The sequence below is a fragment of the Pseudarthrobacter cellobiosi genome (assembly GCF_023913815.1).
Taxonomy (GTDB): Bacteria; Actinomycetota; Actinomycetes; order Actinomycetales; family Micrococcaceae; genus Arthrobacter; species Arthrobacter cellobiosi.
On the sequence record NZ_JAMXBK010000027.1, the window covers coordinates 283,475 to 395,579 of the forward strand.

The following is a 112,105-nucleotide window of genomic DNA, read 5'->3' on the forward strand; positions in this document are numbered from 1 at the left end:
GCGGAAGCGGGTGCCTTCCGCCTTCATCTGCTCAACGCGGCGGTCCACCTGCTCCTTTTCCATCTTGAAGTCGGGGATGCCGTAGCGGAGAAGGCCGCCGATCTTGTCGTCCCGCTCGTACACCGCGACGGTGTGGCCCACCCGGGTCAATTGCTGCGCCACGGCCAGACCCGCTGGTCCGGAGCCGACGACGGCAACGGTCTTTCCGGTCAGTCGCGTCGGAGGCAGCGGGTTGACCCAGCCGTTTTCGAACGCTTCGTCGATGATGGAGACTTCAACCTGCTTGATGGTCACCGCAGGCTGGTTGATCCCCAGCACGCAGGACGCCTCACACGGCGCCGGGCAAAGCCGGCCGGTCCACTCGGGGAAGTTGTTGGTGGCGTGCAGCCGCTCAATCGCTTCCTCGCCCTTGTCCCGCCAGGTGAGGTCGTTCCACTCGGGAATCAGGTTCCCCAGCGGGCAGCCCTGGTGGCAGAACGGCACGCCGCAGTCCATGCAGCGCCCGGCCTGGGCCTTCAGGACACCCTTTTCCTGGGCCTCGTAGACTTCCTTCCAGTCCATGATGCGGACCGGAACGGGACGGCGCGGCTGGGTTTCACGCTGGCGTACTTTAAGAAATCCGCGTGGGTCAGCCACCGGTTACCTCCAGGATTCGAGCCCATACTTCTTCGCCATCGGGGTCAAGGCCCTCTTCGATCGCGTCCAGACGGGTTTGCAGGACTGCCGCGTAATCGCGCGGCAGCACTTTGGTGATGCGGGCAGCAGTGTCGTCGAAGTTCTCCAGCAACCGTGCAGCGTGGAGCGATTCCGTTTCCTCGACATGCTTCACCAGCAGGCCGTGGACAATGTCCCGGTCTTCGGCGTCGAGTTCAACGAGCTGGAGTTCACCGGACTGCAGGGCGTCCTTGTTGACCTGGGTGGTCTGCAGGTCCAGCACATAAGCGGTTCCGCCGGACATGCCGGCGCCGAAGTTGCGCCCGGTGCGGCCGATGATCAGCGTCTGCCCGCCGGTCATGTACTCGCAGCCGTGATCGCCAATGCCTTCAACAACTGCGGTGGCTCCGGAGTTGCGGACCATGAAGCGTTCGCCCACCTGGCCGCGCAGGAACATCTCGCCGCTAGTGGCGCCGTAGCCGATCACGTTGCCGGCAATGACGTTGCTTTCGGCCTTGAACACATTGGTGCGGTCCGGCCGGACGATGATCCGTCCGCCGGAAAGGCCCTTACCCACGTAGTCGTTCGAGTCACCGAAGAGGCGCAGCGTGATGCCGGCGGGCAGGAAGGCGCCCAGCGACTGTCCCGCAGTACCGGTCAGGGTGATGTCAATGGTGTCCGGTGCCAGCACGTCCGTGCTGAACGTCTTGGTCACCGTGTGGCCCAGCATGGTACCCACCGAGCGGTCCGTGTTGATGACGTCCACCGAAATCTTCACCGGCGTCCGGTCAGTCAGGGCCTCAGTGGCCATGGTGATCAGCCGCTGGTCAAAGTGCTTGTCCAGCTCGTGGTTCTGCGAGGTCATGTTGCGCAGCGGAGCGTCGTCGTCGAACTCGAGTCCGTGCAGGATCGGGTCCAGGTCCAGGCCGTCGGCCTTCCAATGGTTGATCGCTTCGCGGGCATCCAGCACCTCGGCGTGGCCGATCGCCTCTTCGATGCTCCGGAAGCCGAGTTCCGCGAGGATCTCGCGGACTTCCTCGGCCAGGAATTCGAAGAAGTTGACCACAAATTCGGGCTTGCCGGTGAAGCGGGCCCGCAGTTCGGGGTTCTGCGTTGCGACGCCCACCGGGCAGGTGTCCAGGTGGCAGACGCGCATCATGATGCAGCCTTCCACCACCAGCGGAGCGGTGGCGAAACCGAACTCCTCGCCGCCGAGCAGTGCGGCGATAACAACGTCACGGCCGGTCTTGAGCTGGCCGTCCACCTGGACCACCACACGGTCGCGCAGGCCGTTGAGCATCAGCGTCTGCTGCGTCTCAGCGAGCCCCAGCTCCCACGGCACACCCGCATGCTTGAGCGAGTTCAGCGGGGAGGCTCCGGTTCCGCCGTCGTGGCCGGAGACCAGTACGACGTCGGCCTTCGCTTTGGTGACACCCGATGCCACAGTGCCGATCCCCACTTCGGAGACGAGCTTAACGTGCACACGGGCCGAGGGGTTGGCGCGCTTCGCATCGTAGATGAGCTGCGCGAGATCCTCGATGGAGTAGATGTCGTGGTGCGGTGGCGGCGAAATCAGGCCGACGCCGGGCGTCGAGTGGCGCGTCCGAGCAACCCAGGGGTACACCTTCTGCGCCATCAGCTGGCCGCCTTCGCCGGGCTTGGCACCCTGGGCCATCTTGATCTGGATGTCATCAGCGTTGGTCAGGTACAGGCTGGTGACCCCGAACCGGCCCGACGCGATTTGCTTGACGGCAGAGCGGCGCTTCGGGTCCAGCAGGCGGTCCACGTCCTCGCCGCCTTCACCGGTGTTGGACTTTCCGCCCAGCTGGTTCATGGCGATCGCGAGGGTCTCGTGGGCTTCCTTGGAGATGGACCCGTAGCTCATGGCGCCGGTGGAGAAGCGCTTCACAACGCTGGAGACGGGCTCCACTTCCTCCAACGGAACAGCGGGCCGGTCGTTCTTGAACTTGAGCAGCCCGCGCAGGGTCATCAGGTTCTCGGACTGGTCATCCACGCCCTTGGTGTACGCCTTGAAAATGTCGTAGCGGCGCTCACGCGTGGCGTGCTGGAGGCGGAAGACGGTCTCCGGGTTAAACAGGTGCGGCTCGCCGTCGCGGCGCCACTGGTATTCGCCGCCGCCCAGGAGCGGGCGGTGCGGCAGTTCGATGCCGCCTTCCGGGTAGGCCATCTGGTGCCGCGCCGAAACTTCGGCGGCGATAACGTCCAGGCCCACGCCGCCCAGCTGGGAGTGCGTGCCGGCGAAGAACTCGTCCACCAGTTCCTGTCCGAGGCCCAGGGCCTCGAACGTCTGCGCGCCCGTGTAGGAGGCAACAGTGGAGATGCCCATCTTGGACATGATCTTCAGGACGCCCTTGCCGAGGCCCTTGATCAGGTTGTAGACGCCGTCCTGCGGCGTGACCCCAACAACGTCACCGGCGGCGATGAGCTGCTCCACTGACTCCATGGCCAGGTACGGGTTCACGGCGGAGGCGCCGTAGCCGATCAGGACAGCCACGTGGTGCGTCTCGCGGACGTCGCCGGCCTCGACCACCAAGGCGGTCTTGGTGCGGTTGGCGCTGCGCAGCAGGTGATGGTGCACGGCGCTGACCAGGAGCAGCGAAGGAATCGGCGCCCACTGCGCGTTCGAGTCGCGGTCGGACAGCACAACGTACTGCACGCCGCGGTTGATCGCGCCGGACACCTGCTCGCAGATCTCGGTGAGCCGGGCACGCAGGGCGTTCTCGCCGCCTTCGGGGCGGTAGAGGCCACGGACCTTCATTGCCACGCGGTCGCCGTCGGGCGTTTCGATGTTGGCGATCTTGGCGAGCTGGTCGTTGTTGATCACGGGGAACGGCAGCATGACCTGCGGCTGGCGGACCCGCTTGGTGTCCAGCAGGTTGCCGTTCGGACCGATGGCGCACGTCAACGACGTGACCAGCTCTTCACGGATGGCGTCCAGCGGCGGGTTGGTGACCTGCGCGAAGGACTGCACAAAGTAGTCAAAGAGCAGCCGGGGACGCTTGGAGAGCACAGCCACCGGGGTGTCGGAGCCCATGGCGCCCAGCGGCTCGGCGCCCGTGCGGGCCATCGGACCGAGCAGGATCTTAAGCTCTTCGGTGGTGTACCCGAACGTCCGCTGGCGGATGTTAACGGACGCGGCAGTGTGGACCACGTGCTCGCGCTCGGGGAGGTCCTTGAGGTCAATCAGGTTGTCCTTGACCCACTCGGCCCAGGGGTTCGCCGCAGCGACCTCGGCCTTAACCTCTTCGTCGTCGATGATGCGGCCGGCGTCGGTGTCCACCAAGAACATCTTGCCCGGGGAAACGCGGCCCTTCTTGACCACCTTGGAGGGTTCGACGTCGATCACGCCCACCTCAGAGGCGAAGATGATCAGCCCGTCTTCGGTGATCCAGTAGCGTCCGGGGCGCAGGCCGTTGCGGTCCAGAGTAGCGCCGACGAGGTTGCCGTCCGTGAACGAGACGGCGGCGGGGCCGTCCCACGGTTCCATGAGCAGGGAGTGGTATTCGTAGAACGCCCGCCGTGCCGGATCCATGGTGGCGTGGTTTTCCCAGGCCTCGGGGATCATCATCATGATCGAGTGCGTGATGGGGCGGCCGGAGAGCCAGAGCAGCTCGGCAACTTCGTCGAAGGACGCGGAGTCTGACGCACCGGGGGTGCAGATGGGGTACAGCTCTTCCGGGGAGTCACCCAGCAGCGGGTTGGCGAGCTGGGACTGGCGGGCGCGCATCCAGTTCCGGTTGCCCTTGACGGTGTTGATTTCACCGTTATGGGCGATGGTGCGGAACGGCTGGGCCAGCGGCCAGGACGGGAACGTGTTGGTGGAGAAGCGCGAGTGGACGATCGCCAGCTTGGTCTTGAAACGCTTGTCCGAGAGATCGGGGTAGAACGGCTCCAGCTGAGCCGTGGTGAGCATGCCCTTGTAGACAATGGTGCGCGAGGACAACGACGGGAAGTACACGCCGAACTTGTTCTGGGCACGCTTGCGGATCCGCCAGGCGCGTGAGTCCAGCTCGTTGCGGTCCAGTTCCTCGCCGGTTGCCGAGGCAAGGAAGGGCTGTGAGAAGTAGGGCATGCAGGCGCGGGCCATGGCGCCGACGAGGTCCGCGACGATGGGCACTTCGCGCCAGCCGAGCACTGTCAGGCCTTCATCGGCGGCGAGGCCTTCAATACCTGCCTTGGCGGCGTCGGCTTCGCGTTGCTCGGCAGGGAGGAACGCGGTGCCGGCAACGAACTGGCCCGGTGCGGGGAGTTCGAATTCTGTGACGGCGCGGAAGAACTCGTCCGGGATCTGCATGAGCAGGCCGGCGCCGTCACCGGTTCCCTCGTCGGCGCCAACGGCACCGCGGTGCTCCAGATTGCGGAGCGCGGTCAGCGCGGCGTCGACAATGTCGTAGCCGGGCTCGCCGCGGAGCGTGGCGATGATCGCCAGGCCGCACGCGTCCTTTTCGTTCTCCGGGTTGTATAGACCCCGGGCCTCGGGCAGCGCGGCAAAGCGCTTGAACGGGGACATAGCAGCCTCAGGCTGGTCCGGTTCGGACCAGCTGGGAGTGTGAAGAGTTTGGCTCATGGGAGACGTCCTTCCTCCTGATCGTGCGTATGGAAGGGACACCGTTGGCCCCACTCGTCAGCGCCTCTGTGATGGGCACAACAAAGTGTTATTTACAGGAAATTGTAGGCCAGACCGGCCTGCTGACTGAACAGTTACGCAGGTCCCTGACCCGGGCTTGACCGGCCAGCTGCTGTCTGCCGACCGGATGGGCCCTGTTGCCACGACGCTGTGGTGTGTGGGCGCTCCGAGTGTTGACTCTGCTACCCTGCCGTGCTGGCGTACTACTTGCTCGTGCCAGCCTCCGGCGCGGATTCCGTTGCCTTGTGGCCGGAAGTTCCGGCTACCGGCGACTCCGGAATTGGCTTGTCGCCGTCCCGGAATGCCGGTTCCTCTTCCGTTGGAGTGGAAGGGATCCGGGCACCATTTTGGTTATCTGGGACAATATCACGCGATTCACTATCTGAGACAGAAGAGTCCGCATCGCGGACTGGTGACTTGTCTGCTCCAGAGGCGTCCATGGCATCGTCTGCTGCCGGTTCATGGCCCGCCAGGAAAGGTGTGTCCGGTTCCGGGCGGCCTTTCAGTCCCAGGAGGACGAACACGATGAGCGCTGCCACAAAGACAAAGATGCTGGTCCAGACGTTGAGCCTGGTGGTGATGCCGAAGAGGTTGATCTGTTCGGCATCGTCGATCCGCATCGCTTCGATCCAGACCCGGCCCAGGGTGTAATACATGGCGTAGAGCCAGAAGAGCCGGGCCCGCCGGAAGTGGAACCGGCGGTCCAGAGCCAGCAGGATGAGCACACCAGCGATGTTCCAGAGCGACTCATACAGGAACGTGGGGTGGAAAAGCGTATCCACCGGCATGCCGGCCGGGAAATTGGGATTGTCCGCATCAATCTGCAGGCCCCACGGCAGGGTGGTGGGTCCGCCGAAGAGTTCCTGGTTGAAGTAGTTTCCCCAGCGGCCAATGGCCTGGGCCAGCAGCAGTCCCGGCGCCGCGGCGTCCAGGAAGGCGGTGAGTTTCACGCCGGACCGGCGGCAGCCGATCCAGGCGCCCAGGACGCCCAGAACCACGGCACCCCAAATTCCGAGGCCGCCTCGCTGGATCTGCGGGATGAGCCCCAGGTCCCCGGTCCCGTCGAAGCCGGGCCCGAAGTAGGCGTCCGGGGACGAAACCACGTGATAGAGGCGGCCGCCGATGATGCCGAAAGGAATAGCCCAGATGACGATGTCCCAGACGCTGCCTTCAGGCGCACCGCGGCGGGCCCACCTGACGGACGTGAGCCACAGGCCCGCGATGATCCCGGCGAGAATGCACAGGGCGTAGGCGTGGATCCGCAGAGTCCCCCACGGCAGCGGGATATCGAAGCCGGACCAGTCCGGGCTGGGGATGCTGGCCGGCACCAGGGCGGCGGCCTGAAGGAGGATCTGCATGGTGGTTAGGCTTCTTCCCTGACGAGTCCGGCGCTCAGGTTCCGGGTGAGGTCCGCGACGGCGTCGACTCCCCCGTCGCGGATGGCGGCAACAAGCGCGGTGCCAACGATGACACCGTCTGCGTACGCTGCGATCTCGCGGACGTGGCTGGCGTTGGAGACACCGAGTCCCACGCACACGCGTTCGGCACCGGCGGCATGTGTGTCGGCGACGAGCTTCTCCGCGCTGCTGCTGACGGCCTGGCGGGTACCCGTCACGCCCATGATGGAAACGGCGTACACAAAGCCCCTGCTTGCCTTGACCGTCACGGCCAGGCGCTCGGGGGTGGAGGACGGCGCCACGAGGAACACGCGGTCCAGTCCGTACTTGTCCGAGGCAGCGAACCATTCCGAGGCTTCGTCCGGGATGAGGTCAGGTGTGATGAGCCCTGCTCCCCCGGCCTCGGCCAGCCGGCGGGAGAACTCGTCCACGCCCATCCGGACCACGGGGTTCCAGTAGGTCATCACCAGCACGGCTACGTCTGTGGCTGCCGTGATGCCGGCGACAACGTCAAAGACGCTTTCGACCCGGAATCCGTTGGCGATTGCCTCGGTGGTGGCGGCCTGGATGACCGGGCCGTCCATGACCGGATCCGAGTAGGGAATGCCGATTTCGATCAGGTCGGCACCGTTCTTCGCCATGGCAATGCCGGCGTCGATGGTGGCCTGGACGTCCGGGTACCCCGCGGGCAGGTAGCAGACGAGCGCTGAGCGCCCGTCGTCCCGCGCACGGTCGATGGCGGCGGCGGACTTGCTGGCCGTCTGTTCAGTCATCAGTTCTGGTCCTCGTTGTTGTCCGCGACGCTGCTGTCAGGAGCGGCTATGGCGGGAACGGCTTCAGTTTCTGCCCGGTCGGCAGGGCCCTTGGGCTTGCGGGTGGACAGGTTGGTGCCCTTGACCTTGCCCTCTTCATCGAGCATGTCGAACCATTCCGCGGCGGTCTCAACGTCCTTGTCGCCGCGGCCGGAAAGGTTCACGATGATCACCGTTTCGGACGGGTCGGCGGTGCCTTCGGTGAGGCGCTTGCCAACCTTGATGGCACCCGCGAGGGCGTGTGAGGACTCGATGGCGGGGATGATGCCTTCTGTCCGGCACAGCAGCTTGAACGCATCCATTGCTTCGCTGTCGGTGATGGGCTCGTAGCTGACGCGTCCGATGTCGGCCAGGTAAGCGTGCTCCGGGCCAACGCCCGGGTAGTCCAGGCCTGCGGAAATCGAGTGCGACTCGATGGTCTGGCCGTCGTCGTCCTGCATGAGGTAGGAGCGGGCGCCGTGCAGGACGCCGGGCTTGCCAAGGGTGATAGTGGCTGCGTGCCGGCCGGTGTCCACGCCGTCGCCGCCGGCTTCAAAGCCGTAGATCTTCACGGACGGATCATCCAGGAAGCCGTGGAAGATGCCGATCGCGTTGGAACCGCCGCCGATGCAGGCGCAGACGGCGTCGGGCAGTTTGCCGGTCTGCTCCAGGATCTGAGCGCGGGCTTCCTCACCGATGACCTCGTGGAAGAAGCGGACCATGGCCGGGAACGGGTGCGCCCCGGCAGCGGTGCCCAGCAGGTAGTGGGTGTTGTCGACGTTGCTGACCCAGTCCCGGAGAGCGTCGTTGATGGCGTCCTTGAGGGTCTGGGAACCGTTCACCACGGGCACCACGGTGGCGCCGAGCAGCTGCATCCGGGCGACATTCAGTGCCTGCCGGCGGCAGTCTTCGGCGCCCATGTAGACAACGCATTCCAGGCCGAGGAGCGCGGCGGCGGTGGCGCTGGCAACGCCGTGCTGCCCGGCGCCGGTCTCGGCGATGACGCGTGTCTTGCCCATGCGCTTGGCCAGCAGGGCCTGGCCCAGGACGTTGTTGATCTTGTGGGATCCGGTGTGGTTGAGGTCCTCGCGCTTGAGGAAAATCCGGGCGCCGCCGGCGTGCTCGGAGAACCGCTTGGCTTCGGTCAGCAGCGAGGGACGGCCGGAGTAGTTCTTGTTCAGGTCAGAGAGCTGGGCCAGGAATTCGGGATCTGCCTTGGCCTTTTCAAAGGTGTCTTCGAGCTCGTCCAAGGCGGCGATCAGCGATTCCGGCATCCAGCGCCCGCCGTAGCCGCCGAAGTATGGCCCCGGGGCGTGCTTCAGCGAGCCGCCCTGCAGGAAAGCGTCCGCAGCATTGTTGTCAGCGTTTTCTGAGGGTGCGTCAACCATCAGTCTCACCGTCCTGTTCAAGTTGGTCGTTCGGAAGTGTTGTGCCGCCGGCGCCAGGGCCGGCGGGTGCCGGGACTAGGCCCGGGCGGCGATGGCGGCAGCGCCTGCCGCCGTGAATTCGGCGATCCGGTCACGCGGCGTTGCGTCGCTGACCAGGGCCTCGCCCACCAGGATGGCGTTGGCGCCGTTGGCGGCGTAGTGCGTCACGTCGTTTACGCCGCGCACACCGGATTCGGCGATGACCAGCGCTTCGGCCGGAATCAGTCCGGCGAGTACGGCGAAAACTGAACGGTCGACGTCGAGCGTCTTCAGGTTGCGCACGTTGACGCCGATGATGCGCGCCTCAGCCGCCACTGCACGTTCGATCTCCTCTTCCGTGTGCGTCTCCACGAGCACGTTCATGCCGAGTTCGCGGCTGAGGGCGCTGAACTCCCGGAGTTGGCTGTCGGAGAGCGACGCCACGATGAGCAGGATCAGGTCCGCGCCGTGGGCGCGGGCCTCCCAGATCTGGTACTCGTCGAGCGTGAAATCCTTGCGGAGCAGCGGAACGTCCACGCGGGCACGGACGGCGTCCAGGTCTGCAAGGGACCCGTTGAAGCGCCGCTGTTCGGTAAGGACGCTGATCACTGCTGCGCCGCCGTCGGCGTACTGCTCTGCCAGCGCTGCCGGATCCACGATGGTGGCGAGATCGCCCTTGGACGGGCTGCGCCGCTTGATTTCCGCGATGACCTTCAGCTGGTCCCGCTGCACCGCGGTGCCGCCGAGGGCCGACCAGGCGTCCCGGGCGGGTGCCGCGGCCGCAGTCAGGTCCTTCAGTTCTGCCAGCGAAACGAGACGCTTCCTGGCCTCCATATCCTCCCTGACACCGGCATTGATGTCGTCGAGAACAGTCGCCATCAGTGGCCGGAGCTCTTCAGCTTGCTGCCTTCGACGCCGTAACCCGCCTTGCGCATGATGTAGCCAAGGATCAGGCCGAGGACCATCACGGCCGCGCCGGCGATGAAGATGGGGGTGTTGGCGATGACAAAGGCGATGGACGCGATGAGGGCGCCGACCAGCATAACGATCACGCAGGTCCAGGCCGCGGGGCTGTTGCCGTGGCCAAGTTCCTGGCTGTGGTCAACGACGCCGGGGGCAACGGTCCGGGTGCCTGATTTCGATACGGAAGCGGGTGCTTTGCTCATGTGAATCTCCTCGGGATGAATACTGCTTACATTCTGCCATTTTTTGGCCGTGACCTGCCCATCGGCAGGCCGGGCTCAGGTTTTAGCGGGCTGCCCGGCTTTGGCTGCGAGCGGGGGTTCAGGTGGGATCGTCGCCGCGCGAGAGCCTGTCCCAGCTGTCGATCTCGTCCACAGGACCGGTGGCGGCCGCCGTACTGCCGGCGGGCCCCCCGTATGTGGTTGCGTCATATTTGGTCCGCGACTTCCAGTGCCGGCCGGCAGGGATGATCAGCAACGCGGCCAGCGCCAGCAGGGAACCGGCGACGACGGCGAGGACCGGGAAGGCGGTAACAGCCACTTCCGCGTTGCCGCCGGTGACCCCGGTGGCGGCGGCGATGGAGCCCTGCGAGGCGCCCAGCGGGTCAGCCAGCACCGTGGCGGCGGCGGCAATGATGCCTACGGAGGCCAGCATGATGATGGCGGTGATGACCCACCGCGCGAACTTTCCGGCGATGGACGCTGCCAGTCCGCCCGCCAGGGCCACCAAGGCCAGGGCTGTCACCGTTGTGGCCGCTTTGCTGCCCTGGACCGGAAGGGTGTTCTGGTCCCCAGCCGTCTGGCCCACCTGGTTGGCGTCCAGGGTGACGGTGATCCAGGTCTGGGTGGTGGTCCCGAAGACCGCCAGCGCAAGGACGGCGATCAGCAGTACCAGCGTGGACTTCCTGGCCCAGGCCGGCGTCATTCGGCGCCCTGGCTTTCCCCGGCGGTGCCGGCGTCGCTGTGGGGAGAGGTGCCGGGGAGCGATTCTGCCGCAATGTTGTGCAGCGATCCGGCGGTGTGCACGGCCCGGAGGGGAGCGGCCGCCTTGTTCACGGTCTCCAGGGCTTCTGTGGGGTTCACGGAATCCGCCACGATGCCGCCACCGGCCTGGACGTAGGCGCGTCCTTCGCGGAGGAGGGCCGAGCGGATGGCGATGGCCATGTCCATGTCGCCGGCAAAGTCGAGGTACCCCACCACGCCGCCGTAGATGCCACGGCGGTGGGGTTCAAGCTCGTCCAGCAGGCGCAGAGCCCGGGGCTTCGGGGCACCGGACAGTGTGCCCGCGGGGAAGGTCGCCTTCAGGACGTCGTAGGCGTTGGCGTCCGGGGACAGCTTGCCCACCACGGTGGAGACCAAGTGCATGATGTGGCTGAACCGCTCCACCTCCATGAACTGCGTGACGTCCACGGTTCCCGCCACGCAGACCTTGGACAGATCGTTGCGGGAGAGGTCCACGAGCATCAGGTGTTCAGCGCGTTCCTTCTGATCTGCCAGCAGCTCCTCGGCGAGGGCTTTGTCTCCCTCCACCGTCTTGCCGCGGGGCCGTGAACCGGCGATGGGGTGGGTGATGACTTCCTCACCGGTCACTGTCACCAGGGCCTCGGGCGAGGACCCAACGATCGAGTACTCCCGGCCGTCGGCGTCCTCGAGGCTAAAGATGTACATGTACGGGCTGGGGTTGGTGTTGCGCAGGACGCGGTACACATCAAGGGGCGAGGCTCCGCACTCCATTTCGAAGCGCCGTGAAATCACCACCTGGAACACTTCGCCGTCAACAATGGCTTCCTTGCCGCGGTCCAGCGCGGCCAGGTAGGAGGGTTCGTCCCACCGTTCCTCGACGCTGGAGGCGAAATCCAGGGCCGCGGGCTCCAGTACGGAAACCGGCTGGGCCACGAGCGTGCTGATCTGGGTGAGGAGGTCCTTGACCCGCGCCACGGCATCTTCCCAGGCCTCGTCCACGCGGTCGGAGCTGCCGTCGAAGTTGATGGCGTTGGCGATCAGCAGCACCGTGCCGTCATGGTTGTCGTGCACTGCCATGTCCGTCACCAGATTCAGCGCCATCTCGGGCAGGTGGAGGTCATCCTCCGGCGGGCTGGTCAGCCGTTCCCAGTGACGGACCGTCTCCCAGCCCAGGAAGCCGACGAGTCCGGACGTGAAAGGCGGCAGTCCGTCAAACCTGCGGGTCCGCAGCGCTTCGATGGTGTCGCGGATGGCGTCCACGGGATTGCCGTCCAGGGGCACACCGGCAGGGGGCTGGCCCAGCCAGTGCGCCTGGCCGTCCTTGGTGGTCAGGGTTGCACGGGACTTCGCGCCGATGAAGGAATACCGCGACCACGTGCCGCCCACCGCCGCAGACTCCATCAGGAACGTGCCGGGCTGGCCTTGGGCAAGCTTTCGGTAGAGGCCGATAGGAGTCTCCGCGTCCGCAAGCACTTTGAGCGTGACGGGGATGACCCGGCTGTTGCCGGCGAGTTCGCGGAACTCCTCGAGGCCCGGGCTGATGATTCCAAGGTCCTGCATGGCTATGCTTCGCCGCCTGTTCTTGTGTGTCGCCTCGTGAAATGTCGCCGGGTGTGGAGCGGCGCCAGTCCTATGCTGCCAAAAGTGTTTGCCTGGGGGCAGGTCATCCGCCCCGGGCCGTGGGTCAGACCGCCCCGCCAGTCTGGACTTCCAGGTCCCTGCCCTCGAAGCAGGTCCGCGTACCGGTGTGGCAAGCCGCGCCAACCTGGTCTACGCGAATCAGGAGGGCATCGCCGTCGCAGTCCAGGGCAACCGATTTGACCCACTGGACGTGGCCGGAGATGTCCCCCTTGCGCCAGTATTCCTGGCGGGAGCGGGAATAGAAAGTGACCCGGCCGGTGGTCATGGTGCGGTACAGGGCTTCATCGTCCATCCAGCCCAGCATCAGCACCTCGTTCGTATCGAACTGCTGTACGACGGCGGCTACGAGCCCGGCGCCGTCACGCTTTAGTGCGTCCGCGATGGCGGGCGGAAGCGGGCTTGTGACGGGGGCCGGGACAATTACGGGGGCGGAGGCGGGCTGCTCAGACATCAGACCAAGTCTAGTGCCTGATCAGCGGCCCCCGAATATGCACAAGCGGGCATACAACCAGCGTGTGAACAAGGGCACCCATCGGCTGGCGGTTCTGCTGCCCAACTTCGCTGCTCTCGTGCTAGTTTCACAAGTGATGCATTTCGTCGAACCGTCCCGAGAAGTCCTGGCCGAAACCCTGCTGGCGGCCGGTCCTGATGCCCCTACCCTCTGCCGAGGCTGGCGCACCAGGGACCTTGCCGCGCACCTTTACCTTCGCGAACGCAAGGCTGCCGTAGGGCTTGGTCTCATCATCAAGCGCCTGTCCAAGGCTTCGGACAAGGCCACCGCCAAGCTCGCGGCGAAGCTGAAAACCGCTGACGACTACACCGGCCTCGTGAACACCTTCCGTAGTGGCCCGCCGGCTCTGTCCCCCATGAACATCAAGGCATTGGACGAGAGCTCCAACCTGATCGAATATTTCGTCCACACCGAGGACATCCGCAGGGCTGTGGACCGCTGGGCGCCGCGCGCCCTCGATGAGGCCTACTCGGACGCCCTTTGGGACGAACTGATCAAGCGGGCAGCCATCCTTTACCGCGGCGTCGACCTTGGCATTGTGCTCGTGCGCCCGTCCGGCCCGCGGCACGTCGCCAAGCGGGCACCGGTTTCGGTGGCGATCGTTGGTGAGCCGGGCGAACTGCTGATGCACGCCCACGGCCGGACCCGCCACGCCCTGGTCACTTTCGAGGGCCAGCCCGACGCCGTCGCCCTGCTCCAGTCGGCAGAAGTCGGCCTCTAGGTTTCGACAAGCTCAACCACCGGAATCGGTGATCGAGCCTGTCGAGATCCCACTCAGCGGACTTCGAAACCTGCGTCGCGGATGGCCTGCTTGACCTGGGACATCATGTTGTCCGGCCCCCAGTGGAAGATCGAGGCTGCCAGCACGGCGTCCGCACCGGCGGCCACGGCCGGCGGGAAGTGGGCCGGTTCCCCGGCCCCGCCTGAGGCGATGATCGGCACTTTCACCGCAGCCCGGACGAGCCGGATCAGTTCCAGGTCAAAGCCGTCTTTGGTGCCGTCGGCGTCGATGGAGTTGAGCAGGATTTCTCCGATGCCGCGGTCTGCGGCTTCCCTGGCCCACTCGATGGCGTCGATCCCGGTACCGGTGCGGCCGCCGTGGGTGGTCACTTCAAAGCCCGACGGCGTGGGCTGGGACCCGGGGCGGGTCCGGCGGGCGTCCACGGACAGGACCAGCACCTGCGAACCGAAATGCCGGCTGATTTCGTTGATGACGTCCGGCCGGGCAACGGCGGCCGTGTTGATGGAAGCCTTGTCCGCGCCGAAACGCAGGAGCTTGTCCACCTCGGCAACACCGCGGACACCGCCGCCCACGGTCAGCGGGATGAAGACTTCCTCGGCCGTGCGGCGGACCACGTCGAAGGTGGTTTCGCGGTTGCCCGAGGACGCCGTGACATCGAGGAACGTCAGCTCGTCGGCGCCCGCATTGTCGTAGCGGTGCGCCAGCTCCACCGGGTCACCCGCGTCGCGGAGCCCCTCGAAGTTGATGCCCTTCACAACGCGCCCGGCGTCGACGTCGAGGCAGGGGATGACTCGTACAGCTACAGCCATGGGGACTCCTGGAATTCTCGGGTGGGTTCTGCGGCGCGGCGTGAACCGGGCCGGACGCTCAGATACGGCAGGCGTGGATGCTGCTGACCAGGATGGCGCGGGCGCCGAGGTCGTAGAGCTCATCCATGATCCGGTTGGTTTCCTTCTTCGGAACCATGGACCGGACGGCCACCCAGTCGGAGTCGCGCAGCGGTGAGACGGTGGGTGATTCCAGGCCGGGAGTCAGTGCGGCGGCCTGTTCCACGAGTTCCTTGCGGATGTCGTAATCCATCAGCACGTATTGGCGTGCCACAAGGACGCCCTGCAGGCGGCGGATCAGGACTTCAATCTCCTTGGCGGTGCCGTTCGCCGCTCCGCCATCGCCGGTGCGGCGGATCAGGACAGCTTCTGACTTGAGGATCGGCTCGCCGAAGATTTCCATCCCGGCAGCCTTGAGGGTGTTACCCGTTTCCACGACGTCGGCGATGGCATCCGCTACGCCCAGGCGCACGGAAGACTCCACGGCGCCGTCGAGCCGGACCACCTTGGCGTTGATGCCCCGCTCGGCGAGGTAGCCGCGGAGCAGGCCGTCGTAGCTCGTGGCGAGGCGTTTGCCTTCCAGCTCTTCTGCGGCGGCGAAATCGCCCACCGGTCCGGCGAAGCGGAACGTGGATGCAGCGAAGCCCAGGGGCAGCAGTTCCTCGGCCTCCACCTCGGCGTCCAGCAGCAGGTCGCGGCCGGTGATGCCGACGTCGAGGGTTCCGCGTCCGACATACACTGCGATGTCGCGCGGGCGGAGGAAGAAGAACTCGATGTCGTTGTCCGGGTCCATCATGACCAGCTCGCGGGTGTCGCGGCGCTGGCGGTAGCCAGCTTCGGACAGCATGGCGGAGGCGGCTTCGGACAGGGAGCCCTTGTTTGGTACGGCTACTCGCAGCATGGGGGTCTTTCTTGGTTGGGAGGTCTATGGATCAGGCATACGGGCCACGCAGGGCACGGGCAGGCAATTGTTGACCGCCGGGTGCCGCAGTGGCTACAGATGCTTGTAGACGTCTTCCAGGGTCAGGCCTTTAGCGAGCATCAGAACCTGCAGGTGGTAGAGCAGCTGGGAGATTTCCTCGGCCGTGGCCTCATCGGATTCGTACTCAGCGGCCATCCAGACTTCGGCTGCTTCCTCCACGACTTTCTTGCCAATGCCGTGGACTCCGGACTCCAATTCAGCGACGGTGCGGGAGCCTGCCGGGCGGGTGGCTGCCTTCTCACTCAGTTCAGCGAACAGCGTCTCGAAATTCTTCACGCCCTACAGCCTACTTGCTGCCGGCCCGGGGGCGCCTTTCGGGCCGCTGCATGACGGGCGCGATGTGAGCGAACACACACCCCGCCCGTCCACCGGCTGCTACTTGTACTGCTTGAGGAGCACTGCGGTGGCCAAGGCTGCCGTCACTGCTTCGTGGCCCTTGTCCTCGCTGGAGCCCGGCAGGCCCGCACGGTCCAGTCCCTGCTGCTCCGTATCGCAGGTCAGCACGCCGAAGCCCACCGGCACGCCGGTGGAGACACTGACGTCGGTCAGTCCCGACGTCGCTGCCTGGCAGACGTATTCAAAGTGCGGCGTACCGCCACGGATCACGACGCCGAGGGCTACCAATGCGTCAAAGTGCGGTGCCAGCCGCGCGGCAGCGACGGGAAGCTCGAAGGCACCGGGAACGCGCAGTACGGTGGGTTCGCTGATGCCTGCATCTTTGGCGGCGCGCAGGGCACCGTCCAGGAGTCCGTCCATGATCTGGGTGTGCCAGCTGGCTGCCACAATGGCCAACCGCAGCTGCGACGTTTCCGCCGGGTTGAGGGTGGTGAGGTCAATATCTGGTGCGCCGTGTCCGCTCATGCGTGAATCTGATCCGTTCAGTTTTGTTCGTGGTCGAAATCGTCGGCGGGGCCGCTCGGCACCGTGACAACGTGGGTGTCCAGCGTCAGCCGGTGCTCCATGCGGTCCTTTTTGGTCTGCAGGTAGCGGATGTTCTGGTCGCGGGACGGCACCTCGGTGGGCACCATTTCCACTACCTTCACGCCGGCTTTGGCGAGCCTGTTCTTTTTGTCCGGGTTGTTGCTCAGGAGCCGAACCTCGTGGAGGCCCATCTCAGCCAGGATCTGGGCGGCCGCCTTGTAGCAGCGGGCGTCCACCGGCAGTCCCAGCTGTTCGTTGGCCTCCACAGTGTCAAAGCCCGCTTCCTGGAGGGCGTAGGCCTTGATCTTGTTGGCCAGGCCGATCCCCCGGCCTTCCTGCCCGCGCAGGTACAGCAGCGTGCCGCCGAACTCATTGATCAGCTCCAGGGCATAGGCCAGCTGTTCGCCGCAGTCACAACGGTAGGAGCCGAAGACGTCGCCGGTCAGGCACTCGGAATGCAGTCTGACCAGCGGAGCAACGCCCTCCTTGGGCGGGTTGGGTGAGCTCACCGCCAGGTGCTCGGCGCCCGTGACCAGGTCTGTCCACGCTTGCGTAATGAAATCGCCAAATGCCGTGGGCAGCTGAACAATCGGACCGCCGCTCACGGGATGGTGGGCCCGGCCATTGCCGGCTGCCCCCCGATGGTGGCCGTTCTGGTGGCTGTCGTCCGATACTCCGGAAGCCGTCATCATTACTCCTCTACTCCGCCCGGGCGTCCGGCCCGGTGTCACTGTCGGCGGGAGCCCCGGCTCCTGCTTCAAGGTAAGCCACCAGATCCTCAATCGAGATCAGGGGGCATCCGTGTTCAGCGGCGAACCCCCGCAGCCCGTCGAGCCGCATCATTTCGCCGTCGTCGTACACAACCTCGGCGATCACGCCCACTGGTTCCAGTCCGGCGAGCCGGCAGAGGTCCACGGCCGCTTCGGTGTGGCCGGGGCGTTCACGCACTCCTCCGTTAACTGCCCGGAGCGGGAAAATATGCCCGGGCCGGGTCACGGCCGCCGGTCCGGCGCCGGGGTCTGCAAGGACGCGGGCCGTAAGGGCCCGGTCCGTGGCGGAGATTCCGGTGCTGACACCCACGGCCGCGTCGCAGGAAACGGTGTACGCCGTACCCTTTGCGTCCTGGTTCACGGCCACCATGGGCGGCAGGGCCAGGGCGTCGGCGCGTTCCCCGGTCAGGGGGACGCAGATGACGCCGGAGCTGTAGCGGATGGTCCATCCCATGAGGGCAGGGGTGGCATACTGTGCGGCGAAGATGATGTCGCCTTCGTTTTCGCGGTCCTCGTTGTCCACCACCAGCACGGGCCGGCCGGCGGCCATGGCGCGGATGGCATCTTCCACGGGGTCAAGTCCGAAGGCTGCATTAGGTCCCGGGGCTGCGGACGCGGCCGGCTCCAGCCGAACGGTGGCGTTCATCGTTCGCCCCCGGTGGTTGCGCCGGTGCTGAATGCCAGCAGCCGTTCGGTGTATTTGGCGAGCACGTCGACTTCAAGGTTGACCCTGCTGCCGGTTTCCTTGGCCCCCAGGCCGGTCTCGGCCAAGGTGGTGGGGATCAGCCCCACTTCGAACCACGGCTCCGGCTCCGCGGCGGGGCTGACCGCCGTGACCGTGAGCGAGACGCCGTCGATCGCGATGGAGCCCTTCTCCGCGATGTAGCGGGCGAGGTTGGCCGGCACACCGAACCGGAGGCGTTCCCAGTTGCCGAGCGCCTCGCGCTCCAGCAGCTGCCCGACGCCGTCGACGTGGCCCTGGACGACGTGGCCGTCCAGCCGGCCGCCGGCGGGGACGCAACGCTCAAGGTTCACCGAGTCACCGGCGGCAAGTTCGCCGATGGTACTGCGGACGAGGGTTTCGCCCATCACATCAACGCTGAACTCTTTGCCCTCGATTGCGGTGGCCGTCAGGCAGACTCCGTTGACGGCGATGGACCCGCCCAGTCCGAGCCCTTCGGTGGTGCCGGGCGCGCGGAGGCGGAGCGTTGCGCTGGCATCGCCGTCCCGCTCCACGGACAGGACCTGTCCCTGCTCGGCAATAATTCCGGTAAACATCAGTAGCCTCCCGTGGCTGGTTCCGCGGCGTTGCGGGATAGTTGTGGTTCAAGAGCTTCGGTTGGTTCTGGACGGAGGTGCAGCCTCAGGTCCCGGCCCAGGGTCAGGACGGCGCCGCCGTCGGAGGGGTCCCAGTCCCAGTGCCGGGCGTCCGCGAGGGTGGTGATTCCCAGTCCGTTGAGGGCGGGAGTGCCGGAGCCCAGCAGGGTGGGGGCAACGTAGACAATGAGTTCGTCCACAAGCCCGGCGGCCAGGAATGAACTGAGGATGCGTGAGCCGCCTTCCACCATGACGTGGCGGACTCCCTCCGCGTAAAGGAGCGAGAGCGCCTCCCGCGGATCCCGCGTGGGCAGGTGGAGCACGTTGCCGTCGTCACCGCGGACGGCGGCGTCGGCCGGGATGTCCCGCACGCCCATCACGGCGCGCAGCGGTTGCTTGCCGGATGTGGCTCCGGACGCGTCGCGGGCTGTCAGCCGGGGGTTGTCCACCAGCACGGTCTGGGTGCCCACGAGGATGGCGTCGATCCGCCGCCTCAGTCCGTGGTTGTCAGCGAGCGACTCCGGGGAGGAGATCCACTGGCTCGTTCCGTCCTCGGCGGCGATCCGGCTGTCCAGGGTCTGGGCGATGTGCAGCGTCACGAACGGGCGCTGTGCGGCCACTCCCAGGAACCACTGACGGTTCAACTCGAACGACTCGCCGGCGGCGAGCCCGCTGCGGACCTGCACCCCGGCGTTCCGGAGGGTGGCTGCGCCGCCCGCCGCAGGGTCATGCGGATCGTCGACGGCGTAGACCACGTCCGTGATTCCGGCACGAATGATCGCCTGGGTGCAGGGCCCCGTGCGGCCGCTGTGGTCACAGGGTTCCAGTGTGATCACCATCGTGCAGCCGGTCAGGTCCAGCCCGGCGGCCTCAGCTTGGGTGATCGCGTCCGCTTCGGCGTGGGGTGTGCCGGCGCCGCGGTGGTACCCGGTCACCAGCTGGCGGCCGTCCGCATCGATCACGACGGCGCCCACCAGCGGATTCGCTCCGCGCGGGCCCTGCAGGGCTGCTTTCAGCGCTGCGTTCATGGCGGCGGTTTCGGCGGCACTGAACGCCGTGACGTTTTCGATCCGGGTCATGCGGCGGCCACCGGTCCGGTGGCTTCGGTTCCCGGAGCATGGGAAATCCTGGCTTCAAAGAGCCATCGCAAGGGGTTCATGTGTGTTGTCGTTCCTTCCCTCTAGAACCGCGATGGCTCCGGGGGTATACGACAGCAGAAGGCCGCAGCGCCATAAGGCGCCACAGATACAGCTGTACGTGCTTCTCTCATCCAGACTTTAACTGTCGGTACCGGAATTTCACCAGTTCAACCGTCCGCCGGTTCCTTCCCTGAAGGGAAAGCGCCGGCTCGCGGGTCGCGGACTATCACCGCCGGTTCGGACTTACACCGACCCCGGAGCACGTATTGTGTGTTGCTATTGTGCCATAACCACAAGGTGGCCCAGACTATTCCGCGGACGCAGCACGTAACTTTATGCTGCCGGCTTCGCGGAGCCGTCCGATGGCTGCAGCCGGGTCTTCCGCGCCGTAAACAGCCGAACCCGCCACAAAGACGTTCGCACCTGCTTCGGCCGCCCGCAGAATGGTTTCCTCGGTAATGCCACCGTCCACCTGGATGGCGACATTGATTCCGGAGCCGTCAATGGCTGCCCGGGCCTTGCGGATCTTGGGCAGGGTGAAGTCCAGAAACGCCTGGCCGCCGAAGCCCGGCTCCACGGTCATGATCAGGAGCATGTCCAGTTCCTCGAGCATGTCCAAGTAGGGTTCCACAGCTGTGGCTGGGCGCAGCGCCATGCCGGCCCTGGAGCCCCGGGCCCTCAGCTCGCGGGCCAGTTTGACCGGTGCAATGGAGGCCTCGGCGTGGAAGGTCACGGATGCCAGCCCTGCGTCGGCGAACCCCGGTGCCCAGCGGTCGGCGTCGGAGATCATCAGGTGGGCGTCCAGCGGGACGGGGCTGACCGCCTGGATCCGCTGGACCACGGGCAGCCCGATGGTGAGGTTGGGGACAAAGTGGTTGTCCATCACGTCCACGTGCACGGCGTCAGCGTTACTGATGCGCTGCAGTTCGGCTTCGAGGTTGACGAAGTCGGCGGACAGGATGCTGGGGTTGATGCAGCACTGCGGCATGGGGGAACCTTTCACGGGTCAGGCTTTCTTCCGGATGAGGGCCAGGAACATGGCATCGGTGCTGTGGATGTGCGGCCAGAGTTGCGCCGTGGAATCGTGGCCTGCGCCCAGGTTCCCGGTCAGGCTCACACTGTCCAGCACCGCGCCGGCGTCCAGCAGCTCCAGGTCATCCCGCTTCCGGAGGGCATCACTGACCACTGCTGTAGTTTCGGCCGGGTGGGGTGAACAGGTGACGTAGGCAACCACTCCGCCGGGGCGGACGGCATCCAGCGCCGATTTCAGCAGGGCACGCTGCAGCGGCCCCAGGTCAGCGAGGTCCTTGGGCGTGCGGCGCCAGCGAGACTCCGGCCTGCGGCGCAGCGCACCAAGCCCGCTGCAGGGGACATCCACCAGGACACGGTCAAAGGATTCCGGCTGCTCAGTGCCCACGTCGCGGCCATCGCCTGTCCGGACGCGCCAGACGTCCCTGGGCACAGCTGACAGGGCCTGGCTGACGAGTTTGGCACGGTGCGGGGCAGGTTCATTGGCGAGCAGCGTGGCACCCTGGGCGTTGGCCAGCGCGCCCAGCAGGGCGGCCTTGCCGCCGGGGCCGGCGCACAGGTCCAGCCAGGTTTCGTGCGGCCGCTCTGCTCCGGGACTTCCGGTGGGATCCAGCGCCACTGCCGCCATTGCGCGGGCCACCAGCTGGGAGCCGACATCCTGGACGCGCGTGCTGCCTTCCCGGATGGAGGCGAGGCGGCCCAGGTCTCCGCCGCTGGAGAGCGCCGAGCCTTCAACTAGTTCACCGGGGGTTGCCCCGCCTTCCAGGGCTTCATCCAGGCTGCCCAGGCCGGGCAGAGCAACGAGGTTGACCACCGGAGCCTCGTTATCGGCTTCCAGCAGGTCATTGATTTCGGCGGCTGACCGCCCGTGGGCCACCAAGGACTGGCGCATCGCCCGGACTATCCATTCGGGGTGGGCGTACCGGAGGGACGCGATGGTGGTTTCGTCGCTTTCACCGGCGACCAGGACTTCAAGCCACTCCTCCAGCGTGTGTGCAGTGACCTTCCGCAGCACCGCATTGATCAGGGCGGAGGGTCCGGCACCGATGACGGCGCGGGCCAGGCCAACGGTCTGATCCAGGGCCGCGTGGGCCGGGACACGCATGGCCAGCAGCTGATGGGTGCCGATCCGCAGGGCGTCGAGAATGGCCGGGTCAAGCTGGTCCAGCGGCCGGTCAACGCAGCGGGCCAGGATGGCATCGTAGGTGCCCTGGCCACGCAAGGCACCGTAGCTGAGCTCGGTGGCGAACCCGGCGTCGCGCTTGTCCAGGCCGTGATGGCGGATGCGGGACGGGAGCACCAGGTTGGCATAGGCGTCCTCGGCGGCTACCGCGCGCAGGACTTCAAAAGCCACCAGCCTCGCCGGGTCCGCCCGGCGGGTCCGCTGCGCCGGAGCGTTTTCGGTGAAGCTTCGCTGGGAGGGGCGGTTGCGTTCGCGGCCCTGGGCGTTGCGTTGGCTGGAATCCCGCGGCCCGCCCTTGCCCCGTCCGCTGTTGCCCCGTCCGCCGCCTGCGGCGCCACTTCCGCTGCCGCCCCTGCCGCCTGCATTACCGCCGGATTCGCTCATTCGAAGACCACGCTTTCCAGTGTTGCCATGCCACGCGCCCAGTCGGCGGCGGCCATCATCTTTTTGCCCGAAGGCTGGATCCTCGTCAGCTCCACAGCGTGGGATCCGGTGCCCACCAGGAGGCTCTTGCCGTCGAGGAATACTGCGCCGGGCTGCAGGTCAGTGTTGTCCGGCCGGAGCCGGACGGGTTCGAGTTTGACGCGCTGTCCGTCCAGGGTGGTCCAGGCACCGGGCTCGGGAGTTACGCCGCGGGCCCGCCTGCCGATCGCCAGGGCAGGCTGCTTCCAGTCGAGCCGGCCATCATCGATGGTCAGCTTGGGGGCCAGTGAAACATCGCCGACCTGCGGCTGCGCAGCGGCCCTCCCAGCTTCGACGGCGGACAGTGTCTGGGCAAGGAGCACTGCCCCGCTGTGGGATAGCCGCTCCAGCAGCGCTCCGGCGGTGTCCTCCGGGGCAACGCCCTCGGTCAGCGTTCCGAAGACCGGGCCGGTGTCCAAACCTTCTTCCAGCAGGAAGGTGACTGCCCCGGTGACGTCGTCGCCGGCCATCACGGCGCGCTGCACCGGGGCAGCGCCACGCCATGCGGGAAGCAGGGAAAAGTGCAGGTTGATCCAACCATGCGGGGGAACATCCAGCGCGGCGCGGGGAATCAGTCCGCCGTAGGCCACGATGGCGGCCACGTCCGGCTTGGCCGCGGCGATTTTCGCCGTCACGGCTTCGTCCACGCGGGTGGCGTGGATGACGTCGATTTCCAGCTCGGCGGCGCGGGCGGCAACGGGCGACGGCGTCAGCACGCGTTTGCGCCCTATCGGCGCGTCGGGACGGGTCAGGACCGCAACGATCTCAAAGCCGGCCGCGATCAGGGCATCAAGGGACGGGACGGCCACGGCGGGGGTGCCGGCAAAAAGTACCCTCATGTGGTGGCGCCGCCGCCGAAGCTGGCGCCCCCGGTGCTTGTTCCCCCAAAGCTCGCGCCCCCGAAACTGGACCCGACCGTCTTGGCGCGCTTCGTCGTCGTGCGTTCCGTGATGGCGTCATAGTTGGCATTGCGGATGGAGCGCAGCGCCGTCTTCCGGTCTTCACCTTCCAGCCTGTCGGTGTAGAGGATGCCGTCCAGGTGGTCCGTCTCGTGCTGGAAACAACGGGCCAGCATGCCTTCCCCCTCCACCGCGACAGGATTCCCGTTCAGGTCAACGCCGGTGGCGCGTGTGGCGCGGAAGCGGCGGACCGGGAACGCCAGGCCAGGAATGGACAGGCAACCCTCAACCTGGTCCGCCTGGAAGTCCTCGCTGTTTTCCAGGACCGGATTGATGATGTGGCCCTCCACGCCGTCGATCCGGTAGGTGAAGACCCGCTGGCTGACGCCAATCTGGGGGGCTGCGAGGCCGGCGCCGTCCACGTCCTCCATGGTTTCCGTCATGTCCGCAACCAGCTTGGCGAGCTCAGGACCGAATTCCGACACGGGATCGGCCACTGTGCGGAGCACAGGATCACCAATGATGCGGATATTCAGAATGGCCATGTGCTGTCTTTCCTCACGGTGGGCGTTAATGGCGAACCTATCCAGTTTAGGTGCAGGGGCGCCGGTCCCGGGACTGGGCAGGCGTGCTCCGGACAGGCACGCTCCGCTAGGCGCTGCGGACCTGCGCGGACGCGGGCGGAGCCACCGGAAGAAGCGCAGACCCGGCGGCGAGCGTATCGGCGGACAGTTCCCAGACCCGGCGCAGGGCGCAGAACTTCCACCAGTGATGCTTCAGGACGTCCGGGTTGGCGCGGACCGGACGGACTTCGGTCTCGCCGATGGCCACAGCCAGCAGTAGCGGGTTCTCACCGTACTTCCAGGGCTCCCATTCCCCAGCCACGGCATCCACGAGGCTCTCCTCGGCCTTCATGCCAGCCACCAGTTGCATAACCACCTTGTCGTCCAGCGGCTTGACGGTGCCGTCCCGCGTGGTGCCCTTGGTCTTGTAATCAATGACGCAGATCCGGCCGTTGATTTTGGCCACGAGGTCAAGCGTCCCGGCGTACCCCACTGACTTGTTCCAGACGGTAATTTCCGGTGCGATGGGCTCTACGCCGTAGAGGTCCCACCACTCATCGAACCGCAGGGCAAAGCCTTCCTCGCCGTTGGCCGCCAACGCCTCGCGGGTTTCCTTCATGGCGTGGGGCCGGCCCAGGGCGCGGAGCGCAACCTGCTCGCAGTAATTATGGACGCGGTCGCCGCGTTTGGCGGCCTCGTCGCGATACAGTTCTGCTGCTTTTGAGGCCCGGTTGACGGCCTGCCGGATTTTCGCCGGGCTGCCCAGGCAATCAGCCAGCAGCGGATCCTTCGCCAGGCTGCTGGCGCCCATGTAACCGAACCAGCCGTCCAGGCCGTGCGGCTGCTGGCCGATGACGGTGGTGATTGACGGAACGGAGAACTGTTCGGTGGTGGACCGCGCATACATGCGGCCGTATTCCGTGGCGTGGGCAAGGAGTGGATCAGTCATACAAAGACTCTTTCACAAGGGGCTGACAGAATGGCGGGCACAAAAAAGGTCCGTTTCCGCTCGGCTGAGCGGAAACGGACCAGATTCCTCGGTGGGCGATACTGGGTTCGAACCAGTGACCTCTTCGGTGTGAATATTTATCCGGCCTCGGAGTCGATTGTAGGCCGACGCAGTCTTTGGCCCTACTTCCCTACTCCCGTAAGGGATGCAGGGACCCTATGCAGGAACGGCCCGGATGCTCTGGGAGTCCCCCGGAGTATCGGTTTGCCCCACGTTTGCCCCACGGAACGGGTCCCCCAGGGCAGTGAGTACCGAGTCCTTGGGGGTGTCCGCGAGGTGCGCGTACCGCTGGGTAACCACCGAGGAAGCGTGACCAAGAAGACGCGCAACTTCCTCGATCGACACCCCGTTCTGCACCAGCCAGGACGCGTAGGTGTGGCGAAGGTCATGGGGCCTGGCGTGCCCGATCTTCGCCCGGCCCAGCGCCGGCGCCCAGACCCGCTTCCGCCAGTTATTCACGTCCGTCATCTCGCCGGCCCCGTGCAGCACCAGGTTGGACCGGCACCGCCCTGCAGCGTGCACATGCCCGCAGTCTGCAGCCGGCAGGATCGGCAGCCGGTCCAGAATCTCCCCCACCCAACCCGGCACGGGAACGTCACGCGCCTTCTTGCCCTTCGGGTAGGCCTTGATCTGGCCCGCTTTCGGATCCCACGTCTCCACGACGCGCAGCCAGCCGCGCTCGCGGTCCATCCGGTGCCGGTGCAGTCCCATGGCTTCGCCCCACCGCAGTCCGCAGCCGGCCATCAGTGCTATCGCGGCGACGTCGAACGCGTCCCAGAATTCCTCCGTCAGCAAGGCGAACTCAGCGTGCGTCAGGAAGCGCTCGCCGGCCGGTGGCCGAGATGGGAGCTTCAGCCGGAACACCGGGTTGGCCGGGAGCACCTCGGCGTCCACAGCGGCGTTCAGCGAGGCGGAGAACAGCCCGGCGATCCGCTGCACTGACGACGCGGCCAGGTAGTGGCGCTGGATCTTCGCGGCGGGATCTGCTGCCAGGGCCTTTTTCCGCTTGGCTTCTTCCGCTGCGGAGATCCGGCGCTCGGTCTTGGACAGTTCGGTGATCCAGGCACGGCCCCGGTGGCGAGTGATCTCTGCCAGTGGCACCGTCCGCCACTTGGGCATCAGGTAGGACTCCAGCAGGTACGTTTCGCTGGCCATCGTGGTGGGCTCGACCTTCCTGGTCTCCCACCACTCAGTGGCCCATTCGCCCCAGGGGCGATCCGCGGCGTCGGGATCCTGCCACCCACGGGACCGGGACTCCTGCTCCGCGGCCGACGCAGCATTCAGCGCTCGCCGTTTGTGGTCGAACGTGCCGGCGGATCGGCGTTTGCCGTTCGGGTCCCGGTACAGCGCACGGTACTTTCCGGAGGGTAGAACTTCGGTCCAGGCCATCGCCGGTCCTTTCAAAGTGATGGGATTTAGTGGCACTGGGCTTCGGTGGCCACGAGCAGTGCCAGCTCGTCAGGGGTGAGTACCCGGACCCGGTCATACAGGACGTCAGGGGTCACCCACAGTTCTTCGGCCAGCTCGGCGGGACAGTTGCTCCACCGGAGCGCGGCCGCAAGGCCTTCAATGGGGATCAGCCGGCGCGCTGTTTCCAGGCACACCTCAAGCTCCACCGACGGCAACTGGCAGCCGATGTGTTTACGTTCGATGTGGATCAGCTCGTGGGTGAGCGTGCAGCGCCGCTCCACCTGATCCAGGCGCTTGTCCATCCAGATAATGTCCACGCCGTTGGTGCGCCCGGGCACAAGATCGGGCATCACCACCCAGGACAGCCGGATGTGAGCAAGTTTTCTGAGAATCCCCCAAGGATGAAACACCCGGCCGACACTAAAGGTAGGCCCAGACATTTAATCCTGGGGGCCACAAGAACTAGGCGACTAGCGCAAGCCCGTCTCTAACAAGCTCGTTCGCTTGGCTGGATGAGTAAGTCTTGAGCCCGTCGACCTGGCTCCAGATTTCAGTTGCAGCCTGCAGATTCTCTGCTCGGGCAGCCGTGCTCGGCTCCTCGTAAATGACTCTGAATTGGACATGATCCGGGACGAGAAGCGACTGGCCGGCCGCCGTGGTGAGGATGCCGCCTTTTTCCTGGATTTTGGCCATGAGGTATGCCCAGGCTTCTATCTCGGTTTGAACTTTCTCTGCGTCAGCGAGATTGAACGACCAGGCTTTGGTGATCTGTTCTACACGGTTGTCCGTTAGGGCAATATCGGCTGTCCGCGCAGACTTTCCGACGTGCACTACCGGCCGGCGTTCAACAAATGTTGAGGAGCTGTCGCTCAGTTGCCGAAGGAAGGACTCTTCGATGACTTTGGATATGCGAGATCGGAACTGAGTCCGGGTAGTGCTGGCCGGGTCTGCCACCAGGTGATCGAAAAGCATGTCCAGGCCGTCTTCGGCCGAGTCGGAGATTACTGTCCGGGCAGGAGCGATTTGCACAGCGTTGTTTAGGCGCCCCTGAAGGCGATGAAGTGTTCCCTCGGACATGACATCCTGGCCCTGTGTGTCAGGTGTCCAGAGACCGGATGCTGCGACGGTGGGCTGGGGTGTGCTGCGGCGGCACATGCTTCGGAGTTCGCTAAGCCAATAGCGGGCAATTGTTGGATCGCCGCCAAGCCTGTTTGCACGTCGCAGGGAACTCACCTCACGAAAGGCCCAGTCTTCGCCGTCCCTGCCGACCAGCAGCCCGATATTGACAAATTCGCCGCGAATAACATTGGGCACGTAACGGATTGTCCAGTAGTTGTAATTCACGGTTCACCTCTCATGTTTCGCTGCGGAAAGACTTAGTGCTTTCATCCGATCGCCGATGTGCCGGCGGCGGGAATGAATCCACCATGCCATCGACTCTAGGTCATAGTCAGGGATGCCCCATGATACGGGTACGGTGGCGACTGACGCCACGAGATCTTCAACACTCAGAGTTGCAATCTCGTTGGCCAGTCTCAGGAAAGTGGCGGAGTCCATGTGCTTGAGGTCCCCCAGCCAGGGCGACCATATATGCACCGTTCGCTCCAGCTCATCGCCGCCCCAATCCCCCATCTCGCCGCCGGACACCCAGAAACCGTGGTCAAAAGACCAAACCTGATTGTCGGCCTCTCGGGAGTACAGCCACTGGGGGTCGTCGCCCGCGAAAAGCTCCCACAGTGCGATGAACTTAGGTTGCCGAACATTGTTGCCGTCGTCGCGCGTATGGGTTAGCTCGTCCTTCTCGATGCAGTCTTCGAGATGTTCCGATCCGTGGGCGGCACCCGACGCGACCCCGTAGCCCCGAAGCATCGGGTCATTCGCTACAGCCTCAGGGATCGTTACCAGGACTGCCGGCCGGATGGGAGCGTCGAGAAGTTGCCCAACCGCAGCGACAACGCGCTCGACCATCAGCGACTGAACGCCATGGTCGTTGTTGCGGTGCTTCACCCAGTAGGACTGCCCGTCGCTGCCAAGACCAAGGAATGGCTTGCAACCCGACGAGTGGGCCACGTCGAAGACGGCCAGGATGGCTACTTCCGGCTCGGGCCTGTCATACCCACCCAACAATCCGCGCCAGTTCTCGCGCTTGGAATAATCCGTGCTGTCCCCCAAAGCTTGGCGCCCCTATTCTGTTTCGTCTTGCGATTCTTCGCCGCGCTCGCGGCCTGCCTGGTGTTCGCGCCGGCCGGATGAGTCCGTTGCGGGGTGTGCGGCCAGATCTAGGTAGTCATCCGGGAGCGGGATGTTGTTGTCCTCGTCGGCCCGGCGTCGGGCTTTGTGCTCCTGGAGAGTTTTGCCGGCGGCGCGTTTCGCTGCGAGTGACGCTGTGTCGTCTGGCTGTTCGGTCTTCTGTCCAGCGCTAATGTAACCGGAGTCTTTGAGGAGCTGCCGGCGTTCTTCGCGCAGGGCTTGTAGCTCGGCTTGACGTTCTTCATCTGCGTCCTTGTCCAGATCCACGAGGACCCGCAGCATGTCGAGTGCAGCCTTGCGCGCTTTCAGCGAAAGGTTATCGACACCGGGCGGGAGTTCCTCGGCAAACGGTGGACCGGGGACGGGTTGTCCCGCGGCAGTGAAGGCAACCTCGTCGCTGACGCCGGCCAGCCAGGCGATTGCCCGGATGGTCTCGTCGCTCGGAACGGACTTATATGTTCCACTGCGAACTTGATTCAAGGTCGTGTGGGTAACACGGAAGCCCTGCTTCTGCGCGAGGAAGCTGAGCTGCCGGACGGACGTTTGGTGACGTTCGACGGCGGTCTCTACCAATGCGCTGAGGCTTGGGGATGCGTTCACGGCGGTAACTCTTCCCGGCGTCGTCTCGCTTGTGGAAGACCGGACACGCCATGTTTTGACAAGTAACAAGTACATCTTTGCAGGTGGCAGGCGGAAACTACCGCTTATCGGTTTGACAAGTAGTGGAAGATGGAAGATGATGAACTTGTCAAACCGATAAGAGGAGAGTAAAAATGAGTTCAGCGACAATCCGCCGCCGCCCACCACTAGCCAAGAAGGAGGTCTGGATGGAAATCAAAGATCCCGAAGCCTTACGGCGCAAGCGCACGGCGAAGCGCTTCACCCAACGCGACGTGGCCCATCTCGCCCGACGATCACAGGCCGCCTATCAGCAGGTTGAATCCGGAAAGATGAAGACCATCTCTGAGGCGTTCGCCATGGGAATCGCATTTGCCCTGGGCTGCGACTGGGAGGAACTCTTCATTGACCACGAGCACACAGCAACGCCCAGCGTGGAAGATGGAACACGAAACACCGCCCACAACCCTTCCGGCGCTCGCCGGCCGCACTCACGGAAGATCCCGGCATGAGCAAGGAACCGGAGCTCACTCACCAGGACTGGGAGCGGGCCAAGGGCCGCGCCGACGCCGCAGCGTATTCGTGCACGTTGGAAGTTCTCAGTGGCCGCTTCGAAGCGGCCCGCGATTATGCGGTGCAGGCAGAGGCGTTCAACGCTGAGATGGTGCGGATCATGAAGGCCCTCGACGCCCAGGAGTCGGCATGAGCGCCGACGACGTGTGCCCGCCGCTGTACGTTCCGACCCGCTCGGAGTGCAACGCCATGAAGGAACAGAGCAAAGCGTTCCTGATCGGCGCTGGCCTGAGCCCGTTGAAGTGGCAGCTCGACGCCATGGGTTGCAGCTGCCGCAGCCACATCGAAGACGTCCCCGCTCCAACCAGCCCGGGAGAGGCGGCGTGAGCTCCGCGCCGGCCATGGGGTACATGGCATGGCTGGGGAAAGTCGAGGCAGCCAAGAAGGTACTGCTCACGTCCTGCATCAAGGGCGAGGAGACCTACTTCCAAGGCAACACCGTGATGACCGGCGATCGTCATGCCGAGCTGACCGCCCGCCGGATCATCGGCGTCCTTTTCGATACCAACAAACCAACAGTCCAGGAGTAACCCATGGTCCCCGCACTGGTCCAGCGCCTCACGGTCGAACAGACGGCCGAGGCCGCTATCCGTCACCCGAAGACGATTCTCAAGGCGCTCGCCGCTGGTGAGCTTCACGGCGTGCAGAGCAAGAAGGGTGGCCGGTGGTTTGTGCGGGTTGATTGTTTGGACTCCTGGCTGGATGGCAGGCCGTGCGCGCATCAGTCGAATGTGCGGCAGCTCACCCGCACCGGCTGAGCCAGCACACGTAGTTGTCCCTCCTGGGGTGGGACAAAAGAAAGCAGAAAATCCAAGAGCCAGGCCCACCACGGGAGGGGTAGCCCGGCTCTCAAATCAGAATCGAGTCTAACCAAAATGGAACGACCAGGTCTCAGGTCGCGTGTTGAACCGCGTGAGGGTATTGCCGCCGGCAGAGTGTCTACGCAGACGCCGGATCCGTTGAGTGATTTGTATAGCCACCGCTTGGATCAGTTCCCGCGGAACTTGTTCTTTCAGGCAGTTGATTACCAGATAGGTCCGGACGCGTTGCCCGTGACCGAGGTGAAGATCGTCCAGAACAAGCGGTTCGCGGACAGCCGCCGGCTGCACTCGCAGCTGGAGGAACTCACGACGGCGCTCAAGGCCGTCAAGTCGTTCGACCCCATGGGCAACGCTGGCTTCGCTGCGCTGAACCTCGGGGACCTGGCGCTGGACGTCTTCAAGCAGATTCGCAATTTCGCCGCCGAAGTGGCGGACGCGGAGACCAGGTACCGCGAGATCAATGACCAGGGCGAAGAGCCGCCCACTCCCCCACAGTCCCCGGCAGTCGCCGTCGAGCCGTCCCCCACGGCTCCGGCGACTGCCGGCCCCAAGCCCGGGCCTGGGCTCATTCCGACCGTTTCCGGCAGCCCTTCCATGTTCGCCGGGTCCGGGCTCCCCGGCTCCGGCATCTTCGCCGGCGTGACCGTCTTCAACCCGGCCGCGTCCCCGACGGCTGAGCTGTCCGCTTTTGATCGGGTAGTCGCGGCTCGCGCCGAATCAGCGCTGCGCGGCCGTCGGTGAAGGCCCGCATCAAGAGATTCGCCGTAGTGCAGCCGGTCGGGCACCGCCCACTGAAGGACTTCCCAGAGCTGGAGTTCCGCGACGACAGGGAACTCGCCGACGGGATGACGACTTGGCTCAAGTGGTTCTGGCAGAACAGGTCTAAAGCGGACGTCGATATTGACGCTTACCGCGTAGACGTCTCTGTCCTGAACAAAACCGAGGGGCAGATCCTGCTCAACGGCACCATCTGGGCGAACTATTCGCTGCACATCCACCGGGGAACCCCGGAGTGGAACGCTGCAGCCGCAGCCGGGGCAGTGCTGTGAGGCGCCCGTCGGCGCGGGTCGGCCTGAATCGCCGCCGCACGTTCGTGTTCCTCCCGCTGCTCATCATCGGCGCCTTGCTGTTCACACTGGCTTTCCCGGTGTTGAACGGTGTTGCCGTCCTCGGGGCACTGTTCCTGATGGCTGGCGCCGGCGGCTTCGTGCTGGAGGCGGACAGCCGGTACTGACCGGATGTCCGCCCCAGCACAGTAAGCCCCCAGCACTCCCACTCATTCCAACGCCTGGTACTTCCACGGCGTCTTGTCCCATCCCATCACCCATCACCTAGATAGGCAGCGCCATGACCGAACAGCCCTTTGAACAACCCACCGAGCAGGATTGGCTGGGCAACCCAGCCGAGTCTCCCCTGGAGGCCTACCTCCACAACGGCCACCGCATAACGCTCTCGCAAGCCGTCAACTGCCTCGCCGAGCTCGACCACGTCGAAGCCGCCGTCGACGCCGCCATGCGTTCACCCGAAGCGCGCGCACTGTGGAGAACCAGAGTGAACACAGCATTCCTCCTCAACATCGCCGAAAAGGAAGCCGCCCGGGCAGAGGAAGCAATGCAACTCGCGCTCTCCGTCGAAGATAAGGCCCGCGGCGAGGCCGACAAAGCCGCGGTCGCCCTCGACGAGTTCGCCCGGAAGACGGCAAGCGCATGAGCAACCACTTCGAAGAGATCCACATCGACCAGTTGATCCCCCACCCCCAGAACGTCCGCAAGAGCCTCGGCAATGTGGTGGACATGGCGAACAGCATCACAGCTCAGGGCATCATCCAGCCGTTGACGGTGACACAGCACCCCGAGAAGGAGGGCGATTTCCTGATCATCGCGGGGCATCAGCGCCGCGCCGCAGCGGCCCTAGCCAACCTCGACGTCCTGCCCTGCATCGTCGATCCATCCCTGGACACCCTCGAGAAGCAGCTCCTCGCGATGCTGGCCGAGAACACCCACCGCAACGACCTCACACCCGTTGAAGAGTCAGCCGGCTACCAACAGGTATTCGACCTCGGCGTCCCGGTAAAGCTGCTGGCCCAGAAGGCCGGGCGCTCGCAGTCCCATATCCGGAAGCGTTTGCTGCTGAACAAGCTGCCCGAAGAGGCGAAAGTCAAGCTTGAGGATCGGACCTTGAACATTGATCAGGGGTTGGTGTTGGTCGATTTCGCGGACAACGAGGAAGCCACCGGGAACCTTTTGGCGGCTGCGGCCAGTGGCCGTGATTGGTCGTTCACTGTGGCGCAGGAAGTCCGAAAGCGTGACGCGCCAGGGCAGGTCAAGGCGTTGGAGGCGGAGCTCAAGGAGGCGGGGGCGAAGTTCGTCCCGGATTCCCAGCTGTACACGCATTGGAACCGGGTGGTTGAGCGTGAGGGCGAGGAACTCACGATCGTAGAGCATGTGGCTGCCGGCCACGGAGCGTCCCTGAACCGGGCATGGGCCCGGCTCGATTGGTACGAGAAGCCGGAACGGATGAAGACGCCGAAGCCGGAACTGTCCGAGGAAGAGCTGGAGGCGAAGCGCCGCGACGCAGCGCTGTCCGCCGCCTTGGACATCGCGCACGCCGTCCGGGCCGAGCACCTCAAGGCCGTCATCAAGTCCCCACCTGAGGGCGCCGCTGACGAAGCCCTCTACGCGCTGCTCCTGGATGGCCTCTACGCACACACAACCCTCTACTCCGAGATCACAGGGCGCCGGGCCAACGCAGAGGACGGCTACGCAGAGATCAAAGCAGCGCTCCTCGACTTCACTACCGGGCAGATGGCGCTCCTGCTTCATCTCTCTACCAAGTCCTACGAGGACCAGCTCCTCAAGCTCGACTCCTGGGACGTCGGCTCCTACGCAAATGCGTACGGGCCGAAGAAATGGCTCGAAAGCCTCGGCACCATCTATCACTACGAATTCAGCAGCGTCGAGCAGGAAGTACTCGATCACTTCACCGAAGCAAGAGCTGCCCGCCTGCTCGAGAACGGCACCGAAGACCAGGAAGACGAGGACTACGACGATGAGTAACCACGACCTGAGAAGAAGCCCGAACGACGAACCCGTCTGCCTCTGCGGCTACCGCCCCGAAATCCTCGACGAACCGGCGCCCGTCGGCAAGCACTGGAAAGCCAAAACAGTCGTCCTCGACCACGCCAAGGCCCTCAACGACGCGGAATCAGCTAACGAGTGGAAAGCCGCGCTGGATGCCCTCGCCCGGCCGCTACCCGAACCAACCCCGCTGCGCTCGCCGGATGCCCCGTTCGCTGTCCCGGAGGCCAGGTACCCGCGGGCTGGTGTGCGGCAGACGTCGGACGGCCGCTGGAAGCTCTCGTGCTGGGACGGTGACCAGATCGTCCACGTGATCGACGAGCCCGTGTTCGATGACAGGGTGACCGCGTTCGACTACGGCTTCCTGACGATCGGCGCATGCCGCGAGTCCGGCACGAACCTGAATGGGTGGGCAGCATGAGCCCGAAGGTTGAGGCGGACAAGCCTAAGCAGCTGGAGCGGTGCGGTTCATGCAACGCCGTCATCGACCCCCACAATGGCGATTGCAGGTGTTCCTGATGGCGAAGAGGCCAGTGCGGGTGCCAACGCATACCTTCCGTGCGGTCTGGCCCATCATTGAGGGCCAGGGCACGGCCGAGACCGATGCCGAGCTGATCCTGCAAGCCCTCGGTGACTTGCCCGCCGTCGCCCGCCGCCACAACACCAAGATCACGGGTGATCCACGTGCGTGCATCACGGAGGGGCGGCTGGTGTCTGGTTCGGCCGGGCATAAGTACGTTGTGGTGGTTGAGGCGCCGGCGGAGGCGTTGCCGGTCCGTGGCTACCATCACCAGGCGCCGCAGCAGGTGGCCTCGTGATTGCCGAGCGGGTCAAGCGGGACTGTCAGTGTCCACGGGCCAACCACCAGCACGGCACACCGATAGCGTATGTGGTGGACAAGTGCCGCTGCACGCCGTGCACGGATGCGAACACGAAGCGGGAGCAGGCCCGTGCCGCTGGGATCGCGGCCGGGACGTACGACGTCGGCAGGGTCGACGCCGGCCCGGTCCGGGAGCACATCCTGGCATTAGGTAAGCGCGGGTACGGGCTCAAGACCCTTGCCCGCGTCGCCGGAGTCTCGAATGCCACCCTGGGCAAGATCATCTACGGCGACCCATCCCGGAACATGCCGCCCCGGGCCCGTGTGGAGACGCGGGTCGCGGAGCGTGTCCTCGCGGTCCGGCCGTCGCTGTCCACGGTGGGCGCGACCACCAAGGTAAAGGCAGGTCCCACACAAGCCCGGATTAGGACGCTTGCCTGTCTCGGCTACTCGGTCGGGTGGCAGTGGCGCCGCCTCGGCCGGGAAATGTCGAACTCCACCCGGGTCATGGAGCACGAGCTGTGCAACGCGGAGACGGCCCGGGCTGTCCGGGATCTGTATCTGCTCCTGTGGGACAAGCCGCGTGTAGCGGCGAACCGTCACGAGGCGGCCGCGATCAGCCGCACCATCAACCGGGCCACCGCGGCCGGGTGGGAGCAGCTGCCATCACCGCACCTTTCATCATCCGAAGCACCGGTGAACCCGGACAAGAGCATCGACCACTTCCTCCAGGAACGGATGAAGCGGCAGATGAGGAGAAGAGCATGATCCTTACCGTCAACTCCTTGGATGTCCGGCAGGCGCTCCAGTCGGTCATCCCGCACGCAGCGGACGCGAAGGACTACCCGGCGTACGCCGTCGTGCACTTCACCGCCACCGACCACAACCTTTACCTGACGGCCTGCAACATGCAGACCGTCGGCCACGCCGTCGCGTCGGTCTGGGAGGCTGACGGGCTGACCGGGGATCCGGACACGGACTCCTTCAATTTGCCCGTCGATATCGCGAAGGAGCTGCTGGCACTGTTCAAGTCCGGCGGCACCCGGAAGGAGGACGAGCTCGGGGAAGCGTTGCGGCTGACCGTCAAGAACAAGACCATCACCGTCCTGGACGTCTCCGGCCTCTTCCCCGGGAAAGAACTCACGGTCCCCAGGGAGGACGGCAACGAGTATCTGCTGCCGTTCGGGCGGATGCTCATGAGCGCCGTCTTGTCGGACCCGGTGATGCCGAAGCGGCTGACGGCGCAGGGCCGCTTGGTGAAGCTCTTCGCGACTGCGTCGTCCGCGTACGGCGAACCTTTGGTGATCGAGCCGACCGAGGATTCCCGGCGCATCCTGATTAGCTGCGGTGAGTCCTTCCTCGGCCTGCTGATGCCGATCCGGGACGAAGAGATGGCAGGCCACCTGGACGCCTGGCGTGAGGGCTGGATGAACCGCCTGCCGGAGATCGCCCACGCTGGCGGCGGGACGGCCCTTGAAGATGAGGCGCCGAGCCCGGGCGCTGACTTCCTCCGTAACGGCACCGGTTTCCACGGCGGAACCATCACCATTACGCCTGCTGACCTCGACCCCGTCGACGGAGGGGCGCCCGAGCGCTTACTCCAGGCGGTGGAGGACGCCGGCCTACTGGAGCAGGCGGCCGAGCTCGTGGTCACCACCCAGTTCGGTTCCATGTCGATGCTGCAGCGCAAGCTCCGCGTCGGTTTCGCGAAGGCTGGCAAGATCATGGACCGCCTCGAGGCGGCCGGCATCGTCGGGCCGTCCGAAGGGTCCAAAGCCCGCGCCGTCCACTTCACCCCCGAGCAGCTACAGGCTGCAATCGATTCGCTAGGAGTCAACGCATGAGCACGCTCTACATTGCCGGGCCCATGACGGGGCTCCCCCAGCTCAACTATCCGGCGTTCCACAAAGCTGCCAGGCAACTCCGCGCATCTGGGTACACCGTCCTGAACCCCGCCGAATCCCCCGCACCCTGTCGCAACCCCTCCTGGGAGGACTGGATGCGTGTAGCCATCGCGTTACTGATCCAAGCCGACCACGTCGCCACCCTCGACGGCTGGGAGCACTCCAGAGGCGCGCAGGTCGAAGTGAACCTAGCACTGGGACTCGGCATGAGCTTTGACCCCGTCGAACGACACCTCCACGTCGCCGCCAAGATCGCTGGCACACGATGAGCACAGTCATGTTCGGGCCGGACTGCCGCGACGGCAAGCACGCGTCCTGCTCCGGTGACGGGTGGGATGTGCATGCCGACCGGCCATGCGGGTGCCCCTGCGACTGCCACAAATGCGGCGTCTGCGGTGTTGACCACAACTGGGCATCAGCCGACCTGTCCCACGGGATCATCCGCCTCCTGCTCCACACGCAGGAGCGGACCGACTGGATGGAGTTCCCCATCAGCGGTGACAACATCGCTAGGCAACGCGCTGGCCTGGCGTCGGACAGCCTTCTGTTCTCCACCTACTGGGACGAAGAAACCGACTAAGGCGAAGGAGCCTGATGTGCGTTGGTACTGCGGTGGCTGCGGCCACCACCACGGACACGAGAACTGCACCGCCATTACCGATATCCCAGACGGAGGCGTCCGGAGATGCGGATGCCAAGAACACAGGGAGCACCAATGAAAGCAGCCGAACCGCCAGACCGTTGCGGAATGCTCCTTACCGCCACCGAACCAAACCAACCGGCGCTCGCCGGTGACGAAACGAAAGTAGGTCCATCCAGTGCCATGGCTGAAACAGGGCGACGCGGCGGCGAATCACCCGATCGTCCTGGCAGCAGTGGAGATGGAAGACGCTGATGACCGGATCCTCAACGAGTGCTTCGGTTTCGTCGGCCGCTGCGCGACCCAGGCGGCAGCCTACGAGCAGGACTACATCATCACTGTGGGCACGGCTCGGCATATGGCCGGCTCTCTGGCCAGGTACAACGCGCTGATCGAAGCGGCCAAGTACTGCGGTTACCTTACCGAGGTGCAGGTGGAGATCGACGGCGAGCAGCGGAAGGCGTTCAGGCTCGTGGAGGATAACGACCTCTTCCACATGATCCTGAAGGCAGAGCGGGAGTGGAACAACCAACGAAAGAAGGACACCAGAGATACCGCGCTGACGTCGAAGGTCAGAGCCCGCGACGGCGACGCATGCCGCTACTGCGGCAAGTCGGTGGCTTGGGGCGATACCAAGTCAGGCCGCGGCGCCACGTACGACCACATCAACCCCGGCCAAGGCGGCACCGTAGATACGCTTGTTGTCTGCTGCCGCGAGTGCAACGGACGTCGGGGCGATGACCCTGACAGCACCTGGAAGACCTTGCCCGTTCCGGCCGAGCCATTGTATGGCCCGGCAACGGTCGCTTTCCTTGAGAAGCACGGCGCGAAGGTCCAGCCCAGCTACACCCGCACACCCACCACCACTGCCCCGGCCAACGGTAAGCAGACCATGGAGCAGCGCACCGTAGAGCAGCCCGCAACGGCCGCTCCGGAAGAGGACGAGGCAACGGCATCCACCGGCCCGTCCACCGCCTCCACGGCCCGCCCGGACCAGGAACAGGACCAACCGGCAGCAACGGCACCACCGGCTGCAACGGACGCACGACCAAACACCGAACCAAAAACTGACCCAGGACAGAGGTATCCCGGATCTGGATTCGTCGGGACGGGTAGGGACGTGCTGGGTCTGGTAGGTGAGGGAGGCAGTGGGCAGGAAGCCCAGCCGATCACTAAGAGCAAGCCTCCGAAGAAACCTAGACGTAGACGCCCCCGAACCAGAGGACGGAACTAACCCATGCCTTCTCCCAATACTGCTTTCATTCCGAAACTCTCAGAAGCCCAGTTCCAGCGGCAGGTCATCGATCTTGCGAAGCTCCATGGGTTTCATCTGATTTACCACACCCACAACAGCCGGCGCTCAGCCACTGGCTTCCCTGACCTGGTCATGGTGAGCGGGTCCCGCCATCGTGTCCTGTTCCGTGAGCTGAAGACAGACGTCGGCAAAGTGGCTCCTGCCCAGTTGGAGTGGCTGGATGCGCTGCAGCTGGCTGGGATCAACGCCGGCGTCTGGCGTCCGGTGGATTTGAAGAGCGGCCACATCATCAAAGACTTGAGAGGTGACGCGTGAACAGCATCGAACCGCTGGACCTCGGAGGCGTGGTGAGCAAGTTGACCAGGAACACTCCACAGCCGGTGAAGACCGAAGATGAAGCCGGCAATGCCCTGACCAGGTACAGGATGTGGCCGTCCCTGTTGGGTCAGCTGCAGGCTGCGCTCACTCCGGGCATGGAGTCGGGCTCGGGTGGCAGCGGGTCGGGTCGGCCTGCTCCTCTTGCTCTGAATGCCTTCGATCTGCTGAGACGGATTGATGAGACCAGCACCTACCAGTACTGGACGTTCGGAGGGACTGACCGGCTGGACGCCACGTCGATCGCCAAGCGGATCCAGTTCTGGGCGATGAAGGCCCTGGCCAGTCCGGAGTCGGAGAAGGAAGCTACCCGGATGATCGGCGGCTGGTGCAAGGACATCGAGGCCCTGTTCAATCCACAACAGCGGATCGAGCTGAAGGGCAAGTGCCCGGAGTGTCAGCTCAGTCATTACAAGGTGGAGGAGGACGGGGAGCTGATCCGGAAGCCGGCGCTCACCGCGGTGCCCCACGAGAGGGGGACGTTCGCCTCGTGCGGCCACTGCGGTGCCACATGGTCCGGCTATCAACTCCACGCTCTCGCTGATCATGTGACACGCGTGGGCTGAGTGACAGTTGTTAATCCCCTCGGACTCTGGATAGAATGAGCGTGCTCGGGATAGTTGTCCCCAAAACACTTTGCATGAAGGCCTCGCTGGTAAACTGGCGGGGCCTTCGTCATGTCCAAGGTGGTGGCAGTGATGTGAACGGCTTGCATATCCCCGCATGGTCCGGCCGGCGTCGTAGTGACGCGCTGCTCTGGGTCAAGGCAGATGGTCGCAGGACGAAGGCACCGTGTTGTATCTGTGAGCAGTCGATCGACTACTCGCTTGAGTATCCGCATGAGCAGTCCTGCAGTGTGCAGCACGTGAAGCCACGCTCCGCTTACCCTCACCTGACATGGGAGCGGAGCAACTGGAAGCCCGCCCACCTGAGTTGCAATAAGGCAGAGGGTGTCGGGACAATCCACAGTCTCGGTGTGACATCCGAGGAATGGTGACTCCGGCCAGTCGGATCGCAATAAAATCCAGCTCCACGAAAGCCGGGACGCTCCCCGCCTGAAGGGTCCTCCCTCCCCCGGGATTTCCCCCTTGAAATCCCCCAAGTTCGTTGAATTGGCGGGGAAAATGGACCCTCTTGAACTCATAACTGAATAGCTGCAAAGGCCTGGCCTGCCCGGCACATCTCACACCTTCTAGGAGACGTGATGCATGACCGCCCAGCCCTCCGCCTGCTGCATGGTGATGGCGAGTCGATCCGGGGCATAGCCCGGGACCGGGGAGCGTCCAGGAACGCCGTCCGCCGTGCGCTGGTCCCTGGCGCTCGCGATCACTACTACCGGGCCTCGGTATCGGAAGAGGCCGAGCCAGCCGTTCGTGAAGTTCTGGCAGATTACCCGCAGATGGTTGTCGCTGACATCGCCGTCCTGATTGATTGGCGGCATTCCCGCCGGACACTCTCTGACCTGGTCGCGAAGCTGCGGCCGGAGATCGTGGACTCATGGTCCGACGTCGAGGCCAGGCCCATTGACGCCATCCGCGCTGGCGTCCTTTCCACGTCAACTATCCGCTGCGGCACCATGACACTCGGGGAGCTAAAACTATGAAGCCACGCACCCAGGCAGAACCAGACGCCATCGAGCCCCCGGACCATCTCCCCGAGGCCGTGGCCGAGGTCTGGCGCGAGATCGTCGCCAGCAATGACCTGGCCGGCAAAGTGGACCGATCGGCCTTGGAAACCTTCGCTACCCTCATGGCCCGTCTCCGCGAAGCCCGCAAGCGGGTCGAGGAAGAGGGCATGGTGGTCAAGGATCCCCGCGGCCGCGTCCTCCCTCACCCGGCGCTCGCCGTCGAGCGTTCAACGGCCGAACAGATCCGCGCGTGGGGCGATAGGTTCGCTCCCTTGGTGAAACCGGTCCGTAAGCGCGGCTACGTGGCTGATGCCACGGCCCAGACCCTCTCCGAAGCCAAGCACCTGCAGGGGCTCCGGTTCGCTGGCCCCGTTGCCGCTCTCAAGACGCTCGCCTGGATGATCGACGAGGCGCAGCGGGACAGCATGCAGGCCCTGCAAAAGGCTATGACGACGACGGTCCCCACCTACCTGAAGGCATGCGCGGAGCTGCAGATAACCCCTGCGTCGCTGTCAATGGGCGCCGGTGCTGTTGCACCCGCCGAGCCAGCCGGCGAAGTGAAGAAGCCGGAGGGTTCGAATGTCTCCGACCTCCAAGCTCGCGCCGCCGCACGCCGCGCCGGTGAGCGGACCGGCTGATGTAGACCCAGGGGATTACTACCGGTCCATCTGCCACGTCCCCGAGCCGCCTCACACGGGGACGAAAAAGAAGAAGATCTACGGCTCAGCTGAACCGCGGATCTGCACTCCACCACTCCGGGCCCTCACGCCGGAGACAACGCTCGGCTACGACGTCATCGAGTTCGCCGAGAACGTCCTGCACCTGAAGCTGTACCCCTGGCAGAAGGTCCTCCTGTGCCGGATGCTGGAGCTGCTCCCTGACGGGACGCTGCGCTTCCGCACGGTAGTGGTGCTGATTGCCCGCCAGAACGGCAAGAGCACCCTCTCGCAGGTCCTCGCGCTGTGGTTCATGATCGTGTGGGGCTGGCCGCTGGTCATGGGCACCGCCCAGGACCTCGAAACGGCTGAGGAAGTCTGGCAGGGCGCCGTCGACCTCGTTGAAGAGGACGACGAGCTCTCGAAGATCCTCAAGCGCGTAGTCAAGGTCAATGGCAAGAAGGCGCTGGAGATCACTGACGGCGCCACCGACAAGACCAAGGCCCGCTACAAGGTCAAGGCCGCCAACCGCCGTGCCGGCCGTGGCTTTACCGGCAATCTGATCATGCTCGATGAGCTGCGTGAACATCAGAACTGGGAAGCCTGGGGCGCGATCACCAAGACCACCATGGCGCAAGCCGAAGCGCTGATCCTGGCGCTTTCAAACGCCGGCGACCTGACCTCCATCGTCCTGCGGTATCTCCGCAAGATGGCGCACGAGGCAATCGGGGATCCTGACGGGATCTGCGAGGAGATCGGGGCCTCCGGGCCTACCGCGCTGGACCTGAACGAGCTCACAGACGACGACGAAGAGCTCGACGAGGACGAGCTGGCCGACTTTGAGCAGGACGAGGACACGCTCGGCCTGTTTGAGTGGTCCACCGCCCCAGGGATGGACAAGCGGGAGCGGCAAGGGTGGGCCCAGGCCAATCCGTCGCTGAACTGGAACCCCGGCTTCACCGAGAGGACCATCGCGGCCGCGTGCCGGACTGATCCTGAGTGGGTTTTCCGCACTGAGGTCCTGTGCCAGTGGTCAGAGGGCACTCTGACGGGCCCGTTCCCGCCCGGTTCGTGGGATAAGGGCAAGAACCAGCCTGAGACGCTCCCGGATGGCAGCTTGCGGATGGGTGACGAGCATCGGATAGTCACCGACGTCGTGGTTGGCCTTGATCAGTCCCATGACCGGTCCATGACCTATGTTGCGTTCGCCGGCCACAGGGCCGACGGCGTCGCTCAGGTGGAGATTGTGGCCGCCCGTCACGGTTCGGACTGGGTCAAGGACTACCTGATGGACGACAAGCGCCGGGACCGTATCCGGTCTGTAGCCGGCCAGTCCAAGGGCGCCCCGATTTCCCCGCTGATGGTCACCCTGGCCGAAGACGTCAAGTTCACCATCCCGGTTGTGGAGTGGTCCGGCAGTGACCTCACCGCGGGCTGGGCTGACACTTACGACTCCGTCAGGGATTGCACCGTTCGGCACAACCCACAGCCGGTCCTGGACGTCTCGGCGGCCACGGCCGTTCTGAAGGTCTTCAGCGCCGGCGCTTCCATCCCCGATCACAGGGCATCTCCCGCGGAGGTGGCGCCCCTGATGGCGTTTACGGCGGCCAAGTGGCTGCTGGGTCGCAAAGAAGTTGTTCCCCCGCCACCGCCGCCTGCACCGGAAGCAGTCCGGACGGCCGACGTCGATTCATCCACTGATAACTGGGCCCAACAGGGCTTCTGACGAGAGGAGCGCGCAGCATGACGGTTCCCGTGTCAGAAAAGGGCTATGCCAGCACAGCCACCGAGTGGTGGACGCAGCTGGACCAGGAAGAGACCCCGGAGCTTCAGTGGCCGCACAACATTGAGGTGTACGACCGCATGCGTCGGCAGGATGGCCAGGTCATTTCGGTCCTGCGGGCCATGACGCTGCCGATCCGCCGGACAAAGTGGCGGATCGATCCCAACGGAGCCCGCCCGGAGGTTGCCCGCCAGGTGGCCGACGATATGGGCTTGCCGCTGGTCGGTGAAGAGAACATGCCGGTCCTTCGAACCCGTGACCGGTTCTCCTGGGCCGAGCACCTGCGGCTGTCGCTGCTGATGCTCCCGTTTGGGCACTCAGTGTTCGAACAGGTGTACCGGCTCGACGAGAGCGGCCTCGCGCGGCTCCGGAAGCTCGCCTGGCGCCCACCCAAGACGATCTCCCGAGTGGATGTAGCGTCCGACGGCGGCCTGGTCGCCATCTACCAGCACGGTCACCCCTCCGGCGGCAACAAGGAAGCCAAAATGGGCGTGGAGCGGCTCGCCGTGTACGTCAACGAGCGTGAGGGCGGCAACTGGCTGGGCCAGTCGCTACTGCGACCTGCATACAAGTACTGGCTGCTGAAGGACCGCCTCTTGCGGGTCCAGGCGCAGACCGTGGACCGAAACGGCATGGGCGTCCCCGTCTACGAGGGTTCGAAGCTTCCGGATTCGGTTGGCGGCGAGGACCGGACCCAGCGCGAGAAGGCCGAGCTGGACAGTGGACTGGCCCTGGCCAAAGGCTTTCGGTCTGGCGACAACTCCGGCGCGGCCATCCCGAACAGCGCGAAGCTCGCGCTGAAGGGCGTCGAGGGCACGCTCCCGGACGCGGATAAGCCGATCAGGTACTACGACGAGCAGATAGCCCGCGGCGTCCTGGCGCACTTCCTGAACCTCGGCACCGAGACCGGGTCTTGGGCGCTGGGATCCACGTTCGCGGACTTCTTTACCCTCTCGCTGCAGACGGTGGCCATGCAGATCGCGGACACCACCACCCAGCACGTCATCGAAGACCTCGTTGACGTCAACTGGGGCCCAAACGAACCGGCACCGCGGCTGGTGTTCGAGGAAATCGGCTCCCGCCACCCGGCGACGGCCGAGGCCATCAAGTTGCTGATTGACTGCGGCGCCCTCATCGCCGATCAGAAGCTGGAGGACCAGCTCAGGACCACGTACGGGCTGCCCGCACAGGATCTCGCCACTGCGAGGGAACCCCGCCCCATTAGCGCCGCAACAGCTGCCGCACTCGTCCAAGCCATGGAGATGAAATGAAGATCAATATGCTCAAGCCGGCCGTGGACCGGGGGCCCTGGTTCCGGATGGAAACCGACGAAGCCGGCACGTCGGCCGAGGTCTACATCTACGACGTGATCGATAGCTTTTGGGGAGTCAACGCCGCGGACTTCGTGCGGGAGCTGCAGGCCCTCGACGTCGACACGATCAACTTGCGGGTCAACTCCCCCGGCGGTTCGGTCTATGACGGCGTGGCAATCATGAATGCCCTGCGTCGCCACCCGGCCAACATCATCGCCACGGTGGACGGCTTGGCAGCTTCGGCTGCGTCGTTCATCATCCAGGCGGCCGACGAGGTGGTCATGGGCAAGAACACCGAACTTATGATCCATGACGCCAGCGCGATCTGCTGGGGCAATGCCAAGGACATGGCCGACACTGCCCAGATCCTGGACCGCATATCCGGCACCATCGCCAGCATCTACGCCGAACGCGCCGGAGGCACAGCCAACGAATGGCGCGACGCAATGCTGGCCGAGACCTGGTACACGGCCGAGGAAGCCGTCACAGCCGGACTAGCGGACCGCGTGGACACCGGCGATGAGGCTGACCCCGACGCCACCAACCGCTTTGACCTCTCGATCTTCGCCCACGCCGGGCGCCGCAACGCCCCGGCACCCGCGGTCAACACCAGCCACGAACGTCGTCCGGGCCTCAGCCTGAGCAACGGCTCCCCGCTGGCAGCTGCCGCCCACATGGTCGCAAAGACCATCCCAACACCTCCGGCCGAGCCGAAGGACATCATCACCCCCCAACAGAAAGGAACCGACACCATGTCGGAAGCACTGACACAGGGGCTCCGTGAGCGGCTCGGCATCCCCGCCGCAGCAAACCTTGACGACACCGGACTCCTGTCCGCGCTCGACGAGGCACTCGCAGAGCAGGAAGCAACACCGGCGGCTCCCACGGCCGCCGCTCCGGGCACTGTCGTATTGGATGAAGCCCAGTACACCGATCTCCAGAATGCCGCAGCTGAGGGCCGCCAGGCCCGCCAGGAACAGCTGGCTACCAATCGCCTCGCCGTGGTCAACGCCGCCGTCGAGGATGGCCGGATCGCTCCGGCCCGCCGCGACCACTGGGTGAACGCGCTCGCCGCCGACCCGGGCATGGCCGAGACTCTCGCAGGCCTCGAAAAGGGCCTGGTGCCTCTCGCAGCCGCCGGCTACGTCGGTGGGGTCAACGAGTCCACCGACGAGGACAAGCTCTACTCCAAGTTCTACCCCGGAGAGGAAGTCTGATCATGGGACAGCACGTACAGAAGTTCAAGGCCGGAGAGCCGGTCACCTTCACCGCCACTGCCGACGTCGTAGGCGGCCAGCTCCTGGTGGTGACAGGCGCTCGCTCCGTGTCCCCCACCTCGGCATCCACGTCCGCGTGGGTCGGCACAGCAGCGTTTGATGCCAAGGCAGGAGAGAAGGTCACCGTTCTGGCCGGTGGCCTTCAGCCGCTCCTCGCGTCGGGCGCCATTGCCGTTGGCGCCCGGGTCATCCCGGCAGCCGCCGGCAAGGTAGTCACCATCGGGGCCGGCGACGCTGCCCACGCTGTTGGCACCGCAGTTACGGCCGGGACAGACGTCCTGGTCGAGATCCTCATGGACCACTAAGGAGCCCTGATGTCTTTCACTTACCCCGCGCCGCCGGCTACGGTCTCCGGCGGCACCATTCAGGAGATTCACCACTTCCTGAAGAACCCAACCCTGATCTCCCGGCGCCTCCGGACCCTCCTGGAGCAGCGCTACATCGCAGACGCACTGCTCACCGGCCGCTTTGAAGCGGTCGGCGGCGGCCTGTTCTACGAAACCGGCGAGCCGATCGTCACCAACGACGATCCGGAAGCAGTTGCTCCCGGCGCCGGCTACCCGAAGACGACGGCAAGCGGCGGCGAGCTTGCTGCTGCGAAGACCAACAAATGGGGCCAGGACATTCCGGTGTTCGATGAGGCGATCGCTCGACTGCGGATGAACCCGGTCGAGCGTGCTTTCACCAAGCTCGTCAACCAGTCGGTCAAGTTCGTGGACTCCGCCACCCTCGCCGTCATCGCGTCCAAGATCCTCCAGGAGTACAACGTCACCGGCGCTGGCGCTCCGGGCGCCTGGACCGATGGCAACAAGATCGTCGAGGGTGTGATGATCGCCAAGGCCAAGGTCACCGGCCTGGACGAAGGCTTCGACCCCAACGCCATCGTTCTGAAGGACGAGCAGTGGGCAAAGGCCGTTTCCCGCCTCAACGAAGCGGGGCTCCTGCCCCGCGAGAGTGGAAACCCCATCCTCACGGGCGTGTGGCCGCAGGCCCTCGGCCTGACGTGGATGAGCAGCAACCACACCCCCACTGCCGATCCGATCCTGGTCGACACCACGCAGCTCGGCGGCATGGCCGACGAGAACCTGGGCGGCCCGGGCTACACCCGCGTCGGCGGCGTCGGCGTCGAAACCAAGGCCATCCGCGAGGAAAAGACCGACGGCTACCTGCTCCGCGCTCGCCGCGTAACGGTTCCTGTCGTGCTGGAACCCAAGGCCGGCATCGTCATCAAGAACACGGGGCTCTGATCACATGGCGCAGAAGACGCAGCACGTCGTTACGGCCCATCTGATCGTGGCGCAGACCAACACCATCGAGCGGTACTTCGATCGCGGCGCAGTCCTGCCGGAGGATGTGCCGGCCGCGGAGCGCAAGCGTCTGGTTGGTCTCGGCCTCGTGGCGGTTCAGAAAGTCGATGTGCCGGACGAACCCGGACAGACGCAGGACCAGCCGCCGGCTGATCCGCCCAAGTAGGAGAAGGAGGACGCCATGGTCGATCTGGCACAACCTGAAGCCGTAGTGGCGGCCTGGCGTCCTCTCACCTCCGTGGAGCTGGCCCGGGTCACGTATTACCTGGGGTCAGCTTCGCGGAAGATCCGCAGGCGGTGGCGCGACGTCGATGCCCGAATCGCGGCGAACACTCTGGCGGCGGAAGACGTGAGCGACGTCGTCGTCCAGATGGTCCTCAGCGCCGTCGACGTCGTACCGATCCGCGGGGCCAAGTCCTTCTCCGAAGGCGTAGGCCCCATGTCCAGATCAGCAACGCTTACCGGCGCGAGCACGGATCCGCTGGTAATCGAAGACTGGATGGTCGAGGTGTTCGAGGGCAGCTCAACTACCAAGCCTGTCGCGTCGTTCCCGACCTCCGGCAACTACGAAAGCCAGTTCATCTGGCCTGAAGGGCGGTCCTGAATGTTCCCCCTGGCACATGGCGAGACCGTCACCCGGGAACGGGCCCAGCTGGTCCCGGATCCATACTCCGGCGAATCAACCAAGAGGGACTGGACCGCCCCGGCGCTCCTCGAGCTGGAGGGCGTGGCGATAGCCCCGTCGTCGAGCACGGAGACCAGCACTGAAAACCGAACCACTACGACCACCAACATGAGCCTCTACGCCGCCCCCGGCAGCGACGTACTGGAGCACGACCGCATCAGGGCCCGCTCGGGGCTCTGGGACGTCGAGGGCGAAGTCGCCGACTGGAAGAACGCCCTGACGGGCTGGAACCCAGGTGTTGAGTTCCGGGTCAGGAAGGTGTCTGGCTGATGGCAGGCAAGATGAAGTGGAACAACGCGTTCTTCTCCAAGCTGGGTCACTCCCCGAAGGTCACCGCCGTCCTGCAGCGACACCTGGACAGCATCGCCGCCCGGGCCCGGACAAGCGCCCCGGTGGACACGGGCGACTACCGGGACCGGATCACCACCAGGATCAAGAGCACCGCGACCCGCAATGTCGGCCTGGTCGTGGCCGAAGACCCGGCAAGCATGTTCGTCGAATCCGAAACCGGGAACCTCGCCCGGGCGCTGAATGCGGAGAAGACCGGTGGGTAAGGACGTCATCCACACCGACGTCGAACTCTTCCTCACTGAGCACATCCGGGCACGGCTCGCAGCCATCGCGGCCGACGCCGCGAACCCTCGCTCTGCGCTCGCCGGCGGCGTGTATGTCGGGGAACGCTTTCCCGAGGCGCGCAGGAATAAGACCGTGGTGGTGCGCGACGACGGGGGCCCAACCACTGGGCTGAACACCAGGGACACGACAGTGGGCGTAACAGTCCTCGCGGGCGATGATCCCACCGACGGCCAGGAAGTATCGAATCTCGCGCTGCTGGTCCAGGCCATCGTGGCCGGCTGCGCCGCGGTTGAGGCCGGCAACCCGGTTGCGGTTGTTCGGGGCACCAGCGGCCCGTACAAGGTACGGGATGATTCCGGCCAGCCCCGCCGCTATTTCACCGCCGACCTTGGCGTTACCGGCGAGGCATTCACCGCATAGCACCACCCCACCCAACCATCCAGCCATTCACGTCTGTGGGTGGTCTTTTCTATTTGGAGGCAAGTAATGGCTGCAGACAGCTTTGGAAATGATGTAAGCGCCGTAGGCGTACCGGTCACCGGGCACATCGGCATCGCACCCTTTGGCACCGCGGTGCCGACGCCGGTTGCTGGCGGTTCCCGGTCCCTCGCCCTGTCGGTGACTTACAAGCTTCCCGGCCTCCTGACGGAGGACGGCGGCTTTGAGTGGTCGATGGAAGCTGACGGCGATCCGATCGAGTTCTGGCAGGAAGGGTTTTCTCTCCCGTCGGGCCTGGCCAACGTGGAGCTGAAGGTCAAGTTCGCGCAGACCGATGAGATTGTGCGCTCCATCATCCGCGGCAAGACCGCCGACGTGAACGGCTACATCACGATCGACGGCGGCGGCACCAGCGCCAAGTACGTCATCTTCACGGAGGAAATCTTCAAGAACGGGATGATCCGGCGCCGCGTGGCTGCGAACGCTACGGTCGCATCGGTCGCTGAGGATAAGTCCGAGCGCGGCAACGTGCTGGGCTATGAGGTCACGTTCAAGATTGACCGCGCCCCCGGGCTGGAGAACAACCACATCGGTGAGTGGCTGATCCCGGCTGTGACGACGGTGACGACCATCCCGACGATCACCGCTGTTGAAGGTTCCCCGGATCCTGCCGGCGCCGGCGAGCTGGTGTCCATCACCGGTACAGCGTTCGCCACAGCAACCGCGGTCACGTTCGGCGGGACCGCTGCTACGGACTTCGACATCGTGTCTGCCGCGCAGATCGACGCGGTGCTGCCTGCCGGCGCGGCTGGCGTCTCCAGCGTCGTGGTCACCAACCCTGTGGGCCAGTCCGCACCGTTCTCCTACACACGCGACGTCTAGTCGCCCTACCACCTGCTGCCCCGCGCCTCTTGATGGGTGAGCGCGGGGCAGCAGCTCCACCCATCACCACCCGTCAGAAGAGAGACAAGCCATGACCACGGAAGCCCTTGAAGCAGCCGAACCCAGCACGAAAAAGCCGGCAGCCCCTCGCACGCGCAAGCCAGCTGCAGCCGAGAGCGCAGCACCGAAGCCGGCGCCTGAGCCCGGGCCGAAGCCCCGCAGTCTCATCGTGGAGAACACGCTGAAGTGCCAGACAAACGTAGACGGCGAAATCTCGCTGAGCCTGCTGGTCCCCTACAGGAAGATGAAAGTCCTCCTCAAAGTTGAGGACGCCGGCATTCCTGAAGAAGAGATCGTGGATTACATCCTGGAGCAGATCATGGCTCCGGAGGACGCGGAGACGCTCACCGGACTCCATGACGGGGCAGACACGCTCTTATTCGCTATGGAGTGGATGCAGGCCGTCGGCGAGAAGCTGGGCGACTCAGTGGGAAAATCCGGTCCTTCCTCGAGCTAGTAGAGGACCACTGGCCGGCAGTCCGTTACGACTTCCGGAAGAGGTTCCAGCTCAGCGCCGACGAAATGGGCTTGAGCTACAGCTACGAGGAAGCGGCGGACCTAATTGAGGGTCTGACCCAGGAACTTGATTCGCACCTCACGGCGTCAATCCTTGGTTGGAAGTACGCGGCCAGCAGGCAGGAAATCTATGCTGCCGGCACGTTTGCCCGCGTGGTGAACGCGACCCGAGGCAAGGGTGACAAGCCGATTCAGATTGATCTGCCGTGGGACACCGAGCCCAAGGCCGCTGATGTCACACCTGAAGAACGACAGGCCCTGACCAAGCAGCTGAGGGCAATGAGCGCCTTCGGGCAATTACGAACGGAGACGCCCGATGGCTGATGAAGTCGGTTCCGGCCAGGTAGCGATCGAGCCAGTCTTCACAGGCTTCCGCAGCAAGGTCTCCAGCGAGGTTGAGACGTCCGGCCGTGAAGGCGGCCGGACGTTCGGCCAGGCGTTCCGGGGCGCCCTTGTAGGGCTCGGCACCCTGATCGGGATCGATAAGCTCAAGGACAGCTTCGTCGAGTCCATCCAGGGCGCGGGCCAGCTGGAGCAGTCTGTTGGTGGCATCCAGGCTGTCTTCAAAGACGCCTCCGCCACCATGTTCGATTACGCGTCGAACGCGAAGAACGCCTTGGGCCTGACCAAGAACGAGTACAACGAGCTCGGAACCGTGATCGGTGCGCAGCTGAAAAACGGCGGCATCGCCATGGATCAGCTCGCCCCCAAAACCAACCAGCTCATCAGCCTGGGCGGGGATCTCTCCGCCCAGTTCGGTGGCTCAACCAAGGGCGCCGTCGAGGCCCTTTCTTCGGCACTTAAGGGTGAGCGCGACCCGATCGAGAAGTACGGCGTAAGCCTCAACCAGGCGAAGATCGACGCCGAGGCCGCTGCCCTGGGCTTCGAGAAAGTCGGCGGCTCGCTTTCTGCTGAGGCTTCCCAGGCAGCGACACTGTCGCTGATTATGAAGCAGACCGCAGATGCCCACGGCGCCGCGGCCCGCGAAGCCGGAACGTTCGCCTCCCGCCAGTCGACCTTCAACGCCATCATGAAGGAAGGCAAGCAGTCCATCGCTGCGGCCTTCCTGCCCGCAGCGACGTCGCTCTACGGCTTTATGAACGACCGGCTGCCCGCCGCATTTGAAAAGTCGACGGCCCGCGCCACAGTCTTCGCTACAGGCCTGACCGATTTTGTGGCCAAGATTTCCGCGTTCCAGGCTGGCATAGCATCAGGGGCACTGACCCCGGATCTCGTCAAGGCTCTGGGGCTGGACCCGTCCACCGGTTTCGGCAAGTTCCTAGGCGAGGCTATCGGTGGCATCCGCGCCTTTCAGGCCGCCTTCTCGGCGGCGGACGGCGACATCACCTCGTCCGGTTTCGCCGGGTTCATGGAGCGCTTCGGGTACGGGACGCGCGTAGCACTTGACGAAGCCCGAGGCGGCTTTTACGCCTTCAAGGCAGCCTTCATCGCGGCCGACGGCGACATCACGTCCTCGGGGTTTCCTGGCTTCATGGAGGAAGTCGGATACCGTGTCCGGCTGGCCTACGATGCCATCAAACAGGCCGTCAGTACCGGCGATTTCTCACAGATGGGCTCAGTGTGGGAGGCGTTTCTTGCCGTGGCACGTCCTGCCGGGCCTATCCTCGTTGAGGTCGGCAAAGCCGTCGGCGACATGTCCACCGAAATCGGCAAGCTGATCGCCGGGGCACTCCCGCTCCTGAAGCCGCTCCTCGAGGGTGCTGCTGGCACTATGCAGTTTCTCGCTGACAACACCGGAATCCTGACCGCAGCGATAATCGCGCTCGCGGCGGGAGTGGTGATCTGGCGGCTCGCCCAGATCGCAGGGAACATCGCGGCTCTGGCGTCCGTGCCAGTGGCTGCAGCTCAGGCCGCGTCGAACTTCGCCCTGGCAGCAGCCATCCGTGGACAGACCGCAGCGACGGTCACGGACACGGTTGCCACCACGGCGAGCACAGGCTCGCGTCTCGCAGCCATCGGATCCATGGTGGCTACCGGCGCAGCTATGGTGGCTGCGAAGGCGGCACAGCTCGCAGGGGCAGCGGCAACAGGTATCGCGACGGCTGCGCAGTGGGCTTGGAACGCGGCGATGAGCGCCAACCCCATCGGGATTGTGATCCTGGCGATTGTTGCCCTGGTCGCTGGCCTGATCTGGTTCTTTACCCAGACCGAGCTGGGTCGGCAGATTTTCCAATCGGTGTTCTCGTTCATCCAGGACACCGTGAATAACGTGATCCGCTGGTTTACCGGAACCTTGGTTCCAACCTTCCAGCGGGTCTGGTCCAGCATCCAGGACGGGCTTGGCCGGGTCGGAAGCTTCTTTTCCGACACCTGGTCAAACGTGGTCAGTGGCGTCGGCGGATTTATCGGAAATATCGTCCGGTTCTTCGTCGATTTACCCGGAAATATCATGTCGGCCCTTGGCAATCTGGGCTCATTCCTACTGAATGCGGGACAGGCCCTGATCCAGGGATTCATTGATGGAATTTCCGGCATGGTCGGGGCCATCGGCGACGCGGTGGGTGGCGTGCTGGACTTCGCGAAGTCGTTTTTCCCGCATTCGCCAGCCAAAAGGGGTCCGTTCAGCGGCAGGGGTTACACCTCTTTCTCGGGGCAGGCGCTGGCCAAGGACTTCGCGGGTGGCATCGATTCTGAGCAGCGCGCGGTGGCAGCAGCAGCACAGCGGCTGATGTCCAGTGCGTCGCTCAGCGTCAATGGCGGTCAGGGGTCCAGTGCGACGGCCGGAAGGGATGCTGGAGCGGCCGCCGCCGCCGCAGCTGGCTCGATCGTGAACTTCAATGGCCCGGTGTACGGCAATCCTGATCACATCGTTGACGCGATGGATGCCAAGAAGCGGCGGGCATCTACCCGCAGCAACCTCAAATTGATCACAGCTGGAGGGTAACCGTGGCAGGTATCGCCTATGCAGTTCCGGCGCCGTCGGCTCCGGTCCCGGCCGCTTTATGGGTCAAGACCGGTATGACGTGGACCGGGCATGACGGCACCGTTTGGGACCTCACGGACCCGAATGGTGGCGTCTGCCTGCTGCGCGACGGCGTCGAGGGCTTGCATCACCCGAAGTTCACTCAGTGGGTCCGGAAGGGCCCGGCTGTTCCTGGGCAGGTGTTCACGGGCGCGATCGCGGAGGAGCGGAACGTCGTTCTGCCGTTGGCCGTGTTCGAGGACGCCAGTTCCAAGGCGTGGATTGAGCATGACCGGAGGTTCTGGAAGTCGATGCATCCGCGCCGCCAGGGGACCCTCACAGTCAGCCCTGGCGGCACGGGCGCCAAGCGGTCCATCAAGCTCCGTTACATCCCGGAGGATCACGCGTACGACACGGACCCGGCGATGCGTCGCTGGGCCGCCTACGTGGCTCTCCTGGTCGCTGACCAGCCGTTCTGGACGGGCACCACAGTACGGGCCGCGTGGGGAGCTGGTGGGGCTCAGGAGTTCTACGAGGCCGTGGGCCCGCAGATGGTGAACATCATGACCGGCCACACTATGGCCAACGCTGCGGTATCGAACGACGGCGACGAGGACGCCTGGCCGGTGTGGACAGTCATTGGCCCGTCCACCGCAGCCCATGCGGGCGTGGGTGCCGACGTCGTCGAAGTCCCGTTCGTGGTGGCGGCTGGCAAGGCGGTCGTCATCGACACGGACCCCCGGGTGCGTACCGCGCTTGAATGTGACTACACCCCGGCGACGGGGAACACTCCGGCCTTGTTTACGAACCCTGTTGATCGCACCGCGGATCTTACGGGCGCTGTGAACTGGGCAAGGATCCCGGCAGGCCAGACGTCCCCGGTCAACATCAGCATCACCGGAGGCGGGGCAATGCTGGTCGAACTGACGCCCCTGTATTGGAGGGCCTGGTGACAGACGAAGAATCACCGTTCGTCATCACCCTCTACGACAAGGACTTCGTCCGGCAGGGCTGGCTCGGGGATCCCGAATCAGTGGTGGCTGTTCCGGTCCATAACGGTATCGGCGACGCTTCCATCACCGTAGGTTCCGGTAACGCGAAGCTGCCGCTGCTTATGGAGCGCGGCGCCCGGGTCACCATCGAGTACCAGGGCGAGTACCTGATCGGCGGCAAGGTCCGCGCCAAGAAGGGCCAGGGCCCGTCCCTGAACGGGTCGATGACGTTCACCGTTGTGGACGATTTCCGGCTCTTCCATCGCATCAGCGGCTGGCCGGTCCCCACCGCAGCACTCAACGCCCAGACCAGCGAATACCACACCCTCAGCGGCCCAGCGGAGACCGTGGTCAAGGCGGCCGTTACGGCCAACGCGATCAATCGCCTGGGCGAACCTGTCACCGTCGGCCCGGACCTGGGCCGCGGCGACAACATCACCACAGCCTTCCGCTTCCACCCCCTCGCTGACCGGTTGTTTCCCGCCGTCGACACCGCCGGGATCGGCGTCACCGTCCGCCAGCAAGGCTCCGGCCTCATAGTGGACTGCTACACACCGCAACTGCACCCCCGCACCCTCACAGAAGCCGGCGGCGTAGTCACCGAATGGGAGTGGGACCAGGCCGAAGCCGAAGCCACCGACGTCATCGTCGGCGGCCAAGGCGAAGGAACCCTCCGAACCTTCGTCGGCTACACAGACCCGGCGCTCGCCGCAGCGATTGGCGAGCGGATCGAGGTGTTCCGCGACGCCAGGGACTCCGGCGTCGGCGACGTTTACGGGGAGCGCGCGGCCGAGACGTTCGCGGAGACCGCCCAGAAGTCGGGCCTGTCCGTGAAGCTCTCCGAGACATCCGTCTTCCGATACGGCGGCCCGGGCGGTGTGCGCGTGGGTGATCGGGTGAGCCTCGAAGTTGGGGCGGGCCTGACCATCACGGACACGCTGCGTTCGGTGGCGATCTCCTGGACGCGGAGTAACGGCCTCGAGGTGGTGCCGGCTATCGGCGAGATCAGCGACAACACAGACCAGGAACTAGCCCAGGCGATAGCCACCGTCGCGGCGGGCGTCCGAGACCTCCGAAGGAAGTAACCAGTGTCCATTCTCAGCACGTTCTACGACACGAGCGCGGGCACGCCCGCTTCCCTCGTCACTGAGGTCAAGTGGGCGAAGGCCCACCCGCACATCGGCTCGTCCGAGTACGGCGTCGACGGCCAGGGAGATTTCAAGGTCACCGCCCATCCGTCCACGCCGTACGCGGTGAATGTCGCCGGCGGCAAAGCTTGGGGCCACGGTGTGCTGGACGAGTCCCCCGGCGTTGTGACGGTTGTGTGCGACGCTCCTGCCGCGGGGGTGACCCGGTGGGACCTGATCACCGTCCGGCGTGACTGGACTCCCTTGGCGGGCGGCCCGACGTTGGTCACGAAGGTTGCCGGTGGATCGGCGAAGGAGATCCCGGCCGCACGCGAGAACACTCCCGGCACCTTGGATGATCAGCCGCTGTACCTGGCCAAGTGGGTGGGCGGCCAGACCCAGCCTCAAGACTTGGTGGATCTCCGCGTGTGGGCCGGAAACGGCGGCATGTTGGCCAAGGATGACCTGGTCCGAACATACCTGAAGCGGATCGGCACTGAGGTGAACATCAACGGAGCGATCTGGCGCCTGGTCATCGGAGCGAGTGACACCGTGGCGTGGGTAAAGGCCTCCGACATCGGCAAAATACCCCTTTTCGGGGTCGGTAATTCGCTGGTAGGCGGGGCGCCTGCGGCAGGGGTCCAGTTCTTGGTGCAGACCGGAACGCTGGTCGCCAATGCGGACAACAGTGGGTACGCCAGGGTCACCTTCCCCAATCCATTCCCTAACGGGGTGCTCTACGCCAATGCGGAAAACGGGGACAGCTCCATCGATCAGGCGATAGGGAAGACCATTTCAATGGCAATGGCTGGCGCTCCGCACTGGCCCCAGCCGATCTCCACCAACAGCTTCGTCTACACGGTGCAGGGCGACAACGGGACAAGGCTACCCGGCCAGCTACACCGCGCCAATTGGATAGCGATCGGGTGGTAATCGCCAGACAGCCCACGAGGGAGGACTAGACGTGTGGATGCTGGAGTTATCACCGCCACAACAGGATTTATTGGGGCGGTCGTGGCGCTGCTCGGCGCGCTCGGTGGGGGCATGGCGTTCCTCATCCGGCGGGCTGACAAGAAGCGCGAGACGGGGGAAGCCATGATGGTGGACCACTTCAAGGAGCAGCTGCGGAAATCCGAGCAGAAGAACCGCTGGCTGAATTTGGCGTTGGAGATCAAAACGGCCGACGGTAACGCCTGGCGCGAGCAGCTGCTCCGGCACGACATCGAACCCGAGCCGGATAAGTGGACGGCCATCCCTAAGTTGGAGGACGTATGAGCGAGGAACTGGAGCAGCAAACGGCTGATCTTGAGCAGAAAGTGACAGAGGCCAGGGTGCGGGATCAGCGGCAGAAATGGTGGCTGTTCGGCCTGGCGATGCTGCTGGCCATCTCGGTGGCGATCATTGTGCCGCTGCTAAACATTGCTCTGCATCAGGTGGACGTATCTGGGGCGCAGGTCGTCACGGAGCAGGCCGAGAAGAAGGATCTGGCGAAGGAGGCGCAGAAGGCGCTATGCGGGACCAAGGACACGGAGATATTCGACAAGGATCTCTGCGAGAAGCTGGCCACCGCGGCGCAGGAGCCGATACAACAGCCGGCGGAACCCCCGGTTGTGCTGGGCCCGTCTCGGGCGGAACTGGTGCAGGTCTTCCGCGCCTACTGCGCGGAGGGCCCCAACTGCAGGGGCGCTGACGGCGCCGAGCCCACGGCCGATGACATTGCCGCGGCGTTCGTGAAGTTCTGCTCTGACGGCCGCTGCACGGGCCCGGCGGGCAAGGACGGCCAAGACGCCAAACCCTTGGCCCCCCAGTACGAGACGGTCCTGGCCGCGGTCACCGACTATTGCTCCGCCGGTGCCTGCATCGGCGCAACCGGCCCCGGGCCCAGCCCAGAGATGGTCCTCGCTGCCGTACAAACTGCCTGCACTAACGATGCGTGCCGGGGTCCGGCCGGGCCGGAAGGTCCAGGCGGCCCCAAGGGCGATCCGGGGCGCGGAATCGCCGACACATTCTGCCAAGACAACGGCCTGTGGCGGATCACGTACACCGACCGCGAAGTGGACTCCGACGGCGGCCAGTGCCGCGCCGTTGCAGCCGCCCCGCCATCAATCCTGGCCAACCCGAACCTCTAGGAAGCACGACCCCGCTAAGCCCCGCGCACGTCGGGGCTTTTTTCATGCCCGGAAAGGGGCCATCATGATCCTCTCCAACCTCGCAAACGTCCTCCGCGATGCCGGTTTGACTGTCGTGGAAGTCGACGGCTGGCAGAACCGCGGATTCCTCGGCCGTGATCTCGCCGAAGTACGCGGCATCGTCTGGCACCACACCGTGGCCAGCCGCAACTCCTTGGCCGCCATGGACGCGCCGTCGCTGAACATCTGCACCTATGGGCGCAGCGACGTCGCTGGTCCGCTGTGCCAGATCGTTTTCGGTCGATCGGGCACCGTCTACATCACCGCGGCCGGGCTGTCTAACCACGCCGGGGCAGGATCCGCTGCTGGCGTCCCGACGGACATGGGCAACCACTACCTCATCGGCATCGAGATGGAATCCTCAGGCGTCGCCCCCTGGGACTGGACCGAAGATCAGATCCGGGTCGCCCCGCACCTGGGCGCCGCACTGGAACGCGCCTACCTCTCGCATCTGCCAGAGGACGCCCGCCTGCAGATCAGCCACAAGGAGTACTCATCTGAGGGCAAGATCGATCCGGCCGGCTGGCCCGGCGGGATGGACGGTCTCCGCGCTTCCATCAACGACGTCCTAACCGGCGGCGAAGCACCCGATGCTGTAGTCGTCACGCCGCAGTCCGCGCCGGCTCCGGCAACCGTGGAGCGGCCAGCCGGCTACGCGGAATGCGTCGTTGACCCGGGAGACACCCTGTCCGGTATTGCCGCGCAGTTCGGCGCCGACCTCTCCGCCCTGATCGCGGTGAATCCGCAGCTGGCCAACCCTGACTCCATCGAGATCGGACAGGTACTCAACCTCCCGTCCGGATCCGTGGTAACGCCGCCCGTCACCCAGTGCATCGTCGATCCGGGCGACACACTCTCAGGTATCGCAGATCAGTTCGGCATCCCGCTGGCACAGATCATCCGGGCCAACCCAGGAATCAACGCCGACCTTATCCACCCCGGCCAGGTCCTCAATCTCGTCTAGCCAACCATTCATCCACAGAGAGGACCTACCCGTGGGAGACCATGAAGCTTTGCCGGCAGCCACCAAGGATCCGTGGTGGGCGTTGCACATCGATGCACTCACCCGGGCCTGGCGCACCCTGTACACCGGATTCATCCTTGACGCCCTCGTGCTGATCGGCGGAGGAATCACCAACCTGATGAGCGCCTTCGAAGTGACCACAGAGGCTTTCTGGATTGCACTTCTGATCCTCGTCACCAAGTCGTTCCTGACGGCGATGGGCTCCTACCTCCTGCGGCTCAAGGTGACACCGAAGAACATTCAGAAAGAGGTCACCAATGACTGATTACCCGCTCGACATGCAGCTGGTCGTGGACCCGCTCAACCCTGAGAACGTGGTTCGGGACGGGACCGTGTACCTTTACGACCCGTCCGACGAGGCCGGCGTCTCACCGATCACGCTCAAGGACCCGTCGGGGCTCCCACTTACCAACCCGCTCACGTCCAACGCGTATGGATTCATACAGCCATGCATCGTTACAGTCCCTCGGGTGAAGTGGAAGTCAGGCACCTTCGAAGGGTTCTTCTACTCCTACGATGGACTCCGCAACGAAGCCATCGCTGCCAGGGAAGCAGCCGAAACGGCCAGCGGGGACGCTGCAAATTCTGCCGCGGCCGCGGCTTCTTCCGCCGCCCTCGTTGGCGCCCCTGCCGACACAGCCATCGCCGCCGCGGTCAGCGGAAGCGGCGCCACAAAGGCGGCACTTTCCGCTGCCTTCGTTCCTAAGTGGAAAGCCACCACGGCCTACCTCGCGGGCGAAATAGTTCTCAGTCCTGCCGGAGATGTTGTGTCCGCGAAAGTGGCTTTCACATCGGGCGCCAGCTACAGCTCAGCCAACTGGAACCCCTCCACGACCTTGACCCCACGGCAGTTCAATGGCGTGTTTTCGGGACCCTCGACGGATGGAGTGAACATCACGGACACGTCGTCCGGGCCGATGGCCACCCTCCGCTTCACTGATACCGCCGATCATGAGTCATCCGTCATCGTCATCACGCACAGGGGCGCGGGCCTGCTGGGCACGGCCGGCGGGCAGGCATACGGCATCAACGTCGCCAACCAGGTCGGCGCAAAGAACGCGATCACCATCCACCAGTACTCGCGAGCAGCGCCCGCGTTCCAGATTGATAACACGGACATCGGGTCCGCGATCTACATCAAGAACACGGACAACCAAACCCAGAACCCAGGCAATTACGGCACTGGCGCGTTCCTTCAGTTCAAGCCCAATACCGACACGGACGCGCTGTTCCTCACCGATTCCCTAGTGTGGAACAACTTGACCACCAAGGACATGCGGATCGTCGGGCAGTACGCCTCCCAGTACGCGCTGAACATCGAAACACCGGCAGGTATCGACACCCGAGTGCTTTACGTCTCCAAGCAGGGAACCGGGGCAGGCTCGGCCCTTGACGTTCTCAACAAGGGCACCGGGGCCGGGATTAACCTTGCTCAGCAGGGCGCGGGCACCGGTCTGAACATCACCATGACCGATGTCTCAGGGGCGGCCAAGTACGGCATCTTCCTGTCAGGCAAAAACTATGGCGTCTACTTCAAGACCGTAACCGATGGCGGAAACACGCTCGACATCGACAAGACCGGCACCGGGAACGGCACGCTAGCCAAGTTCCGCAACCTTGGCACCGGGGACACGCTGTCCTTGCTCAACGCGTCGGGGCAGGTCGCAAGGTTCAGCGCCGGGGGCGAGTACGAAAACCTCGCACTCGGCGGCGGCATCCTAGTCAAAGCACCAAACGGCACCCGCTACCGGATCGCCGTCAACAACTCCGGCGTCGTCACCGCCACCGTATCGTAAGGAGCAACATGGAAATCAGTATTCAAGACGCCTACGCCGAAGCCTGCAAAGCTCTCGGGGAAGCACTCGTCCGGGAACGGCTGCTTATGCAAGAACTCGCCCGCCGCGATCAAGAATCGGCGGCTAAGGAGTCCAGTTAGCCTCGGGGCGATAGGTGGCGTCAACGCACTCGACCGGGGGCCCGCTCTCCAAAACTTTGGTTTGCGGGACCCCGCTCTCGGTGAGGTCATCGAACACGACGAACTGGGCTTCTTCTTGGGCTGTAAGCATGACTGACATGCTATAGGACGAGGCCGGCCGGCAGATCGAATTCTGCAAACAGACGGCCGAATTCGTGCGTGTCGATGGAGAAGTCAGCCCCGATGCCAACCTCTGAACCAGACGCACTACCCTGGAGGGCCCAATACTCTCCGCCCTTGTGGCAGACGAGATCGTAAAAGTAGTCATGCAGCATGTGCTCTGTCGCCAGGGCGAAAACCTTTACGCCCTTCGGGCTGAAGGCCAGGTTGGAAAATGCTGCCCCCATGTTCCCCACGACGTGGCTCGCGGAGGCGAATAATTTGACTTGTTCAGCGAATGAAAGTTGTTCCGGAACGATGACGTCGTAACCAGCTGCGGCAAGTATCGGCAAAATCTCGGACTCGTTTAGCAGGTTCCGCCTGGGGTAGTTGTTCCGTGTCAGGTAGATCTTGCGCGTCGCGGAGCCTGCTGGATGTTCCGGTTGCTCGTAACGGCGGCTCACCCCTTCCAGTATCTGGATTGCGCGAGGGGACTTGATAAGAGGCGGCAAGGTCATTGGCGTTGCATAGATCGCCTCTTTGACGAACGTAGGGCGTCTATCGACAAAGTCGATCCGGTCTTCGGGTATGCCGAATGCGCGGAGGCCGTCTGTGTGAAGTTCCCTGATGTGGGGAGGGGCAGCACCGTTGAGAATGTACCGTAACGGTTCGGTTGGAAATTTCTCAAGGATATTCGCAACACGAGGGAACGTGTCCACGAGCCAATGACCGAAGTTCAGGTCCCAGGTCTGTTTGATGATTGCGTGCCTACCGTCAACGAGGCGGTCTGGCCCTGAGACAGGTTTCTCCGATACGAACATGTCTCCCTGACCTACGCGGAAGAACGGACCTCGCTGCGCCGTGTGGCGTGCGTTGATGAAAGACTCCTCGACAATGCGATTGTCGCTTGTCACAACGATTCCGCCTTCTACAACGACTACGTCCTTGAGGACGCCTATCTCCGCTGCAGGGTGAGCCGTGTGGCCGAGAGTTTTGATCATATGGAGCGTCCTGCGCTCTATTTCCTCCGACCCAAAAATCTTTGGGGTTACCCTTGCGTAAGTTCCAGGGGGGTCAAGGAGCCAAGTCGATTCAGCGAGTTCCCGTAAAGGTGCGGCCGTGTATTTCTGTAGCTCGAAGGTGCGCTTCCGGACAATGACTGCAGACTCTGTCTGCTCAACGGCCACGATGTTTCTTGCACAGTAACCGAGGAAGTCAGTTCTCTTAGTGAGCGGAGACCCCGTGGAGAGTTTCGCGCTCAGGACTTCTGCCAGTAAAGCTTCTAACCCCTCTGCCTGTCCGCTCGAGCCGCCGCGTTCCAACACAAACACGGCGCCAGGCTGGGCAACCGGGAAGATGTGGGAGAAGAAACGCACCTGATGGTCCGGGTTCAGGCTGCCATCTGACAACACCAGGTGAGGGGACCGCTGACTCGCAACTGCATACCAATAGGAGTCGTCGCGTACGGCTGCCGCAGCGCTGCTTACGGCGTAGCAGGAGTTGCCGGAAAACCACTCCTTCCAGACAGAGAGTTCTTGCTGAGGCGCTTCGCCTATCTCAAGAACTTCGATGCTGTCCTTCGCCCGCATACCTGCTGTGTGGTGCTCGATGGCTTGCAAAAGGCTTTCACTTCGCGTCCCCCGCGGCGATCCAAGGCGCTTGGCAAGATCGTACAAACTATCAGCCACGATGAGTCAGCCCTCGACCTTGTTCTCAGACACAAGACCCAAGACGACCTGCTCGTATTCTGCGGCAATCTCGCTTGGCTGGCGGCCCGCGTACTCGCCGGCAGTGTTCAACAGCTTTTCCCCGAAAGTCATGACCACCATTCTAGGGGTCGCATCCACTGTTCAAGCTGACGCCGATCCACTGCCTGCGCATCACTGCGTGGGCGGTCGGCGGCGACATTGAATTTAGCGGGGAAAGGATTACTGGATTGCGCCGGTAGTGTAGCTCATTTGAATGGCTGTGCCGTTGATGTAGATGAGGTTGCCTTGAATGATCGGGGCGGTAGTCCAAGTCAGATAAATGCCAACTGACTTCTTCGTCGCCGCCTGTCGGATGATATTGGAGCGTACTTCGATGCCGCGAAGAGGCACCCCTAATGGTCCTCTCACAGCGATAACGACGGGTCCCAACAGGTTAGGATTCACCTCGTTGCTGATGACCTTGACATTCTCTGAGTGAATTATGTCGATTGATGTGGCCGGGTTAGCGGGGCTCGTCGTGAGGTAGTAACACAGCTTGTTGCCCTGCACGGTTACGTCCGAGGCCTGGATTTTGATGAAGCGGCGGGACACGTTCCAAATGTTGTTGTCGCTGACGGCCACCCTGCCGGAGCTGAAAGGGGTGGATGTTTTGCCGTCGAAGAAGAGCACCTGGATTCCATCGCCTTCCTCACCGGTGATGTTCTGGATCATGTTGGCCGAGATGACCGACTCGGCGGTTGCCGCTGCCGGGCCGCTGAGCAGGATGCCTCTGGAGGCGCCGTTGCCGTTTCCCAAGGTCGTGTCACCGACACTCACTACGTTGCGGATGACGTTGTTCCTGATGATAATGCCACCCGTAGTTCTCGCTTCGATGCCGCGGGCGGACTGCGTGGTTGAGCGGAAGTTTTGGTACCACCCATTTTCAAGGACCGCCCCGGGCCCGGTGACTTTGACGCCGTCTGATGCCTTGTTGTTCCCGTCGATGTAGGCGCTGATGCTGGCATTGCTGCCGGTAACTGTCAGTGCAGTGATGTTCGTGCCGTCAGCGAGGATCTTGGCGTTCTCAGTGTAGAGCCGGCGGTTGTCGCCGCTCAGGATCAGGCCCTTGGTAATCCGGTAAGTTCCACTGGCGAGGCGGGTTCCACCCGCATTGAGCCACGCCTGGAGAGCTGCAGAGTCATCAGTGACTCCATCGCCCTTCGCGTTATAAGGAGCGGCCTTCGGGTCGATTGCAACGTTTAGAGTTTCGGTCGACAGGAGGGCTCGGGCGCCCACATCCGCGTTGAGGATTGGTTGCTGCGCAGATACGAGCAGGACAGCCGACATCGCGCCGACGGCGAACGTTCTACCAGCGCCGCGCACCCCTGATTTGATTCGCATCTCAACTCCAATTCGAAGGAAGATACGAAGTCAAGCACCGGCAGCTATCACTCCACCCGCGTAGTCGGTACCCGTTTTACGGTGCCGGAGGTACCTACTGAGTGAAAAACACTTGCAGTTTGTCGGGCAACGCTACGTACCTGTGGAGGTTCAGTGGAGGTATTGAAGAGGTGCCCTAGAATCAGCAGGTGCCACAGCCCCAAGCCGCCGCATCGACCTCGCAGCGGCCGACTTCCAGAAAGACACCATGAGAATTGTCGAAGAGACCCACCCCTACTACAAGCGCCCAGTCTATGAACTGACCGACATAGACGACTTCCAACCCTCGCCCGACGACGACATACGGATATACCAGATCCGCATAGGTGATGGCATGACGTTGGGCTTCATGGTGGGATGCGCGAACTCCCAGGCGAGTGACGTCCTCCGAATCACTCTGCATGGCGCGAAGGGTGGGCAGCCCGGATTCATGTTCCACCGCTTCACCTCCTCTGTCATGACCCGTGCACCATTCCTACTGTTTGCTGACCCGACATTGACTCTCGACGAGTCAAATCTCCTGGCCTGGTACGCGGGTACGCCCAAGGTAAACCCCGACGATTGGATGGAGCTCATAACCCGCAAGGTCATGGCTGCAACGTCAACGGTATTCCCGGTATTCGACGGATCGTCCGGAGGCGGCTTCACTGCCATGCGCCTGGCCACTCGATTCGGGCGCTCTGTCGCCGTCAGCCTTTCGGGGCAGACAGACATCTTCCGCTACTACCACAAACGCTGGGCAGAACAGACCATCAAGACGGCCTTCCCCGGGATGACCAAAGCCGAAGTGGCTGATTCCTTCGTGGGCCGCACCCGGGCGATCGACCTATACACCGATCCCCGGTGGAACCGAGGGAATATGCTGCACCTCGTCCAGAACATCGGCGATCAGGACCACGTGAAAAATCACATGAACCTGTTCCTAAATGAGATCGCGGCCGAGCACTCTGACTACGTTGCCCTCGATGGGCGTGTCACCATTTCGCGGCCATACGTCGGGGAGAAGCACATCGCAACTCCCCTGGCACTGTGGGACGCTGAAGTGACCATGGCGATCGCAAGGCTAAAGGATCGTTTCAAGGATGCAGATCTCAGCGAGCCTGAAACCGCATTCGAGCAGCCTACAGACTGGGCCATCCCCGATAGTGTCAGGGACCACCGTCGTCGCTGTATGCACGAGTACTAGACCGGACGATAGGAAAGTATGACGATGGCTGGTGCAAGTTCCCGTTTGCCGCCTCAGATCTAAAAGGTGGCTCGGATTTCTACAGTGTGGAGATCTCGGGTCGCGGCACCATCAAGTACACGCGTGAGGAACTTGAATCAGGCGTGAAACTCTCGCTCGGTTCCTAAACTCAAGTCGCAATCGCGCTCGTCCACTTCGGCGGGCGGGCGCTTTCGGCGGTTAGGTGGTGGTGCCGGCTAACTTGGCCGTACGGTGGGGCGACCGGCCCCGGGTCCTTGTCGAAGTTAGAGCGGGCAGCTCAACGTATCCCTGAGCTCGTGCTTTTTTGGGCCGAGATCATCTGGAGGCAGCAACGCCGGGGTAGGGCGCATTTCCCGTTGCGAGTGCGTTGGTAGACGAACCTATCCACACTGGCACGCCGCCGCCGTAGATGCTGTTGTCCCGGACTATCGGGGACGTAGTCCAGCTCAGATAGATGCCAACTGAAGTCTTCTCTTCCTCCTGCCGCAGTACGTTGTCGCGTATTTCAATGCCGCGAAGAGGCGTTCCAGAGGCGCCGGTTACCGCGATGCAACTGGTGGTCAGGTTCGTGTTTATTTCGTTGCCGAGAACCTTGACGTATTCGGACTGAATAATACTGATTGCTGACGAGGGGTTAGCCCGGGTCGTCGTGAGGTAGAAATTTAGCTTGTTGCGCTGCACGGTGACGTCCGATGCCTGGATTTTGATGAAGCGGCGGGAGACGTTCCGAATGTCATTATCGCTAACGGTCGTCCTACCGGAGTTGAAAGGGGTTGAGGATGTGCCATCGAAGAAGAGCACCTGAATCGCGTCACCTTCCTCACCCGTGATGTTCTCGATCCGGTTGGCCAAGATGACCGAAGCGGCGGTTGCTGTTGCAGAGGCGCTCAGGACGATGCCTCGGGAGGCGCCATTGCCGTTTCCCAAGGTCGTGTCACCGACACTCACCACGTTGCGGATAACGTTGTTCCGGACAGTAACGCCGCCCGCGGTTCTGACGTCGATGCCGCGGGCAGATTGTGTAGTTGAGCGGAAGTTTTCGTACCGGCCGTTCTCTATGACCGCACCGGCTCCGGTGACGCTGGCACCGTACGCTGCCTTGTTGTTCCCGTCCACGTGAGCGCGGATGTTGGCGTTGTTCCCCGTCACGGTCAGCGCCGTGATATTCGCTTTGTCTGCAAGGATCTTAGCGTTCTCCGTGAAGAAGCGGCGGTTGTTGCCGGCAAGGGTGAGGCCCGTAACTATGCGGTAGGTGCCGTCTGCGAGGCGGGTTCCGCCTGCCGTGAGCCACGCCTGGAGCGCGGCGGAGTCATCAGTAACTCCGTCGCCCTTCGCGTTGTAGGGGGCGTCCTTAGGGTTCAGGAGTTCTCCCTTCCGGACCGCGGATGGCTGAGCGCTCTGTTCCACCCCGCCGCCTGTCCGGGCTGGCAGCGCCCCGGTATCTGCGTTGAGAAACGGCTGATCTCCGATGACGAGCAGGCAGGCAAACGCCAGAAGCGTCGCGATCAGTCGTTTCTTGCGCGGCATTACCGATTTAGCGGGCATGCTGACTCCGATCCGCAAGAGAATCCACGAGTAAGCGCCCCAGCCTGTCCCGCATTGTCGTCAGGAATGCGCCCCAGGCAAGCCCCATTCCCTCATTTGTCATGGCCCCAGCATAAGGGCTATGAAAGACCGGTTTTGTTGACTAACTGAAATACGACTTCCGCCCCACCCTCATTTGAGGGTGGGGCGGTTTCGTCCTTAGGAGTATGGTGCCGACGAGGGCGGGGGGGAAACCTTCGGTCTCTAAAGGTCTCTCCTCGTCGGCACTCACAGCCAATCATCTGGTAGACCGGCCACACACGAGTGTTCGGTACTCGTATTCAGCACCCGCGAACACCCTGTCAGCTTGCCGGGGCTAGATTAGTGCCATGCCGAGCTTCGCCCAGGACGGGAACACCTACGAGTATCTCAAGCCCCTCGGGTTCAAGTGCCCCGAGGATGTCCAGTCGTGGGAGTACGGCAAGTACCCGAAGGTCCTGGCTGCCGTGCCGCTGGCCGGCGGTGCGACGGTGGACGTCTACGGTGAGTCCACGCGCTGGAGCCCCACGCACATCAGCGTCTCCTGGGTTGATCAGGATGGGCACACGAACTGGGCATGGATGCCTAAGGAAAACGTCCGGCGCGCCACGGACTCGGAGTGGGACGTCGACCAGTACCGCCGCTGCGCGGAAGTAAACAGGGTGATCCGTTGGGGCAATCGCCTACCGGGCTTCTTGCCCGCTGATTAGCCCAGAAGGCGACTGCGTAGGGGCGTAGGGGTTCTCCGCCGGGCATTGAGCCGGGCTACGGCTTCAGGCCGGTAGGCTGCCGCTTCAGGCGTTCGCAGAAGCTGGTTCACGAGCTGCCAGTAGTGTGTCGGCGAAAGTCCGAATTGCTGCTTCACGAGGTCTTCGAGGGAGCCAGCGTACTTGTAGCTTCCGGCGGCCGTATCAATCATTTCCATCTGGGTGCTGGTCAGCATCAGTGTTACCTCCAGCAGCACAGGCTACTTGCCGGCACCGACAGCGGATGGGCAGTAAAACCGTTTGCCCCACGGCTGCCCCACGCGGGCACCATCCAGACAAAACAAAAGCCCGTCAGGACTGGATAATCCGCGTCCTGACGGGCTTTCTGCTCGGTGGGCGATACTGGGTTCGAACCAGTGACCTCTTCGGTGTGAACGAAGCGCGCTACCACTGCGCCAATCGCCCCGATGCCTTTGAATGCTAGCCGACCCGGCGGGGTTTATGGAAATCGAGACGGGCCGCCGCTCGAATTACACGCCTGTAATTAGTAAAGTCCCCTAGATTGCAGGGATCCAGGGGCATAGCCGCGGCTGGGGAACGCGCGATTTGGAGAATCCATGAACCTCCTATAGAGTTCTTACTCGTTGGAACGCGAGGAATTGCCCGAAACGGCAAGGATTCAGCGGCCCAAATGCGGACGTAGCTCAGCTGGTAGAGCACCACCTTGCCAAGGTGGATGTCGCGAGTTCGAATCTCGTCGTCCGCTCGCAGGACACTGTCACGGCAAAGGTTTTTCGGAATCGGAGCTTACACGGTGGGTTGGCCGAGAGGCGAGGCAGCGGCCTGCAAAGCCGTTCACACGGGTTCGAATCCCGTACCCACCTCGGTGAAAACCATGGATTCCGGCTCACACCGGACGAAATGGGCGATTGGCGCAGCGGTAGCGCGCTTCCCTGACACGGAAGAGGTCACTGGTTCGATCCCAGTATCGCCCACCAAGCAAGGAAACTTGCTTCATGCAGTACGCTAGGCCACCGGCCAGGCTGTACTTCATACGCGGACGTAGCTCAGCTGGTAGAGCACCACCTTGCCAAGGTGGATGTCGCGAGTTCGAATCTCGTCGTCCGCTCTCTACCCCAGTAATAGATCCGAAATGGCCGGCCTTCCGGTTCCGGGCGATTGGCGCAGCGGTAGCGCGCTTCCCTGACACGGAAGAGGTCACTGGTTCGATCCCAGTATCGCCCACACACAGCAGCTCTCCGTGAGCTGCTTTTTTGTTGCCTGAATGACCCGCCCCGACTTGACAACATTTGTCACAGCACCTTGGCACGTCCGCCAGACAGGGCTAGGCTCGGTTGCGGAGGAGCGACCTGGCTCCGCGATTGAAGGGAGGTGCTCGTGGGACTGATTGACGATCTCAAGGGCAAGGCTCAGGGTCTCATCCACGGCAACGAGCGGGCCATCAAGGACGGCATCACCAAGGCCGGCGATTTTGTCGACTCAAAGACCGGCGGCAAGTACGCGGGTCACGTCGATAAGGTCCAGGATGGTGCTTCCAAGCTCGTTGACAAGAACGACGGAACCCCCGGCGCGACCCCTGCCACCGAGCAGGCTCCGCCAGTGAACCCGGTTCCCCCGGTTGACAGGGCTCCGTAAGAAGGATTTGGCCAGGGCTTTGCCCTAGCACGTCAAGGGGGTGCGGGTCCCGCCGGGAGGCGGCACCCGCACCTTTGGCGTTTAACTGACTGTCCGGCTTCCCCGGCCGCTGCCTAGGAAGGCTCGTGGTTCTGGCCCTCGCGGGCCAGTGCGGTCAGACGGGACACAGCACGGAAATACTTCTTGGTGTACCCGCCGTGCATCATCTCGTCCGTGAAGAGCTTGTCGAAGGGGACGCCGCTGGCCAGGATGGGCACATCCTTGTCGTACAGGCGGTCGGCCAACACCACGAACCGCAGCGCCACGGCCTGTTCGGTGATGGTCTCCACATTGCGCCACACGACGCCGTCGATGCCGTCGATGAGCTGCCGGTATCGGCTCGGGTGGACACCGGCAAGGTGGCCGATCAGTGAACTGAATTCGTCCTCTGCCACGGTCTTGCCGTCGAACTCGGCCTTCATCTGTGCGGCGAGCTGGCTGTTCCTCAGCGGTGCCGGGGCGGCGGGCAGGCCGCGGTGGCGGAAGTCCTCGCCGTCGATCCTGATGACGTCGAACTGGTCCGCCAGGACCTGGATTTCACGGGCAAAGTCGACGGCGGCAAAGCGGCCGTCGCCCAGCGAACCCGGCAGGGTGTTGGACGTGGCAGCCAGCTTGACGCCGGCGTCGGCCAGTTCACGCATAAGGCGTGACATCAGCACGGTGTCACCCGGGTCATCAAGCTCGAATTCGTCGATGCACACAAGCTTGTAGTGGCTCAGGGCTTCAACAGTTTTGCGGAAGGAAAGCGCCCCGACCAGGTTGGTGTATTCCACAAAGGTTCCGAACGCCTTGGGGCCCGGAGCGGCATGCCACAGGGAGGCCAGCAGGTGGGTTTTGCCGACGCCGAATCCGCCGTCGAGGTAGATCCCCGCCCTGGTAGCGACTTTCTTGCTGAAAAGCTTTTTGAACAGGCCGTCGCCGTCGCCGGCTCCAACTCCCGCGGCGAACGCTTCCAGCGCCTTGACCGCCGCCGCCTGGGACGGCTGGTTCGGGTCCGGCCGGTAGCTGGCAAAGGAGACCTGGCCAAACCGTGGGGACGGATAAAAACCCTTAAGGAGCTCATCCACCGAAACCGCCGGAGTGCGGGCGGCAAGCTGTTCGATCTGTACCAAGGTGGTCCGTTCTGCTGGTGGGTTGTCCCCAGAAAGAATACCGGCAACAGCCCGGGCCTACCCCGCCGTGCGGCCGGCAGGGGCCCGGGCGTGACGAAGGACATATTTCCCACTGTTAACAAGGAGGCGGACAGGGGCGGCCGGCCATGGCTACTGTGGGAGGCAGGTTTTCCTTCTACAGCATCCGCCGTGTCTCAGTGAAAGGCCATCACCATGTCCTACGCAGTTGAACAGAACGAGAAGTTCGCCGCCTACGCCAACCCGGAGCGTCTGGTATCCACCGACTGGCTTGCCGCCGCACTTGAGGGCGGCGCCCTTGCGGACGGAAAGCTGGTGGTGGTCGAATCCGACGAGGACGTTCTCCTTTACGAGACCGGCCACATCCCCGGATCCGTCAAAATCGACTGGCACACCGACCTTAACGATCAAGTGACCCGCGACTACGTGAACGGCGAGGCATTCGCCGCCTTGGCCGCTGCCAAGGGCATCTCCCGCGACGCCACGGTGGTCATCTATGGGGACAAGTCCAACTGGTGGGCCGCCTATGCACTCTGGGTCTTTACCCTGTTCGGCCACGAGGATGTCCGGCTGCTCGACGGCGGCCGGGACAAGTGGATCGCAGAAGGCCGCGAACTGACCACGGACCAGACCGCCCCGGCACCCGGTGACTACCCGGTGGTGGAGCGCAACGACGCCCCCATCCGCGCGTTAAAGGAAGATGTGCTGGCACACTTCGGCAAGCCGCTCATTGACGTCCGCTCCCCTGAGGAATACACCGGCCAGCGGACCCACATGCCGGCCTACCCGGAAGAAGGTGCGCTCCGCGGCGGCCACATTCCCACGGCAGCATCCATTCCCTGGGCGCGCGCCGCTGCGCCGGACGGAACGTACCGCAGCCGGGAAGAACTCGAGGCCCTCTACCTGGGCGAGGCCGGGTTGGCCGCAGGCGATGACGTTGTGGCTTACTGCCGCATCGGCGAGCGTTCCAGCCACACCTGGTTCGCGCTCAAGTACCTGCTGGGCTTTGACACTGTCCGGAACTACGACGGCTCCTGGACCGAGTGGGGCAACGCCGTACGTGTTCCCATCGCCAAGGGCACGGAACGCGGCACGGTCCCGGCGTAAACTGGAACAGATGACTACACATGACCTGCCCGCCGCATTGGCGGAAATCGTGGATGACTTCCAGGCCCTGACCGAACCCGATCGGCTTCAGTTGCTGCTTGAGTTCTCGCGCGAGCTGCCGGAACTGCCGGACCGGCTGAAGGACCACCCTGAGCTCTTGGAGCAGGTGGTGGAATGCCAGTCGCCGCTGTTCCTGACCATCGAGACGGAAAAGAACGACGCCGGCCCGGCCGACGCCGTTCGGCTCTACTTCAAGGCGCCACCGGAAGCCCCCACCACGCGGGGTTTCGCCGGTGTGCTCCACGAGGGGCTCGACGGACTCAGCGCCGCCGAAATCCTGGCGGTGCCGGACGATATGCCGGAGCTGCTGGGCCTGACGCGGGCCATCACGCCACTGCGGATGCGCGGCATGACCGCCATGCTGGGACGGATCAAGCGCAAGGTCGCCGCTTCGTCCCGGTCCGCGTCCTGATCTTCTGACTCCGGGTCGGAAACTGAACGCTTTGGGACGCAAGAGTTCTTCAAACGGAACGCCGGCCACAGCCGCACTGGCTGCAGCCGGCGTTCCCTTTGTGTTGCATCCGTATGCCCACGACCCTTCCGCGGCCAGCTACGGCACGGAAGCCGCCGAAGCCTTGGGCATCGCCCCCGAAAGGGTCTTCAAGACCCTCATGGTGGAAGTGGAAGGCCGACTGGCCGTGGGGGTTGTGCCGGTCAGCGGAAACCTTGACCTGAAGGCATTCGCGGCCGCCCTGGGCGCCAAGAAGGCTTCGATGGCAGATCCTGCGGCTGCTGAACGCCGCACCGGCTACGTCCTGGGCGGCATCTCGCCGTTGGGCCAGCGCCAGTCATCACCCACCGTGGTGGACAGCAGCGCCCTTGGTCTGGGAACGATGCTGGTTTCCGGTGGTAAGCGCGGCCTTGATGTTGAGCTTGCACCGGCCGACCTCATCCGGCTGACGTCCGCCGTGACAGCCGCCATCGGCACGCGCACACCTTAGCGGTTCTGGCCGGGATTAAGCCGTGGAGCCAACTGGGGCCGGAGCCACGCCTTGATCAGGTTCTCCCAGCGCTCGGGATCGACGTTCCATTCCTTGGTGTGCCTGGCGTGATTGAACGTTTCGAACGTGACCATGTCCGGATTCCGTTCGGCCAGGAGGGCGGATGGTTCATAGGGAACGTACTCGTCATCAACGCTGTGGATGATCAGGGTGGGCGTCCGGACTTCGACGGCGCGCGCCACCCAGTCCATGGCCTTGAGGTCCACGGGTGCGGCCAGGCCGGTGAGCCTGCGGCCCACAGGGTGGCCCAGCATCAGCTGCCCGTAGCGGCCAACGAGGGACGGAATGCGGTTGATCTGCGCATGGTGGGCCAGCACATTGACCCAGTTGATGACGGGCGCATCCAGGACCATGGCCCGGATCAGGTGACGGTGAGGCGAGAGATCGGCCGTCTGCAGGCAGATGGCGCCGCCCATGGACCAGCCGAAGAGAACAATTTCCTCGGCGCCGTTGGCCAGGGCGAATTCGATGGCAGCCTCCACGTCATGCCATTCCGTGGATCCCAGGCCGTACCTGCCATCCTCGGCCGAAGGCGCCAGCCCGTCGTTCCGGTACGAGACAAGCAGGCTGGTAAGCCCCAGTTCGAGGGCGGGACCTACCGCCCGGAGGGCCTCCTGGCGGGTGGCCCCGCGGCCGTGAACCATGACTGCCCAGGTCCGGGCAGGTCCGCCGGCCCGGACCAGCCACGCCGGTGCTGTGCCGCCGTCGACGTCGATCAGCACGTCCTCGGCCACAAAGCCGGCGGCAGCGGGATCCGGGTAGAGCGCACCGCTCCACCATCCGCGGCGGGCCGTTTCAAGATCGCCGGCATAGACGGCTTCCACTTCGCGCAGGACCGTGCCGTCCGCCGGCGAATAGGACACTATCCGCCCGATCCGGGCGTGCCCCTTCCCGCCGTCGAAAAATAACCCATAGACGCCCTCCACAGTGGTCTCCGGAGTGGCTGTCAGGATGACCTGGCGGCCGCCTCCTTCCCGGAGCACGGCGAGGACTTCCTGGTCCGCCGTCCGCTGCCGGACTGGAGTGATCACACGCCTGGCGAAATAAAGTGCCAGTGCGGAGGAGCCTGTGGCCAGCAGGCCGGCAAGGGCCCCGCCGCCAATGACGCCGCCGAGCGCCCATTTGGCGCGCAGGGACATACGGCCGTCGGCCTGGATCGGAACTGCCGCCGTCAACGTGGAGGTGCGCGTGGAAGGTGCCATGGAACCATTCTTACTGCCGCAGACGGGTTGACCATATTCCGTCCGGCACGTGGCGCCGGAATTCTGCCGGCCCCGGGGACGCCGCGCATGACACCGCACGCACCGAGCGGCCCAAATGGATGCAGGCGCCGGTGCGCACGACTAGGCTGATGCCATGAGCGATCCAATCGTCATTCTGACCGAAGAACCCCTGGGCGCGGACGACCGCGTCAACATAGAACGCCTGGTGGACGGGCAGGACACGCCCCTTGTCCTGCTGGTTCCGGGGAACACTGAACGGCACCTGCTGGTGGATTTTCTTGAGAATCTCTCCCTGCTGGACGTTGTTAAGGCGTTCCGCGAACTGACCGCCCATGCTCCGGACCCCTCCGCTGAACGGGCCGAGGCTGCGGAGACGCTGGCCGTCTCGCTGGCCGCCCTGGAGGGACTGGGCGCAGGAGTCACGGGCGAGGTGGTGGACGGTGGCGCCGTCAAGGGCCTCGTGGCCAAGGTCAAGGAGCTCGGTGCAGCCCAGGCGGTTGTGATCACCCGTCCGCACGCAGTGGCGGATACGTTCCACACGGACTGGGCCAACAAAGCCCAGGACCAGCTGGGGCTCCCAGTGCTCCACCTGTACGCCGGTTCGGGATTTATCGGCGACTCCTGAGCGTTGAGCTGACTATGAGTATCTTTCGAAAGAGCATCTTCGAGAACAAGGCCACGGATTCCGTCCCGGGTCCGGCTGCCGACGCCGCCGCTGCGGAACCCGCCTACCGGAAATCCGACGCCGAGTGGCGGCAGGAACTCACGCCGGAGGAGTACCACGTGCTGCGGCAGGCGGGTACGGAGCGCCCCTTCACCGGCGAGTATGTGGACACCCATACGGAGGGTGTCTACCAATGCCGTGCCTGTGGCACCGAGCTTTTCCGGAGCAACGAAAAATTCGACTCGCATTGTGGCTGGCCGTCCTTCTGGGCACCGCTCGCCGAAGGCACCGTCCGTTACATCCACGACCGGACGCTCGGCATGAAGCGGGTGGAGGTACGGTGCGCGCACTGTGACTCGCACCTGGGCCACGTATTTGAGGGCGAGGGCTACGGCACGCCCACGGACCAGCGCTTCTGCATCAATTCGGTGTCCCTGAAGTTGGTGCCGCGCGGCGCTGCCGCGGAAGAATCCACGGAGTCCTGAGTCCGCCAGCCGTGGCTCCGCCCACATCTGGCGTAGCCCCGAGACGCCCCGAGCCCGAGAGTATCTTATGCTCAGGCTCAATTTGAGTTAGGGACTCTGGTTGCTTGCTACGCTCGCCGTAGATGCCCCAAGCAATGAGAAAGGCAGTCGCACCATGACCGTCACCGTGACCGTGGCCCCTACGAGGATCACCGCCGAAAATCCCGCCTGGCTCCGCCTCAGGAGCGCCGCCGAATCCCTGCAGGCACTGCAGGTCCAGGACGGCTCCGTGCCCGACGCAGGCCATCACGCAGCAGCGGCTCTGCAGGTTGCCGCCATCACGGAGTCGCTCGCCGAACTGGCACCGCTGTTCCCGCACGACGCGGCCTATCTTGACGCCGTCGTGGCTGATTTCCAGGCGTGGGCCACAGCTGGATTCGCCGTCCCGGACTTCCTCGCATCCCTTCTGGCGTTCCAGCCCCAGCTGCAGCGCCAGGATGGCCTGCAGCACGTGGTTATTTTCCCCATGTACACGCAGAACGGAAGCAGCAGCCGGCTGGTGGAAGCCGTGCTGATCGAGGTCATCTGGCCCGATTTTGTGGCCGGCCTTGAGGCCGGGGACTATTCCAACAAGCTCTTTGTGCCCATCCGGTTCCTGGACTTCACCCGCGGCTACAACACCAACTCGGCGGTGCTGTTCCCCGAAACCGTGGCCGTCCGGGCAACACCCACCTTCACCTGGGGCGCCATTTTTGCGGACCGTGAAGCTGCCCGGTTCCGCCGGGTCCTGCGCGCGGCCGCAGACATCACCTCCCTGGACCTGCCCGCGGGCGCCGCGGAACTCCTGGCCGACCAGGAACTGACCGAGGCCACGTTTGTGATGTGGGACCTGATCCATGACCGGACCCACATGCGCGGCGACCTGCCCTTTGACCCGTTCATGATCAAGCAGCGGATGCCCTACTTCCTGTATTCGCTGGAAGAACTGCGCTGCGACCTCACAGCATTCCGGGAATCCGTCCGGATCGAACTGGACGAAGACGCCGGGCCGGAAGCACGCCGGCACGCGAAACTGGTGCAGTACGCCATCATCTTCGACCGGATCTTCCGCTTCGCGATCACCGGCAACCGGGTGCGCAACTACGACGGCCTCGGCGGACAGCTGCTCTTTGCCTGGCTGCACCAGCACCACGTCCTGCACTGGACCGACAGCCGGCTCAGCATCGACTGGGAGCAGGTGGCGGACGCAGTGATCGCCCTCGGCGCCTCGATCGACGAGCTCTACTGGCGCTCCATTGACCGGCCGAAAATGGCCCACTGGCTTGCTGCGTACCAGCTGATCTCCGCCACGGTCACACCCAACCCCGCATCAGTCTGGGCCAAGGGCCCCGACGCGCTCCCGGTTGCCGGTCCGCCCCGCGGCCTGACAGACCAGGTGCTGGACGACGAATTTCCGCTGTCCATGTTCTACGAAGCCTTGGAGAAGAAAATGCGCCCAGTCATCGAATCCACTGCCGGCATCACCGGAGCGTCCGCGCTGTGAGCGAACCCGGCGCCCCGCGCGTTGTTCCTGTTCCGGACCAAGCCCCCATGCTGAACGTCCTGGTCACCGGCGGCAGCGGTCCGTCCGGGATCGCGGTGGCCCGGGCGTTGCACCGGGCGGGGTTCCGGGTCTTCACGGTCGGCTCGGACAGCACGCGCATCGAGGGTGCTGCGAGGCAGGCGGGCGACGGCGTCACTCCCCTGGTGTGCGATCTTGCGGATCTCGCTGACGTCCAGGCCCTCCGGAAGACCCTGACGGGCACGGCAGGTCTGATGGACGGGGTCATCCACCTCGTGGGCGGCTGGCGCGGCGCCAAAGGCATCACGGACCAGAGCGACGCAGACTGGGACTTCCTGGAGCGCGGCGCCATCACCACGCTCAGGAATGTCTCCCGGGTCTTTTACGCCGACCTGGCCGCCGCCGGAACCGGACGGTTTGCCATGGTGTCCTCCACCGCGGTGGACAAGCCCACGGCGGCGACGGCCAGCTATGTGGCGGCGAAGGCCGCCGCCGAGACCTGGACACTGGCGATGGCGGAGGGCCTGGCCCGCGAGGCTGCGGAGGAGGGCACCGCCTTGCGCGGCGCCGCCGTCGTCCTGGTGGTGAAAGCGCTCGTGGACGCGGAACTCCGGAAGGCGCACCCGGAACGGACCTTTGCCGGCGCCACCGACGTCGAGGACCTGGCCGCCGCCGTCGTCGGACTGTTCAGCCGCCCGGCAGCCGAACTGAACGGCCGGCGCCTGCCCCTGACCCCCTGACCCCAAAATCCCCTGACTTCGTGGACCCCTGACCGGCCGGACCCGACCTCCCTAGACTGAGAACGTGAGCAAAACAATGACAACTACGGCAGATGCCGCCCCCCGGCTTGAGAATCCCGCCGCCCGGCTGCACGATGCGTCCGTCCGCGGTTTCGCCTCGGACAACTACTCCGGTGTGCACCCCGAGGTGCTGGCAGCCCTCGCGGCAGCCAACGAGGGCCACCAGGTGTCCTACGGCGAGGACGACTACACGGCACGGCTGCGGGGGCTGATGGAGGATCACTTCGGCGCCGGCATCGAATGTTTCCCGGTGTTCAACGGCACGGGGGCCAACGTGCTGTCCCTGCAGTCGCTGCTCCCGCGCTGGGGTGCTGTGGTGTGCGCGTCGACGGCGCACATCAACATGGACGAAAACGGCGCTCCGGAACGGATCGGCGGGATCAAACTCCTGCATGTCCCCACCCCGGACGGCAAGCTGACGCCGGAGCTGATTGACCGCGAGGCGTGGGGCTGGGGCGATGAACACCGGGCACAGCCGCTGGCAGTGTCCATCACGCAGACCACCGAGCTTGGCACGTGCTACACCCCGGATGAGGTCCGGGCCATCGCCGATCATGCCCACGCCAAGGGCATGAAACTCCACATGGACGGCGCTCGGCTGGCCAACGCGGCCGCGCACCTGGACGTGCCGCTGCGGGCTTTCACGCGCGACGCCGGCGTGGACATCCTCTCCTTCGGCGGCACCAAGAACGGGCTGCTGTACGGCGAAGTGGTGGTGGCCCTGAACCCCGAAGCGGCCCACGGCCTGAAGTTCCTGCGCAAGATGAACATGCAGCTGGCCTCGAAAATGCGCTTCCTGTCGGCCCAGTTCATCGCCCTGCTGGAAGGCGACCTGTGGCTCCGTTCGGCGTCGCACGCCAACGCCATGGCTGCCCGCCTCCGCGCCGCGGTGGACACAATCGAGGGCGTGGAGCCCACGCAGAAGACGGAGTCCAACGGCGTGTTTGCCGTCTTGCCGGCCGGCATAGCTGACCGGCTGCGGGAGTCCTTCCGCTTCTACGACTGGGATGAAGCCGCCCGCGAGGTCCGCTGGATGTGTTCCTTCGACACCAGCGAGGACGACGTCGACGCCTTTGTGGCCGCGATCCGGCGGGAACTTGCGGCCCACCGCGCGGGCAGGGAAGCCGGATAGCATGGACCGGCGACGGCGAGCCTGCTCTGCCCGCCCCCTGCTGTTGCGTAATCTGCGAAGGTGAACGCACTAGCCCAGGTTCCCCCGGAATTTCTCCACGCCTTGGGAACCCTCAGGAAGGCCCAATGCCGCAGTGAGTTGCGCCTGGCGGAAATTCCCGCTCCGGCGCGCCTGGCACCGTTCGCCGTGGCACTCGGGGCCGAGGTCATGGCGCCCGGACCGGGCAGCGGCACCACACCGGTCCACGGGCCTGCCGCCATGGCCCTGGCCGCGGCGTCCGGCATCGAGGACGACGACGACACCGAGCTGGCCACGGGCCGCTTCATCCTGCTGCACGACCCCGAAGGCTCAGCAGTCTGGGACGGCGAATTCCGGATTGTCACCTACATCCGTGCCCAGCTTGAGCCAGAAATGGGCAACGACGAAATGCTGGGCACCGTCGCCTGGACCTGGCTGGTCGAGGCGCTGGAGAACCACAAGGCCCCCTACCGGGCGGCCGGCGGGACCGCCACGCGCGTCCTGTCGGAGAGCTTTGGAACACTTTCCGCCCGGCCCGGATCGATCGATATCGAGCTGCGCGCCTCCTGGACTCCGGCGTCCTCGGACGTTACTGCCCATCTGGAGGCGTGGTCCGACATGGTCTGCACGTTCGCCGGACTCCCCCCTCTGCCCGACGGCGTCGCGGCCCTTCCGCGCCGGCGCCGGAACTAGGACTGCCCCTTGTCGGTAAACTGAAGGCATCATGACCCCTCATATTCCGGAAAACACCACGGCCGGCGCTCCGGCTGCTGATACCACTCCCCACATCACGGTGGAAGGCTTCGACAGCCAGGTCCCCGTAGTCATTGACCTCGACGCACCGCGCGACGGCGTGCCGCTGGTTATCGAAACGCAGTCCGGGCTGGAGCGATGCGCGGCAGCCATCGCCGCTGGAACAGGGCCCGCAGGGGTTGATGCAGAACGGGCCTCAGGATTCCGGTACGGCCAGCGCGCATTCCTGGTACAGATCCGGCGCGAAGGCTCCGGTACCTGGCTGATCGACCCTGAACCGTTCGAGAACCTGTCCATCATCAACGATGCGCTCCATGGGGTGGAATGGATCCTGCATGCAGCCAGCCAGGATCTGCCCTGCCTGCTGGAGCTGGGCATGTGGCCGGACAGGCTCTTTGATACGGAGCTCGCCGCGCGGCTGGCCGGGCTGCCACGCGTTGGCCTGGCTGCCGTCATCGAACAGCTGCTCGGGTTTGGCCTGGCGAAGGAACATTCGGCCGCCGACTGGTCCACCCGGCCGCTGCCCGAGCCGTGGCTGCGCTACGCGGCCCTTGACGTGGAAGTCCTGACCGAGCTGCGCGAAGAACTCATCGAACTGCTGCAGGCCGACGGCAAGCTGGAATACGCCGAGCAGGAATTTGCCGCGATCCTTGCCGCCGGCGTGGCTCCTCCCCGGGTTGACCCCTGGCGCAAGACGTCGGGCCTGCACCAGATCCGTGACCGGCGCCAGCTGGCTGCGGTCCGCGAAATGTGGCTGGAGCGCGATTCCCTGGCACAGAAGCGCGATGTGGCGCCGGGACGGCTGATCCCGGATTCGGCCCTGGTGTCCGCCGCCAAGGCCATGCCGTCCACCGTTCCCCAACTGCTCGGCACCAAGGGCTTCCATGGCCGTGCGGCTCAGCGTGAGGCACCCCGCTGGCTCCGGTGCATCGCCGCTGCCCGCGATCTTGAGGACCTTCCGCCGCTGCACCTCCCCACCAACGCACCGCCCCCGCCGCGGGTGTGGTCGGATCGCGACCCCGAGGCCGCCGCACGCCTCTCCACCGCCCGCCCGCTCCTGCAGGAGAAGGCGGAGGAACTGAACCTTCCCGTAGAGAACCTGCTGACGCCGGACTACCTCCGCCGGGTGGCGTGGCGTCCGCCGTCGGACATCACCGAAGAAACGGTAGCCGCTGAGCTGCGCGGCCTCGGTGCCCGTGACTGGCAAGTCGGCGTGGTCGCGCCGCTTCTCACGGAGGCTTTCCTCAACCCGCAACCACTGCCGGCCAAGGAAACCAAGGCAACCGCAGCCACTCAGTAAACGCCCCTCGCCGAGCCTTGCGCACTATGTTACTGACGAGTAACATAGTGTGCACTGCCGTCCCGCCGAGTGCTGCCCTTTGGCCTCCGGACGGCGCCAACGTCTCGATGAGGAGTAAACGTGAGCCACCACGGAAGCAGCGGATCCCCGCGAACTGTCCGCGACGTCGTCTTTGTTGACGGCGTCCGCACGCCCTTCGGCCGGGCCGGCGAGAAAGGCATCTACGCCGGAACCCGCGCCGATGACCTGATGGTGAAGTGCATCCGCGAACTTCTGCGCCGCAACCCCACCCTGCCCGCGGCCCGAATCGACGAAGTCGCCGTCGCCGCCACCACCCAGACCGGCGACCAGGGCCTGACCCTCGGCCGCACAGCCGCCCTCCTGGCAGGGCTCCCCCGCACCGTCCCCGGATTCGCCATCGACCGCATGTGCGCCGGCGCCATGACCGCCGTCACCACAACGGCCAGCGGCATCGGCTTCGGCGCCTACGACGTCGTCATCGCCGGAGGCGTGGAGCACATGGGCAACCACCCAATGGGCTCCGGCGCCGACCCGAACCCGCGCTTTATGTCCGAGCGCTTGGTTGACCCTGCTGCCCTGAACATGGGCAATACAGCCGAAAACCTGCATGATCGTTTTCCCGCCATCACCAAGGAACGCACAGACGCGTACGCGGTTGCCTCGCAGGACAAACTCGAGGCCGCCTACGCCAAGGGCCAGATCCAGCCTGACCTCGTTCCGGTCGCTACCCTCAAGCCGGGACAGGGCTGGACGATGAACAGCGTTGATGAGCCGCCCCGCCCAGGAACCACCCTCGAAGACCTGGCGGCCCTGCGGACTCCCTTCCGCGCCCACGGCCGGGTTACGGCAGGCAACGCCGCCGGCCTGAACGACGGCGCCACTGCCGCCGTCCTGGCCTCCTCGGAAGCTGCGGCGGAACTGGGCCTGCCGGTCAAAATGCGGCTGGTCAGCTACGCCTACGCGGGCGTCGAACCGGAGGTCATGGGCATCGGCCCCGTGCCCGCCACCGAAAAGGCCCTGAAGAACGCCGGACTCAGCATTGAGGACATCGGACTTTTCGAGATCAATGAAGCATTTGCCGTGCAGGTCCTCAGCTTCCTGGACCACTTTGGCATTTCCGACGACGACCCCCGCGTGAACCGGTACGGCGGCGCCATCGCGGTGGGCCACCCCCTCGCGTCCTCCGGGGTCAGGCTGATGAACCAGCTCGCGCGGCAGTTCGAAGAAGATCCCTCGGTCCGGTACGGGATCACCACCATGTGCATAGGCTTGGGCATGGGCGCCACCGTCATCTGGGAAAACCCGCGTCACTCGAAATACACCGATTACAGCGGCACAGTCGCAGCAGTCGTCCACGAAGCAAACTCAGTAGCCACCACCGAAGGAGCCGCCGCATGAGCGCCGCCGATTTCACCAAGCTTGCCGAGCTCTTCCCCGACGAAACCGTGACCCACTCGTACGTCCAGGACATCAAGCTGCCTGCCGCCCCCGGCCAGCAGAGCCCCGGAGTTTTTGCGCTGATCACCCTGGATAACGGCCTGGACCACTCCAAGCCCACTACCCTGGGGCCCAATACGCTGGTGGAACTAGGCACGGTCCTGGAGGGCCTGAAGGAACGTGCGGCCCGCGGCGAGATCGTGGGTGTGGGCGTGACAGGCAAACCGTACTTCCTCGTGGCCGGCGCTGACCTGTCCGCGGTGAAGTCGCTCGAGAACCGCGATCATGGCCTGTGGATGGCACAGCTCGGGCACAACGTTTATGCCACGCTGGCCAACCTCGGCGTCCCCAGCTTCGCCTTCATCAACGGCGTTGCCCTGGGCGGCGGCCTGGAGATCGCCCTGCAGTCCACCTACCGCACGGTGTCTACCGGCGCCGGCGCGTTGGCGCTTCCCGAGGCCTTTATCGGCCTGGTCCCCGGCTGGGGCGGTGTCTACATCCTGCCGCGCCTGATCGGACCCGAGAACGCGGTCAAGGTGATGATCGAGAACCCGCTCAGCAACAACCGTACCCTCAACGGGCCGCAGGCCTTCCAGCTGGGCATCGCCGACGCCCTGTTCGAACCGGCAGACTTCCTGGAACAGTCCCTCGCCTGGGCGGCCACGGTCATCACCGGCGAGTTGGTCCCGGCACGGGCCAGCGCCGTGGACCCTGCTGATCCAGCCGTTGCCGGGCGCTGGTCCGCAGCGGTCGCCGCCGGCCGGGCGTTTGTGGAGGCCAAGACCTCCAACGCCTCCCCTGCGCCGGCCAAGGTCCTGGACATCCTCGAAGCCAACCGGACCATGTCCCAGGCCGAATCCGCCGCCCTCGAGTGCGAAACCCTCGCCGGTCTGATGCAGACGGACGAGTTCCGCGCCACCGTCTACGCGTTCCTGGACCTGGTCCAGAAGCGTTCCAAGCGGCCTGCCGGCGCACCGGACCGTAAGCTCGCCCGTCCGGTCACCAAGATCGGCGTCGTGGGGGCGGGCCTGATGGCCAGCCAGCTGGCCCTTGTGTTCGCCCGCCAGCTCAAGGTCCCCGTGGTGATGACGGACATCGACCAGGCCCGTGTGGACAAGGGCGTCGGCTACGTCCACGCCGAGGTGGACAAGCTCCTCGGCAAGAAACGCATCAGCCAGGACGCAGCCAACCGCACCAAGGCGCTGGTCACGGGATCGGTCTCCAAGGAGGCCTTCGCGGACGCCGACTTTGTCATCGAGGCCGTCTTCGAAGAGCTGAACGTCAAGAAGCAGGTCTTCGCCGAGGTGGAAGAAATCGTCTCGCCGGACTGCATCCTCGCCACCAACACGTCCTCGTTGTCCGTCACGGCCATGGCCGAAGACCTCGCGCACCCGGAACGGCTGGTGGGCTTCCACTTCTTCAACCCGGTGGCCGTGATGCCGCTGCTCGAAATCGTGCGCGCACCCAAGACCGACGACGCGGTGCTGGCCACCGCTTTTGAGCTCGCCAAGGGCCTCAAGAAGACCGCGGTCCTGGTCAAGGATGCGCCGGCCTTTGTAGTCAACAGGATCCTGTTGCGGCTGATGGGTGAAGTGACGGCCGCCTTCGACGAAGGCACCCCTGCCGAGGTGGCCGACACTTCGCTGCGTCCCATGGGCCTGCCGATGACACCGTTCACGCTGGGTGCCATGGTGGGCCTGCCGGTTGCCCAGCATGTCCAGGAGTCCCTGCACGCCGCTTTCGGAGACCGCTTCGCCGTGTCCACGAACCTGCAGAAACTGATCGAGAACGGCGTGAAATCACTGTGGGCCCCGGCGGCCGACGGCTCCCAGGAGATCCCGGAGTCCACCCTGTCGCTGATGTCCTTCGGCACGTCACCGTCCGCCCGGGACGACGTGCTGCGCCGCGTGCAGGACGCCCTCGCCGAGGAGATCGGGCTGATGCTGGATGAGGGCGTAGTGGCCGGTCCTGAAGACATCGACCTCTGCATGATCCTCGGCGCTGGCTGGCCGATGTTCCTGGGCGGCATCACGCCGTACCTGGACCGTGTTGGCGCCTCCGAACGGGTCAACGGCAAGCGCTTCCTAGCGCCCGGCGTCGCGTCCGCGTCGGCGTCGCCCGTCCACGCCTGAAGCCCCCGCCTGAAGAGTTTTGGTCAGATATCGTCCCTGAAGGTCCTTAAAACCGCGTTATCTGACCAAAAACTCGAAGGTGAGGCCACTGGCCGCTCAAATCCGCCGCAAGCGGCCGGCGTCGATTCCCACCAGCCGGTGCGCGATGGACCGGGCGTAGTCCAGGTCGTGGGTGACCAGCACGACGGCGGCGCCCTCCGCCGTCGTGCTGCGCACTACCCGGTCCAGCGCGGCCAGCCCATGGCCGTCCAGGGAAACGGTCGGTTCGTCCAGTGCAAGGACTGAGGGACGCCGGGCCAGCACTGTGGCCAGTGCCAGAAGCCGCTGCTGGGACGCGGGCAGTTCGGCTGGGTGCCGTCCGGCAAGGTGCTCCAGGCCAACGGCGGCGAGGGCTTGCTGCACTGCCTGGTCAGCCGCTGGCTGCCTGCGCTCGAGTCCGAAGCGGATTTCCCGTTCCACGGTCCGCTCAAACAGCTGGTCCCTGGGCTGCTGGAAAAGTAGCCCCACGTCACCGGACACCCGTCCCGCGGGCTGTCCGCCGATGTTCCGACCCTTCACCAGCACGCTGCCTGCTGTTGGTTGGAGCAAACCATTGAGGTGCCTCAGCAGCGTCGACTTTCCGGCGCCGTTGGGACCTGTCACCGCCAGGATCTCGCCCGCGCGGACGGTCAGGCTGAGTCCGTGCAGGACCGGGTCAGCCGGTGGGCCCGGTTGCGCCCTGAACCAGCCTCTGCGCTGTGTCCCCCGGTACGTGAACGAGAGGTCGCGCAGTTCCAAAGCCGGCGGACCGTCGACGGCGGATTGATAGCCTGCTTCTGCGAGCGGCCGGAGACCTGTATGCGTACGGGGGCAAACCACGCCCGCCAGTTCCAGCGCCCCGGCAGCCACGATTTCTGCCGGCGTGCCGGCAGCGGCCACGGTGCCGCCGGCAAGAACCTGCCAGGTATCGGCGTTGTGCAGGACGGCATCGGCCCGCTGGCTCAGGATCACGACGGCGGTGCCGTCCTGTACGAGGTTCCGCACCAGGGCAGCGAGGTCTTTGGCTCCGTCTGTGTCGAGGGAGGCGAAGGGTTCGTCCATGATGAGAACCGCGGGGCGGGAAATGACCGCGCAGCCGATGGCCAGGCGGCGCAGCTGACCGCCGGAAAGCGTGGCAGGGTCCCGGTCCAGCAGCCGGGTCAGGCCGGTCAGGGCTGCCGTGTGCCGGACGGCGCCGGCCATACTCGCACGGTCCACCCCCGCGTTTTCCAGCCCGAAAGCCAGCTCCTCGGCCACCGTGGCACGGACCGTGGACAAGGCGGCGGCGGGATCCTGCGGCACAAAGCCCACCTGGCGGCCCCAGCCCCCGGGATCGATCCGCGGATCGGCAGCTGTCCCGGTGAACCGAAGGCGCGTGCCGGCAAGCTCGAGAAAACCCGTAAATGTCCCGCCGTCGCCGGGCAGCAACCAGCCGGCGAGCAGCCGCCCCAGTGTTGACTTGCCGCTGCCGGACCCGCCGAGCACCGCTGTCAGCGATCCCGCGGCGAAGGACACCTCAAGGCCAGCCAGAACCGGTTCCTGCTCACCGGGGAAGACAAATTTTTCGATACCCGCAGCCAGAGCCGGAGGTGAGCTTTGCGCCATTAGTAAGCACCCGCCGTCGGCTGCCATAGGCGCGCGGCGATGGCCGCCACCGCCGCGAGCAGCAGAACCACGCGCACGCACCGCTGGACGCGAGAATTCTGTACCTCGCGGTAACTCGTGTTCGGCCCGGAGCTGCCGAAGCCGCGGGCCTGCAAGGCTGCCGCGCGGGTGCCTGCTTCCTCCACGAGAGCCAGCACCAGGGGAACCGCCTGCCACCGGAACGCGCCTGCGCGCCCGACAATTCCAGGCCGGATCACCAGGCCGCGCGCCTCCTGAGCCTGCCGGATCCGTCCCAGCCGTGAGCTGATGGCCGGCAACAGCGTCAGGGTAGACGCGAGCACAAACGCGAACCGCGCGTGGACGCCGCGGGTGGACAGGGCAGCAACCAGGTCCGGGACGCTGACGGTGAAGGACCACAGCAGCAGCACCAGCACTGCGGCAGAAAGCTGCGCAGCCCGCTCGAACGCAAAATGGAGGCCTTCCGCGGTGACGCGCGCCGGGCCCCATTGCACCAGAACCGTGATGCCCTCAGGAAAGAACAGTCCATGCAGGGCCAGCAGCGACAGGACCAGCGGAACCAGGATGACCGCCACCACCGGCAGCATCCGGCGCGCCACTCCTCCGGCCACCGACAGGCCCGCGGCCGCGGCGATCACGGCGACGGACAGCGGCCAGCTGCCAGCCGCCGTCGTGATGACTGCCGTGCTGCCGGCAGCCGCCAGCGACGTCAGGGGGTGAAGGCGCATCAGGGCTGCGTCAGGCGTCCCGGCCGGTGGATTCGCCGGTGGGCTGGCTGATGGATGTTCCCGCAAGCACGCGGTACCGCCGGACAAACGGGAACTGCAGGCGGGTGCGGCGCGGCAGGGCGTACACCAGGACGGCCACCAAGGTGAAGACGATGGCCTTGTCCATGGGGTCCGAGATCAGGGCCTGCTTGGTGATGGCCGCCAGGAGGGTGTCACCCATGGAGCGGAAGGCGCTGACGATGGCACCGGTGGCCAGGCCGGAGGTGCCGCCGAAGACGAACGCGGCAACGGGAGCGGAGACCACACCGCCGATGATGCCGGCCAGGAAGCCCGCCACCGGCGCCAGGTAGAAGCGCCGGAACAGGCCGTGGCGTGCGGCGACGCCGGCCAGGAAGCCGATCAGGGCGGCACCGGCGGCGAACGGCAGGACGGTGGGGTTGAAGAAGGACCAGACGATGCTGCTGAGGGCGCCCGTGGCTGCTCCGGCGGCGGGTCCGGCCAGGACGGCGATCAGGACGGTGCCGATGGCGTCGAGGTAGAACGGCACCAGGGTGCTGCCCACGAACTGGCCCAGGACAATGTTCAGTACCAGTGCCACCGGAATCAGCACCAGCGTGGACACGGGCAGCGTGGGCAGCACGCCGATGATCAGCAGCACCGCGCCCACGAGGAAACCGGACAGGGTGATCAGGGCCGAGGCGCTGCCGGGACCGCCGGTGATGTCCGCGGGCTGGTTCAGGACCAGGTAGACGTAGGTGCCGGCGATGGCCAGCGCTCCGAGGGTTTCCAGCAGGCGGCGGTTCCGGACAGTGGCCGGCGTCGGTGACGGCAGCGCAAGGGAGGGCGATGACATGGCGTTCCTTCTGAGGATGCAGGCTGTGGCGCCCGGATGGCCCGGGCGGTAAGGAATGCCGCCTATGTCACCTCGGCGGCAGCCGGGGGCGTCTGCGCCGGCCCGGTCCGCGGACCAGTCTACCGTCCGGAAATTCGCAAGCCGTGCTGGTCCTTGGAGGCAAGCCCACCACTAGGTTCCGCACTACCTTCCGTCCGCTGGCAGCAGCCAGCCGTACGATGTGAAGTGGGCTCGTAAACCGCTGCCCGCCCGCCTGGACCTTCCGAAAGGCACAAATGCCGCATTACGACCTGGCCATCATCGGATCCGGATCCGGCAATTCGCTGATCACCCCGTTCTGGGACGACAGGAAGGTAGCCATGATCGACGCCGGCGTGTTCGGCGGCACATGCCTGAACGTCGGCTGCATCCCCACGAAGATGTTTGTCTACCCTGCTTCTCTGGCCGCCGCACCCCGGGAGGCCGCCCGGCTGGGTGTAGACCTAAGCCTGGACAAGGTGCGCTGGATTGAACTGCGAGACAGGATCTTTGGCCGGATCGACGCGAGCTCCGAGTCCGGCCGGCGGTACCGGGCCGATGAACTGGCCCATGTGCACCTGTACCAGGAACACGTCCGGTTCACCGGTCCACGGACGCTCACCACTGATTCCGGGGTGGCGCTCACCGCGGACCGGGTGGTGGTGGCCGCGGGTTCCCGGGCCGTGCTCCCCGATGTCCCGGGGATCGGCCTGCCGCAGGTGCACACCTCGGACACGGTGATGCGCATCGACGGTCCGCCCGAGCGGGTAGTGGTGGTTGGCGGCGGGTACATCGCCGCCGAGTTCGCTGCCGTGTTCCACGGTTTCGGGGCCTACGTGACGCAGGTGAACCGTTCGCAGCGGCTGCTTCGCGGGAACGACGCCGAAATCGCCGGGCGTTTCGCCGCGGCGGCGGCCGGCCGTTGGCAGCTCAAGCTTGGCTACTCGCTCCAGGCAGTGGAAGACAACGGCGACGGAAGCGTCACCGTGGTGTTCGCGGACGACGACGGCAAACCTCTCCGGGTCGCGGCGGACATCGTACTGATGGCCACCGGGCGGGTGCCGAACACCGACCGGCTGGGCGTGGACGCCGCCGGCTTTGACCTGGATGAGGACCACACCCTGTCCGTGGACGCGAACCTCCGGGTCCTCGCCGGCGGCAAACCCGTTGACGGCGTCTACGCCCTGGGCGACATCGCCAACAGCTACCAGCTCAAGCACGTCGCCCGATCCGGGAGGCCCGGGTGGTGGCGCACAACCTGAAACACCCGGACCGGCTCCGGACCATAGACTACACCGCGGTGCCGTTTGCGGTATTCAGCAATCCGCAGGTGGCCTCCGTGGGCCTGACCGAGGATGAAGCCCGGCAGCAGTCGACAGCGGGGGCGGACATTGTGACCGCAGTCCAGGACTACGGCTCCACCGCGTACGGCTGGGCCATGGAGGACGAAGAAGGTGTGGTCAAGCTCGTGGCCGAGCGGTCCACCGGCCGCCTGCTCGGCGCGCACATCATGGGCCACGAGGCCTCGCTCCTGATCCAGCCGCTTGTGCAGGCGATGGCCACTGACGTATCTGTCCACCAGCTCGCGCGGGGCCCGTACTGGATCCATCCGGCGCTGACCGAGGTGGTGGAAAACGCCCTGCTGGCGCTGGACGTAGACGTGCACGCCGACGCCCCGCTGTAGGGCGAAGGTTCAGCGCAGCCGCGCCGCGAGGCCGCCGACGGACCGTATCAATTCCCCGAAGGCCTGCTCAGGGTTGTTGTCCGAGACGATCCGGGCATTTGGCGGGTGATTCCACAGGTTCCTGTAATCGGCCACGGTGGTCCCCATCAGCAGAGGCGATTCAACTTCGACGTCCACGGTGGCCAGGCGGGTTGCGTAATCGAGCGTCCCGGCGGCCACACCGGCGGCGAAGTAGTCGTGGACGTGCGCCAAATAGCCCTGGCCGTAGAGACGGTGGAACTCAAAGTAGAAGCGCAGGGCATCTGACAGGTGCCGCACCAGCGGACTGTCGGCCGTGCTCCTGAGCCCTTCAGGCTGCTTCGGCAGGACCAGCTCCCGCTCACCGCAGCCAGCCGCCTCCGCGAGCCGAAACACATGCTCGGGCCGCAGCTCGATCCGCTCAGTGGTGTCCAGTGAACAGACAATGGGCAGCCGGTCCACCGGCAAGCCGCGGTAGGCCGCATAAACTTCCTTGGCCGCCTGCGGATCAACGTGCGTATTCCATTCGGCGGTGGGAGTGGTGTTCCCCTGGTGGTAGAAACTTCCTCCCATGATCACCACCCGCCCCAGCAGTTCGGGCAGCCGAGGTTCTCGCCGGATGGCCAAGGCGAAATTGGTCAGCGGCGCCGTGATCAGGGCTGTGAGCTCGCCCGGATGTGCACGGGCGGCCTCCACCCAGACGTCGGCGGCGTGCCGTGCCGAAACCGTCCCGGACGGCGGCGGCAGGACGGCGTGGCCAATGCCCTGGGGTCCGTGGGTTTCCGGCGTGGTCACCAGCGGGATAGCCAGCGGAACTTCCGCACCGACGGCGACCTCCACCCCTGTGCGTCCGCACAGCTCCAGCATGGCGAGCGTGTTTCGCGCCACCTGGTGTGCGTCCACGTTCCCGGGCGACGCCGTCACCGCCACGAACTCCACCTCCGGCAAGGAGGCCAGGTAAGCCAGCGCCAGGGCATCGTCGATCCCGGTATCCACGTCCAGCAGCAGCCTGGTCATCGTCAGGGTTTCCTAAAAGAGTGCCGCTTGGGGGACCTTCGGGAAGATCGCATCCAGTTCCGCGAGCTCCGCCGGCGACGGCGCCCAGGCAACAGCGGCCGCATTTTCGCGGATCTGCTCCGGCCTGGTGGCCCCGGCGATCACGCTGCTGACGGCAGGCTGGGCAGCGAGCCAGGAGAAGGCCACCTGAATCTCGGTCAGGTCGCGCTCTGCCGCGAAGGAACTGAAACGATGGAGCTGGTCCCAGTCGGCGTCGTGCACCATGTTGGTCCGCGTATGGCTCAGCCGCGAGCCGGACGGGGCCGAGCCCGGCGAATACTTGCCCGTCAGCAGGCCGTTGGCCAGCGGGAAGTACGGCAGGACGCCCAGGCCGTAGGCTTCTGCGGCAGGGGTGACCTCCAGTTCGGCCCGGCGGTCCAGAAGGTTGTAGTGGTTCTGCGTGGAGATGAAACGCGTGCCGCCGGCTGCCCTGGCCACAAATTCCGCCTCGGCAATCTGCCAGCCGGCGCGGTTTGAGTGTCCGATGTAGCGGACCTTGCCGCTGCTCACCAGGCCATCCAGGGCGCCCAGCGTCTCTTCGATGGGGGTCAGGGGGTCCGGGGTGTGGAACTGGTAAAGGTCGATCCAGTCCGTGCCCAGCCGCCGCAGCGAGGCCTCCACCGCACGGACGATGTAGCGCCGGGACCCCCGGGCCCCAAAGTCGTTGCCATTGGCACCCCGGACGTCCATGCCGAACTTGGTGGCTACCACCGCATCATCCCGCTTGCCGGCCAGCGCCTTGCCCAGCATCGTCTCGCTGAGTCCGGGCTCGCGCCCGTAGTTGTCAGCGACGTCGAAAAGCGTCATGCCGGCGTCGAGGGCGGCATGGACGACGGCGTCAGTCCCCGCCTGCGATTCGGTCACCGTGCTGGCGCGGCCCAGGTTGTTGCAGCCGAGCCCCACCACGGAGACGGTCAGCCCGGAGTTGCCCAGGCGTCGGTAGTCAGGCATGGATTTCCCGTCTAGAGGCTGAAGGTGTTGGCAGGCTTCGGGGAGTGCTTGAGTTTGAAGTTGTCCGGTTCGTTGAAGGGCGCGGCGCCGATGCTGAGCTTGGTGAAGTCGAGGTCTTCCCCACGGCTGCAGACCTTGATGGCGCTGACGGCCTTGTTCACTTCGGGGCAGAGGCAGACGATGTTCAGTTTGTAGTCGCTGAACTCCGAGCGTTCCACGGTTCCCAGGCCCCGCCAGGCCAGGTGGCTAATGAGGGCGTCTTTCGCCTTTTCCTCAAGGTAGCGGTCACGGTCGGTGCCCTCCTTGGTTTTGAGGGCAAACTGCGCCACTACCCAGAACTGGTCCTCGTCGGAGATTTCGGCGAAGCCGTCCTCTGCGCACTGCACGGCAAAGGCATCCATCAGGCCCTCCACCGCAGCGGCGTCAGCCACATCGGTCTCTTCGGTTTTGCTCTGGTGGCCAACCACGCCGTAGTTCATCACAAACTGGCTGTAGTCCTCGTCGAACCAGCCTTCACGGAAGTGCAGTACTCCCTCGTCGTCCCGTTTGTAGACCCTGATGATTCCGCTCATGACCGTCCCTTCGTGAACCATTCGTCGTCTGTACCGTCGAATGGTGCGTGCTGTGCCTTGACGGCCTGATAAAGCTCATCCGCGGCAGCCTGGATGTCATCCACCAGCCGGTCCGGGTAATTCATGGCGATGCGGTGTTCGGCGAACTCGTCCTGGTCATCGATGAAGACGCCCCGGCCGGCCATGCGGATCACGTCCAGGTCCATGTCGATCACATGGAACTCGGTGACCGCGGGCCGGATGTCCGTCCATTCGTGGGAGACGGCGAGGTCAACGTAGACCCTGACCCCGCTGGGGTGGGCGTCGTCGTAGAACGTGGCCACCCAGTCTCCGGACCGCGGCACCAGCAGCACGGCGTCGGATGCTGTGTAAAAGGCAGCGCCCGGGCGCGAACAGAATTCGTTGGTTCCCTGGAAGATCCACCAGCCGTGCCGGTCCTCGCCGAGGTACCGCCCCGGAACAACCCAGTGGGCCTTTCCGTTCCATTTCCGGTTCCGGGCCACCACCAACTGGCCTGGCTGCAGTCCCGCGGGAACGCGGGTGGTGCTGGTGTGCCTCGCCGGGCTTGAATCCCCGACGGCGGCCGGATACTTCAGTGCGTCTTCTTCCCTCACAGGATGGGCAGGCTTCCGGTGGTGGGGTGCTCCTGGCCTGGCAGGGGGCGCGCGAAGGGGACCTTTGTGCCCAAAACCTGGGCGACGACGTCATGCGTGATCTGCTGGGCCGTCAGCCCGACGCGCTCCAGCACCTGGCTGCGCGTACCGTGGTCCAGGAACTCCGCGGGGAGCCCGACCTCGTTCAGCGCGGTGTCAACGCCGGCTGCGCGCATTTCCTGGCGGATCCGCGATCCGACGCCGCCTGCCCTGACGCCGTCCTCGATGCAGATGACCAGCCGGTGGTGGGAGGCCAGCGCAATGATGGAGCGCCGTACGGGCAGCACCCAGCGCGGGTCCACCACGGTGGTGCTGATGCCTTGCGCGCCAAGGCGGTTGGAGACGTCGAGGGCCAGTTCGGACATAGCTCCGACGCTGACGATCAGGACATCGTTTTCGGTGGACCCGGCCGGCCGGCGGGCCAGGACGTCAACACCGTCGCCCAGCCGCTCGATGGCCTCCACTTCGGCGCCCACGGTGCCCTTGGAGAAGCGCACCACGGTGGGGGCGTCGTTGATGGCCACGGCCTCGCGCAGTTCTTCCCGCAGCCGGGAGGCGTCGCGCGGCGCGGCGAGGTGGAGTCCGGGCACGATCTGGACCATTGCCATGTCCCACATGCCGTGATGGCTGGCCCCGTCCGGCCCGGTGACGCCGGCGCGGTCCAGGACGATGGTGACGCCGGCTTTGTGCAGTGCCACGTCCATCAGGAGCTGGTCAAAGGCGCGGTTCAGGAAGGTGGCATATACGGCCACCACGGGGTGGAGCCCGCCGAAAGCCATGCCGGCGGCGGACGTCAGTGCATGCTGCTCGGCGATGCCGACGTCGATCACCCGGTCCGGATGCTTGGCCGCAAACTTGTGCAGGCCCACGGGAATGAGCATGGCCCCGGTGATGCCCACAATGTCGGGGCGTTCATCGGCGATCTTCGCGATCTCGTCGGCGAAAACAGATGTCCAGGACTGTGCCCCGGAGACTCCCGTCGGTTCGCCCGTTTCCGGATCGATAATGCCGACGGCGTGGAACTGGTCCGCTTCATGGGCCCGGGCCGGGGCGTAACCGTGGCCTTTTTCGGTCATGGCGTGGACAATCACCGGGCCGGCGTAGTTCCTGGCCGTGGACAGTGCGTGCTCCATGGCCTGCAGGTTGTGGCCGTCAACCGGGCCGATGTACTTCATGCCGAGGTCTTCGAACATACCCTGCGGCGCCCACCAGTCCTTGATGCCTTTTTTCATGGCATGCAGGCTCTTGTAGGTGAACTGGCCTATGGGGCCGCCGTTCTGGAGCTTCTTTTTCCACCAGTCCAGCGTGCCCTCATAGGCAGGGGCGGCGCGGAACGAGTCGATGGTGGGGCGCAGTGAGGCAAGGTAGTCCGCGAAGCCGCCCACCGTGGGGGCATAGGAGCGGCCGTTGTCGTTGACCACGATCACCACGCGGCGGCGCTTGTCCGCCGCAATGTTGTTGATGGCTTCCCAGGACATGCCGCCGGTCAGGGCGCCGTCACCGACAACCGCGACGGTGTAGCGGTCGCCTTCCCCGGTCAACTGCCGTGCCCGGGATATGCCGTCCGCCCAGGAGAGGGAGGAGGAAGCGTGGGAGCTTTCCACAATGTCATGCTCGGACTCGGCGCGGGACGGGTAGCCGGACATGCCGCCCTGCTGGCGCAGGGTACTGAAGTCCTGGCGGCCGGTGAGGAGCTTGTGCACGTAGGACTGGTGGCCCGTGTCGAACACGATGCTGTCGCGGGGCGAATCGAAGATGCGGTGCACGGCAAGGGTCAGTTCCACAACGCCGAGGTTGGGTCCGAGGTGTCCACCTGTCTGGGAGACGTTGGTGATCAGGAAACTCCTGACCTCAGCGGCCAGCTCTTCGAGCTGCCCTTGAGAAAGCTGGTTCAGGTCCTGCGGATTCCGGATGGTGTCCAAGATTCCCAATGACCCCTCCTTCGGGTGGTAGACGTGCCTGTTAACTCTAACGCCTCGCGGAAATGCAAAGCCGAAGCCCCGGCTGGTCGGTGACCGGCCGGGGCTTCGAAGGAGTGCTGCGTGGGTTCAGATTCCGGCTAGTTGGCGGAGATCTGGCGCAGGACGTACTGCAGGATGCCGCCGTTGCGGTAGTAGTCGGCTTCGCCCGGGGTATCGATGCGGAGTACTGCATCGAAGGACTTGGCGGAGCCGTCTTCTGCTGTGGCGGTGACCTTGAGGGTCTTGGGCGTGGTGCCTTCGTTCAGGGCGGTGACACCCTCAACCGCAAAGGTTTCCGTGCCGGTCAGGCCCAGGGTGGCTGCGGATTCTCCAGCCGGGAACTGCAGGGGCAGGACGCCCATGCCGATCAGGTTGGAGCGGTGGATGCGCTCGTAGCTCTCGGCGACGACGGCCTTGACGCCCAGGAGGGCGGTGCCCTTCGCTGCCCAGTCACGCGAGGATCCGGAACCGTATTCCTTGCCCGCCAGGACCACCAGCGGGGTGCCGGCTGCCTGGTAGTTCTGCGCGGCGTCGTAGACGTATGCCTGCGGGCCGTCAGCCTGAGTGAAGTCGCGAGTGAAGCCACCTTCGACGCCGTCCAGGATCTGGTTCTTGATGCGGATGTTCGCGAACGTACCGCGGATCATGACTTCGTGGTTGCCACGGCGTGAGCCGTAGGAGTTGAAGTCCTTGCGCTCCACACCGTTGGCCAGCAGGTACTGGCCCGCGGGGGTGTCCGACTTGAAGGAACCGGCCGGGGAGATGTGGTCGGTAGTGACCGAATCGCCCAGCTTCAGCAGCACGCGGGCGCCGGAGATGTTTTGGACGGGTTCCGGCTGCGCCTTGATGCCATCGAAGTACGGGGGCTTCCGGACGTAGGTGGAGTTCGGGTCCCAGGCGAAGGTGTCGCCGGCCGGCGTGTCGAGCGCCTTCCAGCGTGCGTCGCCGTCAAAGACGCCTTCGTAGCCGCGGGCGAACATGTCCTTGTCGATCGAGGAATCGATGACCTGCTGGACCTCAACCGGGTTGGGCCAGATGTCCTTCAGGAAGACGTCGTTGCCGGCTTCGTCCTTGCCCAGGGAATCGGTGTCGAAGTCGAAGTCCATGGAACCGGCCAGGGCGTACGCGATGACCAGCGGCGGGGAGGCCAGGTAGTTCATCTTTACGTCCGGGTTGATCCGGCCTTCGAAGTTGCGGTTACCGGACAGGACCGCGGTGACGGAAAGGTCGTTGGCCTGGATGGCCTCGGAGATTTCGGCGTCCAGCGGGCCGGAGTTGCCGATGCAAGTGGCGCAGCCGTAGCCCACGATGTAGAAGCCGAGCTTCTCCAGGTACGGGGTCAGGCCCGACTTGTTGTAGTAGTCGGTGACAACCTTGGACCCGGGGGCCACGGACGTCTTGACCCACGGCTTCGAGGTCAGGCCCTTGTCGACGGCGTTGCGGGCCAGCAGGGCTGCGGCCAGCATCACCGAGGGGTTGGACGTGTTGGTGCAGGACGTGATGGAGGCGATTGATACCGCTCCGTGGTCCAGCTCGAACTCGCGGCCGTCTTCTGTCTTGATGTGCACCGGGTTGGACGGACGCCCGTGGGCGCCGTTCGCTGCGGACACAACACGGCTGGTCTCGGTGGTGTGCGAGTCGGCGTGCGTGAAGGACGGGGCGTCCGATGCGGGGAAGGACTCGTCCAGGGACTCGTCCACGCTGCCGTCTTCGATGGCGACGTAGCTGTGGATGTCCTTGCGGAACTGTTCCTTGGCATCCGTCAGCTCAATGCGGTCCTGGGGACGCTTGGGGCCGGAGATGGAGGGAACAACCGTGGACAGGTCCAGCTCGAGGTACTCGGAGAACTTGATCTCGCGGGAAGCGTCGTGCCAGAGGCCCTGCTCCTTCGCGTAGGACTCCACGAGGGCCACGTTTTCGTCCGAGCGGCCGGTCAGGCGCAGGTAGTCCAATGTGACGTCATCGATGGGGAACATTGCGGCGGTGGAGCCGAATTCCGGGCTCATGTTGCCGATGGTGGCGCGGTTGGCCAGCGGCACTGCCGCAACACCTTCGCCGTAGAATTCCACGAACTTGCCCACAACACCGTGCTTGCGCAGCTGCTCGGTGATGGTCAGCACCACGTCCGTGGCGGTGGCGCCGGCCGGAATGGACCCGGTGAGCTTGAAGCCCACAACACGCGGGATGAGCATCGAGACAGGCTGTCCCAGCATGGCCGCTTCGGCTTCGATGCCGCCAACGCCCCAGCCCAGGACACCCAGGCCGTTGACCATGGTGGTGTGCGAGTCGGTGCCGACGCAGGTGTCCGGGTAGGCGCGGAGGACGCCGTCGATTTCGCGGGTCATGACCGTGCGTGCCAAGTATTCGATGTTGACCTGGTGCACAATGCCGGTTCCCGGGGGAACAACCTTGAAGTCGTCGAAAGCGGTCTGGCCCCAGCGCAGGAACTGGTAACGCTCGCCGTTGCGCTGGTATTCGATCTCCATGTTGCGCTCCAGTGCGCCGGAGTTGCCGAAATCGTCGATCTGCACGGAGTGGTCAATGACCATTTCCGCAGGAGCGAGGGGGTTGACCCGCTTGGGGTCGCCGCCGAGTTCCTTGACCGCTTCACGCATTGTCGCCAGGTCCACCACGCAGGGGACGCCGGTGAAGTCCTGCATGATCACGCGGGCAGGCGTGAACTGGATTTCTGTATCGGGCTGGGCATTAGGATCCCAGCCAGCCAAGGCACGCACGTGATCGGCAGTGATGTTCGCGCCGTCCTCGGTCCTCAACAGGTTTTCAAGCAATACCTTGAGGCTGAACGGAAGGTTTTCTGCACCTTCAACGGAGTTCAACCGGAAAATTTCGTATTCGGTTCCGGCTACATTAAGTTTGCCTTTTGAACCGAAGCTGTCCACAGTGCTCATCGCAGGACTCCTCTCGCAACAGTTTCATCTTTGTCGCGCGGTAGACCGCTTTCTAGTTAGGCAGGCCTAATTAGTGCTGGCCACAAAAATTGCTGGAGGTCAGCCGTGAATACGGGGCGCGACGTGGGATTACTACCGCAATCCTAGTAGCATCACTGACCCGGCGTCAGCAACGCCACCGTCTCCAGGTGGTGGGTGTGCGGATAGAGATCGAAGGCCCGCAGGCCCGCCAGGGACCAGCCTGCCTGCTGGAAGTACCCCACATCCCGGGCAAACGACGCCGGATCACAGGACACGTAGGCGATGGCGCGGGGCCCGGCGGCGATCAGCTGGCTGACCACGGGCTTCCCGGCGCCCGCCCGGGGCGGATCCAGCACGATGGCGTCGAAATTCCGCGGCTTTTGGCGGAGGACACGTTCCACCCGGCCGTGCTCGATCTCCACTTGCGGCGCACCGTGAAGGTTCTTGCGGGCGTCCCGGCTGGTTCCCGGTGCGCCTTCCACCGAGAGAACCGACCCGGTCTCCCCCACCGCGTCAGCCAACGGAGCCGTGAACAGCCCAGCGCCGGCGTAGAGGTCTGCCACCACGGAACCCGGCGCCAGGAATCCGCCGTTGTGGAGGAATTCTGTGATGGCCCCCACAAGCGTCCCGGGCGCGTCGCGGTGGATCTGCCAGAAACCGGCGCCGGTAACCCTGTAGTCGTGGCCGGCTGCCGACTCCTGGACCCAGGTCCGGCCGCGTAGCTGCGCAACTTCCCCGGTCAGGGGGTCGAATGTGGCCACGGAGACGTCGTCCGGAAGCTGGGCCGCGATGGCGCTGAGCCGCTTGGGCTTGGTGCCGGGAGCAGGAGCCAGCAGCACCAGTGGGCGTGAACCGTTCGAGGGCGCCGCCACCTCCACGCGTTCGATGCCTGTCAGGTCAAGGTCCCACAACCGCAGCCGGTTGATGCGCTCCGATGCGAGCGGCATCTCCCGGACAGCAATGATGTGGTCAGAACGGTGCGCATGCATGCCAAGTTTCCCGCCCGGGGTCACCGAGAAACTGGCGCGCGTCCGCCACCCGAGGCCAGTGCCGGCGTCGTACGTTGAATCCGTCCGCTGGCCGGAATCCGGCCCGCCCGCGTCCACTGCCTCAACGAGGTTTCCAAGGTCCAGCCCTTCGGGCAGGCGTTCGACGGCGGCGAGCCGCTGAAGCTGTTCGGCCAGTACCGCCGACTTGAGCGCGCGCTGGCGGGCCAGGGAGATGTGGCCGAATTCGGCTCCGCCCACCGGCGGATGCCCGTGGGCCCAGGCGCGGAGGGAGTCCGCCAGGCGCCAGAAGTGCTCCACACGGTCCGCGGAGGCCTCCAGCACCTCAACAACGTCGGCTCGCCAGAACTTGGCCGTCTCCCCTGCGTCGGTGACGCGGGCGCGCACTTTTTCGCCGGGGATGCCGTGCCGGACAAAGATCACCCTTCCCTCGTGCCGGGCAACGCAGTGGCCGCCGTGGGCCACCGGGCCGACGTCGAGCACCAGTTCGGTGGGGGCTGCCGTGGCTGCTGACGAGTGGGTCTGCGTGTGGGGGTTCATCGGATATCCTGCATGTTTTTGGCTTCTTCGGACGATTTCAACTGCCATGGAACACTGGCCACCATCACGCCAGGTTCAAAGTGCAGCCGGGTTTTAATACGCAGCGCCGTCTGGTTGTGAACCAGCTGTTCCCACCATTTACCGACCACGTATTCGGGGATGTAGACCACGATCAGGTCGCGGGGCGAATCACGGCGCATGTTCTTGACGTATTCCATGATGGGCGTGATGGTTTCCCGGTACGGGCTGGCGAGCACAGTCAGCGGCACGGGGATCTCCAGCTTTTCCCAGTCGGCGACCGTGTGCGCGGTTTCTTCTGCGTTAATGTCCACCGTGATGGCATCCAGCCGCGACGGCCGCGATGCCCTCGCATAGGCCAGGGCGCGCAACACCGGCTTGCGCACGTGGGACACCAACAGTACTGCGTGGACCCGGGACGGCAAGGCACGCGGCGAGGAGTCCTCGTCCACGGCCAGTTCCTTGGCCACGTTGTCATAGTGTGCCCGGATGCTCCACATGATCAGGAACAGGATGAACATGGCCAGCAGCGCGATCCACGCGCCTTGCTGGAACTTGGTTATCAGCACGATCACCAGCACCAGGGCCGTCATGCCGAACCCGATGCTGTTGATGGTCCGGGACTTCACCATCCGGCGTCGGGCGGTTTTGTCCTTAGCGAGCTTGAGCTGCCTCCCCCAGTGCCGGATCATGCCCAACTGGCTGAGGGTAAAGGAGATAAAGACGCCCACGATGTAGAGCTGGATCAGTTTGGTGACGTCGCCGTTGAACGCGAGGATCAGCACCAGCGCTCCGGCGGCCAGGGCAAGGACACCGTTGCTGAATGCCAGGCGGTCTCCCCTGGTCCGCAGCTGGCGCGGCAGGTAGCCGTCCTGGGCCAGGATGGAGCCAAGCACCGGGAACCCGTTGAACGCGGTGTTCGAGGCGAACACCAGGATCACTCCGGTGGCGGCGACCACGATGAAGAACAGGATTGATCCCGGGCCGAAGATGGTCTGGGCGATCTGGCTGATGGCCGGGCTCTGGATGTAATCCTCCGGCAACGGCAGGCCGTTCATCAGGAACTCCGTCGCAGGGTCCAGCACAATGTGCACCTTCGTGGCGTTTGCCAAAAAGATGATGCCGGCCAGCATGGACGAGGCGATTACGCCGAGCAGCAACAGCGTGGTGGCCGCGTTCTTGCTCTTTGGTTTCTGGAAGTTCGGCACACCGTTGCTGATGGCTTCAATGCCGGTCAACGCGGCGGCGCCGGAGGAGAACGCCCGGAGCAGGAGGAAGGCGCCGGCCAGGCCCACTAGCCCTTCGTCGAAACCGGGAGCCGGCACAATCTCGAAGGCCGCCGACGGTGCTTCGCCCAGCTGGCCTGTCGCGGCCTGGAAGACGCCCACCGCTGTCATGCCGAGGATCGCCGCCATAAAAATGTACGTGGGGACAGCGAAAACGCTGCCGGCTTCCCTGATGCCGCGGAGGTTAACAAGGGCAAGGATTACGACGCCGATGGTGGCGAACAGGGCCTGTTGCCCATGCAGGGAAGGCACCGCCGTGGTGAGGTAGGTGGCCGCCGAGGACATCGAGACGGCCACCGTCAGGACGTAGTCCACCAGGAGGGCTGAGGCCACGGTCAGCCCGGAAAACTTGCCCAGGTTTTCGTTGGCGATCTCGTAGTCTCCGCCGCCGGAAGGGTAAGCGTGTACGTTCTGCCGGTAGGATGCCACCACCGTGAGGAGGACAACCATGACGGCCAGGCCCACCCACGGCGAAAAGACCACAGCACTCACGCCGGCCAGGGCCAGGGTGAGCAGGATTTCATCGGGCGCGTACGCCACGGATGACAGTGCGTCGGAAGCGAAAACCGGGAGTGCTATCCGTTTGGGGAGCAAGGTATGGGCGAGCCTGTCATTCCTGAAGGGCCTGCCCACCAGCACCCGTTTCACGGCATTCAATATTGTCAGCACTCCACAAAGCTAGTCTGATTCCCCGCCCATGTCATGACGGCGTCCGGGCGGATGCAGTACGCGCGCTGCCGGTAGAGTTCTAGCAGCAGCAACAGGCTACGGAAGTTGAGGAGATACGGTGGCGCATTTCGTGATCATGGGATGTGGCCGGGTAGGGGCCACTCTGGCGCATACGCTGGAGGACGCCGGTCATTCCGTCGCCATCATCGACCAGGACGACCGCGCGTTCCGCCGGCTTCGGCAGGGCTTCACCGGCCGGAAAGTCACCGGCGTGGGCTTCGACCGGGACACGCTCCAGCAGGCCGGCGTGGCCGAGGCGTACGCCTTCGCGGCTGTTTCAAGCGGTGACAACTCCAACATCCTCGCCACCCGCGTGGCTCGCGAAACGTTCCACGTCCCCCACGTGGTGGCCAGGATCTACGACCCCGGCAGGGCCGAGATCTACCAACGGCTCGGCATCCCCACCGTTGCCGCCGTCCGGTGGAGCGCAGACCAGGTCTTGCGCCGCATCCTGCCTGAACAGCATCTCGCCGGCGATTTCCGCGAGCCTTCCGGCCGGCTGGTCCTCGCCGAAGTGGACCTCGACGCCGGCTGGATCGGCCACCGGATCAGCGCGGTCGAAAAAGCTGCCGACATCCGGGTGGCATACCTCACCAGGTTCGGCGAGGGCATGCTCCCCGAAACCGGGACTTCGTACCAGGACGGCGACACAGTCCACGCCATGCTGCCGGTGGACCGCAGTTCCCAGGTCGCCCAGATTCTGGCCAAAGCACCCGCCAAGGAGTTGTAGTGAAAGTTGTCATCGTCGGCGCCGGCAGCGTCGGGTCATCGATCGCCAGGGAACTGCTGGCCCACAAGCACGAAATCCTGCTGATCGACCTCAAACCTGAGGTCATCGGGCGCAGCGGGCTGCGCGGCGCGCACTGGCTGGTGGGCGACGCCTGCGAGCTCAGCACCCTGCAGGGAGCGAAAGTGGAGGACGCCGACGTCGTTGTTTCAGCCACGGGCGATGACAAGGTGAACCTGGTGGTCTCGCTCCTGGCCAAGACCGAATTCGGCGTGGGCCGCACGGTGGGCCGGGTCAACAACCCCAAGAACGACTGGATGTTCAACGACTCCTGGGGCGTGGACGTTGCCGTCAACACCCCCCAGCTGATGACCGCGCTTGTGGAGGAGGCGGTGGAGATCGGTGACCTGGTACGGCTCCTGACACTGCAGACCGGCGTCGCTTCGCTGGTGGAGTTCACGGTGCCGCACGATTCCCACGTCATTGGCCTGACGGTCGGCGACATCCATTGGCCCGAGGACGCCACGCTCGTGGCAATCCTCCGGGACCACGCGCCCATCACTCCCAGCCGAGATGACGTGATCGATGGCGGGGACGAGTTGTTCTTCGTCACCACCATTGCGGCCGAGGACGAGTTGCGGGCGCTGCTGTCGCCCGAATCAGCGGAGGAGCCGGAGGAGGCCTCCCATGAGCCCGAAGGCGTGCAGCCTGCCGAAACTCAGGCGCCGGAGGACGACGGCTTCGGCGGCTGATCCGACGTCGGAGTATCGGCGTCCGCCGGTACCGGCCGGGTGAGCAGCCACGCGATCCAGACGCCCAGGATATAGAGCGGCGCCCCCATGATCAGGCGGGTCGTGGCCAGGGCGGCCAGTCCGTCCTCGCCCATCAGGTACAGGGGAACCTGGACCACCAGCCGAAGTACCAGGACCGCCACAATGATCCACGTGCCCAGGCGGTAAGCCTTGAGCCGCGCGGGATCCTTGCGCCAGTCCAGCCCTTCGTTGCGGATGATCCCGAACAGCAGGCCGGCCACCGGCCACTTGATCGCGATGGAGACCACCATGGCGAGGATGTAGGCGGTGTTCGTGAAGAAGCCCGGCAGGTAGAAGTCCTCGGCCTTGCCGGTAGTGTTGGCGAGCCAGGCCGAGATTCCCACCCCCACCACTCCGGCGAGGGCCTGGGTCAGCGGGCGCCGCTGGACGAGGCGGACCACCGTAAACACCGCGGCGGAGGCCAGCGCGGCCACCAACGACGGCGTCAGGTCCCGCGTGATGGTAAAGGCGATCAGGAAGACCAGGCCGGGCACAATGCTCTCGGCGATGCCCTGGATTCCTCCGGCGCTCTTGAGGACATCGATCCGGCCGTCATGGGTGCGGTGCAGGCCGGCTTTGGCCGCATAGCCCTCAGCAAGTCCCTTCACCGCGGACGGCTCGGGCTGTTTGGACGGCTCGGGCTGCTGGGGCGAGGTCATTCGTTCTCCTGGCGGGAAAGTATTTCATAGCGTGGATTGAACATGGTGGGCAGGCCTTGGCTTTGGGACAGCATGCCCTCAAGGCGGACTACGGTCCCGGCCTCGATGCCCGGCACCCTGCGCCGCCCCAGCCAGACCACACGCAGGCGGCCACCCGTTCCCTGTGCCGGTTTGGCGCCCGTCTCGCGAATGTCGGGGTCCGAGACAATGGCGGTGAATGCCGCGTTCCGGTCCGCGGGCATGTACGTGACCGATTCGATGTGCCCCTGGCACACCACCCTCCCCCGTTCCGGCAGCCGGCTGACCGGCATCCCCGCGTCCGGGGAGGAGCCCGGGGGACCTTGGCGGGAATCAGCCAATCTGGGTGGTTTCCGGACCACGTTCGGGGCCCTTGAACTCGGGGGCATTGAATTCGGGGGCACCAGGCGGCGGCGTGACGCTGGCATCCTTGGGCAGCCGCAGCTGAAGCAGGTCCCGGGGCGGCATGGGGCTGTCGCCCCGGATGACCACAATCTTGCGGAAAAGGGACTCAAGCGGTGCCGCAGCCTCGCGCTCCATCGCTGCCGCGCCGCCCAGGACGCCGCGCAGGAACCAACGCGGCCCGTCGATGCCTATGAAGCGCGCCACCCGGTAGCCCTGGCTGCCGTCCTGTGCACCGGCGGGCAGTTTGGCGATCAGTTCGGTTCCGAAGCCACCCTGGACTTCTTCAACCTGCCCGCCCTGGCTTCCCACGGACTGACCGATCTGTTCGCGGATCTCGTCCCACAGCCCCTCGGTCTTGGGAGCAGCAAACGCCTGCAGCTGAAGGCTGGAGCCGTTCAGGTCCATGGTCACAGCGACCACGCGCTGGGTGGCTTCCTCAACTTCGAGCCGGAGCTGGAGCCCCTCGCTCGGGGAAATCAGCAGCGCACCAAGGTCAACATAACCCTCGCGGCTGGGGACCTCGGAAACATCAAAGGGGCCCGAAACCCGACGCCCGGCGTCCGCCGAGGCCGTGTCAGCGGAATCCGTTGATTCCACTGAGGCCTGGGATTCGTCCGGGTCGGCCGGCTGTTCCTTCTTTGATTTCCTACCGAGCCCAAAAAACATGGGGATTGTCTCCTTAGTTGTGAAAGTGACTCGCCGGGCCCGGTGGGTACCGTCGGAAGTCTTGCTGCCGCGGGCAACCAACTCTCGTTGCCGCCGTCGGCTGTGTCAGGCGTTTGGCGAGGTGAAGCCGCCGGTGGATCCGAATCCGCCGGCTCCCCGCACCGATTCGCTCAATTCGTTGACGGGGACAAACTGCGCATATTCCACCCGCTGGATCACCATCTGTGCAATTCTATCGCCGCGCCGCAGCTCGATGGCGTTCCTGGAATCGGTGTTGAGGAGGGTCACGGAAATTTCCCCGCGATAACCGGCATCCACAGTGCCGGGCGCATTGACGATAGTCAGCCCATGCTTCGTGGCCAGGCCGGAGCGAGGGTGGATCAGGGCTACAAACCCGTCCGGCAGCGCGATGGAAACACCGGTAGCCACCAGCTTCCGCTCCCCCGGTGCCAGGACCACATCGTCCCGAGCCCGCAGGTCAGCTCCCGCGTCGCCGGGGTGGGCATAGGACGGTGCCTCCAGCCCGGCGTCGAGCATTTTCAGCTGCACCTGAAGCGTCGGGGCCCCGTAGGCTGCGGCTGTATCCGGTGCAGAGCCGGCCAGCTCTTTGTCAGGAACGGTTTCAACAGTGGCAAGTTCGTCAGTCACAGTCACTCACTCTAACGCCCAGCCGCAGTTCCGTCCTAGATTCAAGGGGACGCCGCAGGCCAAGACAGGATGAACCCAAGATGAAATAGCCAGCCAAAGGTGGAAAGCTGGGGGCATGCCCGAATCCAGCTCCACCGCGCCCGTCCCTGACGCCCCCTCTGCCGGCACCCCGGCAGTTTTCCGGGAGAGGCTGTGGCCGAACGTCTGGATCTGGATCATCGCGGCGGGGATCTCCGGTGCCGGGATCCTCGTTTTCGCCCCGATCAGCATGGTTGCGGGCTATACGGCGGCCGGCGTCCTGTTCACCATCATGGCTGTCCTGCTAGTGCTGTCCACTCCGACGATCCTGGTCACCAGTGACGCCTTGACGGTAGGACGCGCCACCATTGAGCGCCGCTTCGTCGGCGACGCGGCAGCGTTCCACGGTAAGGACGCCACGGCCCAGCGGGGGACCCGGCTCAATGGCCTCGCCTACCTGTGTATCCGTGGCTGGATCGACCCGGTGGTGCGGATCGAAATCACGGACCCGTCTGACCGGACCCCCTATTGGCTGACGTCGTCCAGGCGGCCCGAGGAACTCGCTGCCGCGCTTTCGCGGAAATAGGCACCCCGGATCAGCCCTCGCACTCCCTGCAATAGAAGTGGCCGTCTTTTTCCCGCGCAATCTGCGAACGGTGCCGGACCAGGAAGCACGAGGAACACGTAAACTCGTCCGCCTGCGGAGGCACCACCAGTACCAGCAGCTCCTCGCCGGACAGGTCCGCCCCGGGAAGCTCGTAACCTGCGGCGAGGTCGCTTTCGTCCACATCAACCGCGGCCGTCGGTTTATCTGATTGCCGGGTTTTCAGATCTTCCAGCGAATCCTCGGTGAGGTCTTCTTCGGATTTTCGCGGCGCATCGTAGTCGGTGGCCATCTCGGCTCCGTCCCTTTCCGGTCAGCGGGTGACACCCTTGATAACGCCGGACACCTCCTGTTTGTGCCCCCGGTCCGCTGGCACTGCGCAAACCCCCACTGCTGACCACAATGGCGTCCGAAAGTGCCGGAATATCGCGGCGCGCCCTTGCTCCTAACCCAAAAGGGTGCCGCTGAGTGGCAGAGTTTCGATTGATAGTAATGCCAGGGTGGAGGATTTGTATGCAGGATCTACGGCTTGTAGGCGTACACGACGACGGGGAGCATCTCCTGTTGAGCGGTGCCGGCGGCGAGATGTTCCAGCTGCCGATTGATGAAGCACTGCGGGCGGCCAGCCGGTCTTCGGCGAAGACCGCGTCTGCGGCTGCGCCCATCGCCATGTCCCCGCGGGACATCCAGTCACGGATCCGCAGCGGTGCCACCGCAGCGGAGGTGGCTGAGCTTTCCGGGCTTCCCCTCGCAAAAGTCGAGCGGTATGAGGGCCCTGTCCTTGCCGAGCGGGAGTATGTAGCGCAACAGGCGCGGAAGGTGGAAGTGGCTTCGCCCTCCCCCGGCCATGACACCTACCGCTCCATTTTCGGCGACCACCCGGCTTCCCTCAACGGCATGGTCAACCACCGGCTCTCAGCCCACGGGATTGAACCTTCCACCGTGGAGTGGGATTCGTGGCGGCGCCAGGACGGCAACTGGACCGTGGTGGCCCGTTTTGAAGCCAAAAAGGACGGCACCTCCGGCATCGGGGAAGAGCCGCCTGCGCAGTGGACGTTCAGTCCGGCCCGCAAGTCGCTCCAGAACGCCAACCGCTGGGCCCAGCAGCTCAGTGAGCTGGAACCGCTGGACGGTCCCGTTCCGGCCCGCCGTCTCACTGCCGTCTCGGACCGGCCGTTTGACTTTGAAACCGATGCGGAAGCAGCGGCCGCCCGAAATTCCACCGGTCCGCATTCCGTCCCGCAGGCCAGGGAATCTGACGGACTCCTGGATATGCTCCGTTCACGCCGCGGCCAGCGCCTGGGCGTCGACGAGGACGCGGACGACGCCCTGGCACTGTTGCTGACCCACGGCGTGCCCGCCGCCCATCCACGTCCCTCCGAGGTGGTCCCTGAAAGGGACTCCAAGGAACAGCAGTACCGCGAGCCGGAAACCCCGGAGGCAGTTCCCGCCGAGTCCACCGCGGCGAACGACGCCGCGCCTGCCGCAACAGCTGATCCCCTCACCCGCAAGCGTGACGCGCGGCCGTCAATGCTATCCCGGCTGAGCCTCATCCCGCCGCACAGGGACTCAGAGGATGATGACGTCCTGAAACTGCACGACGGCGTCAGCACTGACACGAGGGAAATCACCATAGTGGCGTCCCCGCTCCGCCCCGCCGGACAGGGTACCCCCGGAGAGTCAGGGCCGGGACGTGCCGGGCCGAACGTGGGCCTGGACGAACTACTGGGCGGCGGAAGCCCCCGCCGGGCAGCCTATACGGCCGGCACCGCTGACGCAGGATCCGGCCAGCACCACGACCATGAAGCGGACCAGCCTGAACGGCAGCCCGCAAAACCGAAGCGGTCCACGGTTCCCAGCTGGGACGAGATCGTCTTCGGGACCAAGCGGGACTGACGCCTCAGCGTCGCCGTGGCGTGCCTTCGGCCTTAAAGCACAGCAGCGGTACTTCGCGTTCGGCTTTGGTCAGCGAGCCGTGCTGGCCCACCACCTCCATGGCGGCGGGGCGCCCGCGGCGTGTGTCGTAGAGGGCCAGCGCGTCCCGCGCCGCAATCATGATGTCGCCAATCCGGGGCCCGACGGCGGGGCGCAGCATCCCGAACAGACCGGCGGCGATGGCATCCTCCCGGGTAAAGGCCCAGATCCTGTCGCCGAAACGGGCACGCCACGCACCCAGCAAGCGCTCCCGGCCCACGGCGTCTGACGGATCCTCAAGGTAGAGATGGACCATCCGGGGCTCCCCCGCCGTATGCCGCACGCCGTCAACAAGCGACGCGTCCGCCGAGAAGTCGATCCGCTGCTGTTCCGGGACGTCGAGCATCCCGTGGTCCGCCGTGAGGAGGACGGTGGTCCCGGCCGGGAGCGACGCGTTGAGCCGTTTGACGGTTGCGTCAAGCTCTTCGAGCTGGTGTTCCCACTGTTCAGACTGGCAACCGTGCCGGTGGCCGGCCTTATCCAGTTCGTTGACGTAGAAGTACATCAGGGACTTGCCGGCGGTGTCCATGGCTTCGGCGGCGGCTTCTGTTCGCGCGTGGGCCGTCACGGCTGAGACGAAATTCCCGCCGCGGAGGGCCGCCTGCGTCATGGGCGAGTTGCCGAACTGCGGCAGGCTGACCGTGGTCACATTAACGGATTCGGCGGCTCGTTCGAAGACGGTAGGAAACGGCTGCCACTCAGCGGGGTCCACCTTGGCATCCCAGTTGCCGAGCATGTTGACGACTTTGTCCTGGTCCGGGTCCAGGACGTCATAGCCCACCATTCCGTGCTGGCCTGGCGGGAGTCCTGTGCCGAAGCTGGCAAGGGCAGCGGCCGTGGTTGAGGGGAACGTGGAGTCCAGCCAGACAGGAACTTCCCCCTGCCCGGAATGCATCACGGAGCGCAGGAAGGGTGTGTGGGCAGACTTCTGTTTGAGCAGGTTCCGGCCCAGGCCGTCGGCCAGGACCACGCAGACGCGCGTCGCCGGCGGAAGGCCCAGGGTGTTCGCGAAACCTTCTACCCCTAGGCTGGCGGCCGCGTTGGCGAGGACATCCCCGATGGACCGCCGGCCAAAGGCGGGCGCGGGCGGCATGCTCAGCTGCGGGGCGGCCACTTGGGAAACCGCTGCGGAAGAGGCTGAGGAGACTGTTGCTTTTCCTTGGTCCGGCATCTCAGCGCTGCTGGTGCCCGCGGCTAAGCCTGTTTCCGAATACACCCGTCCGGGGCCGGGGCTGGAGCGTCTGGCCGGCGTGCGGCGCGGGAGCCGTGGAGCCGGTGTTCACGGCCCGCAGGGCGCGGGCGAAGAGTTTGGCGTCCTGGACGGCTTGGGGACCGTCGGCTTCGGCGCTGATCCGCAGGACGATGTCCTCCTGGGCAATGGTGCCGCTGTAGCCGTGGTCTGCCTCGCATTGCGGGTCTCCGCAGCTCGCGGGCCCCATGTCCAGCCGCTGGCCGCCGGACCAGGCAATGGCGAGGGTGACTTCCCGGACCGGATCCGAGGGCTTGTAGTCCTGCGGCTGGGAGTACATGTAGCTCAGGACCACGGAGCGGATCTGTGCGACGGGAACGGATTCGGTGGAGATCTGGGCCACGATCTGTTCGCCGGCTTCATCGAGCTGCTGGTCGTCCACGTGGGTGATCACCAGCATGTCGGCGGTCAGGACCAGCACGGTGATGTGGCGGCGCACTTCGGCCCGGTCAAAGTGGGTTTCCAGGTGCACCAGGTGGGCCACGCATTCGCGGCCGTCCAGGGCGTCGTCAACGACGTCGGACACCAGCCGCGGGTAGAAACCGGCCTTCTGGAGCGCACCGTCCAGGCTCGGGCCCTGGGGCGTGTGGCTGTGTGAGCTGTGGGGGCGGGTTGCCTGGTTGTCACTGCCGGAAGTGGAAGGCGTCGACGGGGAAGGCTGTGAGCTCATTCCCCCATTTTCACAGATCGGCCGGGGACATGCTAACTGCGGTCAGCCCAGCATGGCCCGGCGGGCACTGTCGGTGCGCTGGGCTGGGTTGCCGATCCGGATATCCGCGGCCAGGATGGACACGCCCTGGGTTCCGCAGAGGACCGGGTTGAATTCCACCAGGGCTATTTCCGGATGGTTGTCCTTCATCCAGGCCAGCCGCCCGGCGACTTCCTCCAAAGCATCAAGATCCACTGCGGGAAGGCCCTGGTAGCCGAAGAGTTTGCGGGCTGCCCGGGGCCCACGGATGAAGTCCTTCACGTCGGCTGCGGACAGCGGAGGCACGCGGTGCGCCCAGTCATCCAGCAGGTTGACCGCGTCCCCGGCCAGCCCGAAGGAGACCACCGGCCCCAGCAGCGGATCCTCAATGGCCCGGAACGTGCATGCCTGCCCCACGGGGGCCATGGACTGCACCTCCAGTGCCGACGAACCGTAGGGTGCCAGCGAGCGCCGCATCTGCGCGATGTTGCGGCGGAGGGAATCCGGATCTTCGATGTCGAGGCGGACTCCGCCCAGGTCCAGGCGGTGGCGAAGTGCCGGGTCTGTGGTTTTCAGCGCGACGGGCCAGCCCAGCCTGCCGGCGGCAGCAACCGCCTCGTCTTCTGAGTCGAACCCGGCGGACGGCAGCACCGCAATACCGTAGTGCGCCAGCAACGCTGCCGCGGACGCCGGTTCCAGGCTCTTGAGCTGCTCCCCGTGGACACCTGGCAGAAGCTGATCCAACAGGATCCGTGCGCTTTCCGGATCGCAGCCATCGGGTTGGACAAAGTGGCCGGGGTCCCGCGCCACCCATTCCGCGTAGCGCACCACGGCGGCGAGCGCCGCCACAGCCGCTCCGGCGTTGGAGAAGCACGGCACTGTCTGTCCCTCACCTCCCACCATGCCCTCCACATAGATGGAGGGGTCAAGGATGCCGGTGAAGGCGGCGACTACCGGTTTCCCGGCGGCGGCCGAGCATTCGGCCAGGACCTCGGCAATATGGTCAACGGTCAGGCCGCGCGCCGGGAGCAGTGCGGCCACTACGGCGTGGACGGCATCGGACGCGAGGGTGTCCTCTAGGCTGCGGCGGAGGGCCGGCAGTGCCAGGGACATGCCGGCGTCGAGATCCAGGTCGGTGATGATGCCGTCCACGGTCAGGCCGTGGGCCTCGGCGCTGTCCGCCACCACTTTGCCCAGCGCCAAGGAGTTGCTGAAAATGGCCAGTCCAGGCCCCGCCGGGAGCGGCTGGCCGGACACTATCTGCGTGATGTCCATCAGCTGTTCGATGGTCTCGACCCGGATGACGCCGGCCTGGCGCATCATGGCGTCCAGCGCGCCGGCGGGCGCCTGGGTGGTCCGGACGGCGTGGCCAGGCGGCAGCCGCAGGCCCATGGTTTCCGATTTTGCCACCACCACGGGCTTGGTGCGGGCGAGCCGCCGGGCGATCCGGGAGAATTTACGGGGGTTCCCGATCGATTCCAGGTAGAGGCCCACCGCGGTGGTGTCGGCATCGTCCTCCCAGAACTGCATCATGTCATTGCCGGAGACGTCCGCGCGGTTGCCCGCCGACAGGAACGTGGAAAGACCCAGCCTGCGGCGGTGTGACGCCGCGTAGAGGGAAACGCCGATCGCCGCCGACTGGCTGAACAGGCCCAAGCCCCCGCGCCGCGGCAGGGCTGGCGCCATGGAGGCATTCAGACTCACGTCGGGATGGGTGTTCACGATCCCCAGGGATGCGGGCCCGATCACCCTCATGCCGTTGGCCCTGGCCTTGCGGACGAGGTTGCGCTGGCGGGCGAGGCCGCGTTCGCCGTCGTCCTCGAAGCCCGCGGAGGCAATCACCAGCCCTTTGACCCCGGCCGCGGCGCACTGGTCAACCACCGTGGCCACTTCCTCATACGGAACAGCGATGACGGCGAGGCCCACCGGCTCCGGAACCTCGGAAATCCTGCCGAAGGACAACATTCCGGCGAGCTCCAGCGCCTCCGGGTTGATGGCGTAGACCTGCCCGGAGAAACCGCCTTCGATGATGTGTTCCAGCAGCTGGTACCCCACGGTCCCCCATTTGCGGCTCGCCCCGATGACGGCAATGGACGACGGCGCCAGCAGGTCCCGGACGCTTCTCGCCTCGGCGCGGTGCTCGCGTGATTCCATCACCGCCCGTGACTTTTCGGTGGGGTCGATGTTGAACTCCAGGCTGACCACTCCGTCGTCGAAATGGCGTTTGACGTCGTAGCCGGCATCCGCGAACACCATCAGCATTTTGCGGTTTTCCGGCAGCACTTCGGCGCTGAAACGGCGGATCCCGTTTTCGTGCGCCGCGGTGGCAAGGTGTTCGAGCAGGATCGAGCCGATGCCCCGGCCCTGGTGGGCGTCGGCGATGTTGAACGCAACTTCGGCTTCGAGTGGATCATCAAGCCTGTCGTAGCGGCCGATCCCCAGGATTTCGCCACCAAACGTGATCACCAGGGCGACCCGGTCCTTGTAGTCCACTTCGGTGAAGCGCTTGAGCTCCTTGCTGGACAGCCGGGCTTTGAACGCGAAGAAGCGCATGTAGATTGAGTTCTGCGACTGCCCGGCATGGAAAGCCTGGACGGCGTCCGCATCGCTGGGGTGGATGGGCCTCAGATGGGCGGTTCCACCATCACGCAGCACGACATCGGCTTCCCAATGTTCCGGATATTCGCCGTCCCCGGGCTGATCCACCATAGGCTTAGCCTAACCACAAACTGACGGCGCAGGCCGTGTGCCCGGAGATCATCCTCCACACCTGCACCCAGACCACAGCACCACCAGTCACGCAGAAGGATCCACCAGCCCCATGGCCCGCCGCCAAAGCCCAGCCCCTGCCGGGGACGCCCCCCAGGATTTCGTCGAGAACATCGTGGACATCGATGTCACCTCCGAGATGGAAGGCTCCTTCCTGGAGTACGCCTATTCGGTGATCTACTCCAGGGCATTGCCTGACGCCCGGGACGGGCTCAAGCCGGTCCAGCGCCGGATCCTGTACATGATGAGCGAGATGGGCCTGCGTCCGGACCGCGGCCACGTCAAGAGCGCCCGTGTGGTGGGCGAGGTCATGGGCAAGCTCCACCCCCACGGCGATACCGCCATTTATGACGCCATGGTCCGGATGGCCCAGGACTTCTCACTGCGCCTGCCGCTCATTGACGGCCACGGCAACTTCGGCTCGCTCGACGACGGCCCTGCGGCACCCCGGTACACGGAGGCCAGGCTTGCGGCGGCGGCCCTGACGCTGACCGACCACCTCGACGAAGATGTGGTGGACTTTGTCCCCAACTACGACAACCAGCTGACCCAGCCGGACGTCCTCCCGGCCGCGTTCCCCAACCTGCTGGTCAACGGCGCCACCGGCATCGCCGTCGGGATGGCCACCAACATGGCCCCGCACAACCTGGTGGAGGTCATCTCCGCCGCGCGGCACCTGATCGCCCACCCGAACGCGACCCTCGATGACCTCATGCGCTTCGTGCCCGGACCGGACCTGCCAACGGGCGGCCGGATCGTTGGCCTTGACGGCATCCGGGACGCCTACGCCACCGGACGCGGTTCCTTCAAGACCCGGGCGAAGGTGGAGATCGAGCAGCTCTCGGCCCGGCGCACCGGCCTGGTGGTCACCGAACTGCCGTACATGGTGGGCCCGGAAAAGGTGATCGAGAAGATCAAGGATGCGGTCAACAGCAAGAAGCTGACCGGCATCAGTGACATCGTTGACCTGACGGACCGGCAGCATGGCCTGCGCCTGGTCATCGAACTGAAGAACGGGTTCAACCCGAACGCCGTGCTCCAGCAGCTCTACCGTTACTCGCCGATGGAGGATTCCTTCGGCATCAACAACGTGACCCTGGTGGACGGCCAGC

At 65.0% G+C, this 112,105-nt stretch carries 118 protein-coding genes, 6 tRNA genes, 3 pseudogenes and 1 riboswitch (2 of these 128 cut by a window edge); of the genes and pseudogenes, 71 read left to right on the forward strand and 56 right to left on the reverse strand.

Annotated elements, in window-relative coordinates; genetic code table 11:
* The 10 genes from NG701_RS16840 to hisI form a co-directional block, all read right to left on the reverse strand.
* Nucleotides 1-636, reverse strand: partial view of a glutamate synthase subunit beta gene (locus NG701_RS16840; protein ID WP_252568963.1) — the start only. The gene continues 822 nt to the left of window position 1, outside the view; 636 of the gene's 1,458 nt are visible here — the first part of the coding sequence; its start codon is at nt 634-636; its stop codon lies beyond the left edge, outside the window.
* Nucleotides 629-5,242 (reverse strand): glutamate synthase large subunit, encoded by a 4,614-nt coding sequence (gene gltB, locus NG701_RS16845; RefSeq protein ID WP_252568966.1) that lies wholly within the window; start codon nt 5,240-5,242, stop codon nt 629-631. The genes NG701_RS16840 and gltB overlap by 8 nt, the downstream gene beginning before the upstream one ends.
* Nucleotides 5,243-5,505: 263 nt before the next feature.
* Nucleotides 5,506-6,660 (reverse strand): prolipoprotein diacylglyceryl transferase, encoded by a 1,155-nt coding sequence (lgt, locus tag NG701_RS16850; RefSeq protein WP_252568969.1) that lies wholly within the window; start codon nt 6,658-6,660, stop codon nt 5,506-5,508.
* Nucleotides 6,661-6,665: 5 nt separating this feature from the next.
* Nucleotides 6,666-7,472 carry a tryptophan synthase subunit alpha gene (trpA, locus tag NG701_RS16855; protein ID WP_252568971.1) on the reverse strand — a complete coding sequence of 269 codons (807 nt, stop codon included), beginning with the start codon at nt 7,470-7,472 and terminating at the stop codon, nt 6,666-6,668.
* Complete coding sequence (gene trpB, locus NG701_RS16860) at nt 7,472-8,878, reverse strand: tryptophan synthase subunit beta (RefSeq protein ID WP_252568974.1); 1,407 nt, start codon at nt 8,876-8,878, stop codon at nt 7,472-7,474. Before trpB ends, trpA begins: the two co-directional genes overlap by 1 nt.
* Before the next feature lie 75 nt (nt 8,879-8,953).
* Entirely contained in the window at nt 8,954-9,775 is an 822-nt protein-coding gene (trpC, locus tag NG701_RS16865; RefSeq protein ID WP_252568977.1) for an indole-3-glycerol phosphate synthase TrpC, read from the reverse strand.
* Nucleotides 9,775-10,062: an HGxxPAAW family protein gene (locus NG701_RS16870; RefSeq protein ID WP_056345635.1), complete on the reverse strand. Its 288-nt coding sequence runs from the start codon at nt 10,060-10,062 to the stop codon at nt 9,775-9,777. Before NG701_RS16870 ends, trpC begins: the two co-directional genes overlap by 1 nt.
* Nucleotides 10,063-10,180: 118 nt before the next feature.
* A complete protein-coding gene (locus NG701_RS16875; protein ID WP_252568979.1) occupies nt 10,181-10,783 on the reverse strand; it encodes a Trp biosynthesis-associated membrane protein in 603 nt (200 codons plus the stop codon).
* Entirely contained in the window at nt 10,780-12,381 is a 1,602-nt protein-coding gene (locus tag NG701_RS16880; RefSeq protein ID WP_252568981.1) for an anthranilate synthase component I, read from the reverse strand. Before NG701_RS16880 ends, NG701_RS16875 begins: the two co-directional genes overlap by 4 nt.
* A gap of 124 nt (nt 12,382-12,505) precedes the next feature.
* Nucleotides 12,506-12,913 carry a phosphoribosyl-AMP cyclohydrolase gene (gene hisI, locus NG701_RS16885; protein ID WP_252568982.1) on the reverse strand — a complete coding sequence of 136 codons (408 nt, stop codon included), beginning with the start codon at nt 12,911-12,913 and terminating at the stop codon, nt 12,506-12,508.
* A 136-nt stretch (nt 12,914-13,049) separates the two neighbouring features.
* Here hisI and NG701_RS16890 point away from each other — a divergent pair, with 136 nt between their 5' ends.
* Complete coding sequence (locus tag NG701_RS16890; protein WP_056345972.1) at nt 13,050-13,694, forward strand: TIGR03085 family metal-binding protein; 645 nt, start codon at nt 13,050-13,052, stop codon at nt 13,692-13,694.
* Nucleotides 13,695-13,747: 53 nt separating this feature from the next.
* Here NG701_RS16890 and hisF read toward each other — a convergent pair whose 3' ends face one another.
* The 18 genes from hisF to NG701_RS16980 all read right to left on the reverse strand — a co-directional run bounded on the left by hisF (nt 13,748) and on the right by NG701_RS16980 (nt 29,076).
* Nucleotides 13,748-14,524 carry an imidazole glycerol phosphate synthase subunit HisF gene (gene hisF / locus NG701_RS16895; protein ID WP_141140182.1) on the reverse strand — a complete coding sequence of 259 codons (777 nt, stop codon included), beginning with the start codon at nt 14,522-14,524 and terminating at the stop codon, nt 13,748-13,750.
* Between the two features lie 58 nt (nt 14,525-14,582).
* Entirely contained in the window at nt 14,583-15,443 is an 861-nt protein-coding gene (hisG, locus tag NG701_RS16900) for an ATP phosphoribosyltransferase (protein ID WP_058929289.1), read from the reverse strand.
* A gap of 93 nt (nt 15,444-15,536) precedes the next feature.
* On the reverse strand, nt 15,537-15,800 hold the full coding sequence (locus NG701_RS16905) for a phosphoribosyl-ATP diphosphatase (RefSeq protein ID WP_056345618.1): 264 nt from the start codon (nt 15,798-15,800) through the stop codon (nt 15,537-15,539).
* Nucleotides 15,801-15,899: 99 nt separating this feature from the next.
* On the reverse strand, nt 15,900-16,385 hold the full coding sequence (gene ribH, locus NG701_RS16910) for a 6,7-dimethyl-8-ribityllumazine synthase (protein ID WP_252568984.1): 486 nt from the start codon (nt 16,383-16,385) through the stop codon (nt 15,900-15,902).
* Nucleotides 16,386-16,402: 17 nt separating this feature from the next.
* Nucleotides 16,403-17,134, reverse strand: coding sequence for a GTP cyclohydrolase II (gene ribA, locus NG701_RS16915; RefSeq protein ID WP_252568986.1), 732 nt, complete (start codon nt 17,132-17,134; stop codon nt 16,403-16,405).
* Nucleotides 17,135-17,144: 10 nt separating this feature from the next.
* Nucleotides 17,145-17,861: a 3,4-dihydroxy-2-butanone-4-phosphate synthase gene (ribB, locus tag NG701_RS16920; protein WP_252568988.1), complete on the reverse strand. Its 717-nt coding sequence runs from the start codon at nt 17,859-17,861 to the stop codon at nt 17,145-17,147.
* Nucleotides 17,858-18,493, reverse strand: a complete 636-nt coding sequence (locus NG701_RS16925) for a riboflavin synthase (protein WP_252568990.1) — start codon at nt 18,491-18,493, stop codon at nt 17,858-17,860. Before NG701_RS16925 ends, ribB begins: the two co-directional genes overlap by 4 nt.
* Entirely contained in the window at nt 18,493-19,611 is a 1,119-nt protein-coding gene (gene ribD, locus NG701_RS16930; protein WP_252568993.1) for a bifunctional diaminohydroxyphosphoribosylaminopyrimidine deaminase/5-amino-6-(5-phosphoribosylamino)uracil reductase RibD, read from the reverse strand. The genes NG701_RS16925 and ribD overlap by 1 nt, the downstream gene beginning before the upstream one ends.
* A 174-nt stretch (nt 19,612-19,785) precedes the next feature.
* Nucleotides 19,786-19,938: riboswitch (FMN riboswitch) on the reverse strand.
* A 40-nt stretch (nt 19,939-19,978) separates the two neighbouring features.
* Entirely contained in the window at nt 19,979-20,659 is a 681-nt protein-coding gene (gene rpe / locus NG701_RS16935; protein ID WP_252569466.1) for a ribulose-phosphate 3-epimerase, read from the reverse strand.
* Nucleotides 20,660-20,677: 18 nt separating this feature from the next.
* Entirely contained in the window at nt 20,678-22,267 is a 1,590-nt protein-coding gene (locus NG701_RS16940; RefSeq protein ID WP_252568996.1) for an RsmB/NOP family class I SAM-dependent RNA methyltransferase, read from the reverse strand.
* Entirely contained in the window at nt 22,264-23,184 is a 921-nt protein-coding gene (gene fmt, locus NG701_RS16945; RefSeq protein ID WP_252568999.1) for a methionyl-tRNA formyltransferase, read from the reverse strand. The genes NG701_RS16940 and fmt overlap by 4 nt, the downstream gene beginning before the upstream one ends.
* Nucleotides 23,181-23,789: a peptide deformylase gene (gene def / locus NG701_RS16950; protein WP_252569002.1), complete on the reverse strand. Its 609-nt coding sequence runs from the start codon at nt 23,787-23,789 to the stop codon at nt 23,181-23,183. The genes fmt and def overlap by 4 nt, the downstream gene beginning before the upstream one ends.
* Before the next feature lie 106 nt (nt 23,790-23,895).
* On the reverse strand, nt 23,896-24,756 hold the full coding sequence (locus tag NG701_RS16955; RefSeq protein ID WP_252569005.1) for a cytochrome: 861 nt from the start codon (nt 24,754-24,756) through the stop codon (nt 23,896-23,898).
* Between the two features lie 216 nt (nt 24,757-24,972).
* On the reverse strand, nt 24,973-26,205 hold the full coding sequence (locus NG701_RS16960; RefSeq protein ID WP_252569007.1) for a tyrosine-type recombinase/integrase: 1,233 nt from the start codon (nt 26,203-26,205) through the stop codon (nt 24,973-24,975).
* 26 nt (nt 26,206-26,231) lie between these two features.
* Complete coding sequence (locus tag NG701_RS16965) at nt 26,232-26,576, reverse strand: ImmA/IrrE family metallo-endopeptidase (RefSeq protein ID WP_252569009.1); 345 nt, start codon at nt 26,574-26,576, stop codon at nt 26,232-26,234.
* 112 nt (nt 26,577-26,688) lie between these two features.
* Nucleotides 26,689-27,570 (reverse strand): DUF3037 domain-containing protein, encoded by an 882-nt coding sequence (locus NG701_RS16970; RefSeq protein WP_252569011.1) that lies wholly within the window; start codon nt 27,568-27,570, stop codon nt 26,689-26,691.
* 3 nt (nt 27,571-27,573) lie between these two features.
* Nucleotides 27,574-28,398 carry a HipA family kinase gene (locus NG701_RS16975; RefSeq protein ID WP_252569013.1) on the reverse strand — a complete coding sequence of 275 codons (825 nt, stop codon included), beginning with the start codon at nt 28,396-28,398 and terminating at the stop codon, nt 27,574-27,576.
* A 12-nt stretch (nt 28,399-28,410) separates the two neighbouring features.
* Nucleotides 28,411-29,076, reverse strand: a complete 666-nt coding sequence (locus NG701_RS16980) for a hypothetical protein (protein WP_252569015.1) — start codon at nt 29,074-29,076, stop codon at nt 28,411-28,413.
* 173 nt (nt 29,077-29,249) lie between these two features.
* On the opposite strand from NG701_RS16980, the gene NG701_RS16985 reads away from it, so the two are divergent.
* The 44 genes and pseudogenes from NG701_RS16985 to NG701_RS21050 all read left to right on the forward strand — a co-directional run bounded on the left by NG701_RS16985 (nt 29,250) and on the right by NG701_RS21050 (nt 59,870).
* Entirely contained in the window at nt 29,250-29,606 is a 357-nt protein-coding gene (locus NG701_RS16985) for a helix-turn-helix transcriptional regulator (protein ID WP_252569017.1), read from the forward strand.
* The gene (locus NG701_RS16990; protein ID WP_252569018.1) at nt 29,603-29,800 is read left to right on the forward strand and encodes a hypothetical protein; all 198 of its coding nucleotides are present in this window, start codon (nt 29,603-29,605) and stop codon (nt 29,798-29,800) included. The genes NG701_RS16985 and NG701_RS16990 overlap by 4 nt, the downstream gene beginning before the upstream one ends.
* Nucleotides 29,797-29,994, forward strand: a complete 198-nt coding sequence (locus NG701_RS16995) for a hypothetical protein (RefSeq protein ID WP_252569020.1) — start codon at nt 29,797-29,799, stop codon at nt 29,992-29,994. The genes NG701_RS16990 and NG701_RS16995 overlap by 4 nt, the downstream gene beginning before the upstream one ends.
* Nucleotides 29,991-30,197 carry a hypothetical protein gene (locus NG701_RS17000; RefSeq protein ID WP_252569023.1) on the forward strand — a complete coding sequence of 69 codons (207 nt, stop codon included), beginning with the start codon at nt 29,991-29,993 and terminating at the stop codon, nt 30,195-30,197. The genes NG701_RS16995 and NG701_RS17000 overlap by 4 nt, the downstream gene beginning before the upstream one ends.
* Before the next feature lie 3 nt (nt 30,198-30,200).
* Nucleotides 30,201-30,425, forward strand: coding sequence for a helix-turn-helix domain-containing protein (locus tag NG701_RS17005; RefSeq protein ID WP_252569025.1), 225 nt, complete (start codon nt 30,201-30,203; stop codon nt 30,423-30,425).
* Between the two features lie 294 nt (nt 30,426-30,719).
* Entirely contained in the window at nt 30,720-31,229 is a 510-nt protein-coding gene (locus NG701_RS17010) for a hypothetical protein (RefSeq protein WP_252569029.1), read from the forward strand.
* A gap of 26 nt (nt 31,230-31,255) precedes the next feature.
* Nucleotides 31,256-31,537, forward strand: coding sequence for a hypothetical protein (locus tag NG701_RS17015; RefSeq protein WP_252569032.1), 282 nt, complete (start codon nt 31,256-31,258; stop codon nt 31,535-31,537).
* Nucleotides 31,534-31,722, forward strand: a complete 189-nt coding sequence (locus NG701_RS17020; RefSeq protein WP_252569036.1) for a hypothetical protein — start codon at nt 31,534-31,536, stop codon at nt 31,720-31,722. Before NG701_RS17015 ends, NG701_RS17020 begins: the two co-directional genes overlap by 4 nt.
* Before the next feature lie 113 nt (nt 31,723-31,835).
* Nucleotides 31,836-32,198, forward strand: a complete 363-nt coding sequence (locus tag NG701_RS17025) for a hypothetical protein (protein WP_252569038.1) — start codon at nt 31,836-31,838, stop codon at nt 32,196-32,198.
* Nucleotides 32,195-33,544 carry a ParB/RepB/Spo0J family partition protein gene (locus tag NG701_RS17030; RefSeq protein WP_252569041.1) on the forward strand — a complete coding sequence of 450 codons (1,350 nt, stop codon included), beginning with the start codon at nt 32,195-32,197 and terminating at the stop codon, nt 33,542-33,544. Before NG701_RS17025 ends, NG701_RS17030 begins: the two co-directional genes overlap by 4 nt.
* Nucleotides 33,537-33,986 (forward strand): hypothetical protein, encoded by a 450-nt coding sequence (locus NG701_RS17035; protein WP_252569044.1) that lies wholly within the window; start codon nt 33,537-33,539, stop codon nt 33,984-33,986. The genes NG701_RS17030 and NG701_RS17035 overlap by 8 nt, the downstream gene beginning before the upstream one ends.
* Before the next feature lie 97 nt (nt 33,987-34,083).
* Nucleotides 34,084-34,383, forward strand: coding sequence for a hypothetical protein (locus tag NG701_RS17040; RefSeq protein WP_252569047.1), 300 nt, complete (start codon nt 34,084-34,086; stop codon nt 34,381-34,383).
* Nucleotides 34,380-35,153: a hypothetical protein gene (locus NG701_RS17045; RefSeq protein ID WP_252569051.1), complete on the forward strand. Its 774-nt coding sequence runs from the start codon at nt 34,380-34,382 to the stop codon at nt 35,151-35,153. Before NG701_RS17040 ends, NG701_RS17045 begins: the two co-directional genes overlap by 4 nt.
* 842 nt (nt 35,154-35,995) lie before the next feature.
* Nucleotides 35,996-36,205 (forward strand): annotated as a pseudogene (locus NG701_RS17050) (DNA translocase FtsK); the annotation flags it as partial.
* Nucleotides 36,206-36,225: 20 nt separating this feature from the next.
* The gene (locus NG701_RS17055) at nt 36,226-36,558 is read left to right on the forward strand and encodes a DUF4406 domain-containing protein (RefSeq protein ID WP_252569054.1); all 333 of its coding nucleotides are present in this window, start codon (nt 36,226-36,228) and stop codon (nt 36,556-36,558) included.
* Nucleotides 36,555-36,869: a hypothetical protein gene (locus NG701_RS17060; RefSeq protein ID WP_252569057.1), complete on the forward strand. Its 315-nt coding sequence runs from the start codon at nt 36,555-36,557 to the stop codon at nt 36,867-36,869. The genes NG701_RS17055 and NG701_RS17060 overlap by 4 nt, the downstream gene beginning before the upstream one ends.
* Nucleotides 36,870-37,107: 238 nt before the next feature.
* Nucleotides 37,108-38,163 (forward strand): HNH endonuclease, encoded by a 1,056-nt coding sequence (locus tag NG701_RS17065; protein ID WP_252569060.1) that lies wholly within the window; start codon nt 37,108-37,110, stop codon nt 38,161-38,163.
* Nucleotides 38,164-38,166: 3 nt separating this feature from the next.
* Nucleotides 38,167-38,499 carry a VRR-NUC domain-containing protein gene (locus NG701_RS17070; RefSeq protein ID WP_252569063.1) on the forward strand — a complete coding sequence of 111 codons (333 nt, stop codon included), beginning with the start codon at nt 38,167-38,169 and terminating at the stop codon, nt 38,497-38,499.
* A complete protein-coding gene (locus NG701_RS17075; RefSeq protein WP_252569066.1) occupies nt 38,496-39,125 on the forward strand; it encodes a DUF7340 domain-containing protein in 630 nt (209 codons plus the stop codon). Before NG701_RS17070 ends, NG701_RS17075 begins: the two co-directional genes overlap by 4 nt.
* 638 nt (nt 39,126-39,763) lie before the next feature.
* The gene (locus NG701_RS17080) at nt 39,764-40,162 is read left to right on the forward strand and encodes a hypothetical protein (protein WP_252569069.1); all 399 of its coding nucleotides are present in this window, start codon (nt 39,764-39,766) and stop codon (nt 40,160-40,162) included.
* Nucleotides 40,159-40,824, forward strand: coding sequence for a P27 family phage terminase small subunit (locus tag NG701_RS17085; RefSeq protein WP_252569072.1), 666 nt, complete (start codon nt 40,159-40,161; stop codon nt 40,822-40,824). The genes NG701_RS17080 and NG701_RS17085 overlap by 4 nt, the downstream gene beginning before the upstream one ends.
* Nucleotides 40,766-42,568, forward strand: coding sequence for a terminase large subunit domain-containing protein (locus tag NG701_RS17090; protein ID WP_252569076.1), 1,803 nt, complete (start codon nt 40,766-40,768; stop codon nt 42,566-42,568). Before NG701_RS17085 ends, NG701_RS17090 begins: the two co-directional genes overlap by 59 nt.
* A 17-nt stretch (nt 42,569-42,585) precedes the next feature.
* Entirely contained in the window at nt 42,586-43,896 is a 1,311-nt protein-coding gene (locus NG701_RS17095) for a phage portal protein family protein (protein ID WP_252569078.1), read from the forward strand.
* A complete protein-coding gene (locus NG701_RS17100; RefSeq protein WP_252569081.1) occupies nt 43,893-45,155 on the forward strand; it encodes a head maturation protease, ClpP-related in 1,263 nt (420 codons plus the stop codon). Before NG701_RS17095 ends, NG701_RS17100 begins: the two co-directional genes overlap by 4 nt.
* A 2-nt stretch (nt 45,156-45,157) precedes the next feature.
* Nucleotides 45,158-45,520: a capsid cement protein gene (locus NG701_RS17105; RefSeq protein ID WP_252569083.1), complete on the forward strand. Its 363-nt coding sequence runs from the start codon at nt 45,158-45,160 to the stop codon at nt 45,518-45,520.
* A 9-nt stretch (nt 45,521-45,529) separates the two neighbouring features.
* Entirely contained in the window at nt 45,530-46,462 is a 933-nt protein-coding gene (locus NG701_RS17110; RefSeq protein WP_252569084.1) for a phage major capsid protein, read from the forward strand.
* A 4-nt stretch (nt 46,463-46,466) separates the two neighbouring features.
* A complete protein-coding gene (locus tag NG701_RS17115) occupies nt 46,467-46,688 on the forward strand; it encodes a hypothetical protein (protein ID WP_252569086.1) in 222 nt (73 codons plus the stop codon).
* A 15-nt stretch (nt 46,689-46,703) separates the two neighbouring features.
* Nucleotides 46,704-47,126 carry a Gp19/Gp15/Gp42 family protein gene (locus NG701_RS17120; RefSeq protein WP_252569088.1) on the forward strand — a complete coding sequence of 141 codons (423 nt, stop codon included), beginning with the start codon at nt 46,704-46,706 and terminating at the stop codon, nt 47,124-47,126.
* Nucleotides 47,127-47,477 carry a hypothetical protein gene (locus tag NG701_RS17125; protein WP_252569090.1) on the forward strand — a complete coding sequence of 117 codons (351 nt, stop codon included), beginning with the start codon at nt 47,127-47,129 and terminating at the stop codon, nt 47,475-47,477.
* On the forward strand, nt 47,477-47,761 hold the full coding sequence (locus tag NG701_RS17130; protein ID WP_252569092.1) for a hypothetical protein: 285 nt from the start codon (nt 47,477-47,479) through the stop codon (nt 47,759-47,761). Before NG701_RS17125 ends, NG701_RS17130 begins: the two co-directional genes overlap by 1 nt.
* Entirely contained in the window at nt 47,754-48,203 is a 450-nt protein-coding gene (locus tag NG701_RS17135) for a hypothetical protein (RefSeq protein ID WP_252569094.1), read from the forward strand. The genes NG701_RS17130 and NG701_RS17135 overlap by 8 nt, the downstream gene beginning before the upstream one ends.
* A 66-nt stretch (nt 48,204-48,269) precedes the next feature.
* Nucleotides 48,270-49,103, forward strand: a complete 834-nt coding sequence (locus tag NG701_RS17140; RefSeq protein WP_252569095.1) for a phage tail tube protein — start codon at nt 48,270-48,272, stop codon at nt 49,101-49,103.
* Nucleotides 49,104-49,194: 91 nt separating this feature from the next.
* On the forward strand, nt 49,195-49,620 hold the full coding sequence (locus tag NG701_RS17145) for a hypothetical protein (RefSeq protein ID WP_252569098.1): 426 nt from the start codon (nt 49,195-49,197) through the stop codon (nt 49,618-49,620).
* A gap of 65 nt (nt 49,621-49,685) precedes the next feature.
* Nucleotides 49,686-50,003, forward strand: a complete 318-nt coding sequence (locus tag NG701_RS17150) for a hypothetical protein (RefSeq protein ID WP_252569100.1) — start codon at nt 49,686-49,688, stop codon at nt 50,001-50,003.
* Nucleotides 49,996-52,584, forward strand: a complete 2,589-nt coding sequence (locus NG701_RS17155; RefSeq protein WP_252569102.1) for a phage tail protein — start codon at nt 49,996-49,998, stop codon at nt 52,582-52,584. Before NG701_RS17150 ends, NG701_RS17155 begins: the two co-directional genes overlap by 8 nt.
* A 2-nt stretch (nt 52,585-52,586) precedes the next feature.
* On the forward strand, nt 52,587-53,555 hold the full coding sequence (locus NG701_RS17160; RefSeq protein WP_252569104.1) for a hypothetical protein: 969 nt from the start codon (nt 52,587-52,589) through the stop codon (nt 53,553-53,555).
* Entirely contained in the window at nt 53,552-54,679 is a 1,128-nt protein-coding gene (locus tag NG701_RS17165) for a Gp37-like protein (RefSeq protein ID WP_252569106.1), read from the forward strand. The genes NG701_RS17160 and NG701_RS17165 overlap by 4 nt, the downstream gene beginning before the upstream one ends.
* 3 nt (nt 54,680-54,682) lie before the next feature.
* Nucleotides 54,683-55,654, forward strand: a complete 972-nt coding sequence (locus NG701_RS17170) for a hypothetical protein (RefSeq protein WP_252569108.1) — start codon at nt 54,683-54,685, stop codon at nt 55,652-55,654.
* A 33-nt stretch (nt 55,655-55,687) separates the two neighbouring features.
* The gene (locus NG701_RS17175) at nt 55,688-55,996 is read left to right on the forward strand and encodes a hypothetical protein (RefSeq protein ID WP_252569110.1); all 309 of its coding nucleotides are present in this window, start codon (nt 55,688-55,690) and stop codon (nt 55,994-55,996) included.
* Nucleotides 55,993-56,850 (forward strand): hypothetical protein, encoded by an 858-nt coding sequence (locus NG701_RS17180; RefSeq protein WP_252569112.1) that lies wholly within the window; start codon nt 55,993-55,995, stop codon nt 56,848-56,850. Before NG701_RS17175 ends, NG701_RS17180 begins: the two co-directional genes overlap by 4 nt.
* A 64-nt stretch (nt 56,851-56,914) precedes the next feature.
* Nucleotides 56,915-57,874: a LysM peptidoglycan-binding domain-containing protein gene (locus NG701_RS17185; RefSeq protein WP_252569114.1), complete on the forward strand. Its 960-nt coding sequence runs from the start codon at nt 56,915-56,917 to the stop codon at nt 57,872-57,874.
* A 31-nt stretch (nt 57,875-57,905) separates the two neighbouring features.
* Nucleotides 57,906-58,199 (forward strand): hypothetical protein, encoded by a 294-nt coding sequence (locus tag NG701_RS17190; RefSeq protein WP_252569116.1) that lies wholly within the window; start codon nt 57,906-57,908, stop codon nt 58,197-58,199.
* Complete coding sequence (locus NG701_RS17195; RefSeq protein ID WP_252569119.1) at nt 58,192-59,730, forward strand: hypothetical protein; 1,539 nt, start codon at nt 58,192-58,194, stop codon at nt 59,728-59,730. Before NG701_RS17190 ends, NG701_RS17195 begins: the two co-directional genes overlap by 8 nt.
* An 8-nt stretch (nt 59,731-59,738) precedes the next feature.
* A complete protein-coding gene (locus NG701_RS21050; RefSeq protein ID WP_256475895.1) occupies nt 59,739-59,870 on the forward strand; it encodes a hypothetical protein in 132 nt (43 codons plus the stop codon).
* Between the two features lie 140 nt (nt 59,871-60,010).
* Here the strand turns inward: NG701_RS21050 and NG701_RS17200 are convergent, their stop codons facing one another.
* The 3 genes from NG701_RS17200 to NG701_RS17205 all read right to left on the reverse strand — a co-directional run bounded on the left by NG701_RS17200 (nt 60,011) and on the right by NG701_RS17205 (nt 63,097).
* A complete protein-coding gene (locus tag NG701_RS17200) occupies nt 60,011-61,684 on the reverse strand; it encodes a glycosyltransferase family 61 protein (RefSeq protein ID WP_252569121.1) in 1,674 nt (557 codons plus the stop codon).
* Nucleotides 61,685-61,702: 18 nt separating this feature from the next.
* A complete protein-coding gene (locus NG701_RS21055; protein WP_256475896.1) occupies nt 61,703-61,828 on the reverse strand; it encodes a hypothetical protein in 126 nt (41 codons plus the stop codon).
* A 108-nt stretch (nt 61,829-61,936) separates the two neighbouring features.
* Nucleotides 61,937-63,097 (reverse strand): right-handed parallel beta-helix repeat-containing protein, encoded by a 1,161-nt coding sequence (locus tag NG701_RS17205; protein WP_252569124.1) that lies wholly within the window; start codon nt 63,095-63,097, stop codon nt 61,937-61,939.
* Between the two features lie 247 nt (nt 63,098-63,344).
* Here NG701_RS17205 and NG701_RS17210 point away from each other — a divergent pair, with 247 nt between their 5' ends.
* Nucleotides 63,345-64,322: a hypothetical protein gene (locus NG701_RS17210; protein WP_252569126.1), complete on the forward strand. Its 978-nt coding sequence runs from the start codon at nt 63,345-63,347 to the stop codon at nt 64,320-64,322.
* A gap of 336 nt (nt 64,323-64,658) precedes the next feature.
* Here NG701_RS17210 and NG701_RS17215 read toward each other — a convergent pair whose 3' ends face one another.
* Nucleotides 64,659-65,888: a right-handed parallel beta-helix repeat-containing protein gene (locus tag NG701_RS17215; RefSeq protein ID WP_252569128.1), complete on the reverse strand. Its 1,230-nt coding sequence runs from the start codon at nt 65,886-65,888 to the stop codon at nt 64,659-64,661.
* A 368-nt stretch (nt 65,889-66,256) separates the two neighbouring features.
* Here NG701_RS17215 and NG701_RS17220 point away from each other — a divergent pair, with 368 nt between their 5' ends.
* Nucleotides 66,257-66,616, forward strand: coding sequence for a hypothetical protein (locus NG701_RS17220; RefSeq protein ID WP_252569130.1), 360 nt, complete (start codon nt 66,257-66,259; stop codon nt 66,614-66,616).
* Here NG701_RS17220 and NG701_RS17225 read toward each other — a convergent pair.
* Both NG701_RS17225 and NG701_RS17230 read right to left on the reverse strand, forming a co-directional pair.
* Entirely contained in the window at nt 66,613-66,849 is a 237-nt protein-coding gene (locus NG701_RS17225) for a DUF3263 domain-containing protein (protein ID WP_252569132.1), read from the reverse strand. The two genes, NG701_RS17220 and NG701_RS17225, sit on opposite strands and share 4 nt — an antisense overlap.
* A gap of 157 nt (nt 66,850-67,006) precedes the next feature.
* Nucleotides 67,007-67,078, reverse strand: a tRNA-Val gene (locus NG701_RS17230).
* A gap of 228 nt (nt 67,079-67,306) precedes the next feature.
* Between NG701_RS17230 and NG701_RS17235 the strand changes: the two genes are divergently transcribed.
* The 6 genes from NG701_RS17235 (at nt 67,307) to NG701_RS17260 (ending at nt 68,269) form a co-directional block, all read left to right on the forward strand.
* Nucleotides 67,307-67,379: transfer RNA gene (locus NG701_RS17235), tRNA-Gly, on the forward strand.
* A 47-nt stretch (nt 67,380-67,426) separates the two neighbouring features.
* Nucleotides 67,427-67,497, forward strand: a tRNA-Cys gene (locus NG701_RS17240).
* A gap of 39 nt (nt 67,498-67,536) precedes the next feature.
* Nucleotides 67,537-67,611 (forward strand) — tRNA-Val (locus NG701_RS17245).
* A 58-nt stretch (nt 67,612-67,669) separates the two neighbouring features.
* Nucleotides 67,670-67,742: transfer RNA gene (locus NG701_RS17250), tRNA-Gly, on the forward strand.
* Nucleotides 67,743-67,786: 44 nt separating this feature from the next.
* Nucleotides 67,787-67,858, forward strand: a tRNA-Val gene (locus NG701_RS17255).
* Nucleotides 67,859-68,011: 153 nt separating this feature from the next.
* On the forward strand, nt 68,012-68,269 hold the full coding sequence (locus NG701_RS17260) for an antitoxin (RefSeq protein ID WP_252569134.1): 258 nt from the start codon (nt 68,012-68,014) through the stop codon (nt 68,267-68,269).
* 113 nt (nt 68,270-68,382) lie between these two features.
* Here NG701_RS17260 and zapE read toward each other — a convergent pair whose 3' ends face one another.
* A complete protein-coding gene (zapE, locus tag NG701_RS17265; RefSeq protein WP_252569136.1) occupies nt 68,383-69,420 on the reverse strand; it encodes a cell division protein ZapE in 1,038 nt (345 codons plus the stop codon).
* A 213-nt stretch (nt 69,421-69,633) separates the two neighbouring features.
* On the opposite strand from zapE, the gene NG701_RS17270 reads away from it, so the two are divergent.
* Genes NG701_RS17270 through ybaK form a run of 3 tightly spaced genes read left to right on the forward strand, consistent with a single transcriptional unit; the run spans nt 69,634 to nt 71,546 of the window.
* Nucleotides 69,634-70,545: a sulfurtransferase gene (locus NG701_RS17270; protein WP_252569139.1), complete on the forward strand. Its 912-nt coding sequence runs from the start codon at nt 69,634-69,636 to the stop codon at nt 70,543-70,545.
* A gap of 10 nt (nt 70,546-70,555) precedes the next feature.
* Nucleotides 70,556-71,017: a SufE family protein gene (locus NG701_RS17275; RefSeq protein WP_252569140.1), complete on the forward strand. Its 462-nt coding sequence runs from the start codon at nt 70,556-70,558 to the stop codon at nt 71,015-71,017.
* A 31-nt stretch (nt 71,018-71,048) separates the two neighbouring features.
* Nucleotides 71,049-71,546, forward strand: coding sequence for a Cys-tRNA(Pro) deacylase (gene ybaK, locus NG701_RS17280; protein WP_252569142.1), 498 nt, complete (start codon nt 71,049-71,051; stop codon nt 71,544-71,546).
* Here ybaK and NG701_RS17285 read toward each other — a convergent pair.
* Nucleotides 71,543-72,745 carry an alpha/beta hydrolase family protein gene (locus NG701_RS17285; RefSeq protein WP_252569467.1) on the reverse strand — a complete coding sequence of 401 codons (1,203 nt, stop codon included), beginning with the start codon at nt 72,743-72,745 and terminating at the stop codon, nt 71,543-71,545. The genes ybaK and NG701_RS17285 overlap by 4 nt on opposite strands.
* A gap of 217 nt (nt 72,746-72,962) precedes the next feature.
* Between NG701_RS17285 and NG701_RS17290 the strand changes: the two genes are divergently transcribed.
* From NG701_RS17290 to NG701_RS17330, 9 genes are all read left to right on the forward strand, one after another.
* Nucleotides 72,963-73,454, forward strand: coding sequence for a hypothetical protein (locus NG701_RS17290; protein WP_252569144.1), 492 nt, complete (start codon nt 72,963-72,965; stop codon nt 73,452-73,454).
* A gap of 14 nt (nt 73,455-73,468) precedes the next feature.
* The gene (gene msrB, locus NG701_RS17295; RefSeq protein WP_252569145.1) at nt 73,469-73,978 is read left to right on the forward strand and encodes a peptide-methionine (R)-S-oxide reductase MsrB; all 510 of its coding nucleotides are present in this window, start codon (nt 73,469-73,471) and stop codon (nt 73,976-73,978) included.
* Between the two features lie 154 nt (nt 73,979-74,132).
* Nucleotides 74,133-75,500 carry a DUF6421 family protein gene (locus tag NG701_RS17300; protein ID WP_252569146.1) on the forward strand — a complete coding sequence of 456 codons (1,368 nt, stop codon included), beginning with the start codon at nt 74,133-74,135 and terminating at the stop codon, nt 75,498-75,500.
* A gap of 47 nt (nt 75,501-75,547) precedes the next feature.
* Nucleotides 75,548-76,258, forward strand: a complete 711-nt coding sequence (locus NG701_RS17305) for an SDR family oxidoreductase (protein ID WP_252569470.1) — start codon at nt 75,548-75,550, stop codon at nt 76,256-76,258.
* A 76-nt stretch (nt 76,259-76,334) separates the two neighbouring features.
* Nucleotides 76,335-77,450, forward strand: coding sequence for a threonine aldolase family protein (locus NG701_RS17310; protein ID WP_252569472.1), 1,116 nt, complete (start codon nt 76,335-76,337; stop codon nt 77,448-77,450).
* 60 nt (nt 77,451-77,510) lie between these two features.
* A complete protein-coding gene (locus tag NG701_RS17315; RefSeq protein ID WP_252569147.1) occupies nt 77,511-78,161 on the forward strand; it encodes a DUF3000 domain-containing protein in 651 nt (216 codons plus the stop codon).
* Nucleotides 78,162-78,192: 31 nt separating this feature from the next.
* Nucleotides 78,193-79,521 (forward strand): HRDC domain-containing protein, encoded by a 1,329-nt coding sequence (locus NG701_RS17320; protein ID WP_252569149.1) that lies wholly within the window; start codon nt 78,193-78,195, stop codon nt 79,519-79,521.
* 120 nt (nt 79,522-79,641) lie between these two features.
* A complete protein-coding gene (locus NG701_RS17325; RefSeq protein ID WP_252569150.1) occupies nt 79,642-80,940 on the forward strand; it encodes a thiolase family protein in 1,299 nt (432 codons plus the stop codon).
* Nucleotides 80,937-83,111, forward strand: a complete 2,175-nt coding sequence (locus NG701_RS17330; protein ID WP_252569151.1) for a 3-hydroxyacyl-CoA dehydrogenase NAD-binding domain-containing protein — start codon at nt 80,937-80,939, stop codon at nt 83,109-83,111. Before NG701_RS17325 ends, NG701_RS17330 begins: the two co-directional genes overlap by 4 nt.
* Before the next feature lie 96 nt (nt 83,112-83,207).
* Here NG701_RS17330 and NG701_RS21470 read toward each other — a convergent pair whose 3' ends face one another.
* The 4 genes and pseudogenes from NG701_RS21470 to NG701_RS17345 form a co-directional block, all read right to left on the reverse strand.
* Nucleotides 83,208-83,888 carry an energy-coupling factor ABC transporter ATP-binding protein gene (locus NG701_RS21470; protein WP_374208710.1) on the reverse strand — a complete coding sequence of 227 codons (681 nt, stop codon included), beginning with the start codon at nt 83,886-83,888 and terminating at the stop codon, nt 83,208-83,210.
* Between the two features lie 297 nt (nt 83,889-84,185).
* Nucleotides 84,186-84,761, reverse strand: a pseudogene (locus tag NG701_RS21475) (ABC transporter ATP-binding protein); the annotation flags it as partial.
* Nucleotides 84,734-85,480 carry an energy-coupling factor transporter transmembrane component T gene (locus NG701_RS17340; RefSeq protein ID WP_252569153.1) on the reverse strand — a complete coding sequence of 249 codons (747 nt, stop codon included), beginning with the start codon at nt 85,478-85,480 and terminating at the stop codon, nt 84,734-84,736. The pseudogene NG701_RS21475 and the gene NG701_RS17340, both read right to left, overlap by 28 nt.
* A gap of 10 nt (nt 85,481-85,490) precedes the next feature.
* Nucleotides 85,491-86,333: an ECF transporter S component gene (locus NG701_RS17345; RefSeq protein ID WP_252569155.1), complete on the reverse strand. Its 843-nt coding sequence runs from the start codon at nt 86,331-86,333 to the stop codon at nt 85,491-85,493.
* A 275-nt stretch (nt 86,334-86,608) separates the two neighbouring features.
* On the opposite strand from NG701_RS17345, the pseudogene NG701_RS17350 reads away from it, so the two are divergent.
* Nucleotides 86,609-88,035: pseudogene (locus tag NG701_RS17350) on the forward strand (mycothione reductase).
* Between the two features lie 9 nt (nt 88,036-88,044).
* Here NG701_RS17350 and NG701_RS17355 read toward each other — a convergent pair.
* From NG701_RS17355 to NG701_RS17390, 8 genes are all read right to left on the reverse strand, one after another.
* Nucleotides 88,045-89,070 (reverse strand): nucleoside hydrolase, encoded by a 1,026-nt coding sequence (locus tag NG701_RS17355; protein WP_252569157.1) that lies wholly within the window; start codon nt 89,068-89,070, stop codon nt 88,045-88,047.
* A gap of 12 nt (nt 89,071-89,082) precedes the next feature.
* Nucleotides 89,083-90,060 carry an aldo/keto reductase gene (locus NG701_RS17360; RefSeq protein WP_252569159.1) on the reverse strand — a complete coding sequence of 326 codons (978 nt, stop codon included), beginning with the start codon at nt 90,058-90,060 and terminating at the stop codon, nt 89,083-89,085.
* 11 nt (nt 90,061-90,071) lie between these two features.
* Nucleotides 90,072-90,632 (reverse strand): hypothetical protein, encoded by a 561-nt coding sequence (locus NG701_RS17365; protein ID WP_252569162.1) that lies wholly within the window; start codon nt 90,630-90,632, stop codon nt 90,072-90,074.
* Nucleotides 90,629-91,246 (reverse strand): DUF402 domain-containing protein, encoded by a 618-nt coding sequence (locus NG701_RS17370; RefSeq protein ID WP_252569165.1) that lies wholly within the window; start codon nt 91,244-91,246, stop codon nt 90,629-90,631. The genes NG701_RS17365 and NG701_RS17370 overlap by 4 nt, the downstream gene beginning before the upstream one ends.
* A complete protein-coding gene (dxs, locus tag NG701_RS17375) occupies nt 91,243-93,216 on the reverse strand; it encodes a 1-deoxy-D-xylulose-5-phosphate synthase (protein ID WP_252569167.1) in 1,974 nt (657 codons plus the stop codon). Before dxs ends, NG701_RS17370 begins: the two co-directional genes overlap by 4 nt.
* A 128-nt stretch (nt 93,217-93,344) precedes the next feature.
* Entirely contained in the window at nt 93,345-96,155 is a 2,811-nt protein-coding gene (gene acnA, locus NG701_RS17380) for an aconitate hydratase AcnA (protein ID WP_252569170.1), read from the reverse strand.
* Nucleotides 96,156-96,307: 152 nt separating this feature from the next.
* The gene (locus NG701_RS17385) at nt 96,308-97,723 is read right to left on the reverse strand and encodes a class I SAM-dependent RNA methyltransferase (protein WP_252569173.1); all 1,416 of its coding nucleotides are present in this window, start codon (nt 97,721-97,723) and stop codon (nt 96,308-96,310) included.
* Nucleotides 97,720-99,696: an APC family permease gene (locus tag NG701_RS17390; protein WP_252569176.1), complete on the reverse strand. Its 1,977-nt coding sequence runs from the start codon at nt 99,694-99,696 to the stop codon at nt 97,720-97,722. The genes NG701_RS17385 and NG701_RS17390 overlap by 4 nt, the downstream gene beginning before the upstream one ends.
* Nucleotides 99,697-99,814: 118 nt before the next feature.
* Between NG701_RS17390 and NG701_RS17395 the strand changes: the two genes are divergently transcribed.
* Together NG701_RS17395 and NG701_RS17400 are read left to right on the forward strand one after the other, a co-directional pair.
* The gene (locus tag NG701_RS17395) at nt 99,815-100,486 is read left to right on the forward strand and encodes a potassium channel family protein (RefSeq protein WP_252569179.1); all 672 of its coding nucleotides are present in this window, start codon (nt 99,815-99,817) and stop codon (nt 100,484-100,486) included.
* Nucleotides 100,486-101,235: a potassium channel family protein gene (locus NG701_RS17400; RefSeq protein WP_252569183.1), complete on the forward strand. Its 750-nt coding sequence runs from the start codon at nt 100,486-100,488 to the stop codon at nt 101,233-101,235. The genes NG701_RS17395 and NG701_RS17400 overlap by 1 nt, the downstream gene beginning before the upstream one ends.
* Here NG701_RS17400 and NG701_RS17405 read toward each other — a convergent pair.
* From NG701_RS17405 to dut, 4 genes are all read right to left on the reverse strand, one after another.
* A complete protein-coding gene (locus NG701_RS17405) occupies nt 101,202-101,954 on the reverse strand; it encodes a DUF3159 domain-containing protein (RefSeq protein ID WP_252569186.1) in 753 nt (250 codons plus the stop codon). The genes NG701_RS17400 and NG701_RS17405 overlap by 34 nt on opposite strands.
* Nucleotides 101,951-102,313 (reverse strand): single stranded DNA-binding domain-containing protein, encoded by a 363-nt coding sequence (locus tag NG701_RS17410; RefSeq protein ID WP_374208706.1) that lies wholly within the window; start codon nt 102,311-102,313, stop codon nt 101,951-101,953. Before NG701_RS17410 ends, NG701_RS17405 begins: the two co-directional genes overlap by 4 nt.
* Nucleotides 102,306-103,043 (reverse strand): DUF3710 domain-containing protein, encoded by a 738-nt coding sequence (locus NG701_RS17415; protein WP_252569189.1) that lies wholly within the window; start codon nt 103,041-103,043, stop codon nt 102,306-102,308. The genes NG701_RS17410 and NG701_RS17415 overlap by 8 nt, the downstream gene beginning before the upstream one ends.
* 105 nt (nt 103,044-103,148) lie before the next feature.
* Nucleotides 103,149-103,691, reverse strand: coding sequence for a dUTP diphosphatase (dut, locus tag NG701_RS17420; RefSeq protein ID WP_252569192.1), 543 nt, complete (start codon nt 103,689-103,691; stop codon nt 103,149-103,151).
* A 115-nt stretch (nt 103,692-103,806) separates the two neighbouring features.
* On the opposite strand from dut, the gene NG701_RS17425 reads away from it, so the two are divergent.
* Nucleotides 103,807-104,295, forward strand: a complete 489-nt coding sequence (locus tag NG701_RS17425; RefSeq protein WP_252569194.1) for a DUF3093 domain-containing protein — start codon at nt 103,807-103,809, stop codon at nt 104,293-104,295.
* Between the two features lie 10 nt (nt 104,296-104,305).
* Here NG701_RS17425 and NG701_RS17430 read toward each other — a convergent pair whose 3' ends face one another.
* Nucleotides 104,306-104,605, reverse strand: a complete 300-nt coding sequence (locus tag NG701_RS17430) for a DUF4193 domain-containing protein (protein ID WP_252569196.1) — start codon at nt 104,603-104,605, stop codon at nt 104,306-104,308.
* A 221-nt stretch (nt 104,606-104,826) separates the two neighbouring features.
* Here NG701_RS17430 and sepH point away from each other — a divergent pair, with 221 nt between their 5' ends.
* Nucleotides 104,827-106,209, forward strand: a complete 1,383-nt coding sequence (gene sepH, locus NG701_RS17435; RefSeq protein ID WP_252569198.1) for a septation protein SepH — start codon at nt 104,827-104,829, stop codon at nt 106,207-106,209.
* A 4-nt stretch (nt 106,210-106,213) separates the two neighbouring features.
* On the opposite strand, the gene NG701_RS17440 is transcribed toward sepH, so the two are convergent.
* The 3 genes from NG701_RS17440 to NG701_RS17450 form a co-directional block, all read right to left on the reverse strand.
* Nucleotides 106,214-107,380 (reverse strand): alkaline phosphatase family protein, encoded by a 1,167-nt coding sequence (locus tag NG701_RS17440; protein ID WP_252569474.1) that lies wholly within the window; start codon nt 107,378-107,380, stop codon nt 106,214-106,216.
* Between the two features lie 79 nt (nt 107,381-107,459).
* Nucleotides 107,460-108,206 carry a DUF5998 family protein gene (locus NG701_RS17445; protein ID WP_252569200.1) on the reverse strand — a complete coding sequence of 249 codons (747 nt, stop codon included), beginning with the start codon at nt 108,204-108,206 and terminating at the stop codon, nt 107,460-107,462.
* Nucleotides 108,207-108,248: 42 nt separating this feature from the next.
* Nucleotides 108,249-110,933: a bifunctional acetate--CoA ligase family protein/GNAT family N-acetyltransferase gene (locus tag NG701_RS17450; RefSeq protein ID WP_252569202.1), complete on the reverse strand. Its 2,685-nt coding sequence runs from the start codon at nt 110,931-110,933 to the stop codon at nt 108,249-108,251.
* Between the two features lie 112 nt (nt 110,934-111,045).
* Here NG701_RS17450 and NG701_RS17455 point away from each other — a divergent pair, with 112 nt between their 5' ends.
* Nucleotides 111,046-112,105 carry the beginning of a DNA gyrase/topoisomerase IV subunit A gene (locus tag NG701_RS17455; RefSeq protein ID WP_252569204.1) on the forward strand. The gene runs 1,451 nt beyond the window's last position, so the window shows 1,060 of its 2,511 coding nt (coding positions 1-1,060); the start codon lies at nt 111,046-111,048; its stop codon lies off the right edge, out of view.

Bases quoted from the DNA above. Each gene is read 5' to 3' on its own strand.
- NG701_RS17035 (WP_252569044.1), top strand. From the start codon at position 33,537: ATGAGTAACCACGACCTGAGAAGAAGCCCGAACGACGAACCCGTCTGC.
- NG701_RS17220 (WP_252569130.1), top strand. From the start codon at position 66,257: ATGCCGAGCTTCGCCCAGGACGGGAACACCTACGAGTATCTCAAGCCC.
- NG701_RS17005 (WP_252569025.1), top strand. From the start codon at position 30,201: ATGGTCCCCGCACTGGTCCAGCGCCTCACGGTCGAACAGACGGCCGAG.
- fmt (WP_252568999.1), bottom strand. From the start codon at position 23,184: ATGAGGGTACTTTTTGCCGGCACCCCCGCCGTGGCCGTCCCGTCCCTT.
- NG701_RS17105 (WP_252569083.1), top strand. From the start codon at position 45,158: ATGGGACAGCACGTACAGAAGTTCAAGGCCGGAGAGCCGGTCACCTTC.
- trpB (WP_252568974.1), bottom strand. From the start codon at position 8,878: ATGGTTGACGCACCCTCAGAAAACGCTGACAACAATGCTGCGGACGCT.
- NG701_RS17145 (WP_252569098.1), top strand. From the start codon at position 49,195: ATGACCACGGAAGCCCTTGAAGCAGCCGAACCCAGCACGAAAAAGCCG.
- hisG (WP_058929289.1), bottom strand. From the start codon at position 15,443: ATGCTGCGAGTAGCCGTACCAAACAAGGGCTCCCTGTCCGAAGCCGCC.
- NG701_RS16955 (WP_252569005.1), bottom strand. From the start codon at position 24,756: ATGACTGATCCACTCCTTGCCCACGCCACGGAATACGGCCGCATGTAT.
- rpe (WP_252569466.1), bottom strand. From the start codon at position 20,659: ATGCCGCAGTGCTGCATCAACCCCAGCATCCTGTCCGCCGACTTCGTC.
- trpA (WP_252568971.1), bottom strand. From the start codon at position 7,472: ATGACTGAACAGACGGCCAGCAAGTCCGCCGCCGCCATCGACCGTGCG.
- NG701_RS16960 (WP_252569007.1), bottom strand. From the start codon at position 26,205: ATGGCCTGGACCGAAGTTCTACCCTCCGGAAAGTACCGTGCGCTGTAC.
- NG701_RS17415 (WP_252569189.1), bottom strand. From the start codon at position 103,043: ATGTTTTTTGGGCTCGGTAGGAAATCAAAGAAGGAACAGCCGGCCGAC.
- NG701_RS17125 (WP_252569090.1), top strand. From the start codon at position 47,127: ATGTTCCCCCTGGCACATGGCGAGACCGTCACCCGGGAACGGGCCCAG.
- NG701_RS17290 (WP_252569144.1), top strand. From the start codon at position 72,963: ATGAGCGATCCAATCGTCATTCTGACCGAAGAACCCCTGGGCGCGGAC.
- NG701_RS17030 (WP_252569041.1), top strand. From the start codon at position 32,195: ATGAGCAACCACTTCGAAGAGATCCACATCGACCAGTTGATCCCCCAC.
- NG701_RS16965 (WP_252569009.1), bottom strand. From the start codon at position 26,576: ATGCCCGATCTTGTGCCCGGGCGCACCAACGGCGTGGACATTATCTGG.
- NG701_RS16870 (WP_056345635.1), bottom strand. From the start codon at position 10,062: ATGAGCAAAGCACCCGCTTCCGTATCGAAATCAGGCACCCGGACCGTT.
- NG701_RS16880 (WP_252568981.1), bottom strand. From the start codon at position 12,381: ATGCAGGACCTTGGAATCATCAGCCCGGGCCTCGAGGAGTTCCGCGAA.
- def (WP_252569002.1), bottom strand. From the start codon at position 23,789: ATGGCCATTCTGAATATCCGCATCATTGGTGATCCTGTGCTCCGCACA.
- ribD (WP_252568993.1), bottom strand. From the start codon at position 19,611: ATGACCCGGATCGAAAACGTCACGGCGTTCAGTGCCGCCGAAACCGCC.
- msrB (WP_252569145.1), top strand. From the start codon at position 73,469: ATGAGTATCTTTCGAAAGAGCATCTTCGAGAACAAGGCCACGGATTCC.
- NG701_RS17355 (WP_252569157.1), bottom strand. From the start codon at position 89,070: ATGACCAGGCTGCTGCTGGACGTGGATACCGGGATCGACGATGCCCTG.
- lgt (WP_252568969.1), bottom strand. From the start codon at position 6,660: ATGCAGATCCTCCTTCAGGCCGCCGCCCTGGTGCCGGCCAGCATCCCC.
- NG701_RS17150 (WP_252569100.1), top strand. From the start codon at position 49,686: ATGGGCTTGAGCTACAGCTACGAGGAAGCGGCGGACCTAATTGAGGGT.
- NG701_RS17115 (WP_252569086.1), top strand. From the start codon at position 46,467: ATGGCGCAGAAGACGCAGCACGTCGTTACGGCCCATCTGATCGTGGCG.
- ribB (WP_252568988.1), bottom strand. From the start codon at position 17,861: ATGAACGCCACCGTTCGGCTGGAGCCGGCCGCGTCCGCAGCCCCGGGA.
- NG701_RS16890 (WP_056345972.1), top strand. From the start codon at position 13,050: ATGCATTTCGTCGAACCGTCCCGAGAAGTCCTGGCCGAAACCCTGCTG.
- NG701_RS17140 (WP_252569095.1), top strand. From the start codon at position 48,270: ATGGCTGCAGACAGCTTTGGAAATGATGTAAGCGCCGTAGGCGTACCG.
- NG701_RS17055 (WP_252569054.1), top strand. From the start codon at position 36,226: ATGAGCACGCTCTACATTGCCGGGCCCATGACGGGGCTCCCCCAGCTC.
- NG701_RS17215 (WP_252569128.1), bottom strand. From the start codon at position 65,888: ATGCCCGCTAAATCGGTAATGCCGCGCAAGAAACGACTGATCGCGACG.
- hisI (WP_252568982.1), bottom strand. From the start codon at position 12,913: ATGTCTGAGCAGCCCGCCTCCGCCCCCGTAATTGTCCCGGCCCCCGTC.
- NG701_RS17195 (WP_252569119.1), top strand. From the start codon at position 58,192: ATGACTGATTACCCGCTCGACATGCAGCTGGTCGTGGACCCGCTCAAC.
- NG701_RS17285 (WP_252569467.1), bottom strand. From the start codon at position 72,745: ATGTCCCTGCGCGCCAAATGGGCGCTCGGCGGCGTCATTGGCGGCGGG.
- NG701_RS21050 (WP_256475895.1), top strand. From the start codon at position 59,739: ATGGAAATCAGTATTCAAGACGCCTACGCCGAAGCCTGCAAAGCTCTC.
- NG701_RS17110 (WP_252569084.1), top strand. From the start codon at position 45,530: ATGTCTTTCACTTACCCCGCGCCGCCGGCTACGGTCTCCGGCGGCACC.
- NG701_RS17305 (WP_252569470.1), top strand. From the start codon at position 75,548: ATGCTGAACGTCCTGGTCACCGGCGGCAGCGGTCCGTCCGGGATCGCG.
- NG701_RS17155 (WP_252569102.1), top strand. From the start codon at position 49,996: ATGGCTGATGAAGTCGGTTCCGGCCAGGTAGCGATCGAGCCAGTCTTC.
- acnA (WP_252569170.1), bottom strand. From the start codon at position 96,155: ATGAGCACTGTGGACAGCTTCGGTTCAAAAGGCAAACTTAATGTAGCC.
- NG701_RS17040 (WP_252569047.1), top strand. From the start codon at position 34,084: ATGGCGAAGAGGCCAGTGCGGGTGCCAACGCATACCTTCCGTGCGGTC.
- trpC (WP_252568977.1), bottom strand. From the start codon at position 9,775: ATGGCGACTGTTCTCGACGACATCAATGCCGGTGTCAGGGAGGATATG.
- NG701_RS17095 (WP_252569078.1), top strand. From the start codon at position 42,586: ATGACGGTTCCCGTGTCAGAAAAGGGCTATGCCAGCACAGCCACCGAG.
- NG701_RS17060 (WP_252569057.1), top strand. From the start codon at position 36,555: ATGAGCACAGTCATGTTCGGGCCGGACTGCCGCGACGGCAAGCACGCG.
- sepH (WP_252569198.1), top strand. From the start codon at position 104,827: ATGCAGGATCTACGGCTTGTAGGCGTACACGACGACGGGGAGCATCTC.
- NG701_RS17300 (WP_252569146.1), top strand. From the start codon at position 74,133: ATGACCGTCACCGTGACCGTGGCCCCTACGAGGATCACCGCCGAAAAT.
- NG701_RS17130 (WP_252569092.1), top strand. From the start codon at position 47,477: ATGGCAGGCAAGATGAAGTGGAACAACGCGTTCTTCTCCAAGCTGGGT.
- NG701_RS17360 (WP_252569159.1), bottom strand. From the start codon at position 90,060: ATGCCTGACTACCGACGCCTGGGCAACTCCGGGCTGACCGTCTCCGTG.
- NG701_RS17080 (WP_252569069.1), top strand. From the start codon at position 39,764: ATGCATGACCGCCCAGCCCTCCGCCTGCTGCATGGTGATGGCGAGTCG.
- NG701_RS16995 (WP_252569020.1), top strand. From the start codon at position 29,797: ATGAGCGCCGACGACGTGTGCCCGCCGCTGTACGTTCCGACCCGCTCG.
- NG701_RS17205 (WP_252569124.1), bottom strand. From the start codon at position 63,097: ATGCGAATCAAATCAGGGGTGCGCGGCGCTGGTAGAACGTTCGCCGTC.
- NG701_RS16925 (WP_252568990.1), bottom strand. From the start codon at position 18,493: ATGTTTACCGGAATTATTGCCGAGCAGGGACAGGTCCTGTCCGTGGAG.
- NG701_RS17185 (WP_252569114.1), top strand. From the start codon at position 56,915: ATGATCCTCTCCAACCTCGCAAACGTCCTCCGCGATGCCGGTTTGACT.
- NG701_RS17270 (WP_252569139.1), top strand. From the start codon at position 69,634: ATGTCCTACGCAGTTGAACAGAACGAGAAGTTCGCCGCCTACGCCAAC.
- NG701_RS17340 (WP_252569153.1), bottom strand. From the start codon at position 85,480: ATGCGCCTTCACCCCCTGACGTCGCTGGCGGCTGCCGGCAGCACGGCA.
- NG701_RS17120 (WP_252569088.1), top strand. From the start codon at position 46,704: ATGGTCGATCTGGCACAACCTGAAGCCGTAGTGGCGGCCTGGCGTCCT.
- NG701_RS21055 (WP_256475896.1), bottom strand. From the start codon at position 61,828: ATGACTTTCGGGGAAAAGCTGTTGAACACTGCCGGCGAGTACGCGGGC.
- gltB (WP_252568966.1), bottom strand. From the start codon at position 5,242: ATGAGCCAAACTCTTCACACTCCCAGCTGGTCCGAACCGGACCAGCCT.
- hisF (WP_141140182.1), bottom strand. From the start codon at position 14,524: ATGGCTGTAGCTGTACGAGTCATCCCCTGCCTCGACGTCGACGCCGGG.
- NG701_RS17310 (WP_252569472.1), top strand. From the start codon at position 76,335: ATGACAACTACGGCAGATGCCGCCCCCCGGCTTGAGAATCCCGCCGCC.
- NG701_RS16875 (WP_252568979.1), bottom strand. From the start codon at position 10,783: ATGACGCCGGCCTGGGCCAGGAAGTCCACGCTGGTACTGCTGATCGCC.
- NG701_RS16990 (WP_252569018.1), top strand. From the start codon at position 29,603: ATGAGCAAGGAACCGGAGCTCACTCACCAGGACTGGGAGCGGGCCAAG.
- NG701_RS16940 (WP_252568996.1), bottom strand. From the start codon at position 22,267: ATGAGCGAATCCGGCGGTAATGCAGGCGGCAGGGGCGGCAGCGGAAGT.
- NG701_RS17100 (WP_252569081.1), top strand. From the start codon at position 43,893: ATGAAGATCAATATGCTCAAGCCGGCCGTGGACCGGGGGCCCTGGTTC.
- NG701_RS17025 (WP_252569038.1), top strand. From the start codon at position 31,836: ATGACCGAACAGCCCTTTGAACAACCCACCGAGCAGGATTGGCTGGGC.
- NG701_RS17425 (WP_252569194.1), top strand. From the start codon at position 103,807: ATGCCCGAATCCAGCTCCACCGCGCCCGTCCCTGACGCCCCCTCTGCC.
- NG701_RS17405 (WP_252569186.1), bottom strand. From the start codon at position 101,954: ATGACCTCGCCCCAGCAGCCCGAGCCGTCCAAACAGCCCGAGCCGTCC.
- ribA (WP_252568986.1), bottom strand. From the start codon at position 17,134: ATGACGGCTTCCGGAGTATCGGACGACAGCCACCAGAACGGCCACCAT.
- ribH (WP_252568984.1), bottom strand. From the start codon at position 16,385: ATGAGCGGACACGGCGCACCAGATATTGACCTCACCACCCTCAACCCG.
- NG701_RS17225 (WP_252569132.1), bottom strand. From the start codon at position 66,849: ATGCTGACCAGCACCCAGATGGAAATGATTGATACGGCCGCCGGAAGC.
- NG701_RS17345 (WP_252569155.1), bottom strand. From the start codon at position 86,333: ATGTCATCGCCCTCCCTTGCGCTGCCGTCACCGACGCCGGCCACTGTC.
- NG701_RS17320 (WP_252569149.1), top strand. From the start codon at position 78,193: ATGACCCCTCATATTCCGGAAAACACCACGGCCGGCGCTCCGGCTGCT.
- NG701_RS17085 (WP_252569072.1), top strand. From the start codon at position 40,159: ATGAAGCCACGCACCCAGGCAGAACCAGACGCCATCGAGCCCCCGGAC.
- NG701_RS17070 (WP_252569063.1), top strand. From the start codon at position 38,167: ATGCCTTCTCCCAATACTGCTTTCATTCCGAAACTCTCAGAAGCCCAG.
- NG701_RS17440 (WP_252569474.1), bottom strand. From the start codon at position 107,380: ATGCCGCCCGCGCCCGCCTTTGGCCGGCGGTCCATCGGGGATGTCCTC.
- NG701_RS17385 (WP_252569173.1), bottom strand. From the start codon at position 97,723: ATGAACCCCCACACGCAGACCCACTCGTCAGCAGCCACGGCAGCCCCC.
- NG701_RS16985 (WP_252569017.1), top strand. From the start codon at position 29,250: ATGAGTTCAGCGACAATCCGCCGCCGCCCACCACTAGCCAAGAAGGAG.
- NG701_RS17090 (WP_252569076.1), top strand. From the start codon at position 40,766: ATGTCTCCGACCTCCAAGCTCGCGCCGCCGCACGCCGCGCCGGTGAGC.
- NG701_RS17450 (WP_252569202.1), bottom strand. From the start codon at position 110,933: ATGGTGGATCAGCCCGGGGACGGCGAATATCCGGAACATTGGGAAGCC.
- NG701_RS17180 (WP_252569112.1), top strand. From the start codon at position 55,993: ATGAGCGAGGAACTGGAGCAGCAAACGGCTGATCTTGAGCAGAAAGTG.
- NG701_RS17365 (WP_252569162.1), bottom strand. From the start codon at position 90,632: ATGAGCGGAATCATCAGGGTCTACAAACGGGACGACGAGGGAGTACTG.
- NG701_RS17330 (WP_252569151.1), top strand. From the start codon at position 80,937: ATGAGCGCCGCCGATTTCACCAAGCTTGCCGAGCTCTTCCCCGACGAA.
- NG701_RS17210 (WP_252569126.1), top strand. From the start codon at position 63,345: ATGAGAATTGTCGAAGAGACCCACCCCTACTACAAGCGCCCAGTCTAT.
- NG701_RS17275 (WP_252569140.1), top strand. From the start codon at position 70,556: ATGACTACACATGACCTGCCCGCCGCATTGGCGGAAATCGTGGATGAC.
- NG701_RS17430 (WP_252569196.1), bottom strand. From the start codon at position 104,605: ATGGCCACCGACTACGATGCGCCGCGAAAATCCGAAGAAGACCTCACC.
- NG701_RS17445 (WP_252569200.1), bottom strand. From the start codon at position 108,206: ATGAGCTCACAGCCTTCCCCGTCGACGCCTTCCACTTCCGGCAGTGAC.